The sequence below is a fragment of the Rhodanobacter sp. PCA2 genome (genome assembly GCF_013620825.1).
GTDB lineage: Bacteria > Pseudomonadota > Gammaproteobacteria > Xanthomonadales > Rhodanobacteraceae > Rhodanobacter_A.
The window spans coordinates 1-115,343 of the sequence record NZ_NJIC01000020.1; the positions used below are offsets into that span (position 1 = coordinate 1).

Consider the following 115,343-nt stretch of genomic DNA (forward strand, 5'->3'; position numbering starts at 1 on the left):
CTCTCGCCCGTCACCTACGCCATGGCATCATCAACCACCTCTACTTCCGGGTGACTCGGAAAAACGAGGACGCTTCACGCTGACCCTGTGCAAACTGGCGTTCGCCGTCAGCTTGGCATCTCGATACGACATGCGCGCCGTCGCTTCGCGCATCGCCTCGGCGCAGCACGCCGGCATTCCCCTGCTGTATGCCGGCACGCAATATGGCCTGTTCACCTTCGCCGGCAGGCTGACGCAATCGATCCCCCAGGCCACAGGCAACGCTGCCATCGCCAGCTGGGCGCGTGCTCATCCTACGGGGTGGGTTATCAGCGGTGACGCGAACTACCAGTACCGTGCTACGCCGCTGTACCGACAGGCTTATCTCGGCCGCAAGCTCGGCATCTGGCTCGCCACCGATATCACACGGAGCACACCAACCATGCTTGCCCCACACATCCGTGGCGAGTGATAGTCGAAGCGTCCGCGTTGTTTGACAGCGGTTAAAGGCAGCCAGAGCGGGCGACTGCGATGGAGTTCGAACAGGTCAATGGCAGGTCTTTCCTACCTGCGATAACACAGGCTAATCCCCGCCCTGTCTCAGTATCCGTTTGCAACCAAGAGTGTTCGGGCATGAGTGACAGCCTACACACTTCATGCCCAGTCACTAGCACCACAAACGACAAGGCCCGCCATTGGCGGGCCTTGTGCGTCTTGGATAGTCAGGATTCTGGGTCTGGATAGAAGAAGTCATAAGACCCGTTCTTCATTCGATGCACCAAACTGTCAGGAGGCACTACAACTCCGACTTCTGCGTTTCGGTAGATGCCAGACAATGCACCGACATGTATGTAAGGACTATCGATTCTCCAAACGAACCAATTATTCGACGTCTTATGCTTGGATTTGCCGTAATCACTGCTGTTCCTGAACAAGACATTCACCTCACCAACAACGTCGGCGCGAGCTACCTTTCGCCAAAATTTTTGCTTAATACCAGCACCAAGAAAAACATGAGCGTAGAAATCGATCTCGCCATGCACAATTTCACTCACATCAGGAGCCACATCCTCTCGGCACCTTCGCCTAAAGACCCTCACCACTTGGCTATTCAATTGAGAGACGTCGCGGGCAACATATTGGATAAAACCAACCACCGATGCATCCAGTGGAACCTCGAATACATCCCCAATAGCCAATCTATTGCTCACGGCGTGATTCCGTTTTTTTCCCAGTATTTCGGACTAATTGAATTGATTTTGTTCAATAGCTGGCCACCGTTTTTCTCCAACCCGTACTGATTAATCAAAGTTTGTTCCATGACGCGGGCCTGCTGCTTGGTCAACCCTTGACCTCCCTCTATCGCTTGATAGACCAAGCCTTCTTTCCCACCACCAGCAGCAACGTGCTCGGCACCTCGTGTAGCAACATTACGAGAAGTTATGCTGAAGCGTCCTCGTTTTTCCGAGTCACCCGGAAGTAGAGGTGGTTGATGCCGCGACAGCTGTCAGGGTTGAGTATTAAGGTGTCGTCTATTTAACCTTTTTATTTGACGCCCTCAGTTTTTTTAACGACGCCCTGAATATGGCGACACAAAAAGTAACGCCCAATAATGCAATTGCTAATCCACCATAAATATATCTAATTTGTCCAATTACATGTCCAGACCTATCGTATATGTCTCCAAAAGAGACCCCGTATATGTAAATGATATGCGCAAGGACGCCGATGCTCGCAATCATTATAACTACCGAGCCAATCAGTGTCGTAATCAAAAGTAGTCTATCTATTTTTGCCTTCTTCATCACTTCCTATCGATCGTCATGTTTAGCCCCAAAAGTGTAAGTTACATTGAATTGTTCTCCTCCACCAACCCATACCAATGTTCCAGGCCCAGCTCTCCCTGCACTCATTAGGAAGGTCCCGTACCGCGTCGACGCCATGCAGGCCGTGGCGTTCGAACCGGCCACGCTGCTGATTAACCGGTCGCTGGGTACAGGTCGCGGCATCGCGTCGAAGTGGCTCGCCGTGCGAGCGCTGCCAACGGACACCGTTCGGCGCCAGCGCCCCCGCCCAAGCCGCGCCCGGCACCCCGCGTCTTTCGTCTATCGCGATCCGCCCTGCCCTTGCCCTGCCGCCGGCTGGATGACAGGGGCAGCCCGGCCCCGAGGCCTGCGCCACTTGTGGTTTCAACAAGGCCCAGGCGATGGGCGCGGTGGCTGCTGCGATGCATCGCCCGCCGTGGCCAGCTGCCTGCACAGCTTCCCTGAGCAATCCAATTTGTATGACAAGAATATTGACAAATTATCGTACTAATGATATCTCAAGCAAACGACATGAAACGAAACATATCTTTTTTGCATATCGAAAAGATACGTAAGTATTTGCCGGCCGAACCTGCGTTCCAAGGTGGCGCCGCAGCAAGGGGACGGGCGGACCGTTGAGCAGGGTTTGAATCAAACACGTGCGAGGGGAGGGAACGATGGGCACCAATTCCAACGAAAACCGTTTTGCATCCGTACGCAGGCACGGGTTGTTGCGGGCCAGCATCGGGCTAGCCATCGCGCTCATGGCCACCGGGTACGGCGGCGATGTGTGCGCACAATCGATCACGGGCGGCCTGTACGGTCGCGAGCCTGCCGGAGCCAACCTGGTCATCGTGGTCACCAGCCAGGCCACGGGATTCAAGCGAGAGCTGAAAACCGACGCGCAGGGGCGCTACAGGACGGCCGGACTCAATCCCGGCAATTACCAGGTAACCGTGCAGAAGGATGGCAAGCCCGTCGGCGAGCGGACCGTCAGGGTCAAGCCAGACGTTCAAACGCCGGTGCCCGCCCTGACGGCCACGGTCGCAGGTGCGACAGTCGCCACTGCAACGCACGAGCTCGGTGCCGTGGTCGTCTCCGGCAACGCCGCGGCGACCCAGACGGTCCAGATCGACGTGTCGACTCCCGAGCTGACGAGCCATTACAGCAAGGAATTGACTGACGATCTTCCGCTGCCCGGCGCAGCGAGTCCCGAGAGCATCGCCTTGTTGCGCTCCAACGTGCGCTACGACGACAACAACACCGGCCTGGTGCAACTGGCTGGCGCCTCTCCGGCCGAGAACCGCTATTACCTGAACGAGTTCGACACCACCAACGACCGTACGAGTCTGGGTTCGAACCGCCTGCCACGCGAAGCAATCCAGGACACCCAGGTAATCGCCGGCAATTTCGGTGCGTCCTGGACGAATGCGACCGGCGGCATCATGGCGCAGACGATCCGCCAGGGCACCAACGACTTCGCCGCTGGGTATTCGTTGTACCTGACCCCGGGTACCTCGCGCTTGCTGAACCCGCGTGCCCACAACGTCTACAGAGCCAGCGACGGCACTTTGGTCGGTTACAACTCGGAGAACCATCACGACTGGAGCGCCACCCAATATTTCTGGGGCTCGGGCGCGCTCATCCGCGATCGCCTGTTCGCGTTCGTGCTGCTCGGCAACAACCCTCCGACGAAGAGCTTCAGTTACAACTACTACAACCAGAGGGCCTCGGTTTCCAGCGTCCGCCAGAAGAATGCGCTGGTAAACCTCACCTGGAACATCATGGACGGCATGACGTTCAACCTGGCCGGCTCGCGCATCTGGGGCCTGACCTCGACCAACACCTGGCAAACGACGGCCCCGGGTTCGACCGCATTCAACAAGTGGCTGGGTTACACGCGCAACCCGAACCGGCAGCGCTTCCTGATCGGCAACTACAACTGGCACATCAACGACGATCTCGACTTGCGTGTCATGGGTGGTCACCTCGGGCAACCAACCTATCGCGGCTCGGTCGACGACACCGTGCCGTACGTAACCTCATGCGCCGACAAGACAGGTATCTGCAACAACATCGGAAACAACATCAAGGAAAAGGGTTTCAAGCCGGACGACTACTGGCGCACCGGTTACAAGGCAGACCTTACGTGGCATGTGGGCGACCACAAGCTGGTGTTCGGCGCGGAGCATTACAAACACTTCCTCAGCGAGAGCTGGGGCTATCCACTGGCCGGCGATTACACGTATCACGATCTGGGCAACGGCCCCATCCTGCTGCCGAACGGATCGACCGTTTCCGCGCCTTACGTGGAGCAGCAGTTCAACCGGGAAGGCGGCCGCATGATCTCGGTGAACAAGGGTGCCTATATCGAGGATTATTGGCAGGCCACCGATCGCCTGGTGCTGTATGGCGGCGTGCGCTTCGACCGCTATATCCAGAAAGACGCGATCGAACGCCCCATGTTCAACTTCCCCGTCGTCTCGCCGCGCCTGGGGGTGTCCTGGGATGTCAATGGGGATTCCAGTCTCAAGGTTGGCGCCAACCTTGGGCGGTATTCGCTGTCGATGCCGTCCAACTTCAGTTTCGGTCTTGGCGAGTCGAACGAGACGTGGCAACAGTATTACTACTACACGGGCATCGATCCGGTAACCAAGGCGCCCACGGGGCTGACCCCGATCGGTGGGCGCATCCAGCAGCCGGGCAAGGACGGCATTCCGCCTTCGGTCGACCAGGTCGCGGCAACCAATCTCAAGGCGCCGATGGAGGATATGGCGCAAATCTACGTGCAAAAGCAATTGGGCCGGAGCTGGATCGGCCAGGTCGATATCGGCGTCAACAACCTGAAGCGCGTGATCAATGAAACCTGCGACTACACCCTGATCGAGAGCTGGGCGCATTCGCACGGATACCCGAACTACAGCGATCCGCAATACTGCTTCGAGATCAATCCCGGCAACCCGATCACCGTAGTGCGCGACTTCGCCGGCAACGGCACCAAGACAGCGATGACCATCCCCAGTTCGGCGCTGGGCCTGGCTGCGCCAAGGCACAAGTACTACCACCTGACGCTCGACCTGAATCATGTCCGCACGGCCGAGGAGCCCTGGTACCTGGGTCTGAGCTATACGTGGACGCACTCCTACGGCAACACCAGTGGCTACCTCGACCTGTCGCGTCAAGGCGGATACGGACAAGGCTATATCGGCCAGCAGGACCTCTGGGATTTCCCGCAACAGATGCTCGGGGCCAGCGGCAACCTGCCGAACGATATCCGGCACAGCTTCACCGCATCCGGCGTCTACTACTTCGCCAATGGCCTGCGCCCCAGCTTCACGCTGGCCGTGCACTCGGGTGAGCCGCTGAGCTGCTTCGGTTTCATTCCGCAAACCATCCCCGGGGACGCCTACCTTCAGGACTACGGCTACTATTACGGCGACAGCTATTTCTGCAACGGGAAGATGGTGACGCAAGGTTCGGCCGGACGCCTCCCCTGGTATGTGCAGCTCAATGTTGGCCTCGGTTACGACATGAAATTCGGCAACCACAGCAAACTGAGCCTGGACATCGATATCCAGAACGTGACCAATCATCGCGGCGTCATCAACCGGTATCAGTACCACGACGCCAACATCGCTGCCGACGGCAGCATCATCGTGGATCCGAATTACGGGCAGGCGTCTTACCAGGCACCGCGCACGACGTACCTCGTTCTTCGGTACACGTACTGATCTCGGGGATTGAAGGGCGGCAAAAGCCTGGTCGGAGATAGCTGGGGCCTGTGTTGCACAGGCCCCAGCTGCAGCCGGTCCAGTGACCCAGGGATGGTCCGATTTTGCTCGTCATCCCGGCGAAGGCCGGAGGCGCTTCACAGGAATGACGAGCAAGCAATCGATTGATCAGGCCGTCACCAAGACAAAACGGTGTAGCCGCCTGGCGGGATGATTTCCCTGCCCTGGCCGAACCTGCATGCCTTTCTCATCGCGGCGATGGCCGCCACCGCCATCGGCGGCCAATGGCGTGCGCCAGGAGGAAGGTGCGCAGTCCTGGGTCGCCGCCAGGTTCACTCCCCTGCCCCCGACTTCGGAATTCAGGGAACGCCGCAAGTGGGCGCATCCATCCGGATGCGTGAATATCACGGCTGCCCTGGGTGCGAGGTGATGTGCAGCAGGCACTGCAGCAATGCCATTGGCTCGGGTGGGCAACCGGGCACCGTCGCGCTGACTGGAATGACGTCGCCCACGCGTCCGCGCGTGGCGTAGCTGGTCCCGAAAATGCCGCCGCAGGCGCCGCAATCCCCGACCGCGATCACCCATCTGGGTTCGGGCATGACGTCATACGCCCGCTTGAGCGCTTCTTCCATGTTGACGGAAACGGGGCCCGTCACCAGCAGTATGTCGGCATGGCGCGGGCTCGCCACAAAGGCAATGCCCGCGCCTTCGAGGTTGTAATACGGGTTGGTGAGCGCCTGGATTTCCAGTTCGCAACCGTTGCAGGAACCGGCGTCCACGTGGCGGATGCGCAACGCGCGCCCGAACACGCGATGGAGATGCTCGTGGATCCCCCGGACGCGGGCTTCGGGCTGGTCGGACTCGGGCGGCGCATCGCTCAATATCCCGGTACGACGAATGCGCTTGATGATGTTCAGCATCGTGGGGTCACCCGTCGTGGCCGCTGTAGGCAAGGTTGAACGACTTATTGATGAGCGGGAAATCCGGCACGATGTTGCCGATGATCGCGTGGTCGACCGTGGGCCAGTTCTGCCAGGAGGGATCGTGGACGTGGCAGCGCCGGATGGCGGACGGCGCCCCCGCTTCGAGCGCCACCATGACCGGCCCGCGCCAGCCTTCGACGACACCGAGGCCGATGCGGTCCGAATCGACCGCGGCAACCGGCGCCGACGTCGAACCCTGCGGCAGTTGTTCGAGCAGCAGCCGGCTCAGCCGCAACGACTCCATGACTTCATCGAAGCGCACCTGGACCCGCGCCGCGACGTCGCCCTCCATCCGCAGCGCCGCTGTCGGGCGCAGCTCTCCGTAGGGCGCCCACGGCATCGTCACGCGCAGGTCCTGCTCGATGCCCGAGGCGCGCCCCACCAGGCCGAACGCCCCCTGCGTTTTCGCGATCGATGGGGTGAGTTGGCCGGCGCCCTTGAAGCGATCCTGCAGCCCGGCATGCTCGTCGTAGATCGCACGCAGCGCCACCACGTCGCGTTCGATGCCGACGCCCTCGTCCAGCAACAGGCGAACCGTGCGCGGTCCCACATCCGACCGCACGCCGCCCGGGACGATGTAGTCCATCAGATAGCGCTGGCCGAAGACCTCGCGGTTGAGGCGCAGCATCCGTTCCTTCAGCGCCGAGAACTGCGTCAGGCCGAAGGCGAATCCGGCATCGTTGCCCAGCGCCCCCAGATCGCCCACGTGATTGGCGATGCGTTCGCGCTCCAGTGCCAGTGCGCGCAGGCTGGCCGTGCGCGGCGATACGGTCGCCCCGGCGAGCGCCTCCAGCGCGGCGCAATACGCCCACGAGAAAGCCACCGTGCTGTCGCCGCACACCCGTGCCGCAAGCCGGTGGCCTTCCAGCAACGGCAAGGCTTCGAAGCGCTTGGCCACGCCCTTGTGGGCGTAGCCGAGACGCTCTTCCAGGCGCAGCACCTTTTCGCCGACGACGGAAAACCGGAAATGGCCTGGTTCGATGGTGCCCGCGTGGATCGGGCCCACCGGAATCTCGTGCACGCCCTCCCCTTCGACGCGCACGAACGGATACGGCCTGGACACGCCGGGACAGGCGGTGGCGGCATCGAAATCCTTGCGCAGGGGAAAGCGATCTTCCGGCCAGCCGCCATGACGCAGCCACGGGCGTGCATCGCCCTCGTCCGCCCGGATGCCCAGCAAGTCGTGGATCGCCCGCTGCAGGCGGGCGGCGACGGGAAAGCCGCGTTCCAGCGAGGGATAAACCGGCCGGTCGCCCGCCACGGCAAGCTCCAGAACCACCAGTTCCCCCGGCACGAGAAAGGCGGCAAACACATGGAACATGCCGTCGCGGTCCCGGTCGTCGGCGCCCCACAGCGTGAACAGGCCCGCGCCGGCTTCCTGCAGCTGCCGGGCGACTGCCGTCCACTGCTGCGCATCCACCGCCACGCGCCGCGCGGGAACGTTCGCGGGCAATCGCCGGCCCTCTTGCGCAATGAGTTCCAGTGACATGCGCCTACCTCACGAACAAGTGCGCGGCCAGGCGGTACCACTCGGACAGCGCCGCCGGAATGCTGATGCCCAGTGCCAGCACCAGCCCCAGATGGACGAACACCGGCAGCAGCGACGGCGGATGCGGCAGCGCCGGCGCCTGCGTTTCGCCGAACACCATCGGCTGCACGCGTCCGAAGATGGCGGCGAAGGCCACGGCCAGCGAGACGAGCAGGATGGGCGTGGCCCACGGGTGGTCGCGCATCGCCGTCGTCAGCACCAGGTATTCGCTGGTGAAGACGCCGAACGGCGGCATGCCGAGTATGGCCAGCGTGCCCAGCATCAACCCCCAGCCCACGCTGGGATGGGTGGCGAGCAACCCGCGGATGCCGTCCATGCGCTGCGTGCCGGCGGTCTGGGCCGCATGCCCGGCCGCGAAAAAGATCGCCGATTTCGTCAGCGAATGCACGGTCATGTGCAGCAGCCCGGCAAAGCTGGCGACCGGGCCGCCCATGCCGAACGCGAACGTCATGATGCCCATGTGCTCGATGGACGAATACGCGAACAGGCGCTTGATATCGCGCTGGCGCCAGAGAAAGAACGTCGCCCACACCACGGAGAGCAGGCCGAAGCCCATCAGCATGCGCCCGGGCAGGTCCGAATGCAGCGCGCCGTCGGCGATGATCTTGCAGCGCAGGACGGCGTAGAGCGCCACGTTGAGAAGCAGCCCGGAAAGCACGGCCGAAACCGGCGTCGGGCCCTCCGCATGCGCGTCCGGCAACCAGTTGTGCAGCGGCGCCAGTCCCACCTTGGTGCCGTAACCCACCAGCAGGAAGACGAAGGCCAGGCCGATCACCGTGGGTTCCAGCTGGCCCTTGGCCGCGTCCAGGTGGGTCCACAGCAGCGCGGACATGCCGTTGCCGCCAAGCTGCCCCTCGGCGGCCACGTACAGCAGGATCGTGCCGAACAGCGCCAGCGCGATGCCGACGCCGCAAAGGATGAAGTACTTCCAGGCCGCCTCGATGCTGGCCCGGGTGCGATACAGCGACACCAGCAGCACGGTCGAAAGCGTGGCCGCCTCCATCGCCACCCAGAGAAAGCCCAGGTTGTTGGTGGTCAGCGCCACCAGCATGGCGGCCATGAACAATTGGTACATGCTGTGGTAAAGCCGCAGCCGCCGCTCCGTCAGGCGCCCATGCGCGGCCTCGATGCGCATGTAGGGGCGCGAGAATACCGCGGTGGTGAAGCCGACCAGCGCGGTCAGCGCAACCAGGAACACGTTGAACGGGTCGATGAAGAACTGCTCGTCGAACGCGCTGATCGGTCCGCCGCGGATGACGCGGACCACCAGCGCCGCCACCGCCAGCAGCGTCGCCAGGCTGATGGCGACGTTGAGCTCGGGAGCACGGCGTTGCGCACCGGTCAGCGCGAGCAGCGCGGCGCCGACCAGGGGAAAGCCCACGACCAGTGCGATCTCCACGTCAGTCCTCCTTGAGCGACTCGAGGTGATGCAGGTCCAGGCTGTCGAACTGTTCCCGGATATGGAAAAAGAACACGCCGAAGATGAAGACGCCGACCAGCACGTCCAGGGCGATGCCCAGCTCCACCACCATCGGCATGCCGTAGGTGGTGGTGGTCGCGGCAAAGAACAGGCCGTTTTCCAGCGCCAGGAATCCGATCACCTGGGTAAACGCCTTGCGTCGCGCAAGTATCATCAGCAGCGCCAGCAGGATCACGGCAAGCGCTATGCCCAGGGTTTGCCGGATCACCGTCGTGGCGAGCGCCGTCACCGGCTGGGCCAGGCCGAAGGCGAAGATCACCAGCCCCAGGCCGACCAGCATCAAGGTCGGCACGTTCACCAGCGGCTCGTTGTCCCGCTCTATTCCCAGCCGGCGCATCAGGCGCAACAGGATCCACGGCAGCACGCCGACCTTCAGCACCAAGGTGAGTACGGCGGAAAAGAACAGGTGCGGCAGGTGGGCGGTCGCCGCAACCAGCAGCGTGGACGTCACCAGCACCGCGCCCTGCCAGATCAGCAGCGTGACCAGGTGGCGGCTGCGCCGCTCGGCCAGCATCGCGAAGGAGATCAACAGCAGCGCGCCGGCGAGCGTCTGCAGCACCTGGGCGGAGAAAGTCGGTGCGGGCATCGGTCAACCCTTCAGCAGCAGGTGCACCAGCAGGCCGAGAACGGCCAGCAGGAACGCCATGGTGAGGAACTCCGGCGCACGGAACAGGCGCAGCTTGGCCGAAGCGGTCTCGAACAACGCCAGCGCGGCGCCGGCCACCGCCAGCTTCGCGACCAGCGCCAGCATGGCGAGCGCGATGCCGCCCGGGCTGACGCCGTGCGTGGCGATGCCCCACGGCGCAAACAGCGTGAAGCCGATGCAGGCGTAATTGAACAGCTTCAACCACGACGCCCACTCGATCAGCGCGAGGTGGCGCGCGGAATACTCCAGCGTCATCGCCTCGTGGATCATCGTCAGTTCGAGATGGGTGGTTGGATTGTCGATCGGCAGCCGCGCGTTCTCGGCCAGCAACACCATCACGAATGCGACGGCGGCGAACGCCAGGCTGGGATGCAGCGTCACCTGCGACTGCGTCAGCGTGTTCTGCACGATGGCCGGCAGCGCGGTCGTGCCCGCCATCAGGAACGCGTTGAAAAGCACCATCAGCAGCGCAGGCTCGGTGAGGAAGCCGATCATCATTTCGCGACGCGCACCCATCGTGCCGAAGGCCGTACCGACGTCCATCGCCGCCAACGCCATGAACATGCGCGCGGTCGCGAACAGGCCCACCAGCGCAATCGCGTCGGCGACGCGCGCCGCCGGCAGCTCCGTCGTCAGCGAGGGAATGATCGCGGCGGCCAGCACCATGGCGGCGAACACCACATACGGCGCGCCGCGGAACAGCCAGGAGGCGTCGTTGGCCAGCGTGGCTTCCTTGTGGAACAGCTTTCGCAACACGCGGTAGGGCTGCCACAGGGACGGTGCGGAACGGTTCTGGAGCAGCGCCCTGCACTGCCCCACCCAGCCGGCGAACAACGGCGCGAGCCCGATGGCGCACAGGCACACGCCAAGCTGCCAGAGATAGACGGCCCACGTCACAGCACGCACACCAGCAGGAAGATCAGGGTCAGGAAGCTGTAGAGCAGGTAGACGGACAGCCGCCCGCCCTGCAGTACGGCCATGCGCTCCGTGACCCGTTGCAGCAGGCGCCCGATCGGCTGATAGCACGCCACCCAGAAGCGGTCCTCGATCTCGATGCGATATGCCGGCGCCACGTCGGACGGCCGGGGCACCTCGCGCTCGATCTTGAAGATCGGGCCGAACAGATGGCGGATCGGTTGGCCGAACCCCTCCGCGGAATCCTGCATGCGCGGCGTCTGCCACGGGTAGCCGCAGTCCCACGGCGCCGTGCGCCGGCTGCGCCCGCGGTAGAAACGACGCACCAGCAGGAAGGTCACGCCCGTCACCAGCAGCAAGCCCGCCCAGTACCACAAGCCGCTGTAGGACGCCTGGTTGGCCGCCGTGGGCGTCATCCACCATGGCGAAGGTCCGCGCTGCGCCGTGGCGCCCACCAGCGCCTGCGTGACGCGGCCGGCGACATCGAGCGCGACCTGCGGGAACGCCCCGACCAACACGCAGCCAAGCGCCAGCCAGCCCAGCCCGATCCGCTCCAGCCGGCTGGCGTCGCGGGCCGTGGCCAGGCTGCTCTCGCGATGCTGGCCAAGAAAGACCACGCCGTAGAACTTCACCATCACATAGCCTGCCAGCGCCGCCGCCAGTGCGATGACCGCGGCGCCCAGCGGCACGATCATGTCGAGGAAGGCATGCGGGATATGGGGCGACTGCAGGAAGGTCTGCAGCAGCAGCCATTCGGAGACGAAGCCGTTGAGGGGCGGCAAGCCGGCAATCGCAAGCGAACCGATCAGCGCGAACGCCGCGACCCACGGCATGCGCCGGATCAACCCGCCCAGCTTGCCGAGGCTGCGCTCCCCGGTGGCGTGCATGACCGATCCGGTGGCGAGGAACAACAGGCTCTTGAAGAGTGCGTGGTTGAAGGCGTGGATCAGCACCGCGGCCAAGGCCAGCGCCGCCAGCACGCGCAGGTCGAAGGTGCGGAAGATCAGCACCAGGCCGATGCCGGCCAGGATCAGGCCGATGTTCTCGATCGACGAATAGGCCAGCAGCCGCTTCATGTCGGTCTGTACGGCGGCAAAAATCACGCCGTACAGCGCCGTGAACAAGCCCATCACCAGCGCCAGCACGCCCCACCACCACGGGCCGACGGACAGCAGATCCAGGCTCACGCGCAAAAGGCCGTAGATCGCGGTCTTCAGCATCAGGCCGCTCATCATGGCCGATACCGGCGATGGCGCCGCCGGATGGGCTTCCGGCAGCCATACATGCAGCGGCACCATGCCCGCCTTGGTGCCGAAGCCGACCAGCGCCAGCAGGAACGCGATGCCCGCCCAGAGCGGCGCGAGCGTCGACGCACGCATGGCGTCGAACGTCATCTGCCAGCTGCCGCCGTGCAGCACGCCGAAGCACAGCAGGATGCCGAGCGCCCCGACGTGCGCCATCAACAGGTAAAGAAAGCCGGCGCGCCGGATCTCGGGCAAGCGATGCTGGGTGGTGACCAGGAAGTAGGAACTGAGCGCCATGGTTTCCCAGGCCACCATGAACAGGTAGGCGTCGTCGGCCAGCACCACCATCGCCATGCTGGCGAGGAACACGTGGTACTGCAGGCACAGCAGGCCCGGAGCGGTGCCTTCGCCGGCGCGGAAGTAACCTGCCGAGAAGATCGAGATGCCGGCGCCCGCGACACCCAGCAACACCAGGAAAAATCCCGAGAGCGCATCCAGCCGTACGTGGAAGGGCAAGTCCGGCAGCCCCAGCGGCAGCACGACCTGCTGCGTCGCGAACGCGGGCATCAACGACACCACTCCCGCCGCCGCCACGCCCAGGCCGATCAGCGCGCCCAGCGGAAACAGCACACGGGCGACCCAGCCGACGCCGGTCGGGCGCACCAGGCCCAGTCCGCCCACGAGCAGCCAGCCAGCCACCAGGCCCAGCAAGGCCGTCACCGTCGGCGACGCGGCGGCCCACTCATTCACGCGTCCGCTCCCCGGTGGCGGTCACGACCCGTAGCCCCTGAACACATCGCCATGTGCGTCTCATGGTAATTTGATTATCATGCAGATCGATTCGTGTGTAAGTTGGAGAGTACTCCCATGACCATAGAAAATCGCACTGCCCGTCTTACGGTGCTGATCGACCCGCGCAAGAAAGCCGTCTTCGAGCGCCTGTGCACGGCCGAGGACGCGACGCCGTCCCAGGTCGTGCGCCGGCTTATCCGCGAATACATCGAACGCACCTCCGGCCGCCCCTGGCATGCCGAGGACGAGACACTGCCGCAGGCACGGCACGGCCGCGCCAGCAACAAGTAGCTGACCGCGCCATCGACCGGCGGGCGACGCCGAGGCCCTCCCCGCCCGATCCGACGCGGGTTGCACCCGCGGCAACCGGGGCCCCGGATACGCAGCGTCGTCGACGACGGCATCGGTGGCCGAGCGCGGAGTGGTTCGGCTGGATCAGCGATACGGCCGTCGTGCCGCATTCCTGGCAGGCCGCGGTTTCCCGACAGCCTTTCTGCTCCGAAGCAGCGTGTCGTCTCCGCTGGATTCAGGGCTGTGTGGCAGGCACCTCGACCCACAGTGCACCGCGCAGGTCGCCAACACCGAAGCCGGTGGCGCCGTCGGTGGGATAACGGCTTGCGATCATGGCGCGGACTTGTGGCGCAACCTGCGTGCCGTGGCAGGCCAGGCAACCGGGCTCGGTGGGAATACCGCGGATCATGCGAAGAGCCACCCCCTCGGGCAGTCGTTCGCGCACCACAAGCGCCTGATCCGCCGCCGGCGCACCTTCGGAAACAGCTTTCTGGAACTGCTGAAGGGCCTCGAGTTGCCAGTCCTTCGCCGCCTGTGCCGGATTGCGGTTGCGCCCGGGCAGCGCGACCCGGCCCAGGCGGACGCCGTACCGGGACGCCACCTCCTCGGCAATAGCCGGCGCGGCCTCGCTGCAAACCTGCACACCGCTTGCGGGGCCGCCCTTTGCCATGGCGGCTTGCAATGTCGTCCGCAATCGACTGCTGAACTCCTGCGCCGCGGCTTTCGCACGCTCCAGCGGCACCGTCGCCGCTGTGGACGCAGGGGCCGGTGCAGCGGTGTCGACCTGGCCGGCCGCGGAGATTCGCGTGCAGAACAACAGGCCCGCGGCAAGAACCGCAACAGGTACAGGCAGGCTCCGTGGCGACAGTGACTTCATGGCAACACCTCCTTTCTTCCGTTGTGCGTGGGCGGCATGTGGGGGCAAAACAACCGGCGCCGGTTGTCGCACCAGTCGCGACGGACCGGGGATCGCCGGCTTCACCGTCAGCAGCTCGTGCAACTCGCATGCTGCGCTCGTGCCGCCGGTGTCGCCGGTGTCGCCGGTGTCGCCGGGCCACAGGATGTTGGTCATGGCGGTTTGCCTCCACCGTTGGAGCATCGGCGGCCTTGCCGTGGACGGGCCGCGTCGTTGCCCGATCCGCTTGCCGGTTCATGCCCAACCGGCTTGCATCTATATTAGACATTAATTATATTAGCGCAAGCTAATTAAATGAATGTGTCGCCATGGTCCGCACCACGAACGGTTTGGCAACCGCCGCGCACCGCTGTGTTCACGGGATTTCCCCTGCCCTGCCGCAAGGCTGGAACGGCCATGGCCATTGGCAGATCGACCTGCGAAGCACCGCCGATGCCGCGGTTGTCAGCGACCCGAATGCGCCGCTCGATCATGAGCGCCGTGGCCGCGACATTGCAGGCGATGCAGTCCTCGCACAACGACCATTGCGCACCGCCACGAAACAACTGAGGTAGGGAGAAGTCGTGATCAGCCTCATCAAGGCCTTGTTTGGCCGCACCGGAGAACAGGTGGGTTCCCAGGAAGCAGTCCGGCGCATCAACGCTGGCGCCGTGCTGGTGGACGTGCGCGAGCCGAACGAATTCGCCGCCGGCCACGCATCACAGGCGTTGCACCTGCCGCTGGGAAGGATCCGCAGCGAGGGCAGCCGCGCGATCGACGCGCTGGGCATACCGGAAACGACCACCGAGGTGTTGCTGGTCTGCCAGAGCGGCATGCGTTCGCGTATCGCCCAGAGGATCCTGTCCGGTGACTCCCGTCGTCGCTACACAAACGTCGACGGCGGCATGGCTGCATGGTCCGCCGCCGGTTTTCCCGTTACCCGGCGCAAGCGTTGATTGCGTTCGGGCGATCAAGCATCAAGGCAACCCAGAGGAGTCCATGCCATGACCAAAACTCGCTACCGCGACCTCACCGAAAACACCAATGCGTACCTGGCGCCGCTGCGCCGTGATCTGCCGGACGTCATGCAGGGATTCAGCGCGCTGGCGCGCAGCGCCCTGGCGGCAGGTGCGGTGGACGCAAAAACCAAGGAGCTGATCGCACTGGCGATCGGCGTAGCCACCCATTGCGACGATTGCATCGGCTTCCACGCCAAGGCACTGGTGCGATTGGGCGCGACCGACGACGAAGTGCGCGAAATGCTCGGCGTCGCCGTCTACATGGGCGGTGGTCCGTCGCTGATGTACGCCGCGCATGCCTTGGAAGCGTTCCAGGAGTTCTCCGCAGCGGCCTAGGGATGGTCTGATTTTGCTCGTCATCCCGGCGAAGGCCGGAGGCGCTTCACAGGAATGACGAGCAAGCAATTGATTGATCAGACCTTCCCAAGCGATTGGCGTGACGGAGCGGCTTGTCGATGCCGGCGGCATGCAACAAAGGAGTCGCCTGTCCATCCCCTGGGCAGGCGCAGGATTGAACAGATATCCAGGCGTCATCCCTGCCTCCAGATCACCAGGCCAGCCGGCGCCACCGGAACCGGAAGGGGGACCCGCAGGATCGGCAGTTCGAAGCTTCGACCGCTCAGGCCGTGGGCAGTCGCGCGATCACCTTGATCTCGAACTGGAAGCCAGACAGCCAGGTCACGCCAACGCCCGTCAGCGTCGGATATGGCGCCTCGCCCCAGTAGTCCGGCAGCACTTTCCAGACGGTCTCCAACGTGTTCTGCGGATCAACCAGGAATACGGTGACATCGACCACATCGTCGAACCTGCATCCGGCGGCTTCCAGTACAGCATTGAGGTTGTCAAAAGCGAGTCGAACCTGCGCTTCCGGGTCCGGCTCGGGCGAACCATCCTCTCGGCTGCCGACCTGGCCGGACACGAAAAGGAAGCCGTCCGCACGCACGGCCGGGGAATAGCGGTTTCGTTCATACAGAGCTTGACGCCCTGCGGGAAATACAACATCACGGGACGACGCCATGGCGAGTTCTCACGTTCCTGCCCGGCAACCTTTGCCGGACTTCGTTGGGGGTATGAGAAGACTCTACCGATGGGGGCTTCCGCGATAAACGGTCGATTCCCTCCAACATAATTCGTAAAATCGGAACAATAAGAATCAAGTTCGCGGAACAAAATGGATCGATTCGATGCGATGCGGGTCTTTGCGTGCGTCGTGGAAACGGGCAGCTTCACCAAGGCGTCGGAAACCCTGCATATCAGCCGGGCGACGGCGACCCAATTGGTGCAGCAGCTCGAGACACGCCTGCAGGCCAAGTTGCTTCATAGAACCACGCGCAAGGTCAAGGTGACGGTTGCAGGGCAAGCGTTCTACGACCGGGTGATCCGACTGCTGGCCGATCTGCAGGAAGCGGAACATGGCGCGTTGGAAGGATCGGACATGCTCGAAGGGCGCTTGCGGATCGATGTGCCCAGCCCACTGGCCCGTTTGATCCTGGTGCCTGCGCTGGCCGACTTCCACGAACGCTACCCCGGCATCCAGATCGACATGCGGGTCAGTGATCGCACGTCCGATCTGCTGGACGAGAACATCGACTGTGTGATTCGGGGCGGGCCGATCACCGACCAGACGCTGATCGCCAAACGGGTGGGCAATCTCCATCTGCAGACTTACGCCGCGCCTGGGTATCTGCAGCGCAACGGGAGCCCCGGTCATCCGAGCGAACTGGATGGGCCCGCGCATCAAATCGTGGGCTATATGTGGGCACACAAGAACCAGCGCGTTCCGTATCCGATGCGACGTGGCGAGGAGATCGTCAGCATCCGCGGCAACTATGCCCTTGCCGTCGATGACGGCAACGCTTATCTGGCAGCAGGCGTGGCCGGGTTGGGAATCGTATGGCTACCAGACTACATGGCCGAACCTTGCACGGCCGAAGGCAGATTGATCCCGTTGTTCACTGACTGGCAACTCGATCCCATGCCATTGCATGTCGCTTTCCACCCGAGCCGGCGCGCCGATGTCAGGCTGCGCGCCTTCATCGCCTGGGTGGAGGAGTTTATCGGCGCGACCTCCTGATCCGCCCGGCTTCGACGGCATTGCCTTGCCAGCCTTCCGGGGCGAGAGCGCCAGATACAAAAAAACCGGAAAACCGGGGCTTGTTGCAGATCAGGAGATCGTGTGAGATGTCCGTGCGTCGTCGCCGCAAGGCCAAGCGTCCAGTGGGCGAACACCAGAAGCTGCTGGCAGCGTGCATGCCCAGCCGCCACAGCTTGCCGCCAGCTGGCGAGACTTCCAAGTACAGGCCGCCCCCGTCGAAGAGACGTTGTGGGACGCCGGATTGCAATGGATGCCCCCGGACACGGCTGGACAGGCAGGTAATAAAAAACCCGCCTAAGTGGCGGGTTTCCCTAGTCTTTCTGGTCCATTCTGGACGCTTCCGGACTATGCATTGGTGCCCAAGAGGGGACTCGAACCCCTACGCCTTGCGGCGCTACCACCTCAAGGTAGTGCGTCTACCAGTTCCGCCACCTGGGCAGGTGTGATGCTCAGTGTTGCTTTTGCGGCGCGGGCGCGGCAGGTACCTCGCCTTGCTGCTTGCTCGTCGCCGGCGCGGCCGGGACCGCCGGGTTTGCTGCGGCCGCTGGCGCGGCGGCGGGGACTTCCGGGTTCGCCGGCGTGGCTGCCGCCGGGGCCTGCTTGGCGGGCGCCGGCTGCTGGCCCATGCCGGCCATCACGCCGAGGTCGGCGCCGCTGTTCTGCTGCGTGCCGTGGCTGTGCAGGTACACGCCCATGCCCAGGCTGAGGGCGAAGAACAGCCCGGCCAGCACGGCGGTGGCGCGGGTCAGGAAGTTGGCCGAACCGCGCGCGCCGAACACCGTCGCCGAAGCGCCGCCGCCGAAGCCGGAACCGGCGCTGGCGCCTTCCCCGTTCTGCAGCAGGATCAGCACGGTCATGGCCGCGGCGATCAGGATGTAAAACACGCTGAAAATGACGAACATCAATCGGGCCCGTGGCGCTTAGCGCGCCGCTGCGCAGATTCCAAGGAAGTCGGAAGCGGTCAACGAGGCTCCACCGATCAGGCCTCCGTCCACATCCGACTGCGCGAACAATTCGGCGGCATTGGCCGCCTTGACGCTGCCGCCGTAAAGCAGCCGAGTCAGACGGGCAATCATAGCATCTTCCTTTTGGAGTTGGCTACGGATGAAGGCGTGGACCTCCTGCGCCTGGGCCGGCGTGGCGGTGTGGCCGGTGCCGATGGCCCATATCGGTTCGTACGCGATCACGGCCGTGTCGAATGCGGCGATGCCGGCCACGGCAAGCACGGCCTGCAACTGGCGGGCGATCACCGTCTCGGTGTCGCCGGCCTCGCGCTGGGCCAGGGTCTCGCCCACGCAGAGTACGGGGGTGAGGCCGTCGGCGCGGGCCACCACGAACTTGCGCGCCACCAGCGCATCGCTTTCGCCGTGGTATTGGCGGCGCTCGGAATGCCCGGTCAGCACCCATTGCGCACCGCAATCGGCCAGCATCGCGGCCGACACCTCGCCGGTGTAGGCGCCCTGCCCCTCGTGTTCGCTGAGATCCTGCGCGCCGATGCCGATGCCGGCATCCGCGCAGGCCGCGGCCACGGTGTCCAGGTAGGGGAACGGCGGGCAGATCACCACGTCGACGCCAGCCGTGTCGGCGGCGGCGATCTCGCCGCACAGGGCGGCGGCCATCGAACGGCTGCCGTGCATTTTCCAGTTGGCGGCAACAAGCTTCTTGCGCATGTCTGATGTCATTCCATCGCGGACAAACCCGAGATTTTACAGGACCATAGCAGGACTGGTATTGCTGCAGCGCAGCGTCCAGGATGTAGGGACGCTTCCGGGAGATCCACATGACGCCTGCACGCCCCCTCAGCCTGGTCACCGGCGCCTCCGCCGGCATAGGCGCGACCTTCGCCAAGGCGCTCGCGGCACGCGGCCACGACCTGGTGCTGACCGCGCGGCGGCAGGACCGGCTGGAGGCGCTGGCGGCGGACTTGCGCCAGCGGCACGGCAGCGTGGTGACCACGCTGGCGGCCGACCTCGCCGACCCGGCATCGCCGATGGCGCTGTGCGAGGAACTGGCCCAGCGCGGACTTGCGGTGGACTGGCTGGTCAACAACGCCGGTTACGGGGTGCCCGGCAGCTTCGTGGCGAACGACTGGCGAACGCACGCCGACTTCCTCCGGGTGTTGCTGGCCGCGCCGGTGGAACTGGCCTGGCGCCTGCTGCCCGGCATGCGCGAACGCGGCTACGGTCGCATCGTCAACGTCGCGTCGCTGGCCGGCCACGTGCCGGGCACCGCGGGCCACACGCTGTACGCACCCGCCAAGGCGTTCCTGATCAAGTTCTCGCAAGGGCTGGCGCAGGAAAGCCGCGGCCGCGGCGTGCACGTGTGCGCGCTGTGCCCGGGCTTCACCTGGTCCGAATTCCACGACGTCACCGGCACGCGCACGATGATGAACAAGCTGCCCGGCTTCATGTGGCAGAACGCCGACGCGGTGGTGGCCGAAGGCATCTCCGCCGTGGAGCGCGGTACCGCGGTGCAGGTCACCGGCCGCGTGAACCGCGCGATCAAGAGCGCATTCAAGCTGATGCCGGACTGGCTTGCGGCGCACCTGTCGGCACGCCAGGCGCGGCGCTATCGCCAGCCCACCGATTAGGCATGGTCTGATTTTGCACGTCATCCCAGCGAAGGCTGGAGGCGCCTCACAACAGCGAAGCTGGTCATCCAGTGCCTGCAAACCACTGAAAGCAAGGGCACTGGATTCCTGCTTTTGCAGGAATGACGAGCAAGCAGTCGATTGATCAGACCATCCTTGGCGGCGCCGCGCGTGGGACATCGCGCACCACGACGCGGCCGCACCCACCGCTCAGATCAGCTTGATCTCGCGCAGGCGCTGCTGCAGGTATTCGTGCGCGGTGATGGACGCGTCGTAACGCTTCGGGTTGTCCGGCGTCACGCACTGCGGCAGCGGGTCGAGCACCACGTCGGGATTCGGATGCAGGAAGTACGGCACCGAGTAGCGCGGCTTGCGCGCATTCGCGTTCTGCGGATTCACCACGCGATGGGTGGTGGACGGGTACACGTGGTTGGTCAGGCGCTGCAGCATGTCGCCGATGTTCACCACGATGGCGTCACCCTCGGTGGTGATCGGCAGCCACTGGCCCTCGCGCGTCAGCACTTCCAGCCCTTCGGCGCTGGCGCCCACCAGCAGGGTGATGAAGTTGATGTCCTCATGCGCGCCGGCGCGCACGTTCGGAACGTTCGCTTCGGTGATCGGCGGGTAGTGGATCGGCCGCAGGATGGAATTGCCCTGGTCGGTCTTGTCCTCGAAATACCGCTCGGGCAGGCCGATGTGCAGGGCCAGCGCGCGCAGCACGCGGCTGCCCAGTTGGTCCAGCGCCTCGTACAGGCCGTAGCCGTACGGGCGGAACTCCGGCACTTCGGTGGGCCACAGGTTCGGCGCCATCACGCCGGCGAACCTGGAGTTGGCGGGCAACTCGCGGCCCACGTGCCAGAACTCCTTGAGGTCCGGGTGCTTGCTGTCCTTCGCGGTCTCCACCTTGAACGGGGTGTAGCCGCGCGCGCCGCCGCTGCCGGGCACGTGGTACTGCATCTTCGTTTCGGCAGGCAGCGCGAAGAAGCGCTGGAAGGCGTCGTAGGCGCCTTCGACCAGTTCTCGCGGAATACCGTGACCGCTGATGCAGCAAAAACCGAACTCGCGATAGGCCGCGCCCAGCTCGGCGACGAAGCCGTCGCGGTCGGTGTCGTAACGGCGGATGTCGAGGGTGGGAACGCTTTTCATGGTTCAAGTCCTTCGGGATGCGGTCGATGATTGCCAAGCCGCCACGGGGCGGATCACGTCGGGCCATTCCGTGGCGACCGTATCCTGGTTGACCTGAGTCAGGCGCGGTGCGCCTGCTGGTTCACGAGCGTTCTGCGGAGGATTTTACGATGTCGGCCAGGCTTTGCGCCAACCGCTGGACTTCGTCCGCGTCGGCGCCCTCCACGGTGACGCGCACCAGCGGTTCGGTGCCGGAGGCGCGCAGCACCACGCGGCCGCGACCGCGCAAGGTCTGCTCCGTGGCGGCCAGCGCGTTCCGCACCGCATCGCCGCCCAGCGCCTCGCGGGCGCACTCGGCACGCACGTTGATCATCACCTGGGGCAGCTTGGCGAGGCCTTGCCGCGCGGTGGCGAAGTCCTCGCCGGCCAGCGCCTCCAGCACGGCCAGCGCGGAAACGATGCCGTCGCCGGTGGTGGCGCGGTCCAGGCACAGGATGTGGCCCGATGTCTCGCCGCCCAGCACGCCGTTGCGCTCCTTGAGCTGCTGCAGCACGTAGCGGTCGCCCACGTTGGCGCGGACCAGCTCGATGCCCATCGTGTCCAGCGCCAGCTGCAGGCCGTAGTTGCTCATCAAGGTGCCGACCACCGGCCCGTGCAGCACGCCGCGCGCCTGCCAGGCGCGGGCGATCACGTAGAGCAGGTCGTCGCCGTCGGCGAGCACGCCGTGGCGGTCCACGAACTGCACGCGGTCGCCGTCGCCGTCGAACGCAACGCCCAGGTCCGCGCCCTGCTCCAGCACGGCGCGCTGCAGCGCCTGCGGATGGGTGGAGCCCACGTCGCGGTTGATGTTGAAGCCGTCCGGACGGTCGCCGATCGCGCTGACCTCGGCGCCCAGCTCGCTGAACACCTTCGGCGCGACCTGGTAGGTGGCGCCGTTCGCGCAGTCCAGCACGATCTTCAGGCCGTTGAGGCTGAAGTCCTCGGCGACCGTGCTCTTGCAGAATTCCGTGTAGCGCGTCACCGCGTCGTCGATGCGGCGCGCCTTGCCGAGTTGTTCGGAAGGGACCGTGACGAACGGCGCGTCGATCTCGGCCTCGATCGCCGCCTCCATCGCGTCGCTGAGCTTTTCGCCCTGCGCGGAGAAGAACTTGATGCCGTTGTCGTAGTGGGGGTTGTGCGAGGCGCTGATGACGATGCCGGCCTCGGCGCGCAGCGAGCGGGTGAGGAAGGCCACCGCCGGCGTGGGCATCGGCCCCAGCATGCGCACGTCCACGCCGGCGGAAACCAGGCCGGCTTCCAGCGCCGCCTCGAACATGTAGCCGGAAACCCGGGTGTCCTTGCCGATCAGCACGCCGCGCCGCGCGCCGCCCTGCTGTTTCAGCACCGCGCCCAGCGCGCGGCCCAGGCGCAGCATGAATTCGGCGTTGATCGGCCACACGCCCACGGCGCCGCGAATCCCGTCCGTGCCGAAATACTTGCGCTCGCCCATGCGTGTCGTCTCCCTGTGTGATCCCTGGTGTGCGGCAGCCCGGCGTGTGCCGGCCGCCTTGCCGTTGTCGCGGCAACGGTCAATCGTCGTCGGGCCAGCGTGAAGCGGATGGCTTGGTCTCGCGCCGCGGCGCCTCGTCGCCGGCATGCACGGCCTGCCACACCGCCAGCGCGTCGACCGTGGCGGCCACGTCGTGCACGCGCACGATGCGCGCGCCGCGCTGAACCGCGATCAACGCGGCGGCGGCGGAACCCGCGGCGCGCTCGGCGGGCAGCTTGCGGCCGGTCAGCGCGCCTATCATCGACTTGCGCGACAGGCCGGTGTACACGCCGCTGCCGAGGTCGGCGAAGCGTTCCAGCGCGCGCAGCAAGGCCAGATTGTGTTCGAGGTTCTTGCCGAAGCCGAAGCCGGGATCGACCATCACCTTGCGCTTGTCGATGCCCGCCAGTTCGCAGGCGAACAGGCGGTCGGTGAGGAAGCGGTGCACCTCGCCCACCACGTCGTCGTAATGCGGATCGTCCTGCATGCTGCGCGGCTCGCCCTGCATGTGCATCAGGCACACCGGCACGCCCAGTTCGGCGACCGCGTCCAGCGCACCGTCGCGGCGCAGCGCATACACGTCGTTGACCATGCCGGCGCCTGCGGCGACCGCGGCGCGCATCACCTCCGGCTTGGAGGTGTCGACGGCGATCGGCAGCGCCACGCGCTTCGCCAGTTCCGCGATCACCGGCAGCACGCGGCGCAGTTCCTCTTCCGCCGATACCTCCGCAGCGCCGGGGCGGGTGGACTCGCCGCCGACGTCCAGCAGGTCGGCGCCCTGCTCCGCCAGCGCGAGCCCGTGCGCCACGGCGGCCTCGGTGGTGGCGTGCTCGCCGCCGTCGGAAAACGAGTCGGGGGTGACGTTGACGATGCCGGCCACGCGCGGGCGATCCAGCACCAGCCGGCGACCGCCACAATCGAGCACGGGCGCGAACATGGCGTCGAGCGCGTTCATGCGGAGCCCTGCCCGCCCAGCGCGCCCATGTGGCGGCGGTAGTAGACCAGCTCGTCGATGGAGTCGCGGATATCCGACAGCGCGGTGTGCGCGGACTCCTTGCCGAAGCCCTTGCCGATCGCCGGCGCCCAGCGCCGTACCAGTTCCTTCAGCGTGGACACGTCGAGGTTGCGGTAGTGGAAATGACGTTCCAGCCGCGGCATCTGGCGATGCAGGAAGCGGCGGTCCTGGCAGATCGAGTTGCCGCACATCGGCGACTTGCCCGCCGGCACCCATTCGCGCAGGAAATCCAGCGTGGCCTGCTCGGCGATGGCGTGGTCCGTCGTGGAATCGAGCACCTGCTGCCACAGGCCGGATTTGCCGTGCTGGTTGCGGTTCCAGGCATCCATCGCCTCCAGCCGGTCCAGCTCGTGGCGTATCGCGAACACCGGGCCCTCGGCCAGCACGTTGAGATCCTTGTCGGTGACTATGGTGGCGATCTCCAGGATGGAGTCGGCGTCCGTGTCGAGGCCGGTCATCTCCAGGTCGATCCAGATCAGGTTGTCGTCGTTGGCTTGGCTCATGCGTCCTCCTGGCCGCGCAGTCTATCAAGGGACGCCCGGTCCGCGCCGGGGCCGCCGGGGCATCCGTGCGATCATCGGCGCATGCAGACGTTCTTCTGGCACGACTACGAGACCTTCGGGGCCGATACCCGGCGCGACCGTCCCGCGCAGTTCGGCGGCATCCGCACCACGACGGACCTGCAGATCGTGGGCGAGCCGGTGATGTTCTTCTGCCAGCCGCCGCGCGACAACCTGCCCCATCCGGAGGCCTGCCTGATCACCGGCATCACGCCGCAACAGGCGCAGCGCGAAGGCGTGTGCGAGGCCGAGTTCGCCGCGCGCGTGCACGAACAGCTCGCCGCGCCGGGCACCTGCGGCGTGGGCTACAACTCGCTGCGCTTCGACGACGAGGTGACGCGGCAACTGCTTTACCGCAACTTCCACGACCCCTATGGCCGCGAGTGGGAGAACGGCAACTCGCGCTGGGACCTGATCGACCTCGCGCGCATGTGCGAGGCGCTGCGGCCCGAAGGCATCGCTTGGCCCACGCGCGAGGACGGCACGCCCAGCTTCAAGCTGGAACTGCTGGCCACCGCGAACCACTTGCAGCAGGAACGCGCGCACGACGCGCTGTCCGACGTGCACGCGCTGATCGGCCTGGCCCGGCTGATCCGCGCGCGCCAGCCCAGGCTGTGGGACTGGTTCTACGCGCTGCGCCGCAAGCAGCGCGTGTTCGAATTGCTGGACGTGGCCGGCATGACGCCGCTGGTGCACGTCTCCTCGCGCTACCCGGCCAGCCGGCACTGCCTCGCCCTGATCGCGCCGCTGGCGCAGCACCCTGGCCGCCCGGGCGAAGTGATCGTCTGCGACCTCGCCGACGATCCGTCCGAATGGCTGCAACTGGACGAGGACGAGATCGCCGACCGCGTGTTCACCCCGCGCGCCGACCTGCCCGAGGGCGTGGCGCGCATTCCACTGCGCACCGTGCGTGCGAATCGCGCCCCCGCGCTGGCGCCGCTGTCCGCGCTGAAGGGCGCGGACCTGGCGCGGCTGCAGCTGGACCCCGAGCGCTGCCTCGCCCACCGCGACGCGCTGGCCGCCGCCGACGGGCTGGCCGCCAAGGTGGCCCGCGTGTTCGCCCGCGCCGCCGAGCTGCCGCCCGCGGAAGATCCCGAGCTGGCGCTGTACGGCGGCTTCCTGCCCGACGCCGACAAGCGCCTGCTGCGCGAGGTGCGTGCCACGCCGCCGGAGCAACTGGCCACGCGCGCGTTCCCGTTCCGCGATCCGCGCTACGCCGAGCTGCTGTTCCGCTACCGCGCCCGCAACTGGCCCGACACCCTGGACGGCGCGGAGCGCGAGCGCTGGGAAGCCTTCCGGCGCCAGCGCCTCACCCGCGAGACGCCGCTCACCACGCTCACCTTCGACGACTACTTCGCCACGCTCGCCGCGCTGCGCGCCGATCCCGCCCGGCAGGACAAGCTGCCGGTGCTGGACCAGTTGCAGGCCTGGGGCGAACAGCTGGCCGCCGAACTGACCTGACCGAACCGACCCGAGCCGCACACCCATGCCCCACGCCTACTTCACACCCGCCACGTTCAAGTTCCTGCGCGCGCTGGACCGCAACAACAGCCGCGACTGGTTCCAGGCGCACAAGGACGACTACGAGCGCCACGTACGCGAGCCGTTCCTGCAATTCATCACCGACCTGCAGGCGCCGCTGGCGAAGATCAGCCCGCATTACCGCGCCGACCCGCGCAAGAACGGCGGCTCGCTGTTCCGCATCTACCGCGACACGCGCTACTCCAACAACAAGCTGCCGTACAAGCCGTGGCAGGGCGCGCGCTTCTTCCACGAACGCCGCCACGAGATCCCCGCGCCGTCGTTCTACCTGCACATACAGCCCGGCGACTGCTTCGCCGGCGGCGGCATGTGGCACCCGGAGCCGGATGCGCTGAAGAAGATCCGCGCGTTCCTGGCCGACAACCCCGCCGCCTGGAAGAAGGCCACGCGCAGCCCGGCGTTCCGCGAACACATGACGTTCTGGGGCGAATCGCTGAAGCGTCCGCCGCACGGCTACGACCCCGGCCACGAACTGATCGAGGACCTGAAGCGCAAGGACTTCGCCTGCGGCGAAGGCTTCGATCAGGCGCTGGCCTGCTCCACCGAACTGCTGCCGTGGACCGTGGCCTGCTTCAAGCGCGTGGCGCCGATGGTGGACTACCTCTGCGCCACGCAGGAACTGGAGTTCTGATCCGCCCTGCGGCGCAGCAGCAGCCACCCGCCCACGCCCGCGCTCACCAGCGCCGTGATCGCCACGTAATACGCCGGCGCCATGCGCCCGGCGTGCACGGCCAGCCAACCTATCATCGCGGCGGTGCCCGCGCCGAACATGGCGTAGGCCACGTTGTACGAGAACGACAGGCCGGAGAAACGCACCGGCGGCGGAAACGCCTGCACCATCACCACGGGCACCACGCCGACCACGCCCACCAGCAGGCCGGCCAGCGCGTACAGCGGCAGGAAGTGCGCGCCGCCCGCGGCCAGGTCGGCGAACAGCGCGGCGGTGCCGGCGGTCAGCAGCAGCGAGCCGGCCGTCAGCGTCGGCAGCGCGCCGAAGCGGTCCGCCAGCCAGCCGTGGACCACGCAGCCCGCGGTCAGCGCGCAGGCGGCCAGGGCATTGCCGGAGAACGCCAGCGACGGCGGAATGCCGAAGCCCCTGGGCGCCAGCGTGGGCAGCATCAGGATCAGCACCACGATGGCGGCGGTGAGCATCCAGGTCACCAGCATGGACACCGCGACGGCACCCCGGTGGTTCGCCAGCACCACGCGCAGCGGCAGTTCGCGGCTGAGCTGCTGGCGTTCGCGCATCTCGGCGAACACCGGCGTCTCGCTGAGCCAGCGGCGCAGCCACACCGCCACGAAGCCGAACACGCCGCCCAGCAGGAACGGCAGCCGCCAGCCCCAGTCCAGCATCTGCGCGGGGGCCAGCCGCGCGTTGAGCCAGGCCGCCAGCAGCGAGCCGATCAGGATGCCGGTGGTGAGGCCCGCGGTGAGGCTGCCGCAGGCGAAGCCCGTGCGTCCGGCCGGCACGTGCTCGGCCACGAACACCCAGGCGCCCGGCACTTCGCCGCCCACCGCGATGCCTTGCACGATGCGCAGCAGCAGCAACAGCAGCGGCGCCAGCATGCCGATCTGCGCGTAGGTGGGCAGCAGGCCGATCGCCAGCGTGGGCAATGCCATCAGGAACACGCTGAGCGCGAACATGCGCTTGCGCCCGGAGCGGTCGCCGAAGTGCGCCATCACGATGCCGCCCAGCGGCCGCGCCAGGTAACCGGCGGCGAAGATGCCGTAGACCTTGAGCTGGGCCAGCCACGGCGCGGTGTCGTGCGGAAAGAACAGGTCGCTCAGCGGCGCGGCGAGGAACACGAACACCACGAAGTCGTAGAACTCCAGCGCGCCGCCCAGCGCGGACAGCAGCAAGGTGCGCGCGTCGCGGCGATCCAGCCGGCGCGCCGCCGCGCCGGTCATGTCCGGCGGCGGCAAGGTGGATGCTTCGCTCATGGAGGAACCGGCCCAGCAGGCGGAAACGGTTCGGCAACATAGCGCAGCGGCCGTGCGATGTCTCCGCACCGGCCGCCCCGGGCTGTCGATGCACGGCCAAGCCGAAAACGCAGCCGACGACCCGGATCGCCCTGCCGCGGCCTCCATGCGGCAGGGCGCGGCTGCACCCGCCATCGAGCGGGCGCCACGCACTACCATGCAACGGTCACCGCAAACCCATGCGGATCATGCGAAAACACCGACCGGGCGCACGCGGGACACTTCGCGCAGGCGCCCGCTTCCCCTATGCTCACGCGGTCCGGCGGGATGCCGGGCCCAAGGGCGGGTCGACCAGCCTGCACCCGATCCGTCCAGCGGCGTTTTCAGGGGGAGAGGAAACGTCGTTCACGGCTGGCCTGCGGCCAGTCATCCGGCCTGCGTCGCCGCGCTGCGACGCCGTGTCCATCCACGCAATCGGGAAGGAGTTTTCGATGAACCTGGGCAAACGCATGGTCGCCGAGTTTTTCGGCACGTTCTGGCTGGTATTGGGAGGCTGCGGCAGCGCGGTCTTGGCGGCGCACGTGGCGGGCGCGGACGGCTACCCGTTCGGCATCGGCTATGCCGGCGTGGCGCTGGCGTTCGGCCTCACCCTGCTCACGATGTGCTACGCGATCGGCCACATCTCGGGCTGCCACATCAACCCAGCGGTGACCTGCGGCCTCGCCGCCGGCGGCCGCTTCCCGGTGAAGGAAGTGGTTCCCTACATCATCGCCCAGGTGATCGGCGGCCTGGTGGCCGGCCTGGTGCTGTACACCATCGCCTCGGGCAAGACCGGCTTCGACGCCGTGGGCGGCGGCTTCGCCTCGAACGGCTTCGGCGCGCACTCGCCGGGCGGCTACTCGATGGCCGCGGCGGCGCTGTGCGAAATCGTGATGACCGGCTTCTTCATCTTCATCATCATGGGCGCCACCCATCGCAGCGCGCCGGTGGGCTTCGCCGGCATCGCGATCGGCCTCGCGCTGACCCTGATCCACCTGATCAGCATCCCGGTCACCAACACCTCGGTGAACCCGGCGCGTTCGACCGGCGTGGCGTTCTTCCAGGGCGGCTGGGCGGTGGAACAGCTGTGGTTCTTCTGGGTGATGCCCATCATCGGCGGCATCCTCGGCGGGCTGATCTACCGCTACCTGTGGAGCGACCGTCCGGCCCAGCCCGACATCACGGGCGACCGGGTCTGAGCATCCCCGCCACGCGGCCCCCGGGCCGCGTGGCGTGCCGCCGGGCGGCCTACGCCTCGTAAAGCTCGATCGGCAGCCCGTCCGGGTCGGCGAAGAAGACGAAGCGGCGGCCGGTGTGCTCGTCCATCCGCACCGGCTCGCAGGCGACGCCGCGCGCCGCAAGCACCGCCACCGCCGCGTCCACGTCGGCGACGACGAACGCGAGATGGCGCAGGCCTTGCGCCTCCGGCCAGGACGGGCGCGGCGGCGCGCCCGGAAACGAGAACAGCTCCAGTTGCACGCCGGGGCCGACTTCCAGGTCGCATTTCCAGGAATCGCGCGCCTCGCGGTAGACCTCGCGCACGATGCGCAGCCCCAGCGTCCCGCTGTAGAACGCCTTCGAGCGCGGATAGTCCGAGCAGATCAGGGCGACGTGGTGGATGCCGCGCAGCAGGGGTTCCATCGCTCAGGCCTCCGCGAACGGGAACGCCAGCACGTCGGCGATCGCGTCGGTGCCGGCCAGGCACATCAGCAGGCGCTCCACGCCCAGCGCCACGCCGGCGCAGTCGGGCAGCGCATCCAGCACGGCCAGCAGGCGCTCGTCCAGCGGCAGTTCGCATTGGCCGCGTTCGCGGCGGCGCGCGTTGTCGCGCTGGAAACGCGCGCGCTGCTCCGCCGCGTCGTTGAGCTCGTGGTAGCCGTTGGCCAGTTCGTACGGACCCAGGTACAGCTCGAAGCGTTCCGCCCGCGGCGGATCGCCGGGGCGCACCCGGGCCAGCGCGCACTGGCTGGCCGGATAGTCGTGGATCACCGTGATGCGGCCGTGCGGAAACGCCGGCTGCAGCTTGTGGGTGAGCAGCAGGTCCAGCCAGTCGTCGCGGGTCAGCCCTTCGGGCGCGATGCCGAAGTCTGCCAGCGGTGCGCGCAGTTCCTCGATGGACGCGTGCGCGGAATCGATGCCCAGCTCGTCGATGAACAACTGGCGGTAGCCTTCGATCAGCACCTCGGCACGACGTCCCTGCATCGCCAGCGCATCCTCCACCAGCTCGATCACCTCGTGCATCAGGCGGCGGTGGTCCCAGCCCACCCGGTACCACTCCAGCATGCTGAACTCGGGATTGTGCCGGCCGCCGGCCTCGCCGTTGCGGAACACGCGCCCCAGCTCGTAGCAGTCGCCCACGCCCGCGGCGAGCAGGCGCTTCAGCGGATACTCCGGCGAGGTGCGCAGCCAGCGCTCGCGCGCGCCGGCGTCGACGTGGCCGCTGAACTGCGTGCTGAAACCCTCGATGTTCGGCTCGGTGTTGCCGGCCGCGGAAAGGATCGGCGTCTCCACCTCCAGCACCTGGCGCGCGGCGAAGAACGCGCGCACCAGCGCGTACAGGCGGGCACGCAGGTGCAGCGCGGCGTGCAGGTTGCGGTGGTTCAAGGCGCGACCCCGTGTTCGGCCAGCAGCGCCAGCAGTTGCGCCTCGTCCCATACCGGCACGCCCAACTCGTTCGCCTTGTCGAGCTTGGAGCCGGCTTCCGCGCCAGCCACCACGAAACTGGTCTTCTTCGACACGCTGCCGGCAACCTTGGCGCCGAGGGCTTCGAGCTTTTCCTTCGCCTGGTCGCGGCTCATCGTGGGCAGGGTGCCGGTGAGCACCGCGGTCTGGCCTTCCAGCGGCAGGCTGCCTGCCTGCGCGGACTGCGGGATGACATCGAGCAGGCGCTGCATCGCGGCCTCGGCCTCGCGCAACTCATCCAGTTGCGATGTGTCCGCCAGGTAGGTTTCGAGATTGATCGCCGCCGCCTGCGGCAGGCCGGCGGTGATCCAGTGCGCCTGCCCCGCATCGAGCAGGCGCTGCAGCGTCGGATACTGCGCGGCCAGCAGCGTCGTGCCCTTGGCGCCGAGCTTGTTGACGTTCGCCATGTCCAGCAGCACGGCGAGGCCCAGCCGCTCGCGCAGCTTCGACGAGGGTTCGCCCTCGTCGCCGAACTGCACGCCCGCGGCCAGCAGCGCGTCGACCACCTGCTGGTTGCCCGGCTGCGCGAAGAAGCCGGCGATGGACGCGGCCACTTCGCCGCCGACGTCGGGCAGCACGCGCAACACCGGCGCCGGCATGCTGCGCACGAACTCCAGCCGCCCCAGCCATGCCGCCAGCGTCTTCGCCGTGCTCTCGCCGATGTGCATGATGCCCAGCCCGAACAGGAAGCGCGCCAGCGTGGTGTTCCTGCTGGCCGCGATGCCGTCGATGAGGTTCTCCGCCCACTTCGTCGCGATCTTGCCGGCCTTCACGGTCTCCGGCGTGGTGCCGTCGCGCTCGTCGGCACGGCGCTTCATGTCCAGGAAGTCGTCCAGCGTGAGCCGGTACAGATCGGCCGGCGTCTGCACGTAGCCGAAATCCACCAATGCATCGACATAGCGTTCGCCGAGGCCGTCGATGTCCATCGCGCGGCGCGAGGCGAAGTGGATCAACGCCTCCTTGCGCTGCGCCGCGCAGATGAGGCCGCCGGAACAGCGGTACGCCGCCTCGCCCTCCTCCCGCAGCAGCGCCGAGCCGCACACCGGGCAGTGCGCGGGCATCGTCCACGGCTGCGTGTGCGGCGGACGCTGCTCGGGCATCACGCGCACCACTTCGGGAATCACGTCGCCTGCGCGGCGCACGATCACCGTGTCGCCCACGCGCACGTCCAGCCGCGCCACCTGGTCGGCGTTGTGCAGGGTGGCGTTGGTGACGGTGACGCCGGCCACCTGCACCGGCGCCAGCCGCGCCACCGGCGTGGCTGCGCCGGTGCGGCCGATCTGGATCTCGATCGCCTCGACCGTGGTGGTCTGCTCCTGCGCCGGGAACTTGTGCGCGATGGCCCAGCGCGGCGCGCGCGCCACGAAGCCCATCTCGCGCTGCCCCTCGTAGTCGTCCAGCTTGTAGACCACGCCGTCGATGTCGTACGGCAGGCGGTCGCGCTTCGCGCCGATGCGCGCGAAATACGCGACCAGGCCCGCAAAGCCGCGGGCGGTGCCGACCTCGGGCGACACCGGGAAACCCCATTCGCGCAACTGCCGCAACGTGGCCGAATGCGTGGGCGGCAGCTCGCCGCCTTCCACCACGCCCACCGCGTAGGCGAAGAAGCTCAGCCGGCGCTTCGCGGTGATCGCCGGGTCGAGCTGGCGCAGCGAACCCGCCGCGCCGTTGCGCGGATTGGCCAGCGGCTTCTCGCCGTGCGTACGGGCGTATTCGTTGAACGCCTCGAAGTCCTTGCGCAGCATGATCACCTCGCCGCGCACCTCCAGCACTTCAGGCCAACCCGTGCCGCGAAGCCTCAGGGGAATGGCGCGCACCGTGCGCAGGTTGGCGGTGACGTCCTCGCCGGTCTCGCCGTCGCCGCGGGTGGCGCCCTGCACGAACTGGCCGTGCTCGTAGCGCAGGCTGATCGCCAGGCCGTCCAGCTTGGGCTCGACCGAGAACACCGGCACGGCGCGGTCCAGCGTCTGCTCGATGCGCCGCTCGAACTCGGCCACCTCGTGGAAGCGGGTGCGTTCGTCCTCGCCCGGCTGCTCGAAGGCATTGGACAGCGACAGCATCGGCATCGCGTGGCGAACCTCGGCGAAGCCGCCGCTGGCGCGCGCGCCGACCTTGCGCGTGGGCGAGTCGGGCGTGGCCAGTCCGGGATGCGCCGCTTCCAGAGCCTCCAGCTCGCGCAGCAGGCGGTCGTACTCGGCGTCGGTGATCTCCGGATCGTCGAGCACGTGGTAGCGGTAGTTGGCCTGCTCGATGCGCTCGCGCAAATCGGCGGCACGGATCCGGCTGTCGGCGGGGACGGAAGATGCGCTCATGGGGGAAGTTTAACGATGCGCGCGCCGCGGCGGACGGCCGGAGTAAGCGAATCGAAAGGCGGCGGGACTAGGCTGCACCACCGCCGGCCCCGTCTCCGGGCCGCAAGGGAGGCACCCCATGCGCACGACAGTTCCCGCTTCGTTGCTGCTCGCCTTCACCCTCGCCACGCCCGCCTTCGCCAGCGGCGGCCCGTTCGGCATCGATCACCGCCTCCATTACGACAACAGCGGCATCTGGAAGCGCAGCAACCAGACCACGCTGATGTACGGCACCATCGTCACGGTGGCCGGCGGCGCGCTGGCGTTCGGCGACCAGGACAAGCTGGGCGACACGTTCTGGCGTTCGGTGGACGCCATGGTGGTCTCCGGCGTGGGCGCTGAGGCGCTGAAACACACGTTCCAGCGCGAACGCCCCTCGCAGACCTCCGATCCGAACCGCTTCTTCGAGGGCAGCCATGCGCAGAGCTTCCCCAGCGGCGAGGTCACCGCCATCACCGCCGCGGTGACGCCGTTCATCGTGAACTACGGCCACGACCACCCGGCGGTGTACGCGCTGGCCCTGCTGCCCGCCTACGACGCGGTGGCGCGCATGAAGACGCGCGGCCACTGGCAGAGCGACGTGCTGGCCGGCGCCGCGCTGGGCGCGGGCGTGGGCATCTGGGCCGCGCACCGCCATTCGCCGCTGATCCTGGGCTGGCTGCCGGGCGGTTTCCAGGTGGGCTTCGTGCACCACTTCGGCACCCACCCGTAGGCGGCGAACGACGCCGCCCGTTGCCCGACCTGAAGGCTCAGCGGTGCAGGTCGCCGGCCGCCTCCGGCTGGTAGTCGATCGACACCACGGTGAGGCGGCGCTTGCGGCCGTCCGGCGTGGGCCAGTCGATGTGCTTGCCCTTGGCCAGGCCCAGCAGCGCGCTGCCCACCGGCGCCAGGATGGACACGGTGCCGGGCTTGCCGGCCGCGGCGGGATAGACCAGGGTCAGTTGCAGCGGCGGGCTGCCTTCCTCGTCGGTGAAGCTCACGGTCGAGTTCATCGTCACCACGTTGCCCGGCATCTCCTCGGGCTCCAGCACCTTGGCTCGGTCCAATTCCTCGCGCAGCGCCGCATGACCCGCGGCCTCGGCGGCCGACATGCGATCGAACAAGGCCTCGATGCGTTCGAGGTCGAGGCTGGAAACGGTGATGGCGGGTTTGCGGCTCATGGTCCTTGGTCCTGTCGCAGGCAGTGCGGGTCGCGCAAAAACACACGCCGGGGCGATGGCGCCCCGGCGCGCGGTCGTCTTGGGTGTGTCGCCGTCCCGAACTGGGGGCGGCGATCGATGAAACAAGGCTGACTCTGCGCAGGATCTTGACAGAAAGCAAGCTGTCACAACAGCTATCATTCGCCCAATGCCACCGCAAGCCGCCGAGACATCTTCCCCCGCCGACGCGGCCGCAGCGCCCGAGGGGGCGGCGGCCCCGCCGGAAATCTCCACGCGCCAGCGCTATCGCGGCCTGCTGTGGCTGGTGGCCGCGGCGTTCTTCATGCAGTCGCTGGATTCCACCGTGGTCAACACCGCGGTGCCGGCCATGGCGGACGCGCTGCGGGAAACCCCGCTGGGCATGCGCAGCGCATTGACCAGTTACGTGCTGACGCTCGCGGTGCTGATCCCGGCCAGCCCCTGGCTGTGCGACCGCTTCGGCACGCGCCGCGTGTTCGGCGGCGCGATCGTGCTGTTCGGCCTGGGCTCGCTGCTGTGCGGCCTGTCGCAGACGCTGACCCAGCTGGTGGCCGCGCGCGTGCTGCAAGGCATGGGCGGCGCGGCGCTGATGCCGGTGGGGCGCTACGTGCTGGTGCGCAGTATCGACCGGCGCGAGTTCGTGCGTGCGATGAGCACGGTGGCCACCTTCGGCCTGCTCGGTTCGGTGCTGGGTCCGCTGCTGGGCGGCGCGCTGGTGGAATACACCTCGTGGCGGCTGATCTTCCTGATCAACGTGCCGGTGGCGATCGCCGGCGTGTGGATGAACCGGCACGACATGCCGGAATACCGGCTGGAGCACGCGAACCGTTTCGACCTCGCAGGCTTCCTGCTGTTCGCGCTCGCCTCCGCCCTGCTGCTCACCGCCTCGGAACTGGCCGGCGCCGAGCCCGTGCCCTGGCTGCAGATGGCCGCCTGCGGCGTGGTCGCCCTGGCGCTGGGCGCGGTCTACGTCTGGCACAGCCGGCGCACTCCGCACCCGGTGGCGGACCTTTCGCTGCTGCGCGTGCGCAACGTATGGGTGTCGCTGGCCGGCGGGCTGTTCACCCGCCTGGGCATCTCCGGCATGTTCCTGCTGCTGATGCTGTTCCTGCAGGTGGGCTGCGGCTGGTCGCCGCTGGCGGCGGGCCTGATGATGGTGCCGCAGGCGCTGGGCTCGATCGCCGCGAAGTGGATGGTGAACCGCGCGCTGGTGCATTACGGCTACCGCCGCCTGCTGCTGGGGAACACGCTGATCGTGGCGGTGCTGCTGGCCGCCTTCGCGATGTTCGGACCGGGCACGCCGCCCTGGGTGATCGCGCTGTTCACGTTCTGCTACGGCGGCTTCACCGGGCTGCAGTACACCACGATGAACACGCTGATCTACCACGACCTCGACATCAGCCACGCCTCGATGGCGTCGTCGATGGCGTCCACCGTGCAGTACCTTGCGATGAGCTTCGGCATCGCGCTGTCCACGCTGCTGATGCAGGCGCTGCTGCGCGGGCACGCGCCCGAGGATTTCGTGGTCGCGTTCCGCTGGACCGTGCTGCTGCTGGGCCTGATCACCGCCGCCGCCAGCCGCGTGTTCGGCCGGCTTCGTCCCGACCGCCCGGCCGAGGCGCTGCCCTCCGCCGGTTGAGTACAGCGCCAGGGGCGCATCCGGGCCTCCGGTGCGGGCAACCGGTAGCATGCGGGCTCCACACCACTCCGGAGGCAACGCGTGCACCACGCCAGCGACATCCTGCTCGCCCTGTTCATCGTGTTCGTCGCCGCGCAGGTCGGCGGCGAGATCGCGCGCTGGCTGAAGCTGCCGGGCGTGGTGGGCGAGATCGCCGCCGGCTGTGTGGTCGGCCCCTCGCTGCTAGGCTGGATCACGCCTGGGCAGATCGCCACCGGCACGCCGCTGGACGTGCTGGCCGAGATCGGCGTGGTGCTGCTGCTGTTCTCGGTGGGCCTGGAAACGCGGCTGGAGGACCTGAAGAAAGTCGGCAAGGCGGCCTTCCTGGTCGGCGTGATCGGCGTGCTGGTGCCGTTCGGCATGGGCGCGCTGTGGGCGCACGGCAGCGGCTTCGGCTGGGACAAGTCGATGTTCGTGGCTGCCGCCTTCGTGGCCACCTCGGCCGGCATCACCGCGCGCGTGCTGCAGGAACTCGGCGCGCTGCAGCGGGTGGAAAGCAAGGTGATCCTGGGCGCGGCGGTGATCGACGACATCCTCGCCATGCTGCTGCTCGGCGTGGTGGTGTCGCTGCAGGGCGGCGCAGGCTTCAGGCCCGGCAAGTTGCTGTGGGTGCTGGGCGCGGCGGTGGGCTTCATCGCGGTGATCGGCTGGGGCGGCACGCGGCTGATGCGGCGCGGCTCCGGCTGGCTCGACAAGCCGCGCCACGCGCAATCGCCGCTGCTGATCGCGCTGGCGCTGTGCCTGGGCCTTGCCTGGCTCTCCACCCTGTTCGGCCTCGCCGCGATCATCGGCGCCTTCCTCGCCGGCATGATCGCTTCGGAAACCCGCCAGCAGCACACGCTGGAACAGCAGACCCAGCCCCTGCTGACCCTGCTCACCCCGTTCTTCTTCGTGGTCACCGGCAGCAAGATCGACCTGCGCGAACTGGCCACTGCCGACGCGTTGTGGACGCTGCTGGCGGTCACCGCGATCGCCATCGTTTCCAAGCTGCTGGGCGGCGGCCTCGGGGCGCTGTCGCTGGGCCGACGCAGCGCCGTCATCGTGGGCTGCGGCATGGTGCCGCGGGGCGAGGTGGGCGTGGTGATCGCCAGCCTCGGCCTCGCCGCCGGCGTGTTCGGCGACCGCATCTACGCGATCATCGTGGCGATGTCCCTGCTTACCGCGATACTGACGCCGCCGGTGCTGGCGTGGCTGCTGCGCCGCGCGCCGCGGGGCGACGACACGACCGCAACGGACGCGCCGGCGCGTTGACGCCGCGCCGGGCGGAACGGCGGAATGCGTGCCGTGCGTCCACTCCACCTGCGGGTGGCTGCGGCATAAACTTGCGGGCAACCACATCGGTTTCGCCCCCCCCCAGGAGGTTTTCCATGAACGCCAGGTCCCTGCTCGCCCTCCCCTTTGCCGCCATGGTCGGTCTCGCCGGCACCGCCGCCGCGCAGAGCAGCAGCGGCGTGCTCGTACGCAACGACGGCATCTACCTGCGCTGCGACCAGTGCGGCACGGTGCAGCGCGTGGAGCACAACATCACCCAGGGCGGCGGCCACGGCACCGCTGGCGCGGTGATCGGCGCCATCGCCGGCGGCGTGCTGGGCAACCAGGTCGGCAAGGGCAAGGGCCGCAAGCTCGCCACGGTGGGCGGCGCGGTGGGCGGCGGCTTCGCCGGCAATGCGATCGGCAACAACGCCGGCAGCACCGACAGCTGGACCGTGCGCATCAAGATGGGCAACGGCAGCGTACAGAACGTCCAGGTGCGGGACGCCAGCGCGGTGCGCGACGGCGATCTGGTGCAGGTCGACGGCGACGGCAACATCACCCGCATCCGCTGAGCGCCCTTCACCATCCGCAGACGTCGCTCCTCCGGGGCGGCGTCCCGCCGGCCAACCGCCCCGCAGCGCGACCGCGCCCAGCCCCGGCCGACGCCTCGCCCGCACACGACGCTGACGTTCGGCCCCCTCCTGCAACGCGGTGCGGAGTCCATGCACTGCCCGCGCCCGCGATGAGGCCGTCCACCCCGCGCGGCACCGCAAGATCGCCGGACCGAGCCGCCGTTCCGCGACACGCATGAGCGCTGCACGATGTTGCAGCGGACGTCCCCTGCCCGCGAGCGCCGTGCACCCCCGGCGCAAGGCCGCATGCGATCCGTCGCGCGGCGTCGTCGCCACGCACACGCCACTTCGAAGCCGGAAGCAGGTGCACGCATGCACCCGCGGCGGCCGGCCTCGCGGGTTCTGCGGCGATCGCGGCGCAATTCATTTCATTTTCGTCACAATGAAAATCAAGACAATGTGAAATTTCACATAATCATCACTCATTCACATCGTCTTCAAACCGTTGCAATCACACTGCGCACAACGATTCAATGGATCATTTGGCTCCGGTTCACTGACAAACAGTCTCGGCGTGCAATCATCGAACTTCATTCCGGGCCTGCAATGCCGAATCGCCCGGAATCCATCAGGTGTACAAAGCGCACCGCCGGAATCGTAATCAAGGGCAGGCAGCACGCCGTGAATTGCCCGCCATTTGCCTCACTCCGGGGCATTCGATGCATATTCCAAACAGGGCCACGAAACTCGCATTCATGTGAGTTTTCCTGAAATGCACAGGAGAATGGACCGCCATTACTGACATCCTTGGATCGACGTTGGCACGGGATCGGGAGTATGACGGCGCTGTGTTCGAGCGGATATTGATTGTCTGCATGGGTAACGTCTGCCGCAGCCCCGCGGCCGAGTACCTGTTCAGGGCACGCACGGATTCGCCCGGCGTCAACTTCACCAGCGCAGGCCTTTGCGCGCCCGAGGGGCGGCCCATGGACCCTACCGCCCTGGAACTGCTGGCCGACAGCGGCATCGACGGAACCATGCACCGGGCCCGTCAGCTGGCGCCTTCCATGCTGCATGAGGCGGACCTGATCCTGGGCATGGAAAAGAGCCATGTCGACGCAATGGTCCGCCTGGTTCCGGAAACCCGCGGCAAGGTCTATCTGCTGGACAAATGGCTGGATGGAAACGACATACCCGATCCGTATCGCCAGCAGCGTCCCGCCTTTGAATACGTTCACGAAATGATAGCGAGGGATATTGAAAGCTGGCGACCTTATCTCTGACCACGATTCAAGTCATGTAATGGCAATCCTATGACCAGCCCATTGAATCCCATGCAACGCGATAACGAAATCGACCTGAGCGAAATGCTCGGCACGCTCCGCGACAACAAATGGCTCATAGGCCGCATCGTAGGTTTCTTCGTCATTCTCGGCATTATCTACGCCCTGGTGGCCACGCCCATCTACCAGGCCACCTCGACCGCACAGGTGGACCAGAAGGTCCCCGAACTTCCCGGCCTGACGGCGCTCACCCAGACGCTGGGCACGGAGAGTCCCGAAACGACCACGCAGGCCGCGCTGATCACCTCGCGCATGGTGGTCGGCGGCGTGGTCGACAAGCTCAAGCTCACCACCAGCAGCAGCGCCGAGCGCATCCCCTTGTTCGGCAACTTCATCGCCCGCCTCTATGCCTCGCGCCATCCGGGCCAGGTGGCCGCACCCTGGTTCGGCATGAACGGCTACGACTGGGGCGGTTCGAAGCTGGACATCTTCCAGCTGAGCGTGCCGGAGTCGCTGCAGGACCAGCCGCTCACCCTGGTGGCGGGCGAGAACGGGGAATACGTGCTGCAGGACAAGGACGGCAACCTGCTGCTCACCGGCAAGGCCGGGCAAGGCGCCGGCAACCAGGGCGTGACGATGCAGGTGAAGACGCTGCAGGCCAACCCGGGCACCCATTTCCGCGTCGTCAGCCACAGCAGGCTGACCGTGACCAACCGGCTGCGCAAGGCCATCAAGGTCACCGAGCAGGGCAAGGATTCGGGCATCCTCGACATGACCTACGACAACGCCGACCCGGTCCTGGCGGGCAATATCCTGCGCGAGGTCGGCGAGTTGTACGTGCGCCAGGACGTGGATCGCAATTCCGCGCAGGCGGCGAACAGCCTGGAGTTCGTCCGCGAGCAACTGCCCAAGGTGCGCAGCCAGCTGGAACAGGCCACCGCCGCGCTCAACGCCTACCAGCTCAAGGCGCGCTCGGTCGACATCAGCATGCAGACCCAGAGCCTGCTGGACCAGGAAGTCTCCATCCAGGGCAGCATCCAGCAGTTGCGCCTGCAGCAGGCCGACATGCAGCGCCAGTACACCCCCGCGCATCCGGCCTACAAGGCCTTGATGCAGCAGATCGGCCAGCTGGAAGCGAAGAAGGCCTCGATCGACAAGCAGGTCGGCACCCTGCCGAACACCCAGCAGGAACTGCTGAAGCTGACCCGCGACGTGCAGGTGAGCAACGACACCTACACCGGCCTGCTCAACCAGGCCCAGCAGCTGGACATCGCCCGCGCCGGCACGGTGGGCAACGTGCGCATCGTCGACAGCTCGGCCGTCGACGTCACGCAGCCGATATGGCCGCGAAAGTCCATCGTGGTGCTCAGCAGCACCTTCCTGGGCGGCTTCGTGGCGCTGCTGTTCGTGTTCATCCGGCAAGCGCTCAACCGCGGCATCGAAGATCCCGCCGTCATCGAGAACCTCGGCCTGCCGGTGTACGCCTCGATCCCGGTCAGCCTGCGCGAACAGGCCCTGCACGACAAGCGCGGCCGCACCTACGACAAGCAGCGACTGCTGGTCATGGATGCGCCGGCGGACATGGCCACGGAGGCCTTGCGCAGCCTGCGCACCAGCCTGCACTTCGCGCGCCTGGAGGCGAAGAACAACGTGCTGATGATCACCGGCTCCAGCCCGGACGTCGGCAAGACCTTCGTCTCCGCGAACCTCGCCACCCTGGTCGCCCAGGGCAACCAGCGCGTGCTGCTGATCGACGGCGACATGCGCATGGGCACGCTGCACCGGGTCATGGGCGGCCATGCCGAGGGCGGCCTTTCCGAGTTGATATCGGGCCAGGCCGACCTGGAAACGACGGTGCGCCAGATCGGCACGTCGCAGAACCTGTACTTCATCGGCCGCGGCAAGATTCCGCCGAATCCGTCCGAGCTGCTGATGAACTCCCGCTTCTCTGCCATGCTCGAACACGTCAAGAAGATGTTCGACCTGGTCATCATCGACACCCCGCCGATCCTGGCCGTGACCGACGCCGCCATCATCGGCCACCACGCCGGCACGGCGCTGATGGTGGTGCGCTTCGGACTCAACCAGGCGCGCGAAGTCGCGCTGGCAAGGCAGCGCTTCGAACAGAACAACATCCACCTCCGCGGCGCCATCTTCAACGCCGTCGAGAAGCGCAGCAGCGGCTACTACTCCTACGCCTACTACGGTGTCGACAAGGCCGCCGGGTGAGCGCGGCGGCGCACCTTGCCGCATGCGCCGCGCCACGGGGCGCATCCGGCAGGACGGGAACGAACGGCGGCGACCACCCGGTAGCCACGCGCACACGGCGATTGCACGCAGGCCGGCAGAGACCGCACGGAACCAGGATCAGCTTCCATGACCACCCCGACGAAGAACTTCGCCCTGATCGGCGCCGCCGGCTACATCGCGCCTCGCCACATGCAGGCGATCAAGGCCACCGGCAACCGCCTGCTGGCCGCGTTTGACCCCAACGACTCGGTCGGCATCATCGACAGCCACTTTCCCGAGGCCGATTTCTTCACCGAATTCGAGCGCTTCGACCGGCATGTCGACCTGCGCCGGCGCGCGGCCAACGGCAACCAGGTCGACTACGTCTCGATCTGTTCGCCGAACTACCTGCACGACTCGCACATGCGCTTCGCCCTGCGCTCGGGCGCCCACGCGATCTGCGAGAAGCCGCTGGTGCTCAACCCCTGGAACATCGACGGCCTGCTGGAAATCGAGCGCGAGACCGGCAGGCAGGTCAACACCATCCTGCAGCTGCGCCTGCATCCGGCGATCGTCGCCCTGCGCGAGCGGGTGCGGCAACGGCAAGGCGGCCCCAAGCACGAAGTCGACCTTGCCTACGTCACCTCGCGCGGCCACTGGTACCTGCAGAGCTGGAAAGGCGACCAGAAGAAATCCGGCGGCATCGCCACCAACATCGGCGTGCACTTCTTCGACATGCTGCACTACATCTTCGGCGCGCTGCAGGCCAACCGGGTGCACCTGCGCGACGACACCAAGGCGGCCGGCTACCTGGAATACGAGAACGCCCGCGTGCGCTGGTTCCTGTCGGTGGACATCGAGGACGTGCCCGCGGCGCTGCGCGACGGCGGCCAGCGCACCTACCGCTCGATCACCGTGGACGGCGAGGAGATCGAGTTCTCCGGCGGCTTCGCCGACCTGCACAACCGCAGCTACGAGGAAATCCTCGCCGGCCGGGGTTTCGGCCTGGAGGAAAACCGCGTGGCCATAGAGACCGTGGCCACGATACGCACCGGCGACGTCGTGCCCGCGGGCGGCGACGGCCATCCCTTCCTGCAACGGCAAGCCTGAGGTAGCCACGGCATGGACCATTACCAGCAGCATCCCTCCGCCATCGTCGACGACGGCGCCCGCATCGGACCCGGCACCCGCATATGGCACTTCGCGCACGTGTGCGCCGGGGCGTGCATCGGCAGGCGCGTCTCGCTGGGACAGAACGTGTTCGTCGGCAACAAGGTGGTCATCGGCGACGACTGCAAGATCCAGAACAACGTGTCGGTGTACGACAACGTGACGCTGGAGGAAGGCGTCTTCTGCGGCCCCAGCATGGTGTTCACCAACGTCTACAACCCCCGCTCGCTGATCCCGCGCAAGGACGAATACCGCGACACCGTGGTGAAACGCGGCGCCACCCTGGGCGCGAACTGCACCATCGTCTGCGGCGTCACGATCGGCGAGTTCGCCTTCGTGGGCGCCGGCGCGGTGGTCAACCACGACGTCCCGGCGTATGCGCTGGTGGTGGGCGTGCCGGCGCGGCAGGTAGGCTGGATGAGCGAGTACGGCGAGCAGTTGGACCTGCCGCTGGCCGGGGACGGCGTCGCCACCTGCGCGCATACCGGCGCCCGCTACGTGCTCGGCGGCGGGCGGCTGGAAAAGCGCGAGGCAAAGCGGGCGTGATCGACTTCAACGACCTCAAGGCCCAGCAGGCCCGCATCAAGCCGCAGATCGACGCGGCGATCCAGCGCGTGCTCGCGCAGGGGCAGTACATTTCCGGGCCGGAAGTCGGGGAGCTGGAAGAGCGGCTCGCCCACCGCGTCGGCGCCCGGCACTGCATCAGCTGCGCGAACGGCACGGACGCGCTGCAGATCGTGCAGATGGCGCTGGGCATAGGCCCCGGCGACGAGGTCGTCACGCCCGGCTTCACCTACATCGCCACGGCGGAGACGGTGGCGCTGCTGGGCGCCCGTCCGGTGTACGTGGACATCGACCCGCGCACCTACAACCTCGACCCGGCCCGCCTCGAGGCGGCGATCACCTTGCGCACCCGCGCGATCATCCCGGTTTCGCTGTACGGGCAATGCGCGGATTTCGACGCGATCAACGCAATCGCGGCACGGCACGGCATCCCGGTGATCGAGGATGCGGCGCAGAGTTTCGGCGCCAGCTACAAGGGGCGGCCTTCGTGCAACCTCGGCACGGTCGCCTGCACCAGCTTCTTTCCCAGCAAGCCGCTGGGCTGTTACGGCGACGGCGGCGCGATCTTCACCAACGACGACCAGCTCGCCCTGGCCATGCGGCAGATCGCGCGCCACGGCCAGGACCGCCGCTACCACCACGTGCGCGTGGGCATCAACAGCCGGCTGGACACGCTGCAGGCGGCCATCCTGCTGGCCAAGCTGGCGATCTTCGACGACGAGATCGAGCTGCGCCAGCGGGTCGCCGCGCATTACGACGCGCGGCTGGCCGAGATCGGCATCGCCACCACGCCGTACATCGAGCCGCACAACACCAGCGTCTACGCCCAGTACACCATACGCGTCGAAGACCGCGACGCTTTGCAGGCGCGCCTGAAGGACGCGGGCATTCCCACCGTGGTGCACTACCCGGTGCCGATCAACCGGCAGACCGCGGTGGCGCAGAGCAACGCCAGCCTGCCGGTGGGCGACGAGGTGGCGATGCAGGTGCTGAGCCTGCCCATGCATCCCTACCTCACCGAGGCGCAGATCGGCCGGATCGCGGAAAGCCTCGCCGCGGCGCCGGTGCGGTAGGCGGAGCGGCCGTGCTGGATTTCCTCGCCAGGCTGATCAGCGGTTCCGTGGACTGGGCGCAGCGCCGAAGCCACGCCCGCCGCCTGCGCGAGTACAGCGGCATCTCCCCGCGGGCCACGATAGGGCTGGGGTCGAAGCTGATCGGCCCGAAGCAGAATTTCCTGATCGGCGAGATGAGCTACCTCAACCAGGCACACCTGTCGTGCGGGCCGCGCTCCAGGGTGGTCATCGGGCGCAGCTGCGCGATCGGCTACAACGTGTCGATCAAGGCGATCACGCATTCGCAGGCGCAGCCGACGAACAACGCGGCGGGCCCGATCATCCACACGGAGCGGGACATCGTCATCGGCGACGACTGCTGGATCGGCGACAACGTCTTCATCCGCGAAGGCGTCACGCTGGGCAACAACGTGATCGTCGGCGCCAACTCCGTCATCACCCGGTCCGTACCGGACAACCGGGTGATCGCCGGGGTCCCCGCACGAGTCATCAGGGAGCGATGAATGCGCGCGTCGACCACCCCGTCCGGGCGTGTGCGCGTGCCTGGCGAAGCCTGCAGCGGCCCGCGCCGCACGGATCCCGCCGCCAGGCTCCAGGGTGCATGCCGGCGCGGCGCGATCCGTCCACAGTACCGTTGGCCGCCGGCCGTGGCCGCATGAAGAAGATCATCTTCGGGAAATGCTATGCGTTCTCCGGCGAGGCGGTGCACGAACGCCACCTCGCCGAATGCCTCGCGCTGTACCAGGACGCCGGCGACGCGGCGCCGCAGGTGGCGATACGCATCATGCATGCGCTGCCGCCGCGCGTGCCTGCGGCGATCAACCCGAAGTCGCACCGGACGTTCGCACGCGGCATGCTGACGTCGTTTCCGCCCGCCGACGTCTACTGGGGCTGGTCGGACGACGGCTGCCTGGAGATCGACGTCGCGCTGAAGGTCCGCCAGGGCGTGAAGCACGGGATCAAGAAGCTGCTGTCCACCGAATTCGCGAGCGAGCTCGAGCTGCTGGAAAAGGTGCTGCACGAATTCGTGCTGGTCCCTTCCACGTATTTCTTCGACGACGTGGCGCCCATCCACGCGGCCTGCGTCACGGTGGACGGCGTGGCCTGCCTGCTGGCGGGGACTGCCGGCGTGGGCAAGTCGGCCGCGATGATCGCGCTGCGGCAGAACCACCGCGTCGGCTTCGTCAGCGACGACATCGTCATCGCGTCATCGGCGGGTCCGCAGGTCTACGCCAACATGGCCTGGCCGAAGATCTACGGCTACAACTGCAACGGCGACACGCTGAAAGGCGAGCTGCTCGCGGGACGCGGATGGGTCGACCGCACCCAGTTCCGCATCAAGAGCCGCATGGATTCGGCCAGCGCGCGCCGGATGATCCGGCCGGATCGCGTCTATCACCACGTGGAATCCGCGCCGGTGGCGCTTTCGCGCCTGTACTACGTGATCCGGGAGGACGTCCCCGGCATACGCGTGGCCGCCCTGGACGCCGCGAATGCCGTCGACATGACGATCGACGTGGTCCGCGCCGAGTACAGCATCTTCCACGACCATCTCCACTGGGAACGCTACAACGCGCTGGCCACCGGCACGGCGCCCATGCTGACCATGGACCGGGTGATCGCGAACTGGCGCTCGGCGCTGGCGAAATGCTTCGCCGGCGTCGCCTGCTTCAAGGTGAGCATTCCGTTCGACATGGACCAGCTCGCCTATCGCGCCGGCATGGTCGGTCTGATCGTCACGGACGCGGGAGGGCTGCCGTGAAGATCGCCATTCTCACGAATGCCTATCCCTACCATCCGGGCGAGCAGTTCATGGAGGACGAGATCGCATTCTGGGCCGGCAACCCGGTGGCCGAGGTGACGCTGCTGCCCGCGGTGGCCGCGGGCGAGCCGCGCCCGCTTCCCGCGGGCATTGCCGTCGACCTCGGCATGGCCGGCGGCAGCCGGCTGGCGCGGCTGCGCTGCGTGTTGCGTGCGGCGGGCTCGCAGCTGTTTCGCCGCGAGCTGGCCTACCTGTGGGGCTCGCGCAAGCTGCGCGTCGCCACCGCGCTGCGCGCGATCCTGCACACGTCCAAGGTGCTGGAGCAGCAGCAGCGCCTGGAGCGGTACGCGAGGACGCACGGGCGGATCGACGTGGCCTACTGCTACTGGAACGAAACGCAGTCCTACGCCGCGCTGCGGGCAAGGGCGGCGGGAGCGGTGCGCAAGGTGGTCTCCCGGCTGCACGGCTTCGACCTGTACGAGGCGCGGCGGGAACACGCCTACATGCCGCTCAAGCGGCAGTTCATCGGCTGCTTCGACACGCTGTTCGCACTGTCGCGCGAAGCCCGCACCTACCTGGAGGCGACCTATGGCGCGCCCGCCGGGAACACCCGCATCAGTCCGCTGGGCGTACCGCTGACGGGCGCCCTGTCGGCGGCCAGCCCGCCGGGTTTCCTGCATCTTGTCTCGGTGTCGTCCTGCCTTCCGGTCAAGCGCCTGGACCGCATCGTCGAGGCGCTGCACCTGCTGGCTCGCCGCCACGCGCAGGCCAGGATCACGTGGACGCACATCGGCGGCGGTCCGCAGCTGGCGGAGATCGCGCAGCTCGCGCAAACGCGGCTGGGCGGCCTGTCCAACGTCGCGTTCGAGTTCCTCGGCGACCTGCCGAACCAGGTCGTCAAGCATTACTACCTCGGCACCCCGGTCGACGTGTTCGTCAACACCAGCGAGTCGGAAGGCATGCCGGTGTCCGTGATGGAGGCGATGAGCGCCGGCGTGCCGGCGGTGGCGCCCGACGTGGGCGGCGTTTCCGATCTCGTGTCGGACGAGTGCGGCGCCTTGCTGGCCGCCTCGCCCGGCAGCGGGGAGATCGCCGACGCGATCGCCCGGGTGGCGCTGGGAGGGGAAAAGGACGCGCTGCGCCTGCAGGCCCGCCGGGTGATCGAGGCGCGCTTCTGCGCCGGCCGGAACTACCCGGCGTTCATCGCCGGCGTGCTGGCGATCGGGGCGGCGCCCGCATGAACCGCCCTCGCCCGCCCGCCCCACGCACCGCCGGCGAACCTGCCGGCGGCCCATGGCGCCGCGGGGCGGGTCGATGAACATCAAGACCATACTGTCGTTCGCGATCGGCCCCATCGCGACGGCCGGGCTGGGCCTGGTCACGGTGCCCATCATCGCCTGGGTGTTTCCGCCCGCCGACGTGGGCCGCCTCAACATCGTCCGGATCGCGGTGGACTTCGGCGTGTTGCTGTTCAACCTCGGGCTCGATCGCGCCTACGTGCGGGAATACTACGAATGCGCGGATCGCCCGGCCCTGCTGAAGTCGTGCTTCCTGCCGGGATTCGCGCTGATGCTGTTCGCGTTCCTGCTCACGCTGCCGTTCCAGGGCCACATGGCGGCATGGCTGTTCGACCTGGGGCATCCGGGCTACTACTGGATACTGATCGCCTGCCTGGTGGTCAGCTTCGTCTCGCGATTCCTCTCGCTGATCCTGCGCATGCAGGATCGCGGCCTGGCGTTTTCCATGAGCCAGATCCTGCCGAAGGTGATCCTGCTGCTCGCCGTCGCCGTACTGGCATGGCCGGCCATTCCGAAATCCTTCGGCCAGCTCGAAGCCGCCTACCTCGTGTCCCTGCTCTCGGTGCTGTTCGTCTACAGCCTGAGCACGCGGCACGAATGGGTGCCGGCGCTGCGCGCGCCGCTGTCCCGCCCGCAGGTCCACGCGCTGCTGCTCTACGGATTGCCGCTGATCTTCGCCGGCGTGGCGTACTGGGGCCTCAGCGCCACCAGCACGCTGGTGCTGCGCACGATGTCCACGCTGTCCGAGCTTGCGGTGTACTCGGTGTCGATGAGCTTCGCCAGCATAGGCGCGGTCTTTCAGGCGATCTTCACCGTGCTGTGGGCGCCGCTGGTCTACAAGTGGGTGGCGCACGGCGTGGACATGCGCCGGGTCGACCACATCGCGCACCAGGCGCTGGCCATCGTCTGCGCGATCTGGGTGCTGACCGGGGTGTTCTCGTGGGTGACCGACTTCGTGCTGCCGCCGCGCTACACGCAGGTGAAGTACCTGATGCTGTGCTGCATCGGGCAGCCGCTGCTGTACACGCTTTCCGAGGTGACCTGCGTGGGCATAGGCATCACGCGCAGGTCCGGGCTGTCGCTGTGGTCCACGCTCGCGGCGCTGGTCGCCAACGTCGCCGTCAGCGTGTATCTCACGCCACGGTACGGCGCGGCGGGCGCGGTGGTCGCGAACACGCTGGCGTTCCTGGTCTTCTTCATCGCGCGCACCGAGGCGTCGGCACGCGTGTGGCGCCCGTTCCCGCGCGCGCGGCTGTACGCCTTCGTTTCCGCGGGGGTGGGGCTTTCCATCGCCACGCTGGCGTTCGCGCCGCGCGCGCCGATGCTGTTCCACATCGTCTGGCTGGCCTTGCTGCCGGCGATCGCATGGGCGTTCCGCACGGAATGGACCGCGATCTACAGGTCGCTGCACTCGTCCATCAAGTTGACGCGATGGTCGCCGGAGCCGGAGCCGTGAACGTCTCCCGCAAGCCCGCGGCGGCGTGCCTGACTGCGGCCCGAACGCCGCGCGCCGGCGCCACGGAAATTCACGCAATGCTGCCCGGCGATGCGTTATTGCTCGAAGACATCGGCACGCGATGGCGAGGCGACGCGGAGATCGAGGATCCATCGGTGAAGAAGATCAACCTGTTCGTTTTCGCGGCACACCACCTGAGCGGCAACATCGCCGCACAGCGGTTCAGGGCGCTGCTGAAATACCTGGATCCAGCGAAATACCGGGTGTTCGTGTTCACCCGGGAACCCGCCGCAGGCGTCCATGCGGCGAACGCGGCGACCGGCCCGGAAACCAGCATCCACGCGTTCCCGGGCCGTTGCGTGGGCAGCGAGTCGAGCGCCGCGGCATCGGCGCTCGCCTTGACCGCGGCCTTCGCGCATAGACTGCCCGCGATGCTGGCCAACGGCGATGCGCGGACGCGTCCGTGGTTCGCCCTGGCATGGGCAGAGGCCGACCGCCTCTGCGGCGAGCGGCTGGCGGCGGGCGAATCCTGCGTGGCGATCGGCACGTATTCGCCGGTCGATGCGCTGATCGCCGCCGCCGCGCTGGCCAGCCGGCGCCGCATCGCCTGCCTGCAGGATTTCCGCGATGGCCTGGTGTTCGAATCGCTGGGCCGGGGCGGCCGCCTGCGCGATTTCGCGCGGCGGGCGATCGAGCGGCGCGTGGTGGCGCCCGCGGCGCTGATCACATCGGTGAGCCGTCCCCTGGTGGACGACTTCCGCCGCCGTTATCCGGACAAGACCACGGTGAACCTTCCGAACGGCTTCGATCCCGACGACTTCGCCCGGCTGCCCGCCGACACCGGCAGCGCCAGCCGGGCCGCGGCGATCCTCGCGCAGCAGGTGCCGGCCGGCGCGCAGCTGATCGGCCATTTCGGCCGCATCGGCGCCAGCGACTCATCGGCGTCGAACAGCCTGGACTGCTTCATCGACCTGTTGAACGACGCGCCCGAACTGGCGGCGGGCAGACACGTGATGTTCGTCGGCGAGCTGACGGAGGCCGAGCGCGCATCGCTTCGGCGCGCCCGGTTCTCCGTTGGCGTGCTCGGACCGGTCGAGCGCGCGCTCGCGCTGCAGCTGATGCGACGCTGCGACAAGCTGCTGCTGCTGACCGGCACGCGCACCAGTTGCGCCACCGGCAAGCTGTTCGAATACCTCGCCGCCGGCGCGCCGGTGGTGTGCGTTTCCGGCGTGCCCAACGAAGCGACGGCCATCCTCGACGAAACCGGCGCCGGGCAGAGCCTGCTGACCAGCGTCGCCGCGGGCGGCGAGGCATTGCGCGCGGCGCTGGCGCCTGCCCCCGCGAACGTGCGCCGCGACGTGAGCACCTACAGCCGCATCGTGCAGGCCGGCCTGCTCGACCGGTGGCTTGCGCACATGGTGGCGGCATGAACTCCGGCAACGGCCCCATCCCGGCCGGTGCGTCGCTGTCCGGCGTGGCGCCCGCCCTGCCCCGCTACGCCGGCGGCAGGTACCGGATCACGGCGGGCCACCTGTTCCTTGGCGCGGCGATCCTGCTGCTGCTGCTCACGGTGGTCGTGCCCAACTCCCTGCCTGTCCCCACTGGCGCGGCGATGGGCCTGGCGTTCCTGCTCGCGCTGCCCGGGCTGCAGATCGGCCCGGGCTTCCGGAACCTGCTCGCGTGCTACGGCGTCACGGTGGTCGTCACCGTCGCCTACATGATCGTCGGCGGCATGCACGGCGCGACGATGGTCGCGCTCGCGCAGACCGCGGTGATCTACATCTTCTCGCCGCTGCTGTGGATGGTCATCGCCCACGCCCTGCTGAAACGGCTGGGCACCGAGCGGCTGATCGACTGGTTCGCCATGCTCAGCGTGCTGTGCGCGGTCAGCGTGGCGGCGTTCTTCTACCTGTATCTCCGGCATGGCGCCGCCGCCGTGGCGTTCTTCTTCAAGGGCGCCAACGTCAACCTCAACGACGGTTTTTCCGGCGCCACCATGCACGTCTACGGCTCGCTGATCTTCCTGAGCGGCGCGTTCTTCAGTTCGCCGGAACTCATACGCAGCCGCCTCCTGCGGTTCGCGCTGCTGGGGATGCTGCTGGCGAGCGCGCTCACCTCCGGCCGTTCCGCGCTCATCCTGTCGGTGCCGCTGGGCTGGTGCCTCGGCCTGGCGCTGATGTCGCGCACCATCGGCAACACGCGCAAATCCGCGTTCACCCAGCTCATCCGCTACGGCGTGCCGATGCTGGCCGCTGCCGCCGCGGCGCTTGCGCTGCTGCAGGCCTACACCCAGATCAACCTGGGCACGGTGCTCACCACCGTCACGGACAAGCTCGCTTCGGGCGGCGGCAGCGCACGCGTGCAGATGGGCCGTTCGCTGTTCTCCGGCATCCTCGGCAACGGCGGCCTGGGCTCCGGCCATGGCGTGGGCGTGCCGTTCGTCAGCGACCCCATCCATCCCTGGCGCTATGAACTGGTGTGGGTCGCCACGCTGTACCGGGTCGGGATACTCGGCGCGCTGGTCTACGCGCTGCCGTTCCTGCTGTATTTCGTCGCGATCCTGCGGCTGGCGCATGCGCGCCGGCTGCCGGCGCGGCACAAGTTCATGTTCTGCGGCCTGGTGTGCGCCTTCCTCGCCACCAACACCAACCCCTACATCGAGGCGTTCGCGTTCCAGTGGATGTACGTCGTCCCGCTGGTGGCGCTGGCCATCGAGTACCGGGCGTGCTTCAGGCAGGAGCCGGCATGAGGCGCCTCAAGGTGCTGCTGTTCTCGAGGTATTCGCGGCTGGGGCCAAGCACCCGGTTGCGCAGCCTGCAATACCTGCCGCTGCTCGAAGGCCACGACATCGACGTGGAAGTGCACGAGCTGTTTCCCGACGCCTATCTGGAGAACCTGTACGGCGAGCGCCCGGCGAGCGCCCGGCGCAGCGCGTGGCAGTACTACGCCCGGCGCATGGCGCAGGTCCTGCGCCGCGATGCGCACGACCTGCTGTGGATCGAAGGCGAACTGTTCCCCTACCTGCCGTACTGGCTTGAATCCGGATTCGTGCCCTCGGCGAAGCCCTATGTCGTGGACTACGACGACGCGCTGTTCCACAAGTACGACATGTCGCCCAACCCGCTGGTGCGCCGCCTGCTCGGGCGCAAGATCGACCAGGTGATGCGCCGGGCGGCCTGCGTGATCGCCGGCAACCGCTACCTCGCCGCGCGCGCCGCCCGGGCCGGCGCCGCGCGGATCGAGATCATCCCCACCGTGGTGGACGAGAAACGCTACGCGCTGGCGCGGCACGCGGACGCCGGGCAGCCGGTGATCGGCTGGGTGGGCTCGCCGGCCACCGAGGAATACCTGCTGGACGACCGCGAGGTGCTGGAACAGGCCTGCGGCATGCACGGCGCGCGCCTGCTGCTGGTCGGCCCGCGGCCGGAAGTGGCGGGCCGGTTCGGCAGCGTGGTGCCGGAGGTGGTGCCGTGGTCCGAGGTCAGCGAGGCCGCCACGATCGCCCGGATGGACATCGGCATCATGCCGCTGCGCGACGGCCCGTGGGAACGCGGCAAGTGCGGCTACAAGATCATCCAGTACATGGCCTGCGGCCTGCCGGTGGTGGCTTCGGCGGTGGGCGCGAACGTCGACATCGTGCGCCACGGCGAGGACGGCTTCCTGGCCGCGGGCGCGGCCGACTGGCACGACGCGCTGGAACAACTGATCCGCAGCCGCCCGCTGCGCGCGCGCATGGGCCTCGCGGGCCGCGCGCGCGTGGAGCGCGAGTACAGCGTGGGCGCGCAGGCGTCGCGGCTCGCGCAGGTGCTGCTGCACGGCGCGGGGTGGCACTGATGTGCGGCCTCGCGGGATTCTGGCAGTTGCGGGGCGGTTCGCGGGACGTGCTGCTGCGGCAGGTACAGGCGATGTCGGACCGGCTGATCCATCGCGGCCCCGACGACCAGGGCGAGTGGTGCGACGAAGCGGCCGGCATTGCGCTGGCGCAGCGCCGGCTGGCGATCCTCGATCTCTCGGCGGCCGGCCACCAGCCGATGCTGTCGGCCTGCCGGCGCCACGTGCTCGTGTTCAACGGCGAGATCTACAACCACCTCGACCTGCGCCGGCAGCTCCAGGCGCAGGGCGCGGCGCCGGCGTGGCGCGGCCATTCGGACACCGAGACCCTGCTCGCCTGTTTCGTCGCCTGGGGCATGGAGCGCACGCTGCGGGCCTGCACCGGCATGTTCGCGCTGGCCCTGTGGGACCGGCAGCAGCGCACGCTCACGCTGGCGCGCGACCGCATGGGCGAGAAGCCGCTCTACTACGCGTGGCAGGGCGACACCCTGCTGTTCGGTTCGGAACTCAAGGCGCTGAAGGCGCATGCGTCGTTCGGGGCGGAGGTGGACCGCGGCGCGCTGGCGCTGCTGCTGCGCCACGACTGCGTCCCGGCGCCGTATTCGATCTACCGGGGTGTCTCCAAGCTGCGCCCCGGGCATCTGCTGCATGTCGACGCCCTTTCGCCGCAGAGCGCGGAGCCCGAGGCGTACTGGCGCTACAACGACGTCGTCAGCGCGGGCCTCGCCGATCCGTTCCACGGCTCCGACGCCGAAGCCGCCGACGCGCTGGAGCAGCGGCTGGGCGCCAGCATAGCCGCGCAGATGCTGGCCGACGTGCCGCTGGGCGCATTCCTCAGCGGCGGCATCGACAGCAGCACCGTCGTGGCCCTGATGCAGGCGCGCAGCTCCCGCCCGGTCAAGACCTTCACCATGGGATTCGGCGAGGCCGGCTACGACGAGGCCGCGCACGCCCGCGCCGTCGCCGCGCATCTCGGCACCGAGCACACCGATCTCCGCGTGAGCCCCGACGACGCGCTCGCGGTGATCCCGAACCTTCCGTCCATCTTCTGCGAACCGTTCGGCGACAGCTCGCAGATCCCGACCTTCCTGGTCAGCGAGCTGACCCGCCGCGAAGTGACGGTGGCGCTGAGCGGCGACGGCGGCGACGAGCTTTTCGGCGGCTACAACCGCTATCTCGGCGCGCGCAGGACCTGGGAGCGCATGCGCCGACTGCCGGCGCTGGCGCGCCGCGCCGGCACGGGCTTCCTGCGCACGATGCCGCCGGACGCGTGGAACCGGTGGTTCGAGCGCATCCGGCCGCTGCTGCCCAGGCGCTGGCACCTCGCCACTCCCGGCGACAAGGCGCAGAAGCTGGCGGAGGTGTTGTCGCTGTCCAGCGGCGACGCGTTCTTCCTGCACCTCGCCAGCCAGTGGCAGCACCCGGAAAGCGTGGTGATGGGCGCGCACGAACCGGCGACCCTGCTCACCGACCCGGGCGCGTGGCCGGACACCGGGCACCTGGCGCAGTGGATGATGGCGATGGACGCGCAGAGCTACCTGCCCGACGACATCCTGGTGAAGGTCGACCGGGCGGCCATGGCGAACAGCCTGGAAACGCGCGTGCCCATGCTGGACCACCGCGTGGTCGAACTCGCCTGGCGCCTGCCGCCGCAGCAGAAGATCCGCGACGGCGAAGGCAAGTGGCTGCTGCGCCAGGTGCTGTACCGGCACGTGCCCAGGGCCCTGGTCGAACGCCCGAAGATGGGCTTCGCGATCCCGCTGGACAGCTGGCTGCGCGGTCCCCTGCGCGACTGGGCGGAGGCGTTGCTGGACGAGCGCCGCCTGCGCCACGAAGGCTATTTCCACCCCGCGCCCATCCGCCAGAAATGGCAGGAGCACCTCGGCGGCAGGCACAACTGGCAGTACCCGCTGTGGACGGTGCTGATGTTCCAGGCCTGGCTGCAGGAAACCCGGAGGACGTCCCTGTGAGGTCGGCGCCTGCCATCCACCCGCATGCCCGCGCCGCCGCCACTTCCCTGCGCGAGACACGCCCATGAAAGCGATACTGTTCGCCAACACGGACTGGTACCTCTACAACTTCCGTCGCTCGCTGGCGCTCGCGCTGCAGCGGCAGGGCTGCGAGGTGCTGCTGGTTTCGCCGCCCGGCGCCTACGGCGAAAAGCTGCGCAGCCTGGGGCTGCGCTGGGAGCCGGTGCCGATGGCGCGGCGCAGCCTCAACCCGCTGCGGGAACTGGCGCTGCTGTGGCATCTGGTGCGCCTGCTGCGACGCGAGCAGGCGGAGCTGGTGCACGGCTTCACGATCAAGTGCGCGGTATACGGCTCGCTGGCGGCGCGCCTGGCGGGCGTGCCCGCCCGGGTGAACGCGGTGGCCGGCATGGGCTACGTGTTCACCAGCCCGCAGTGGAAGGCGCGCGTGCTGCGGCCGGTGGTGCGCAGCCTGCTGCGCCTGGCGCTGGGCGGGCGCGGCGCGCGGCTGATCCTGCAGAACGCGGACGACGTGGCGCTGTTCGAGCGCGCCGGCCTGGTCGACCTCTCGCATATCCGCCTGATCCGCGGCTCGGGGGTGAACTGCGCGCAGTTCGCCTCGCAGGCGCACGGCAAGGCCCCCGGCGACGGGCGCACGCGCGTGCTGCTGGCGAGCCGGTTGCTGTGGGACAAGGGGCTGGAGGAGTTCGTCGCCGCCCTGCGCCAGTTGCGCCTGGAAGGCTGCAGCGTCCACGCCCTGCTCGCCGGCACGCCGGACCCCGGCAACCCCGCCGCCGTGCCGGAAGCGACGATACGCGGCTGGGTGGACGAGAAGCTGGTCGCCTGGCTGGGCCATGTCGACGACATGGCCGCGCTGCTCGGTTCGGTGGACATGGTCGTGCTGCCCAGCCACCGGGAAGGCCTGCCGAGATCGCTGGTCGAGGCCGCGGCCTGCGGCCTACCCCTGATCACCACCGACGTGCCCGGCTGCCGCGAGGTGGTGTCCGACGGCGTCGACGGCCTGCTGGTGCCCAGGGGCGACAGCCAGGCGCTGGCGCAGGCGATCCGGCGGCTCAAGGAAAACCCGCAGCTCGCGCGGCGGCTGGGCGACGCGGCACGCCTGAAGGCGCGCTCGCAATTCGATGAAGGCATCGTCATCCAGCGCACCCTCGAGGTCTATGCGGAACTGTGCGATCCGCCGACGGTGCCCGCCGGGCTGCCCCAGTAGACCTCCCTCACCCGTGCCTCGCGGCTCCCGACGCGAGGCGACCCATGCGCCGTTCGGAGAACCGCATCTACTACATGGAATCGATCGACGGGTTTCACGCGGGCCGCGACCCTGGCCCACGGAGCCCACCACCATCGGAGACCGTGCCATGCGACCCTCCCCGCAAGTGACGAACGTGCTGGATTTCATTCCCGCCGCCGAGCATGCCGCCATCCGTGCGGGCCAGAGCTTCCACGACTGCACGCCGGGCATCCAGGCGGCCATCGACACGGGCAGCCGCAAGGTGTTCGTGCCCGCCGGCGTCTATCCGGTCAAGCAGGTCAACCTCCGCTCCGGGCTCGAGCTGCACGGCGAGGGGACCGCGAGCGTGCTGCGGGCCCACGATGCATCGCTGGCCTGCGAATTCATGCTCGCCACCCATCTGCGCGACGGCGGCACCCCCAATGTCGCCGACAACATGCGCGACATCTGGCTGCACGACCTCACGCTGGAAGGACGGGTGGAAGAATTCCGCTACCAGCAGTACTGGTACCTGCTGGCCGTGAATGCCACCTCGGACCTCAAGGTGGAGCGCGTGACCTTCCACGGCTTCCGCGGCGACGGCATGTACGTGGGCTCCGGAACGCTGCGGGGCACCGAACGGCACAACCAGCGCATCGTCGTTCGCGACTGCGTGTTCGACGGGGCGATCAAGGACAACCGCAACGGCCTGTCGATCATCGATTGCGACCAGCTCACGGTCGAGAACTGCGTGTTCCGCAACATCGGCAACGCGAAGCTCTCCCATTCGGTGGGCGCCATCGACTTCGAGCCGGACCACCCGTGGAGCGTGTACCGCCACGTGACGATCGACCGCTGCACGTTCACCGACATCGACACGGTGAACACGGCGGGCATCACGTTCTTCAACGGGCGCCAGCGCGGCGACAACATCCACGACTGGACCGTGTCCCGTTGCCAGTTCAACAACTGCTACTGGGGCATAGACTCGGCGACCCGGCCCAAGACGGCGAAGGACACGCGCGACAACCTCGCCGTGCTGAACTGCCGTTTCCTCAACTCGATCCGCGTCGACATCGCGGTGAACGGCTTGAGCGGCACGCAGATCAGCGGATGCACGTTCCAGCGCTCGCCGCCGGGCTCGGGCCCTGGCGGCGATGCGATCAGGCTGGGGTCGTTCGCCTACGGCACCAGCGAGAACGCCATCGACACCGTGATCACCGGCAACGCGTTCATCGGCATACGCCCGCAGATGGGCGCGATCGGCGTGCTGGGCGCCGAAGGCGTGGTGTGCGCAGGCAACACCTTCGTCGACATCCACGGTTGCTGCATCAACTTCGCCGAAGGCAACACCCCCGACGATTCCAGGATCACGGAAGCGGTGATCATCTCGGGAAACCGGATCAACCGCAGCACGCATGCGGCTCCGGGCGCCGCCGGGATGTCGTTCCTGGGCACCAGCCACGAGATGCGCATCACCAGGGGGCGCATGGTGATGGATCGCTCCATCGCCTACGACAACGACGTACAGGGCGGCATCGCCGGCACCGCCGCCGGCGCGACCGTCCAGCTTGTCGGGATACGCGACTGACAGGCCCGCCGCAGCCCCGGAGCGACCGGGCGCCGGGGCTGCGGCGATATCCGTGGTGGTTGCGGTGCGGGCGGTCCGGAGGCGTCGTTGCGGCCCGCGGGCGGCTCAGGTTTCGCTGCGGCCCGCGCTGCCCTTGCTGCGCGCCGCCAGCTCCGACGCAATGCGCGACCGCCTGACCGCGGCCCGGTCGAGTCTCCGCCCAGCCACCCGCCGGCGCGCCTCCTGGCGCAGCCACATGTGCATGACCAGCGCCATGTAGACGCCCATGAGCAGGCAGAACGTCGCGAGGTTCGCCCCGGCGGAATGGACCACGCCGCTGACGACCGCCCCGACGCCGGCCAGGCCGACGGCGAGCGCGACCAGCGCGAGCAGGGTCTTGCGCGGGCCCAGTCCGGCATCCAGCAGGATGTGGTGGATATGCCCGCGATCCGGGTGGAACGGCGAGCGGCCCTGGCGCATGCGCCGGAACATCACCGCCAGCGTGTCGAACACCGGCAGCGCCACGCACCACAGTACGTCGACGGGCGAAAGATGCGTCTGCGGTATCTGGCTCAGGCGGATCAGCGCCCAGGCCAGCAGGTAGCCGATCGCGGTGCTGCCGGCATCGCCCAGAAAGATCTTTCCCCCCATGAAGCCGAGATTCGCCGCCAGGTACGGCAGCGTGGCCGCGGCCAGCAGGCCCAGCAGCAGCACGATGCCGCGCAGGGGCGTGGGCCACGCGAACAGGATCATGGCGCCAATGCCGACCAGGGTGAGGCTGCCGGCCAGGCCGTCGATGCCGTCCATCATGTTGAACGCGTTCACGAGGCCGATCACGGCGAGCACGGTCATCGGCACGCCCAGCCAGCCGAGGATCACCTCGTGGCCGAAGATGAATCCCAGCGTGTGGATGTAGACGCCGGTGCTGGCGATCACGGTCAGTATCGCGATCGTCTGGATCAGCAGGCGGTCCCGCACGCTGAGGCCGAAACGGTCGTCCAGCGCGCCCAGCAGGACCAGCACGGCGGCGGTTTCGACCAGGGTTCCCTGAAAGCCGCGGAGTGCGCCGTGGGTGGCCGCCCCCGCGATCACGCCGAGGAAGATCGCCAGACCGCCCACCAGGGGTATCTCGCCGTGGTGCTGCTTGCGTTGGTCGGGCCGGTCCACCAGGCCCAGCGCCGGGGCGAGCCGGCGCAAGACCACGATGGCCGCGGCGGACGTGCACAGGGCGACCAGGCCGTCCAGAACCAACTGCAATTCCTGCATGGGAGCTTCGCCTCCAGCCATCCTCGTGCGGCCCCCGTGACCCGATCGAGTTCTACTTGTGGGTAACTCAGCCAACCGACGGCAAAACGGCGCCGGCACGTGGCGCCGCGAAATCAGCAAACCGGCGATTGCTCCCGCCAAAGATCATCCGGACCGATGAACCATCCCGGCACGATCGAGTGGCAGAACGTATTGCCAATATCAGGCTCTCGAACCTATCACTACCGGATGTCGATTCACGTACAACGCAGTCGTGTTATTCAGGTGCGGCCAGACTATGTGATCGATTCTTGAATTACATATTCAATTTTCATTCGACGCCCATCGTGTCGAGTCGATAACCGCGGCGTCCGTAAAACCTGAATCATCGATCAACAGCTTTCCAAACCATGCGGAACATCTGGATTGAACGTCGACACCCGATGAAATCACCCGGACGGAATCGTGAGCCATATTCGGTGAAGCGTGCGTGTGGCAATGGAATCGACAATTCTTGCGTACAAAATCGCGTGTTTCCGCGTTGTCATGCGACCGCAGCGATTTACGCTCGCCCGCAGTGCATGCATCCCGGCTCGATCGCCGCGCGAATGCCACGGCGGTCGATCGCGCCCATGCCGGCGCCGGCATGGCTGCAGCAAGGTGCGGCCGGATCAGTGGGTGGCGCTGTAATTCGCCGCGGCGGCGCTGGTCACCAGGGTGGCCGACGGCAGCAACTGGCTCAGGAAACGATTCCAGCGGGTGATGCCGGCAGCGCCCACGAACACCACGTCGCCGGACTTCAACTTGAAGTCGTCGCCCAGCGCGAATGCCGACGGCGAACGGGCGTCGAGCTGGAAGACCTTCGCCGGCGCGTTCGCCAGGTCGTTCGCGCCGCGGATGACGTAGACGGCCCGGCCGTTGGACGTGACCGGATTGAGGCCGCCGACACGACCCAGCGCCTGGGTCAGCGTGATGAAGGGAAGCGTCCTGAAGGTGACTGCCTGGGGACGCATCACCTCGCCCATCACGTACACCTCGGCGCTGTCGTTGTACGGCAGCATCAGGCGGTCGCCGGGCTTGAGGTAGATGTCTTTTGCGAGGCCCCGCTGGTCGTACAAGGCCGCCATGTCCAGATGGTAGACGTGCCCGTCGCGGCTCAGGATCAGGTTCGATACGTTGGCCTGGTCGGAATTGACCGTTGCAGTGCCGATCGCTTGCGAGAGGGTCAGGGGAACGGACGTGATCGACTGTGGATCCGTCTTCATGAAGGCGCCCTGGAGCATCACATGCTGGCTGTTGTAGGCCACCACGCTGACGTCCACCTGCGGGCGCTCGACGAATTTCGCGATTTTCGATGCGATGGTCTGGCGCACCTCTTCTATCGTCTTTCCGGCGACCTCGATCGAACCCACGTACGGATAGAACAGCGTGCCGTCCGAGCGCACCAGGCGGCCATTCGCCGCTGTCTGTTGCTGCGTGCCGGCCGGGGACGTCAACTCGGGGTGGTCCCAGACCGTGATGTAGAGCGAATCGCCCGGCCCGATGCGGTAAGGCCCCGGCTGATACGACAGCAACTCCTGCGGCACCGTCGCATTCAATGTCGGCGAATGGTTCTCCGCCAGCAATTGCGGAGTAATCGTCACCAGCTGGATCTGGCTGTTGTCGGCAGGCGTCCCGCGCACCAGGCCTTTCTCGGACATTTCCTGTCCCGGCGACCATACGCAGCCATTGACCAGCAATGCGGACCCGAGAACGACGAACACACAAGTCTTTTTCATGGTCGACAGGACCTCGTGGATTGGATCTGCAGGGCACGGCGTACCCATCAGCCAGCAATGCGCATGACTGTCGGGACTCGTGTTCTTTCAGGCCGCAAGGCGAATATCCCGTGAAGCGATGCGCTATCCGGGAGTGGCCAGCTCAACCTGATCGTTTGATAGCCGCGGCGAGAATAGGCCGCTGATGGGTAATAACTTGATGCCACAAATTATGTGAAAGGAACATCACAAAACGGAACCGCATTTAGAAACCGTACACATGGTTATTACGTCCGTTGCATGTCGCGTCGCGTCAGTCGCGCCACCCCGCCAGCCGTCGCAGGCACGCCACGGCACCGTCGTGGCGGCGATCGCCGGCCGGCGAAACACGTGATGCGACGCGAGATCCCCGGGCCGCTTCCACGCCGCGCCGGCGGTATGCAGCGTGAAGAACGGGTCATCGTCGCGGCGCCGCCGCGCGCTGACGCAATTCGTCCCTGGCTGACCCATCGCGCCACCGTGGATGCGGCGATGTCCGCGCCAGGTGAACCACCCCGAAACGCCAGGCATGCCTCTGCAGAGCGGGCGACGCCGGCTCCCCTCGGGCCGCAAACCGGCAAATCCGCGAAGTCAATCGCAAATCCGCGTCTCAGCTTGCGTTAAACAACACCTCACAGCTCCAGAACCTGCCCTTGGCACGATACTGGCTTCCCTCGGAAACCCGGCATGTTGTTCAGCCGACCGTTATGGATGTGAAAAACATGGGAAATGATGGGAAGAAACCGTTCTGGGGGAAGGATTCCCGTGGATTCTGGCTTGTCGTTTGCCTGGGGATCAGCGCCCTGGCCGGCTGGCTGATGTTCCGCGCGGGCGTCATCACCTGATCCCGCTGCGCCGGTGGCGTTGAATCGTCGCCCACCGGACGTTCCCGATCTCCCCTGCTGCCCTGGCTGCCCGAAGCGCCGACCTGAACCTGCGGCGACGCTACGCCGGCGTGCACGGATCATGCACGGCGTTTCTTGGCATAGTCCGTTTCGCATCCGGGCACCGGCGCGAATCTGCATCGGCGCACCACGGAGCCGCATGTGCGCACAGGCGCAGGCGTCTGGACACATCCCGAGAGACCGCATACGGAATCTGGAAGAAAGCAGGATCGCCACCCTCGACCCGAACCGTGCAGGGCCGCCGCTGACCGGGGACAGGCGCTCTTGGGGCGCGGTACCGGGCGCGACCATCGGCTCCGCGCTGCCGCGAGGCCGATCCGTCCGCCAGCCCGGTGCGGACTGGAGCTGGAATGAGCACCGGCACATTCGCCATATCCATCGACTTCGAACTGTATTGGGGCGTGCGCGATACGCGCCGCCTCGAGGCCTACCGCAGCCGCCTGGACGGCGTCCGGACCGCCATCCCGCGCATGCTGGACCTGTTCGAGCGCAACCGCGTCCACGCCACCTGGGCCACGGTGGGCCTGCTGTTCTGCCGCGACCGCGACGCCGCGCTGTCGGCCGCACCGCCGGAACGGCCGGGCTACGAAAACCTCGCGCTGTGCCCGTACCGATACCTGGAACAATCGACGGCGCTGGACGGGCGCTACCACTTCGCCCCCGAGCTGGTCGAAATGATCGCCGCCACGCCCGGGCAGGAAGTGGCGACCCACACGTTCTCGCATTACTACTGCCGCGAGGCCGGCCAGACGCTGGCCACGTTCCGCGCCGATCTCGCCGCGGCCATCCGCATCGCGGCGACGCGCGGGCTTCGGCTGCGCAGCCTGGTGTTCCCGCGCAACCAGTGGAACCCCGACTATCTGGAGGTGCTGGCCGAGCACGGCATCGCCGCCTACCGCGGCAACGAGGACGGCTGGCTGTATGCCGCTACCCACCACGGCGGCCAGAACGCCGTGCGCCGCATCGGCCGCCTGCTGGACAGCTACGTCAACCTCAGCGGGCACCACACTTATGCGCTGGAAAGCTGCGACGACGGCGCGACGCTGAACTTCCCGGCCAGCCGCTTCCTGCGCCCCTACAGCGCGCGGCTGGCATGGCTGGAAGGCTTGCGCCTGCGCCGGATCAAGCAGGCCATGCGCCACGCCGCCCGGCACGGCGAGGTGTTCCACCTGTGGTGGCATCCCCACAACTTCGGCGCCGACACCGACCAGAACATGCGCTTCCTGGCCCAGGTGATCGCCGAGTTCAACCGGTTGCGCGACCGGGACGGCATGCGCTCGCTGGGCATGGCCGAGCTTGCGGATGCATGGGCGGGCCGGTGAGCGCAAGAAGGCCGCGCATCGTCATGCTGTGCGACGACGGGGCGTCATCGCGCTACCTGTACAACGCGCTGGCCGGCGAGTCCGCGGTCCTTGCCGTGGTGATTGAACGCAGGCCCTCAGCCAAGGCAATGATCCGGCATCGCGCCCGCCTGCTGGGCTGGCCCGCGGTCTCCGGCCAACTGGCCTTCATCGCGTTCAACAGGCTGCTGGCGCGCTTCCAGCAACGCCGCAGCGACGAGCTGATCCGCCGCTACGGACTGCAGGACGCGGCGCCACCCGCAGGCATCACCCACCGGGTGGAGAGCGTGAACACGGCGGCGGTGCGCCGCCTGCTGCGCAAGCTGGACCCCGACGCCGTGGTCGTGAACGGTACGCGCATCGTTTCCGCCAAGGTGCTCGATTGCATACGGCGCCCCTTCCTCAACACCCACGCCGGCATCACGCCGCGCTACCGGGGCGTGCATGGCGGCTACTGGGCGCTGGTGCAGGACGACGCCGCGAACTGCGGCGTCACCGTGCACCTGGTCGACCCCGGCGTGGATACCGGCGGCGTGCTGTACCAGCAACGGATCGCCGTCGAGCGCAGCGACGGTTTCAACACCTACCCACTGCACCAGCTCGCCGCGGGGATTCCGCTGATGAAGCAGGCCTTGCGCGACGTGCTGGACGGCACGCTCGCCAGCCGCGACGGCGTCGCTCCTTCCGCGCTGTGGTACCACCCTACGCTGACCCAGTACCTGCGCTACCGGCTGACCCGCTCGGTCAGGTAGACCGGGCCCGCCCAGCCGGCGTGTGGCGGCTCAGCGCCGGGCGCGGAAGAAGTCGCGCAGCATGCTGGCCGATTCCTCGGCCAGCAGGCCGCCCTGCACTTCCAGCCGGTGGTTGTGGCGCGGATCGATCAAGGTGTCGAACACGCTGCCGGCCGCGCCGGTCTTGGGGTCGGTGGCGGCGTAGACCACGCGCCCGATGCGGGCGTGGATCAGCGCCATCGCACACATCGAGCAAGGCTCCAGCGTCACGTACAAGGTGGCGCCGACCACGCGATGATTCGTGAGTTTTTCTCCCGCCGCCCGCAGCGCCATCACCTCGGCGTGCGCGGTGGGATCGTGCAGCGTGATGTTGCGGTTCCAACCCAGCCCGACGATCTCCCCGTTCAGCACCAGCACCGCGCCCACCGGCACCTCGTTCTCGGCGTCGCGGGCATGCGCGGCCAGCTGCAGGGCGCGGCGCATCCAGGCCGTGTCTTCGGGAGTGAACAGCTCGCTTGTCTCGTCGGTCATTTCAGGGAATCGAATGCATTTCATGAGAAAGCCGGCTGGATGCCGGCTTTCGAGGTAACGCGCAAGCGGTTGATCCCGCTCACTCCCACTCGATCGTCGCCGGCGGCTTGCCGCTGATGTCATAAACTACGCGAGAAACACCCCGCAACTCATTGATGATTCTATTGGAAACCCTGCCGAGGAAATCATACGGCAAGTGTGCCCAATGCGCCGTCATGAAATCGATGGTTTCCACCGCGCGCAGCGCGATCACCCACTCGTAGGCGCGTGCGTCGCCCACCACGCCCACGGACTTTACCGGCAGGAACACGGCGAAGGCCTGGCTGGTCTGGTCGTACAGGTCGGCCTTGCGCAGTTCCTCGATGAAGATGGCGTCGGCGCGGGCCAGCAATTCGGCGTACTCCGGCTTCACCTCGCCCAGGATGCGCACGCCCAGGCCCGGGCCGGGGAACGGATGGCGGTAGACCATCTCGCGCGGCAGGCCGAGTTCCACGCCGATGCGGCGCACCTCGTCCTTGAACAGCTCGCGCAGCGGCTCGACCAGCTTGAGCTTCATGTGCTCCGGCAGGCCGCCCACGTTGTGGTGACTTTTGATCACATGAGCCTTGCCGGTCTTGCTGCCGGCGGACTCGATCACGTCGGGGTAGATGGTGCCCTGGGCCAGCCACTTCACCTTGCCGCCCGCGGCGATCAGCTTCTCCGATTCCTCGTCGAAGATCTCCACGAACAGGCGGCCGATGATCTTCCGCTTGGCCTCGGGATCGGCCACGCCTTCCAGCGCCTTGAAGTAGCGCCCGGCGGCGTTGACGCGGATCACCTTGACACCCATGTGCTCGGCCATGGTGGCCATCACCTGGTCGCCTTCCTGCCAGCGCAGCAGGCCGGTGTCCACGAACACGCAGGTGAGGCGCTCGCCGATGGCCTTGTGCAGCAGCGCGGCGACCACGGAGGAATCCACGCCGCCGGACAGGCCGAGCAGCACGTGGTCCTCGCCCACCTGGGCGCGCACGCGGGCGATCTGGTCCTCGATGATGTTGGCCGCGGTCCACAGCGTGGCGCAGCCGCAGATATCGGTGACGAAGCGCTGGAGCAGCACGCTGCCCTGCCGGGTGTGCGTCACCTCGGGATGGAACTGCACGCCGTACCAGCGCCGCTCGTCGTTCTCCATCACCGCGACGGGAATGCGGTCGGTGGCGCCGGTGACCACGAAGCCCGGCGGCGCCTTGGCGACGTGGTCGCCGTGGCTCATCCACACGTCGAGCCGGTGGCTGCCGGCGTGGTCGCTGAGGCCGTCGAACAGGCGGCTCTTGCCCACGATGTCGACCGTGGCGTGACCGAACTCGCGCGCATCGGCTGCCTCGGTGGCGCCGCCCAGTTGCGCCGCCAGCGTCTGCATGCCGTAGCAGATGCCGAGGATCGGCAGCCCGGAATCGAAGACCTGCTGCGGCGCCCTGGGCGCGCCTGCCAGCGTGGTCGACTCGGGGCCGCCGGACAGGATGATGCCCTTTGCGCCGTACGCGGCGATCTCGGCCGGGTCGTGGTCCCAGGCCCAGATCTCGCAATACACGCCCAGCTCGCGCACGCGGCGTGCGATCAGCTGCGTGTACTGCGCGCCGAAGTCGAGTATGAGGATCTTGTCGTCGTGGAGCCGGAACGGGGGATTCGGGATACGGGATTCGGTCATGCCGGCGGCAACGTGGCTGTGAAGTTGGCTAAGCGGAAGGCGTGGCAATACAGGATGCGGAGGGGATTCGGCGTTCCGCTTTGCCGAATCCCGCATCCCCGCTCCCGAATCCCGGCCCTCAGGAATTCAGCCGGTAATTCGGCGCTTCCTTGGTGATCTGGATGTCGTGCGGATGCGCTTCCGTGACACCGGCCGAAGTCACCTTCACGAACTGCGCCTTGTTGCGCACGTCGTCGATGGTGGCCGCGCCGAGGTAGCCCATCGAAGCGCGCAGGCCGCCGATCAGCTGGTGGATGATGTTGCGCAGCGGCCCGCGGTACGGCACGCGGCCTTCGATGCCCTCGGGCACCAGCTTGTCCGCGTCGGCCTCATTGTCCTGGAAGTAGCGGTCCTTGGAGCCGAGCTGCATCGCGCCGATCGAGCCCATGCCGCGGTAGCTCTTGTACGAGCGGCCCTGGAACAGCTCGACCTCGCCCGGCGATTCCTCGGTGCCGGCGAACATCGAACCCAGCATCACGGTGGACGCGCCGGCCGCCAGCGCCTTGGGGATGTCGCCGGAGTAGCGGATACCGCCGTCGGCAATCAGCGGGATGGAATCCTTCAGCGCGGTGGCGACCAGGTCGATGGCCGTGATCTGCGGCACGCCCACGCCCGCCACCACGCGCGTGGTGCAGATGGAACCGGGACCCACGCCCACCTTCACCGCGTCGGCGCCGGCGTCGCGCAGCATCAGCGCGGCCTCGCCGGTGACGATGTTGCCGGCCACCACCTGCACCTGCGGGAACTGCTTCTTCACCCAGGCCACGCGGTCGATCACGCCCTGCGAATGGCCGTGCGCGGTGTCCACCACCAGCACGTCCACGCCTGCGGCGACCAGCGCCTCCACCCGGCGCTCGGTGTCGCCACCCACGCCCACGGCGGCGCCGACCAGCAAGGCCTCGTTGCGGTCCTTCACCGAGCTGGGGTTGTCGCGCGCCTTCTGGATGTCCTTCACCGTGATCAGGCCGCGCAACTGGAAGTCGTCGTTGACCACCAGCACCTTCTCGATGCGGTGCTTGTGCAGCAGTTGCAGCACTTCGTCCTGGCTCGCGCCTTCCTTCACCGTCACCAGGCGTTCCTGGCGGGTCATGATGTTGCGCACCGGATCGTCGGGCTTGCGCTCGAAGCGCATGTCGCGGCTGGTGACGATGCCTACCAGCTTCTCGCCCTCCACCACCGGCACGCCGGAGATGTTGTGCGCGCGGGTGAGCTTGAGCACTTCGCTGATCGAGGTGTCCGGGCTCACGCTGAACGGGTTGCGGATCACGCCCGCCTCGAACTTCTTCACCAGGCGCACTTCGGCGGCCTGCTGCTCCAGCGTCATGTTCTTGTGGATGATGCCGATGCCGCCCTGCTGCGCCATGGTGATGGCGAGGCGCGCTTCGGTCACGGTGTCCATCGCCGCGGAAACGATGGGGATGTTCAGGCGCAGGCTGCGGGTGAACCGGGTGGAGGTGTCCACGTCGCGCGGCAGCACGGTGGAATGACCCGGAACGAGGTAGACGTCGTCGTAGGTGAGAGCCTCGGCGAGAATGCGCATGGTTTGCCCCGCTGCAAAGAGAGGATTATACGCGGCGCTGCAGCATGCCGCCAGCGGAGACGGTGAACAGGCGCTCAGCGCGCCTCGGCGGCTTCCAGCGTGTTTTCCATCAGGGTGGCCACGGTCATCGGGCCCACGCCGCCGGGCACCGGGGTGATCCAGCTCGCGCGCTCCGCCGCCGGCGCGAACTCCACGTCGCCGACCAGCCGGCCGTCGTCGAGGCGGTTGATGCCCACGTCCACCACCACGGCGCCGGGCTTGATCCACTCGCCCTGCACCAGGCCCGGGCGGCCCACGGCGACGATCACGATGTCGGCCTGGCGCACGTGGCCTTCCAGGTCGCGGGTGAACTTGTGGCAGCAGGTGGTGGTGCAGCCGGCGATCAGCAGCTCCAGCGCCAGCGGCCGGCCGACGTGGTTGGACACGCCCACCACCACCGCATGCTGGCCGCGCACCGGGCGATCGGTGTGGCCGAGCAGGGTCATCACGCCCTTGGGCGTGCACGGGCGCAGGCCGAAACGGCGCAGCGCGAGGCGGCCCACGTTCACCGCCTGGAAGCCGTCCACGTCCTTGTCCGGATCGATGCGGTCGACCAGCGCGTCCTCGTCGATATGCTGCGGCAGCGGCGACTGCACCAGGATGCCGTGCACCGTGGGATCGGCGTTGAGCCGGTCGATCAGCGCGAACAGCTCGTCCTGCGTGGTGCTGGCCGGCAGGTCGAAATCGAAGGAGCGGAAGCCCACCTGGTGGCAGGCCTTGCGCTTGTTGCGCACGTAGACGGACGAGGCGGCATCGTCGCCCACCAGCACCACCGCGAGGCCGGGCTCCGGATGGCCTTGCGCCTTGCGTTCGGCGACGCGCCGGCCGATCCGTTCCAGCAGTTCCTGCGCGATACGTTTGCCGTCGAGGATGCGTGCGCTCATGTTGATGCCAAGGCGAAAGACGCGCCATTATCCAAGCTCCATCCATGGCGCACAAACATTCCGACGTGAACGCTGCCATCGCCCCCGTTTCGCCTTCGCTCGCCGACGGTCGCCTGCTGTTGCGGCCGTGGCGCGACGAGGACGCCCCCGAACTGTTCGCCGTCGTGCGCGAGTCGGTCGCCAGCGTGGGACGCTGGCTGCCGTGGTGCAACGCGGACTACGGACTGGCCCAGGCCGAGGCGTGGACAGAGCAATGCCGCGAGCACTGGCGCAGCGGCGAGCAGTTCGCGTTCGCCGTGCGCGACGCGGCCAGCGGCGAACTGCTGGGCGGCTGCGGACTCAACCAGCTCAACCATCCCCATCGCAGCGCCAATCTCGGTTACTGGGTGCGCGACGCGCGCCATGGCCAGGGCATCGCCGTCGCGGCCGCCCGCCTGACCGCGCGTTTCGCTTTCGTCGAACTGGGCCTGATCCGCATCGAGATCGTCACCATGCTGGACAACCACGCCAGCCGCCGCGTCGCCGCGAAGCTGGGGGCCTCGTTCGAATGCGTGGCGCGACAGCGACTGTGGGCCCTGGACCGCGCCCACGACGCCGCGGTATACGCACTGATCCCCGCCGACCTCGATCAGCCAGCCGCGGCACAGATCGCGGCGATGTCCTCGTAGCCGGTGAAGCGCGCGCCTGCGCCGCAGCCCGGGCAGGCCGGATCGCGCGGCAGGCGCGTTTCGCGGAAGCGCATGCCCAGCGCGTCGAAGGACAGCAGGCGGCCAACCAGCGGTTCGCCCATGCCCAGGATCAGCTTCAACGCCTCGGTGGCCTGCAGCAGGCCCACGATGCCGGGCAGCACGCCCAGCACGCCGGCCTCGCTGCAATTCGGCGCCTCGGCCGCCGATGGCGGCTCGGGGAACAGGCAGCGGTAGCACGGCGCGTCGTCGCGGCGCGGATCGAACACGCTGACCAGCCCGGTGAAGCGTTCCACCGCGCCGTACACCATCGGCAGGCGCAGGCGACGCGTCGCCGCGGCGAGCAGGTAGCGTGCGGGGAAGTTGTCGGCGCCGTCGATCACCAGGTCGTGGCCTTCGAGCAACCGCTCGACGTTGTCCGCGCGCAGGCGCTCCGTGCGCGTCTCCACGCGCACGCGCGGGTTCAGCGCGTTCAGCGCCAGGCGCGCGGACTCGGTCTTGGCCATGCCCACGCGGGCATCGGCATGGATCACCTGGCGGTGCAGGTTGGAGCGTTCCACCAGGTCGTCGTCGATCAGGGTGAGCTGGCCCACCCCGGCCGCGGCGAGGTACAGCGCCGCCGGCGCGCCCAGGCCGCCGGCGCCCAGCAGCACGACTTTCGCCGCGGCGAGCTTCGCCTGCCCCGCCTCGCCCACCTGCGGCAGGCGCAACTGGCGTGCATAGCGCTCGGCCGCGTCCGCATCCAGCGCAGCCGCGCTCACCGGCAGGCCTTCGCTCTTCCAGCGCTCGAAACCGCCGGCCACGGAGGCCACCTCGCGGTAACCCATGCGGTTCAGCGCCTCCGCCGCGAACAGCGAGCGCACGCCGCTGCCGCACAGCATGAGCAGCGGGCGCGCGCGGTCCGGTTCGACCTGTTCGATGCGCAATTCCAGGAAGCCGCGCGACAGGCCCAGCGCACCGCCCGGCATGCCGGCGGCGCGCTCGCCGTCCTCGCGCACGTCGATCAGCAGCGCGCCCTGCGCCTGGCGGGCGAGCGCTTCGGAGGGCGGGATTTCCGGGATGCCGGCGCGCAGCGAATCCAGCCAGCTTTCGCGGTTCAATGAGTGGTCCATCGCGCTAGTCTAGACCCGCGGGCAAGGCCGCGCGCGGCGCTCAGCGCTTGCGCTTCTTCATCTCGCGGATCATGCGCTGGCGCTTGCGCTGCTGCGCCTCGGTGAGCACGTTCTTCTTGTCGGCGTAGGGGTTCTCGCCTTCGCGGAACACGATGCGGATCGGCGTGCCCTCGAGCTTGTAGCGCTTGCGGAAGAAGTTCTCGAGATAGCGCTGGTAGGCCGGCGCGATGTGCTTGGTGCGGCTGCCGTGCAGCACGATGGTGGGCGGGTTGTTGCCCCCGGGATGCGCGAAGCGCAGCTTGGGCGCATGCCCGCGCACCAGCGGCGGCTGGTAGTTCTGGTAGGCCTTTTCCAGCGTGCGGGTGAGGTCGGAGGAACCGAGTTCCTTGGTCGCCGAGGCATGCGCGCGCACCACGGCGCGCATCAGCTCGCGCAGGCCCGAGCCGTGCAGCGCCGAGATGTAGACCTGCCTGGCCCAGTCCACGAACTGCAGCCGGCGATCGAGCGCCTCCTGGCAGCGCTCGCGCTGGTAGGCGTCCAGGCCGTCCCACTTGTTCACCGCGATCACCAGCGCCCTGCCCTCGTCCAGCGCATGGCCGATCAGGGTGAGATCCTGGTCGGCGAGGTTCTCGCGCGCATCGACCAGCAGCACCACCACCTGCGCGGCGGCCATCGACTGCAGAGTCTTGATGACGCTGAACTTCTCCACCGCTTCCTCGACGCGCGCCCGGCGCCTGACGCCGGCGGTGTCGATCAGGGTGTACTTGCGGCCGTCGCGTTCCAGCGGCACGCGGATCGGGTCGCGCGTGGTGCCAGCCACGTCGGAGACGATCAGCCGGTCCTCGCCCAGCAGCCGGTTGATCAGGGTGGACTTGCCCGCATTCGGCCGGCCCACGATGGCGACGCGGATGCTGTCGTTCTCGTCCGGCGCGAGTTCCTCGTGGCTGTCTTCCGGCAGCAGCGGCAGCAGCGCGGCGAGCAGCTGGTCGGTGCCGCGGTTGTGCGCGGCGGCCAGCGGCAGCGTGGCGGCGATGCCGAACGCGGCGAACTCGGCCAGCGCGGCCTGTTCGTCGAGTCCGTCGGTCTTGTTGACCGCGGCGATGATCGGCTTGCCGCTGCGGCGCAGCTCGTCGAGGATGCCGCGGTCCTGCGGCAGCAGGCCGTCGCGCGCATCCAGCACGAACACCAGCACCTGTGCTTCCTCGATCGCCACGCGCACCTGTTGCGCGGTGAGCGCGTCCAGGCCTTCGTCCACGCCGGACAGGCCGCCGGTGTCGACCACAAGGAACGGCCGCTCGCCCAGATGGCAGACGCCGTAGTGGCGGTCGCGCGTGACGCCCGGCAGGTCGGCCACCAGGGCGTCGCGGCTGCGCGTCAGCGCGTTGAACAGGGTCGATTTACCGACGTTGGGGCGACCGACCAGGGCGACGACGGGCAGCATGACGGGGCATGGTTTCCGGCGATCAGTGCGCGGCGAGACGGTAGGCGCCGATGTGGCCCTTCACGTCCTCGACGTACACGGTGTCGCCCACCACCAGCGGCTGGGCCTGGATGGCCTTCTTCGACAGGCGCACGCGCGCGGCCAGCGCGCCGTCGCCGGACTGCAGCCAGTGCACGTAGCCTTCCGCATCGGCCACCACCACGTAGTTGCCCTGCACCGCCGGGCCGGTGAGCCAGCGGTACTTCAGCTTGTCGTTCTTCCACATGTCCGAACCGCCGTTGCGGTCGAACGCCCACACCTCGCCCTGGTCGTTGACGCCGTAGATCGCGCTGCCGGCCAGCGCCAGCGAGCTGTAGGTGGAGAACGGACGGCTCCACATCGGGCGGCCGCTGGGGCCGTCGATCGCGGTGAGGTTGCCGTGGTAGGCGGCGGCGTACAGCGTGCTGCCGTCCAGCAGGATGGAACCGTCGGCATCGTCCAGGCGTTCGATGTCGGTGCGCCCGTCGCCGGTGGCCAGCCGCTGCTCCCAGAGCTTGTCGCCGTTGTCCTGGCGCAGCGCGACCAGCTTGCCGTCGTCGCTGCCGAGGAACACCACGCCGTTCGCGGCCAGCGGCGTGCTGTTGCCGCGCAGGCTGAGCAGCGGCACGCTGCCCTGGTCGTAGACCCAGCGACGCTGGCCGGAGGCCGCATCGAGGCCGTACACGCGGCCGTCCTGGGTGCGCACGATCACCAGGTCGCCAACGATCGCCGGCGAGGCGATCACTTCGGAGTTCAGCTCGGACGACCACAGCTGGGTGCCGTCCTTGGGATTCAGGCCGTAGACGTAACCGTCCAGCGTGCCCACCGCGAGCAGGTTGCCGGCCACGGCGGGGCCGCCGGCATAGGAACCCTGGGGAACCGCCTTGCCCTTCTTGCCGCCGAAGCCCAGCCAGCCCTGCTTGACCTTGGTGGTCTTTTCCCACAGCTGCTTGCCGCTGGCGGCGTCGAACGCCGCGACCTTGCCGTCGGTGCTCACGGCGTACAGCACGCCGTCCACCACGGTCGGACGCAACAGCGCGCCGCTGATGCCGGCGCCGTCACCGATGCGCGCGGACCACGCCTTGCTGACCTGCACCGTGGGCGTGAAATTCTTTTCCAGCGGAGTCGGCGGCTCGAGATTCTTCTTCTTGAACGAGTTGCAGCCAGCCAGCAGCACCAGCGAGCCCAAGGCAACCAGCCATACGTTCTTGTTCACCACGGCTTTCATGCACCCTGCTTTCCGGCCACGGCCAGATCGTCGATTTTCATCTGCAGGACGGCGTGCTGCGGCGCGTCCTCTCCCAATGCCGCCATCGCCGCCTGATAGGCCTTGCGTGCGTCGTCGGCTCGTCCCAGCTTGACCAGCGCATCACCGCGGAGTTCCTGGTTCAAGCCGGTGTACTGCCCGGCCGGCATCGCCTCCAGCGTGGCCAGCGCGGCCGCACCGTCGCCCTTGGCCAGCTGCACGCGGGCCAGGCGCAGTTGCACCAGCCCCTTCAGCACGGGATCGGCGGCGTGCGTGTCGGCCCACTGCAGCGAGACGATCGCCTTGTCCAACTGCTTGTCCTGCACTTCCTGCCGGGCACGGTCGCTGAGCGCGAACAACGCGTACGGCGACTTGGCGTAGTCCTTCATCAGCTCGTCGACGAACGCGGTCGCCGCGGTCGGCTTGCCGCTGGCGAGCGCGACCTGGGCCTGCTGGTACAGCATGGCGGCCGCCGCCTCGTTGTTCGCCTGGTGCTTGCGCCACTGCTGCAGGCCGAAGATGCCGACCAGGCCGATCGCGATGCCTACGGCAATGGAGAGCCCGTTTTCACGCAGCCATTTCTGGACCCGTTCGCCTTGTTCGTAGTCGTCGTATGCGTCAAATGCCATGCTTCACCGTTGATGGAAATCGCGCGCGGCGCGCGCTGCGTGCAAGGCTGGGGGACAGCCTGTTGCACCCTCGGCCCGGTCACGGGCGAAGAATGGGCAAGCATAACCGAAATGGATGGCCCGCAGACGCGGCGGGCCGGCGCGCAGACGCGTCAGAGACTGGCGGCGGTCGCCTTGCCGTCCGCGACCTGCATGCGGAAACGCGCCACGTTCGCGCGCCGGAAACCGTCCAGCGTGACCGGCTGGCCGTCGATGCTGACCTGGGCGCCGCCCACGTTGCCGATGCGCACATCCAGCGGCTCGTCGCTGCGCCAGGTCTTGCTGCTGCCGGCCGGCAACAGCCCGTACTCCAGGCGCGTGCCATCCTGCGTGGTCACTTCCACCCAGCTGGCCGAGCTGAGCGTGAGGCCCAGGCTGTGCCCGCCCGTACCCACCTCCGCGGTGGTCGTCGGCGCAGCAACTTTCGGCGGCTGCAAGGCGTCGTCGCCGAGGTTCGGGAACGGCGCCATCGAGGCCAGCAGGGGCTGGTCCTGGGCCGGCTGCGCCGCGGGCGACTTCGTCGCCGGCACGGTGGCCGGCGTCGCGCCCGCCTTGCCGGGAACGGCCAGCTGCGCGTCCTGCTGCGCCACGGGCGAAGCATCCAGCGGAGTGAGGTGGCTGAGGTCGCGATCCAGCGTGCTGCGCACGCCGAACCAGATCGTCGGCACCGCGATGACCAGGGTCAGCACCACGTAGGTGGCGGCGGTGGCGTAACGGTCGAACAGGAAACGCGAATGCGAGATGCCGCCGGTGGCCACCAGCGGCGGCTCCACGTGACGGATGCGCGCCACCTCGGCCTCGATCGCCGCGGCGTCCACGCCCAGGTGCTGCCCGTACTTGCCGATGTAGCTGGCCAGGTAGATCCTGGAATCGATGCCCTCGTGCTCGCCCTGCTCCAGCTTGCGCAGCACGCCGGCCGGGAGTTTCAGGTCGCGTGCGCAGTCGACCAGGTTCAGGCCGCGCGCTTCGCGCGCCGCGCGCAGGCGGCTGCCGAACGCGGCATCGGGATTCACATGGACGGTGTTGTCGACGGGGGATTCTTCCATGACGTGGGGCCGGTCGGCGAACAGATCGGACGCGGCCTCGTCGTGGCCGGGCTGGGATGGCTGGATCGTGGTCATTGACTGCTGGCAGTGGTTTTCAGGGCGCGGGCCTGCTCCGAGTCCGGGAACTGGCTCTGCAAACGCCTGAGATAGGTCTGGGCTGCGTCCGTGTTGCCCAAGCGCGACTCGACATCATAACCAAGCTTGAGAGCGGCCGCATTGGGTTTGCCCAGCGCGTCGAAGCGCTGGATGAATGCCCGAGCACGAAACGCATCCCCCTGCCGGTAGAGTACTTCGGCAAGATGGAAAAGTGCATCCCCGTTGCCGGGATTTCGCGCGATTGCGTCACGAAAACTCGCTTCCGCGCCGGCCGTATCGCTCATCTGCAACTGGCAGATGCCGGCATTCGTGAACGCCACGTCGGGGGTGGCGTAGAACGGATCGGCCACCGCCTTGCGGAAGTAGGCCAGGGATTCCTGCGCCCTGCCGGTGCGGCACAGGAACTGTCCGAGGTTGTTGTTCGGGGCGCCCTTGGCCGGCTCCAGCGCCACCGCCTTGCGGTAGTGCTGCTCCGCTTCGGTCTGGTTGTTGATGCGCTCGTAGACCACCGCGATCATGGTATGGGCGGGTGCGTAGTCCGGGTCGAACTTCAGCGCAAGCTGCAACTTGGTCAGCGCGTCCTCGAGGTCGCCCTCGGCGAAATAGTGCTGGGCCAGCTCGGTATGGACGCGCGCGGCATCCTTGCGCTGGTCGGCCTTGCTGCTCGCGGTGATGTTCGCGCCGGGCGGCTGCCCCGCGCTGCTGCCGTTGTTGCTGTTGCCATCCCCGCCGCCCACCGTCACGCAGCCGCCCAGGGCCAGCGACAGGACGACCACCAGCAGCGGCTCAGAGCGCATGCGTTACCCCCGTGTCCACGCGTTTGCGGATTTCGGCACTGCGCCGGGTGCGATCGCTCACCTGGCCGGCCAGCTGGCCGCAGGCGGCATCGATGTCGTCGCCGCGGGTGCGGCGCAACATGGTGAGCACGCCGGCATTCAGCAACTGGGTCTGGAACGCGTGGATGGTCTCGGCGTCCGAACGTTCGAAGCGCGTGCCGGGGAAGGGATTGAACGGGATCAGGTTGACCTTGCAGGTCGGCAGGCGACGCATGAAGCGGATCAGCTGCTTCGCATGCTCGGGCTGGTCGTTCACGCCCTTCATCAAGGTGTATTCGAACGTGATCGAGGTGCGCTGCTTGCGCGCGATCCAGCGCTGGCAGGCCGCCGTGAGCTCGGCCAGCGGGTAGCGCTTGTTCAGCGGCACCAGTTCGGTGCGCAGGTCGTCGTTCGCCGCGTGCAGCGACACCGCCAGCGACACGTCGATCACTTCCGACAGCTTGTCGATCATCGGCACCATGCCGGCGGTGGACAGCGTGACGCGCTTGGACGCGAGGCCGAAACCCAGGTCGTCGCGCATCAGGCTCATCGCCCGCACCACGTTGTCGAAGTTCGCCAGCGGTTCGCCCATGCCCATCATCACCACGTTGGTGATGCGGCGGTTCTGGTGGGTGACGTTGCCCAGGTGCTTGGCCGCCACCCACATCTGGCCGATGATCTCGGCGGTGGCGAGGTTGCGGTTGAAGCCCTGCGCGCCGGTGGAGCAGAACTGGCAGTTCAGCGCGCAGCCGATCTGCGAGGACACGCACAGCGTGCCTCGCGTGGGCTCGGGGATGTACACCGTTTCCACCGCGTTGCGGCCGTCCAGGCCCAGCAGCCACTTGTGCGTGCCGTCGGCGGCGGCCTTGTCCACCAGGGTCTTGGGCGGCCCGACGTGGCAGCTCGCCTCGAGCTTGGCGCGCAGCGCCTTGCCCACGTCGGTCATGTTCGCGAAGTCGGACTCGAGGTGGTGGTAGATCCACTTCATCACCTGCTCGGCGCGATACGGCTTCTCGCCGAGCTGCGCGAAGAAATCGCGCAGGCCCTGGCGATCGAAATCGAGCAGGTTGACCTTGTCCGCGTTGGCGGTGGGGTCGGATGGAATGGCTACCGCTGCATTCACGACACTTACCGGCTGTGGATTTCCGTGGCGGCGAAGAAGTAGGCGATCTCCACCTGCGCGGTCTCGGCGGCGTCGGAACCGTGCACCGCGTTCGCGTCGATGGAATCGGCGAAGTCGGCGCGGATCGTGCCCGGCGCGGCTTCCTTCGGGTTGGTGGCGCCCATCAGTTCGCGGTTCTTGAGGATCGCGCCCTCGCCTTCCAGCGTCTGGATCATCACCGGGCCGGAGATCATGAAGTCCACCAGCGCCTTGAAGAACGGACGCTCCCTGTGCACGGCATAGAAGCCTTCGGCCTCCGCGCGCGACAGCTGCTTCTGCTTGGCGGCGATCACCTTGAGGCCGGCCTTTTCGAAACGGGCATAGATTTCGCCGATCACGTTCTTGGCGACGGCGTCGGGCTTGATGATGGAAAGGGTGCGCTCCAGCGCCATGGGGGTGCTCCGGGAAACAGGGTGGATGTGGTGGTCGGCTTCGTGCCGCAATCTGGCCAAAACCGACTCGAAATGAGGGCTTAGCCGAGGAAGTTTGACAGATTCTATCCCATCTGCAAGCCAAAGGCAGGCCGAACGGGGTCGCGGTTTGACGATGCCGGAGCCGCCCGCGTATGCTCAAACGATCGTTTGAACGCCGTTCCCCCACCTGCGGGATGACCCGATCCGTGAATCGCACCGGCTCCACCAAGGAACGCATACTCGGCGCCGCCGAGACCTTGTTCGCCCAGCGCGGCTTCGACGGCGCCTCGCTGCGCCAGCTGACCAGCGCCGCGGGGGTCAACCTCGCCGCGGTGAACTACCACTTCGGTTCCAAGGAAAAGCTGGTCGAGCAGGTGTTCCGCCGCCGCCTGGATGCGCTGAACGCCCACCGCCTGGCCGCCCTGGACAGGATCGCGGACCAGCCGGACACCCGCCTGGAAGACGTGCTGGACGCCTTCATCCGCCCCGCGCTGGAGCTTTCGCACGAGGGCGGCGGTTCGCTGTTCATGCGCGTGCTGGCGCGCGCCTTCGCCGAGCACGACGACGGCCTGCGCAAGTTCCTGTCCGAGAACTACGGCCACGTGATGCGCCAGTTCACCGCCGAGTTCGCCCGCCTGCTGCCGCGGCTCAGCAAGGAGGAGCTGTACTGGCGCGTCGACCTGATGACCGGCGCGCTGACCCACGCGATGTCGGGCATCGGCATGATCCAGCGCAAGAGCGACGTCAGCGAGCGCGCCCACCGCGAGCAGACCGTGCAGCACCTGATCCGTTTCGCCGCCGCCGGCCTCAACGCCACCTGAATCACCGCGCGGTCATGGCCGCGCGCCAATCTTGAACGGCTGCCGTTCGTACTCCCAAGCAGTCCCTGACCGGAGAAACCTGATGACCGCTCCATCCACCTCCACCCCGACGCTGCGCATCCGCAAGGCCGCAGTGCTCGGCGCCGGCGTCATGGGCGCTCAGATCGCCGCGCACCTGACCAATGCCGGCGTCGAGACCGTGCTGTTCGACCTGCCCGCGAAGGAAGGCCCGAAGAGCGGCATCGCGCTCAAGGCCATCGCCAACCTGGCCAAGCTGTCGCCCGCGCCACTGGCCGACAAGGACCTCGCCGCCGCCATCATCCCCGCCAACTACGACGAGGACATGGACCAGCTCAAGGACGTGGACCTGGTGATCGAGGCGATCGCCGAGCGCATGGACTGGAAGCTGGATCTCTACCGGAAGATCGCCCCGCACGTCTCGCCCACCGCCGTGCTGGCGTCGAACACCTCGGGCCTGTCGATCAACGGCCTCGCCGAAGCGCTGCCGGAAGAGATGCGCCACCGCTTCTGCGGCGTGCACTTCTTCAACCCGCCGCGCTACATGCACCTGGTCGAGGTCATCCCGACCCGCCTCACCGAACCCAAGGTGGTCGACGGCCTGGAAGCCTTCCTCGTCACCGCGGTCGGCAAGGGCGTGGTGATCGCCCGCGACACGCCGAACTTCATCGGCAACCGCATCGGCGTGTTCTCGATGCTGGCCACCATGCACCACACCGAGCAGTTCGGCCTGGGCTTCGACGTGGTCGACGCGCTCACCGGCCCTGCCGTGGGCCGCCCCAAGAGCGCCACCTACCGCACCGCCGACGTGGTGGGCCTGGACACCATGGCCCACGTCATCAAGACCATGGCCGACACCCTGCCCGACGATCCGTGGCATGCCTACTTCAAGGCGCCGGTGTGGCTGAGCGGCCTGATCGAGAAGGGCGCGCTGGGCCAGAAGAACGGCGCGGGCTTCTACAGGAAGGCCGGCAAGGACATCGTCGTGCTGGATCTGGCGAAGCAGGACTACCGTCTCTCCGAGCAGAAGGCCTCGGACGAAGTCGCCGCCATCCTCGCCATAAAGAACCCCGCCGAGAAGTTCGCCAGGCTGCGCGCCTCCGGGGACAAGCAGGCGCAGTTCCTGTGGGCGTGCTTCCGCGACCTGTTCCACTACACCGCCTACCACCTTGCCGACATCGCCGACACCGCGCGCGACGTGGACTTCGCGATCCGCTGGGGCTACGGCTGGAAGCTCGGCCCGTTCGAGACCTGGCAGGCCGCCGGCTGGCAACAGGTGGCGAAGTGGGTGCAGGAGGACATCGACGCCGGCAAGGCGATGAGCAAGGCGCCGCTGCCCGCGTGGGTGCTGGACGGCCGCGACGGCGTGCACGGCAAGGAGGGCTCGTGGTCGGCTGCCGACGGCAAGTACAAGCCGCGCTCCACGCATCCGGTCTATGCGCGCCAGCTGTTCCCCGATCCGATCCTCGGCGAGAAATTCGACCAGGGCAGCACCGTGTGGGAGAACGACGGCGTGCGCCTGTGGACGCTGGGCAACGACGGCGTGGGCATCATCTCGTTCAAGACCAAGATGCACACGGTCAACGACCAGGTGCTCGACGGCATCCAGCACGCCATCGGCGTCGCGGAAGAAAAGCTCAGGGCCGTGGTGATCTGGCAGACCGGCGAGCCCTTCTCCGCCGGCGCGGACCTGAAGGGTGCGCTGGGCCTGCTGCAGGGCGGCAGGTTCGACGACTTCGAGCACATGGTCGCCAACTTCCAGCGCACCAGCATGCGCATCAAGCACTCGCTGGTGCCCGTGGTCTCCGCGGTGCGCGGCCTCGCGCTGGGCGGCGGCTGCGAATTCCAGATGCACTCGGCGCGCACCGTGGCTGCGCTGGAAAGCTACATCGGCCTGGTCGAGGCCGGCGTGGGCCTGCTGCCCGCCGGCGGCGGCCTGCATGAACTGGCGGTGCGCGCGGCCAGGGCCAATCCGGCCGACCCGTTCGAATCGCTGAAGAAGGTGTTCGAGACGGTGGCCATGGCCAAGGTCTCGCCCAGCGCGATCGAGGCGAAGAACATGGGCTTGCTGCGCGACAGCGACGTGGTGGTGTTCAACGCCTACGAGCTGCTCTACGTGGCGAAGAAGGTGGCGCTGTCGCTGGCCGAGTCCGGCTATCGCCCGCCGCTGTACCAGCGCGCCATCCCGGTCGCCGGCGACGTGGGCACCGCCACCTTCAAGGCCTCGCTCGCCAACCTGCAGGCCGGCTACTTCGCCTCCGAGCACGACATCGCCATCGCCACCCGCATCGCCGACACCTTGTGCGGCGGCAACGTCGAGCGTGGCTCGCTGGTGGACGAGGAATGGCTGCTGGAGCTGGAGCGCAGGCACTTCGTGGAACTGGCGAAGACCGAGAAGACCCAGGCGCGCATCGCGCACACCATGACCACCGGCAAGCCGCTTCGGAACTGATGCGCCGTCATCCCGGCGAAAGCCGGGGTCCAGCGACTTCGATACACCGCTGCAAAGACACTGGATTCCGGCCTGCGCCGGAATGACGACCAAAATCTTGGGCATCGCCGCACCACGCGCGATGCCATGGAGACAACACCATGACCAAGCAAGTGCAAGACGCCTACATCGTCGCCGCCACCCGCACCCCGGTCGGCAAGGCGCCGCGCGGCGTGTTCCGCAACACCCGTCCCGACGACATGCTCGCCCACGTCATCAAGGCCGTGATGGCGCAGGCGCCGGGCATCGATCCGCACCGCATCGGCGACGCCATCATCGGCTGCGCCATGCCGGAAGCCGAGCAAGGCATGAACGTGGCGCGCATCGGCGTGCTGCTGGCCGGCCTGCCCGACACCGTGCCCGGCGTCACCGTCAACCGCTTCTGCTCGTCCGGCCTGCAGGCCGTGGCGATGGCCGCCGACCGCATCCGCCTCGGCGAGGACGACCTGATGCTCGCCGGCGGTACCGAGAGCATGAGCATGGTGCCGATGATGGGCCACAAGATCGCGATGAACCCCGCGATCTTCAGCAACGAGCACATCGGCATCGCCTACGGCATGGGCATCACCGCCGAGAACGTCGCCAAGCAGTGGAAGGTCAGCCGCGAGGCGCAGGATGCGTTCTCGGTCGAAAGCCACCGCCGTGCGCTGGCCGCCCAGGCCGCGGGCGAGTTCAAGGACGAGATCACCCCGTTCCAGCTCGACGACCGCTACCCCGACCTCGCCACGCGCGGCATCAGGACCGACAGCCGCCTCGTCGCGAACGACGAAGGCCCGCGCGCCGGCACCACGCTCGAGGTGCTGGCCAGGCTCAAGACCGTGTTCCGCAACGGCCAGTTCGGCGGCTCGGTCACCGCCGGCAACTCCAGCCAGATGTCCGACGGCGCCGGCGCCGTGCTGCTGGCCAGCGAGAAGGCCATCAAGGAATACGACCTGCAGCCGCTGGCCCGCTTCGTCGGCTTCTCCGTCGCCGGCGTGAAGCCCGAGATCATGGGCATCGGCCCCAGGGAGGCGATCCCGAAGGCGCTGAAGCAGACCGGCATCAGCCAGGACCAGCTCGACTGGATCGAACTCAACGAAGCCTTCGCCGCGCAGGCGCTGGCCGTGATGGGCGACCTCAAGCTCGACCCCGCCAAGGTCAACCCGCTGGGCGGCGCCATCGCGCTCGGCCATCCGCTGGGCGCCACCGGCGCGGTGCGCATCGCCACCCTCGTGCACGGCCTGCGCCGCCGCAAGCAGAAGTACGGCATGGTCACCATGTGCATCGGCACCGGCATGGGCGCGGCGGGCGTGTTCGAGGCGGTCTGAATCAGGTCAACAACCATGCAAGAACACAACGGCGCCGCAAACTGCGGCGCCGTTGCTTTTGGTGAAGCCTGTTTTTTGGAATGACTCGGTGGCGGCCCGTCCCGGCGCCAGTCTTCACGGCTTGTGCCCGAAGACCTTCTTCCAGAACGACGGCTTGGCCTGCTCCGCGGGGGCCTTCGGAGGCACATGGCCCGGCTGCAGCGCCTGGCAGTCGGTGAAAAACGGTTGCGTGAGTTTTTCGACCTGGGCCGGGGCCACCCAGAAGCCCAGCCGCACCGGGCTGCCGGTGATCTCGGTCCATACGCCAAGCGATACGGTGCGCAGCACATTCGTGAGTTCGGCGAACGGCATCTGGCGCGTGAAGACCAGGGCGTCGCCGTCCGCGCGTGGCCGTTCGCCCTGGCGCGGTTGCCAGGGCTGCTCGCCCACTTCGAAGTAGGCGTACATGGCGCGCGCGGCCAGGTCACGGGCACGGCTGTCGCCCACGGCGTAACGCGCGGCGAGGGTGATCTGGCCGGGAGCGCACTGCAGGGTGACCTGGTTCTGGTTGCCGCGCACCGTCTGGGTGAGTACCAGCTTCGGCGCGCCGGGTTGCGGCTGGTAGGCGGCGCCCAGCGGCAGGCGCCCATTGTTCGCCACCTGCCACGGCAGCAGCTGATCGCTTTTCCACCAGACGATACCGTCCGACGCCGGGGTCAGTACCTGCGCGATGTTCGCCGCGGGCACGTCCATCGATTCCAGGTAGCTGCGCAATGTCTCCGGCGAAGGCGCGCCGGGAGCGGCGATCCGGTTGTCGGGCAGCAGGGACTCGTGCAAACCGATCCGGTCCGCTCCGCTGGGTGCCCATCGATACACGCCGCCCAGCCACGCATAGGCGCAGGCATCGAGGCAGGTGGCCGGTCGCGCCGGAGCACTGCTCCGCTCGCGCCAGGCGCCGAGATGCGTGTTGAGGCGGGCAGCGCGGAACAGCTTGCCCATTTCCATGCCTGCGGCGGTATCGCCCACCGGCGAATCCAGGTAGACATCCGCACCCGGCGGCAGCTTGCCCGACTGCTGCAGCTTCCTCACCTGCTCCACGGCCTCGGCGTTGAAACTGCCCGCGAGGTAGACCTGCGGCGCCTTGGCCACGCGCAACGTCATGCGGTCGCTGCGCATGTGGACGGACAGCGGGCCGGATACCGTGTCGCGCCGGCTACTCCCCGCCGCATGGCCCGGCATTGCCACGAGGCTGGCGCCCAGCAGCAGGCCGAGTGTCAGCGGCCGGTGCCCCGCACGGCGGGAAATAAGCCTGTCATGCAAGGGGAAGCGCCTCGTGGGGAACAAGGAGGCGAAGTGTCGCCGAAGCCGACTGGGCCTTGCATGAACGGCACGGCCGGGCGCGTTGCGCCCGCGCTCAGCGCAGCTGGCTGTCCTTGCTGCCGCGGCGGTTGTAGAGATTCGCGGCGCGCTCGGCGTCCTGCGCCTGCTGGCAGTTCACGCACAGGCGCACGCCTGGCACCGCCCGGCGGCGCGCCTCGGGAATCGGCGCATCGCATTCCTCGCAGCGCGCGAGGCTGGGACCGCGCTTCAACTGGTCGCGGGCACGCTGCACCGCGTCGGCCACGGTGGCATCGATCTGGTCCTGCACGGCGCCGTCGCCGGCCCATCCGGTAGCCATGGAAACCTCCGCACGCCAGGGCTGACACCCGAATATGCGGCCGCCCAGGCCGGAATTCCAGTGCGGGCAGCGCTTGACCCACATCAGCGTGCCCGGCGCACCGGCGACTAGGATGAGGCGCAGGCAGCGGTCACGGAGGCAGGCGTCATGGACATGTATCGACCGGGATGGTGGCGGCAACCGATGGGCGAACCGGTCGCCCCCGTTGCGACACCGCGCGTCGGCGCGGCTCCGGTGGAACGCCGCGCATGAGCGCCGCGCTCCCCGCCGGGTTGCGCGAACGCCTGCGCGTGGCGCGACCGTTCCTGCTCACGGCGCTGGCCGCATCGCTGGGCGCAGGCCTGGTGGCCGCGGCGATCGCGCACGCGCCGACCCGGCCGCTGGTGTGGATGGTGGCCTACCTGATCCTGGTGGCCGGCGTGGCGCAAGGCGTGCTGGGGCTGGGCCAGGCGCTGCTGCCGCCGCGGCCGCCCGCGGCGCGCCGGTGCATCATGGAGTGGCTGCTGTTCAACGGTGGCAACGCCGGCGTGATCGCCGGCACCTTGCTGGCCTCGCCCGCGCTGGTCGCGCTCGGCACGGCGCTGTTCGTGGCCGCGCTGGCGGCCTTCCTGCTCGGCGTGCGCGGCGCCGGCGGCGGCTGGCTGCTGCAACTGTTCCGCGCCATGCTGATGGTGACCGGCCTCGGCGCCTGCGTGGGGCTGGCGTTGACGCTCGCCGGGCTCGCACGCTGAGGCCTGCAGCGGAAACAATCCGTTCACCGCTTGCCGATTCCCCTGCAACCTGCGGGCCCCCATGCTGTGCCCATCTAACCCTGAGGGCATTCCCATGATTGAACGCAGGCCTTTCGACCGCCTCGGCGGCGCCGACCACGGCTGGCTGAACGCCAAACACCATTTCTCGTTCGCCGGCTACCACGAGCCGGCGCGCATGGGCTGGGGCGCGCTGCGCGTGTGGAACGACGACACCATCGCACCGCATACCGGATTCCCGCCGCATCCGCACGCGGACATGGAGATCATCACCTACGTGCGCGAGGGCGCGATCAGCCACCAGGACAGCCTGGGCAACAAGGGGCGCACGGTGGCGGGCGACGTGCAGGTAATGAGCGCGGGCAGCGGCATCACCCACTCCGAATACAACATGGAGGACGAGACCACGCGCATCTTCCAGATCTGGATCATCCCCGACGCGCACGGCCAGCCGCCGTCCTGGGGCACGCAACCCTTCCCCAAGGGCGAGCGGGCCGGGCGCTTCGTGACGTTGGCCAGCGACACCCCCGGAGACGCCGACGCCCTGCCCCTGCGCACCGATGCGCGCGTGCTGGGCGCCACGCTGAAGGCCGGCGAGACGGCGGACTACGCGATGGCGCCGGGCCGCTACGGCTATCTGGTGCCGGCCCACGGCGCGGTCGAGCTCAACGGCGTCAAGCTGGAAGCGCGCGACGGCGCGGCGATCCGCGACGAACGCAGCCTGCGCATCACCGCGCTGGAGGATGCCGAGCTGGTGCTGGTGGACGTGGCCGCCTGAGCCTGCGTGGTTTCGCAACGGGAATCGCACCAGGGTGTCGATTCCCGGCGGCCCGGTTCGTCGTCTCCAGGAACCCCGAAGCCCGGAGACGAACGATGCTGCCACTCCCCGCCATTGCCGACCGTGAAACCTGGCTGGCCGCCCGCAAGGAATTGCTGGCCGCCGAGAAGGCCGCCACCCGCACGCTGGACCAGTTGAACGCGCAACGCCGCGCCCTGCCCATCGTGCCGGTGGAGAAGCCCTACCTGTTCGACACCCCGGACGGCGAGGCGAACCTGCTGGGCCTGTTCGAGGGCCGGCGCCAGCTCATCGTCTACCACTTCATGTTCCACCGCGACCGCGGCGAGGGCTGCCACGGCTGTTCCTTCCTGGTGGACAACATCGGCCACCTCGCGCACCTGCACGCGCGCGACACCACGCTTGCGCTGGTCTCGCGCGCGCCGCTGGCGGAGCTGCTGCGCTTCCAGGCGCGCATGGGCTGGACGCTGCCGTGGTACTCCTCCTGGGGCAGCGACTTCAACTACGACTTCCACGTGAGCCAGGACGAGTCGGTGGCGCCGGTGGAATACAACTACCGCGACAAGGCCGAGATGCTGAGGCGCGGCGAGAACGGCAACCTCGCGGGCGAACTGCCCGGCGTCAGCGTGTTCCTGCGCGACGGCGAAAGCATCTACCACAGCTATTCCGGCTACGCCCGCGGGCTGGACATGCTGCTGACCACCTACCACTACCTCGACCTCACCCCGTTCGGCCGCGGCGAAGGCTGGGGCGGCATGCCCGACGTCCACGGCAAGGGCATGGACTGGCAGCGCCTGCACGACCGCTACGAGGGCGACGGCCGCCGCGTGTCCGCCGCTTCCTGCTGCGGAGACACGCCTTGAACGTCGTCGCCGCCGCAATTGCGTCGCCGCAGAACTCGCCGCCGTCCTTCGCGACGGGAGAGTCGTGACCCTGGTCCAGCTTGCGCGGCACCCCGGCGGCAGGACAAGCTGTCCGCTTCGCCCGTCGCGCGCCCCAGCCGCGGCGGACCGGGCAACGCCGAGACCAGGAGCACGAACCATGCAAGCGGAATTCTGGCTGGAGCGCTGGCGCGAGGGCCGGATCGGCTTCCATCGCGACCAGCCGCTGCCGCTGCTGCTGAAATACTGGCCCACGCTGGACCTTCCGCCGGGCTGCCGCGTGCTGGTGCCGCTGTGCGGCAAGACGCTGGACATGCCCTGGCTGGCCGCCCAGGGGCACCGCGTGCTGGGCGTGGAACTGTCGCCGCTGGCGGTGGAGCAGTTCTTCGCCGAGCACGGCCTGACGCCAACGCAACATGAGTCGCCGATGGGCGTGCACCACGTGGCCGGCGACATCGAGATCATCCAGGGCGACGTGTTCGCGCTGGACGACGCCACCCTCGCCGGCTGCAACGCGGTCTACGACCGCGCCGCAGCGATCGCGCTGCCGCCGCCGCTGCGCGAACGCTATGCGCGCGAAGTCTATGCGCGCCTGCCCGCCGGCTGCCGCGGCCTGCTGGTCACGCTGGAATATCCGCCAGAGGAAATGGAAGGCCCGCCGTTCCCGGTCGATGCGCGCAACGCCGATGCGCTGTTCGGCCACGACTGGGACCTCGAGCTGCTGGACCGGCGCGACATCCTCGAAGGCGAACCGCGGTTCCTGGAAGCCGGCGTCAGCGCGCTGCACACCAGCGTCTATCGCCTGCAGCGGAAGGACGCCGGCGCGCAGCGCTGATCGCGCGGGCGCGGGAACCCGGTGCGCTGCCGCCGCAACAGCCGGCGCTCAGCGGAACAGGTAGCGGACGCTGCGCTGCTCGCCGCCCTTGCAACTGCGGCGCAGTTCCTCGTACGGCGTCAATTGCCGGCGCAGCCACTCGCGCACCTGCGGACCGAACATGTTCTCGGCCTTGCGCCTGGCCTGCCCGGGCAGGCCGTCCACCGCCTGGCGTTTCCACGGTTCGTCGCGGAGGTCGGCAATCTGCTGGTCGCAGCTGGCATCGAGTTCGGCCGTGGCGTCGATCTGCAGGAAGCCGCACAGGCGGTGCCATTCCTGCTGCGCGTCGTTGACCAGGTCGTCGAGGAAGACGAAGTGGTGCTGCGGCTGCCGCGCATATTCGCGATGGATCTGCGCGGCCCGGTTCCAACGTCGCGACCAGTGCACGGTGCCGCCGCCGAACGCGTTGTTGTTCTGGAAGCGCAGGTTCGCGTCCGCGATCGAGGCCAGCACATCCTCGCCCGGGCGGATCACGTGCACGAAACACGCATCCGGCACGTGGCGCTGGATCTCGGGAATGTAAAGCAGGTGATACGGCGTCTTCTCGACCCAGGCCGTGCGTCCCTCCGCCTCCGCGCGGGCGTCGAGCAGCTCGACGAAGCAGCGGACGCAGTGGTCGGTGCGCAGGGGCCACGGCGATCGCGTCGTTTCGCAGGACAGGCGCCGCTGCAGGGTCGCCAGCGCCTTGCGCGCCCGCTTGTGCGCGAACCCGAGCCGCTGGCGCAGGCGCCGCCGCTGCGGCCTGGCATCGCGATCGCCCCAGCGCCAGCGGAGATCGCCGCACAGATGTTCGAAGAACGCCGTCTCGGGCAAGGTCAGTATCGCCGGATGCCGGGCCAGCATGGCCTGTACCAGGGTGGTACCGGAACGCGGGCAGCCGACGATGAAGATCCGTTGCATGGATATGCCCTGTACTGAGGTGCCCGCGATGCGCAAACCGATCCAGTGCCAACGCACGAACTTGCGCGAGGTTGACACCGCTTTGGACCCGCGCTGCCGCGCGGCCCATCGACCAAGGTTCAACGGAGCGCGGCGGCGGCGTTTGTTACGCTGCGGTTTTCTTCGCGACGGGAGCGGGCATGGGCACGCAAGGCATTCACACCATCGACACCGGCTTCGTGCGACCGTGCTTCGACGCGGCCTACCTGGTCGTCGAGCGCGGCCGCGGCGCCTTCGTCGATTGCGGCACCAACCACGCGGTGCCGCGCATGCTCGCTGCGCTGGGCGAGGCCGGCCTCGCCCCGGCCGACGTGGACTGGCTGATTCTCACCCACGTGCACCTCGACCACGCCGGCGGCGCCGGCGAACTGATGGCGCGATTGCCGAACGCGAAGCTGGTGGTGCACCCGCGCGGTGCGCGGCACATGATCGATCCCTCGATGCTGTGGGCCGGCGCCAGCGCGGTCTACGGCGAGGACGTGATGGAGGCAACCTACGGCCGCCTGCGCCCGGTGCCCGCGGAACGCGTGGTCGAGGCGCCGGACGGCCACGTCGTCGATCTCGCCGGGCGCCCCCTGCACTGCCTCGACACACCCGGCCATGCGAAGCACCATCTCACGGTGCACGACACGCGCAGCAACACCTGTTTCACCGGCGACGTGTTCGGCTTGTCCTACCGCGACCTCGACACCGCGAACGGCCCGTTCATCCTGCCCACCACCTCGCCGGTGCAGTTCGATCCCGCGGCGCTGCATGCATCGATCCGCCGCCTGGTCGCGCTCGAGCCCGCAGCGATGTACCTCACGCATTACGGGCGCGTCGAGAACGTGGCGAAGCTCGCCGACGACCTGCATGTGCAGATCGACGCGATGGTGGCCATCGCGCGCACTGCACACGGCAAGCCCGATCGCCATGCCGCGCTGACCGCGGCACTCACCGACCTCTATGCCGAACGCGCCGCCGCACACGGCTGGACACAGGGGCGCGAAGCGCTCGCCGCCCTGCTGGGCATGGATATCGAGTTGAACGCGCAGGGGTTGGAGGTGTGGCTGGATCAGCAGTGAGGGTCAGGCACCGGGAGTGCTGCTTTCACTGCTTCGCCCACATGCCGTACAAGGCCGCGACCGAAGCGGTGCCCGGGGTCACTTCAGCAGCTTGCGATACGCATGCTGCGTCTTGATCCGGAGATATCCCAGGCTCTCGTAGAACGGATGGGAGCCCTCGCGCGTCACGTTGGAACGCACGCCGATCGCATCGAAGCCCTGCGTGCGCGCCCACCGCTCGGCATCCGCCACCAGGGCGCGCCCGATGCCTGCACCACGCGCCACGGCATCCACCACCAGCCCCACGATCTCGATGCGCTCGCCGGATTCCAGCGTGAGACGGCGCTCGACCGCGATCCAGCCAAGCAAGCCAGCGTGCCCGGCCTGGGCGACCGTGACGCGATGCCGGGCCAGCGGCAGGATGGCGCGCAATCGATCCGCCATCGCCGCCGCTTCCGCCGGATAGCCGAGCACGCCGAGCAGCCGGGCGATCTCCGCGGCGTCCCCGATGCGCGCCGGGCGCAGCGCAAGCATCTCAGGCGAGTCGCGTGCCGTTCGGAACAATGCGCTCGATGGCGGTGAGCACCACGCCCTCGGGCGTGGGAAAGCCAGTGAGCAGGAACTGCGAGCGGAACGGGCCGATCTGCTTTTCCGGGAAGTTGATCACGCCGACGATCTGCCGGCCGACCAGGTCCTCGGCCTTGTACAAGGCGACGATCTGCGCGCTGGTCTTCTTCTCGCCGTAGGGGCCGAAATCGGCCCACACCTTCCACGCCGGCTTGCGCGCTTCGGGAAAGGCTTCCACGCGGGTCACCGTGCCGGCCACGATCAGCACCTTCTCGAAATCGGCCCAGCCGATCTCGTTTGCCTGTTCCGCCTCGCTCATCCTTCCAGCCTCGTCTTGAGCCCGTCCCGCGCCTGCTGCCACCAGTAGTTGCATTGCGCGGCGAGCAGGCCGAACGGTTTGTGCGTGTGCGTCAGCCCGTAGTCCGCGAACTGGCGCCAGGCATCGTCGCCATCGGCGATGGCCGCGGCCAGCAATTCGCCCGCCGCGCAGGTGGGCGCGAGGCCGTGGCCGCCGAACGCCTGCGCCCACCACAGGCCGGCGTCTTCGCCCTCGCCGCGGCCGAGCTGGGGCATCTGGTGGCGCGCGTAACTCATCAGCCCCGACCACGCGTAATCGATCTTCGCATCCTCGAGCTGCGGGAACACCCGCAGCATGTCGTGCCGGAGCATGCGCTGCACGGCCTGCGGCGAACGGTTGCGGATGGAGATGCGGCCGCCCCAGAGCAGGCGCGTGTCGGGCAAGGGGCGGTAATAGTCGAAGGCGAAGCGCGTGTCGTAGACCGCCGCGCGCGTGGCGAGGCATTCGGCGAGGCGTTCGCCCAGCGGCTCGGTGGCCATCACGTAGGTGGCGATGGGCAGCACCGCGCGGTCGATCTGCTTGCGCAGGCCGGCGAGATAGCCGCCGCAGGCCAGCACCACCTGTTCGGCCAGCAGCTCGCCCTGCGGCGTGGTGATCCGCCAGTGCGATCCTTCGCGCTGCAGGCGCGATACGCCGCTCTTTTCGTGGATGCGCACGCCCTGCCCGCTGGCCGCGGCGGCGAGACCGATCGCGTAGTTGAGCGGATGCAGGTGCAGCGCGTTCCGCTCGTACAAGCCGTCGTGGTACTGCTCGCTGCGCACGCGCTCGCGCAGTTCCTCCTGCGGCAGCCAGCCCCAGTACACGCCGTAGCGCTCGGCCAGCAACTGCTGGCGCTGCCGCAGCACGGCGGGATCGCGGAACCAGTTCGCCCAGATCACGCCCTCGTCCACCGCGTCGCAGGCGATCGCGTACGCCGCCACGCGCTCGCGCATGCGTTGCACGGCGGCGGTGGTGAGGCCGAACAAGGCGCGGGCGCGCGCCTCGCCCAACCGGTCCAGCAGCGCCTGTTCGCCCAGCGAATAGCCGGCGAACACGAACCCGCCGTTGCGCCCGGAGGCGCCGAAGGCTATCTGCTCGCGTTCCAGCAGCACCACGTCGCGCGTGCCGCGCTCGGCCAGCCCCAGCGCCGTGTTGAGCCCGGCGTAACCGCCGCCGATGATGGCGACGCGCGTTTCCTGGCGCCCCTGCAGCGGCGCATATGCTTCGTACGATGTGGCGGTGGCTTGGTAGTACGACATCTCGACCGGCTGCTTCGATTGCTTCATGCGCGAACGCCCCTGTGCGACGGCAAGACGCTGGAGCATAGCGGATTCACCGCGCCCTCCTCACTGCACCAGGTCCACGGCAAGCAGGCGCTCGTCGCTGCGGCCGTGGTCGTCCACCACCCTTACCCGATACCTGCCGGCGCTGCGCGGTTGCCAGAACAGACTGGCGCCCGGCGTGCCCTGCCCCACGTAGGCGTCATCGACGAACCAGTACAGCGCATGCGTGTCGGCATCCGCCGTGGCGCTGAAGGCGATCGGCGTGGGCTGGTCCTGATGCAGGCGCATCGCATAGGTGCTCGCACGCAGGGGCGAGGTGATCTGCGGCGCATTGCCGTCGAGGCGGCCGGCATCGCGGCAGGCCGGGTTCTGCGGTGGCTTGCGGCGCGGGATGCCGGCCTGCGCGAAGACCTGGGCCAGGTCGGAAGGCCAGAACTCGAACACTTCCACGTGCGTGCGCTTGTCTGCGTATGGCGGGCATGCCGGCAGGCCGCTGGCGTCGTCCATCACCAGCGGGCGATAGATGTTGTCCACGCGGATCGGCGACCTGCCGGGGATGAACCAGGTCCGGCCGCGCTGCGGGCACCACTGGCTGGGCAGCTCGCCGCTGGCGAGACAGATCTCCACGCGCTTGAGGTTCGCCGGCATGTGGCGCACGGGTTCCTGCAGGCGGGGGTATTCCGCCCGCAGCGCGTCCACGACCTGGAAGAACAAGGGCGCGGCCGCCTCCACGCCCACGAACGCGGGGTTCGGCGTGCCGTCGAAGTTGCCCACCCACACCACCAGCACGTAGGGGCCGAAGCTGCCGGCGGTCCAGGCGTCGCGGAACGCCCACGAGGTGCCGGTCTTCCAGTACACCGGCAGGCGCGTGTTCTCCGCGCCGAACGCGGCGTCGGGGCGCGGGTTCTTCCGCAGCATGTCCATCACCATGAAGCTGGCCGCCTCGCTCAGCAGGCGCGTGCCGGCCGCGGGCGGATCGTCCGCGCGCAGGCGCAGCGGCTGCAGCACGCCGCGGTTCGCGAGCATCGCGTAGAGGTCGGCCAGCTCCTGCATCGTCACTTCGCCGCCGCCCAGCACCAGGGCCAGGCCATAGTGCTGCTCGCTGGCCATGCGGCTGACGCCGGCCTCGCGCAGGAAGTCGTACAGGCTGGGCTGGTGCAGTTGCGAGGCCACCCATACGGCGGGGATGTTGCGGCTGCGGACCAGGGCCTGGGTGGCGGTGACCGGTCCCAGGAAATGCCCGTCAAAATTCTCCGGCGTGTAGGGACCGAACGAACTGGGCACGTCGCGCAGCACGGTCTGCGGATGCAACACGCCCTGGTCGAAGCCCAGCGCGTAGATGAAGGGCTTGAGCGTGGAACCGGGCGAGCGCTTGGCCTGCGTGCCGTTGACCTGGCCCTGGATGCCGGCATCGAAGTAACCGGCCGAGCCGACCATCGCCTTGATGCCCATGTCGCGGGTGTCGACCAGCAGCGCCGCCGCGTTGCGGATGCCGCGCGACGCGTTGCGCTGCACGTAGTTCGCCACCTGCCGTTCGAGGCTGTGCTGCAGGCCGAGATCGATGGTGGTGGTCACCCGCGGCGGCAGGCGTTCGCCACCGAGGCGTTGCGCGGCGAGCAGTTGGTCCACCGCGTGCGGCGCCTCGAACGGCAGCCGCGACAGGGGACGCAGCGTCAGCGGCAGCGCGAACAGCGGCTTGAGCGAGGCGTCATGCGGATGACGCTGCAGCCAGCGCGCGTAGAGCCGGTTGCGCGCGTCGGCCAGCGCGGGATTGATCAGCACGCCGCCGTTGGCTTTGCCTTTCTGCAGCGGGCGCGACGGCGCCTGCGGTATCACCGCCAGCGTCAGCGCTTCCGGCAAGGTGAGTTCGCCGGCCGGCTTGCCGAAGTACGCGAGACTCGCCGCACCCACGCCCTGCACGTTGCCGCCATACGGCGCATCGTTGAGATAGGCCTCGAGGATCTCGCGCTTGGAATGGAACAGTTCCAGTTGCAGCGCACGCGCGATCTGGCGCAGCTTGCCCAGCGGCGTGCGCGTGTCCATCTGCCACAGCAGGCGCGCCAGCTGCATGGTGATGGTGGAGCCGCCCTGCGGATGGCGATGGCGCACGTAGGTGATCCACGCGCCGCGCAACAGGCCCCAGGGATTGAAGCCGGGATGCCAGCGGAACCAGCGATCCTCGTGCAGCAGTACGCCTTCGACGAGCTGGGGCGAGATCTGCCCGAGCGGCACCCACAGGCGGTACTGCTGGTCGCTGGCCAGGGTGAGGCGCAGCAGGTGCCCGCTGTCGTCGTACACCGCGACCGAGGTGGGCAGGCGATCGCGCAAGGGCGGGTGCGGCCACAACCGGCAACCGGCCAGCACGGCAGCAAGCAGCGCGAAGGCGACCAGCCAGTTCTGCCAGCGCTGCAGCCAGCGGACAAAGGCCCTGGCCATCGTTTTCAATGCAGGCGGCACGGCGGGCACCGGCCCCTCACCCCAACCCTCTCCCCAATGGGGAGAGGGGGCACATGCGGGCTGGCGTCACGGCTTCTGCACCACGGTCAGCACCTTGCCGCCGGGAGCGCGGCCCTGGATGGCGCGGTCGTACATCGACTCGGCGTAGGCCGGCGGCACCTGGAACTTGCCGGCATTGGTCGCCTTGATGCGATAGACGAACTCGCGCACGTCGGGCGTGGCCGTGCCGTAGATCACCACGCGGTCCTCGCGGATGTCCGCGTACTCGGGTTGCCACGTGGAGCTGGACAGGCCGATCGGCGAGCGCCAGGCCGCGGGTTTGGGCGCGTCGTCGCCGCCCTCCTCGCCCGCATCGCCGCCATTGTCCGCCGGGGTCGTCGCCGGCGGCGGCTGGATCACCGGGTCGAAGCCGCCGGGCAGCAGATCCACGATGGCGACATTGCCCACGCCCTGGTCGCCGGTGGCGCGGATCTTCACGTGCACGTCGACTTCCTCACCCACGGCGATCTGGTCGAGCGGCTTGCCCTTGGCGTCGGTGTAGTCGCGCACGATCTCGATGCCGCGCTTGATCGCCTCGCCGGAGGAACTGCGGTCGTAACCGCCCTGGGTGGCGATGCGCCAGGCCGGCAGGCTGCCCTGGTTGACGAAGCGCAGCGCGCGCGCCGCGCTGTTCCAGCTGCCGCCCTGCAACAAGCCGCCTTGCGGCTGCGCGATGGACTTCAGGCTGCCGTCGGCCAGCACCTCGTCGATGCCGAGCTTGTCGAGGTTGGCGGCGGTCTCCTTCGCGTAGCTGTCCAGCGCCAGCACGGTCATCGCCGACGACAAGGTGTTGTAGTTGCCGTGCGCCAGCGGCCACGCGATGTTCTCGAATACGCGCGGCGGCAACGCCTTCGCCTCCAGCGGGAAGTGCTTCGCCACCAGGTACAGCACGCTGGCATCGCGGATCAGCGGGTCGTAGTAGTAGCCGAAGCCGAAGTCCTCGGCGGCCTTCGTCCGGCTCAGCGCCTTGAGCGGCCCCGCCAGCAAGCGGTTCGCCTCGCCGTCCTGCTTGAGCAGCTTGTAGGAAGCGGCCAGCCACGCGGCGGCGAGATCGTCCTTCCACGTCTTCGGATACAGCTCCTGCAGGCGCTTCTGCACTGCAGCGAGGTCGTTGGTGGTGACGTTGCCCTGGCGGGTCAGCAGGTACACCGCATAGGCGCGTTGGCGAAGCTCGTCCAGCGTATTCATGCTGTCGTCGGCGGCCAGCTGCTTCAGATACTTGTTGCCGGCGTCGAGCATGTCCTGCGGCACGGCCACGCCGCGTTCGCGCGCCTCGATCAGGAAGTTCATCGCATAGTCGGAGACGAAGGGATCGGCATCCGGCGTGGCCGACCACAGCCCGAAGCCGCCCGCGCCGTTCTGCCGCGAGTGCAGCACGTCGAGGAACTTCGCCAGCGCCTGGTCGTTGCCGATGGTCTTGTCGCCGAAGGCCGGCTGCAGCGCGTGCGAGAACACCGGCACCACCGGCCACTTCGCCACCACGATCAGCGGCGTCGCGGAGCTGATGATCTGCTCGCTGCAGTAGTGCTGGTAGTTCACCAGGTAGCTGGTGATGCCCTGCGCCAGCACCACGGGCAGCGAGGAGATCGCCGCGTCGCGCGAGGCATAGGCGTCGTACAGCGGCCGCAGGGGCTTCAGCTCGGCCTGGCTGTTCGACTCCACCCGGCCCACGTCGACCTGGGTGCGGTAGGCCGCGGCCGGACGCACCGACACGTCGATGCCCTGCTTCGCCGACTTGCCGCCGTAGCCCGCCGCGAAGGCGAGATGGCCGGAGCCGAGCCGGTCGGTGGCCTTGACGCGGAAACGCACCACGCCTTCGCGCATCGAGGCCAGGCTCACGTCCTGCGTGGCGGGGCCGAGCACCTGCAGCTGCGGTCCGGTCTGCAGCGTCACCGCCACCGGCACCGGCTTGTCGCCGATGCCCGTGAGGTTGTTCGCCACGCCCACGCTGACCTCGGCCTCGTCGCCGGGCGCCAGCGTGGTGGGCACGTTGGGCGAGAGCACGAAGTCGCCGCGCACCGTGGTGGCGCCTTCCCAGGTGCCGATGCGGTCCGCCGACACGGCCACCGCCATCACCCGCAGGCGGCCGTTGAAGTAGTCCGGCACGGTGTAGCTGAAGTCCTTCTCGCCGTCGACATCGACGATGCCCGACCAGTACGCCACCGGCTTGTCGCGCTTGCGCTTGAACGGATTCAGCTGGCGGCTGATCGCCGCATCCGCATCGCCGCCCGGCGCGGCGGTCATCGCCATCAGCTTCTCGAAGTCGGGCAGGATCAGGTCGAGGATCTGCGCGGTGCGCACCTCGAGCATCTTCTTGCGGAAGAAGAACTTCAGCGGGTCGCCCAGCTTGTAGCGCGCCACCTGCAGGATGCCTTCGTCCACCGCGAACAGCACCACCCTCGCCGGCTGCGCCGCGTGCAGCTTGAAGCTCACGGTGTCGCCCGGCTTCACCAGCGCGGGCGTGTCGACGGTGAGCGCATCGCGGCGCGCGTCGAGGTTCACCGAGAACGGCACCACGCCGTAGGACAGCGGGCTCATGAAGATCTCGTCGGACGACGGATCGCGCACGAACTGCACGTTGACGTAGCCGTTGCCCTCGAAGCCCCTGGGCAGCGTGATGCTCTGCACCGAGCTGGTGGTGTCGGCATGGAACCAGGCGTGCGCGTAGACCTTGTCGCGCTCGATGGTGATCAGGCCGCTGCCGGCGTACGGCGCACGGATCGCGACATGGATGGTGTCGCCCGGCTGGTAGTTGTGCTTGTCGAGGTTGAGCTGCAGCTCGGCATTGCGTTCCAGCGAACGCGACAGGTTGGCGTTGCCGGCCACCGAATAGCTGACCCGGTTGACCTCCTTGCGGTCGCTGCCGCGCAGGATCAGCAGCGCGTAGTCGCCCGGCTTGTCGGTGGGCAGGGTGTAATCCATGCCGCCGGCGGGGATCGCCAGCGCCTTCTCGTCGACCGGGATTTCCTTGAGCTTGGACTCGTACTTGTAGACGCCCGAGCCCTGCCTGGTGAGCACCGAAACGTAGCGGCGTTCGACCCGTTGCGCCTTGAGGCCGTCGAGCGCGATCGACCTGGCGTCCGGACCGATCGCCACCAGGCGTACCTTGCGCTCGGCATTGCGACTGACGTAGTCGAGGCCGTCGTCGGACTTGTAGCCCACCAGCCAGTCGTTGGCGGACACCAGGGTCTGCGTGGCGGCGGCCACGCTGCGACCGCCGTCGGCCTCGTGCACCTTGGCGAGGAAATAGAGCTGGTAGGTGGCGTCGGCGTATTTCTTGAGGTCGAGGTCGAACTCGGCGTGGCCCTTGTCGTCGGTCTTGCCGTCGGCGAGGTTCTCCTCGTAGCCCTCCTTGGCGCGCCGGATGTCGTAGAAGTGGTAATCCGGCCAGCTGTGGAAATCGGGCCACGCCGGACGCAGGGTCAGCGAGGCCTCCACGCTGCGGTCCGCCGCCGGCGTGCCGAACAGGTTCTGCGCATCGACCAGGCCCTTGAGCTGGTCGGGTTTCACCCAGCCCTCGGCCACCTGCTGCGAGAGCTTCGCGGCGACCTTCATGCGGTCGGGCAGGAATTCCTTCACCTGCACCGTGGTGCTGCCGATCTGGGCGTCGGCCTTGCCGCCGCGCACGATGTACAGGTTCACCGCCCAGGTACCGGTGGGCGCGGTCTCGGCCGGCGTATAGGCCAGTTCGCCGAAGCCGGTGGCGTCCATCGAAAGCCGCTGCTGCTTCACGGTGACGCCACGCGGATCGACGATCTCGGCTTCCAGCGGGATGCCTGCCACGTTGCGCGCCCAATCGGCGGCGCGCACGATCAGGCCGATGTGGAAGGTGTCGCCGGGACGATAGATGCCGCGGTCGGAGAACAGGTAGCCGCTGAGCTGGCCCTGGTTCGCCGCGTTCGCCTCGCCGCCCACGTCGAAACGCGAGTAGTCGAGCTGGCGGTCGTAGCTGCCGATGGGCAGGAAGGACAGGTCGCCGCCCTTGGTCACCACGTACAACGCGGGTTTCTTCTCGCGCTCCAGCCCCTTGAAGCTGGGGAAGTGCACCACGCCGTCGGCGCCGGTGGCCTGCGTGTACAGCGTCTGCCCGTTCACCGCGAGTACCGACACGCTGGCGCCGCCCACCGGCTGGCCGCTGTGGATGGACTGCACGAACACGTCCTGGCTGTCGTCCAGCGCGCGCTTCACCAGCATGCCGAGGTCGGTGACCACGATCAGGCGGTTGTCGCGCGGCGAAGCCCCACCGTCGCCCTCGTCGCCGTCGTCGGTATCGGCCTGCGCCTGAGCGGCGGCAGCCGGCGTGCCTGCGGACTGTCCCGGCGCCGGCGCCAGCCCCTGCTGCGCCAGTGCGCGCGCCTTTGCCTCGGCAGCCGCGCGCTTCGCAGCGGCGGCAGGGTCGTAGCCGGCGAGGTGCACCCAGAACACGCCGCGCTTGCCTTCCTTGAGGTACTGGCCGAGGTCCACGCCCTCGTAGTGCGCCTGGCCCGGATCGGCTTTCGGGAACGCGCGCTTGACCTCGTAGCGCTCGACGATATGGCTTTCGTCGAAGTCGTAGGGCAGTTCGGGATGGCTGTAATTGCCCTGGTTCAGGCTGACCAGGTGCTGCAACTGGTCGGGCAGCACGCGGCCGATCTCCACCCGCATGCCGGGCATGTTGCGCGAGACCACCGAGATGCGCTTGCTGCCGCTGAGCGAAAGCAGCGAACCATCGGCCACGAAGCGCAACAGCTTCGGATAGTCGGGCACGGTGAACACCTGCGCCGCCCCCTTGCCCAGCACGTAGCCGCCGAAGGACGTCAGCCCCTTGCCGATGCGCACGTAGACGCGCTGGCCCGGCACGGCGTGGTACTTGAAGCTCTGCAGCTCCTGGTAGTCGTTCTCGGTGGGCACCACGTCCAGCTTCAGCGGCTGCGACTGGCGCAGCACGTCCTCGCCCACTTCGGAAACGCTCCAGTCGTAGGGCTCGTCGCTGTCCACGGGCTTCACGCCCGGCTTGCGCGCGGGCAACACCCAGGCGTGGATCCGGTCGGCCACGTCGCTGCCGCGCACGGCGCCGCTGAAGTTCGCCACCAGCACCTGCTCGGGTTCGTACTTGTCGTTGTCGACCAGGGTGGGCTTGAGCTCGTCCACGCCGAGGCTGTAGAGGCCGGGAATGCGCACGCTGGCCTTCAGCGCATCCCTGGTGCCGTCGCCGCCGCGCGCGCTGCGCACGCCGCTGTCGATCGCGACTGCCACGGCGCCGTCGTCGTGCGGCAGCGCCAGCGGCTGCGAGTGGACCCACGCATGCAGACGGGTCTGGTCGTAGGTCACCGTGTATTTCAATGCCGGGCCGCGCTTGCCGCTCCGGTCGGCCAGCGCCAGCGCGACGCGGCGTTCGAACTGCGCGGCGTCGACGGGGTAGTTGAAGTCCACCGGCACGATCACCTGCTTGGCGGTGGCGTCCTGCGGGTCCTGGTAGAACTCGCCCTTGCCCAGCGTGGCGGTGAACGGTGCGGTATCGAAGGCGAAACCGTCGTCGGCCATCCGCACTTGCGGCGCGAACGCCTGGCGCACGTCGAAGCGCACCTTGTAGTGCTGGCCCACCGGCCAGTCGGCGGCCGGCGTGAAGCGCAGGGTGTGGTCGTCCACCCAGGTCCATTGCCCCTTGGTGGCCGGACGCATGTCGATGCCTTCGGTGACCGGCTTGCCGACGCGCTCGATCGGGGCGGCCGATCCGGAGAAGGCCAGTTCCAGCGGATGCACCACGATCGGCTGCTTGCCGTAATCGGTGACTGCGGGCGCCTGCACCTGCCAGGTGATCTGTTGCGGCTGCGGCGGACGCGGCCGCTGCTGCCACCAGCGCCAGCCGTACCAGCCGCCGCCCGCCAGCACGACTGCGCCGAGCAGAATGCCGGCCGCACGCAAGGGGCGCCGTTGCACGGCATGCATCCAGCCCGGCGCCGACCAGGCCAGGTCGCCAAACAGCGGACGCAACGCCCAACCAAGTGCATGCCCCACGATGCGCAGCAGGCGCAGCGGCAACAGGAGCAGAAACCGCAGCAGATCCATGATGCTTCCCCTGAACTCGTCCATTGAATGACATCGGCATCATCGCCGATGAAGGGTTTTCAAGTACGACCAAGCCTCGCAACGAGATGCGAGGCCTGTCGATTACCCGATGCGCATCCTGCACCACGAACATGGCAGGACACGGCCGCGATTCTGGCACGGCAAAGCCGCAGCGGTCAGCCGCGCGTGTCGGCTCGTCGCATCAAAGCGTGGCGGCGATCTCGCGCACCACCGGCGCCAGGCTCGGGTCCTGCAGCGCCATGTGCATGGTGGCGCGCACCAGGCCGGCCTTGTTGCCGCAATCGAAGCGGGTGCCCTCGAAGCGCCAGGCCAGTACCTTGCCCTGCTCCTTGAGCAGCGCCTCGATGGCGTCGGTGAGCTGGATCTCGCCGCCGGCGCCCGGCGTGGTGCGTTCCAGCAGCTCGAAGATGCGCCCCGGCAGCACGTAGCGGCCCACCACGGCGAGATTGGACGGCGCCTCGGCAGGCTTGGGTTTTTCCACCATGTGGCGGATGCGCGCGCTGCGCTCGTCCACCGGTACGGCATCGACGATGCCGTACTTGTCGGTCTGTTCGTGCGGCACTTCCTCCACCGCGATCACGCCGGCCTGCTCACGCTCGCCGGCCTCGGCCATCTGGCGCAACGCGCCCTTGCCCGTACCGTTCCAGATCAGGTCGTCGGGCAGCATCACGCCGAACGGTTCGTCGCCCACCACCGGCTTGGCGCACAGCACGGCATGACCCAGGCCCAACGCCTCGGGCTGGGTGACGAAGATGGCGCGCACATGCTTCGGCAAGGTGCCCTGCACCAGCGCGAGCAGCGCATCCTTGCCCTTCTCGTGCAGCTTCGCCTCCAGCTCGTAGGCCTTGTCGAAATAGTCGGCGATGGCGTGCTTGTAGCGGTTGGTGACGAAGATCAGAGTGTCGGCCCCGGCATCGACGGCCTCGTCCACCGCGTACTGGATCAGCGGCTTGTCCAGCACCGGCAGCATCTCCTTGGCCACCACCTTGGTGGCGGGCAGGAAGCGCGTGCCGAGGCCGGCCACGGGGAAAACCACCTTGCGCAAGGGCTTGCTCACTCACTTCTCTCCTGTTTCCTGGCGACGGATCGAAACCACGTTGTCCGGCTGCGCCGTCTCGCTCCAGCGGAACGACGGCAGCAGGCTGGAGACGCAGCGCCGCAGATCCTCGTCGTTGTCCGCCGCAACCGTCTCGGCCGCCTTGTTCATCATGGCCTGCAGCAGCTCCCACGACACCTGGCGGTGCTGCGCCAGGAAGATCTTGGCGTGCCGGGTGGCGCTGTACTGTTCCAGCGGGTGGAACAGCTCCTCGAACAGTTTCTCGCCGGCGCGCAGGCCGGTGTAGACGATGGGAATCTCGCTGCCCGGCTTCTTGCCGGCGAGCCGTATCATCTGCTCGGCGAGGTCGCGGATCTTCATCGGCTCGCCCATGTCCAGCGCGAAGATCTCGCCGCCCTCGCCCAGGCTGGCCGCCTGCAGGATCAACTGGCAGGCTTCCGGAATGGTCATGAAGTAGCGCGAGATTTCGGGATGCGTCACCGTGACCGGGCCGCCCTCGCGGATCTGCTGGCGGAACAACGGCACCACCGAACCGGCCGAGTCCAGCACGTTGCCGAAGCGCACCGTGATGTAGCGGGTGGCGGCATGGGCGTTGAGGTTCTGGCACCAGATCTCCGCGATGCGCTTGCAGGCGCCCATCACGCTGGTGGGGTTGACCGCCTTGTCGGTGGAAATCAGCACGAAGCATTCGACGCCGGCGTCCCGCGCGAGGTCGGCCATGGTGCGCGTGCCCAGCACGTTGTTGAGGAAGGCCGCGCGCAGCTGGCCTTGCAGCATCGGCACGTGCTTGTAGGCGGCGGCATGGAACACCACCTCGGGGCGCGCTTCGGCCAGCACCCTGCGCATCAGCACGCTGTCGCCGCAATTGGCCAGCACGCCCTCGAGCAGCAGCTCGGGATAGTTCGTGCGCAGTTCGCGGGTGATGAGGTAGAGGTTGTATTCGCTGTGGTCGATCACGACCAGGGACTGCGCGCCCAGCCGCGCCACCTGGCGGCACAGCTCCGAACCGATCGAGCCGCCGCCGCCGGTGACCAGCACGCGGCGGCCGCTGATCGTCTCGCGGATCGCGGTCCAGTCCAGCTCCACCGCGTCGCGACCGAGCAGGTCCTCGATCGCCACTTCCTTGATCTCGTTGAACTGCGCACGGCCCGCGACCACGTCGTCCAGCCGCGGAATGGTCCGGTACGGCAGGCCGCTGAGGTCGCACAGCGCAACCACCCGGCGCATCTCGCCGACCGACGCGGAGGGCAAGGCGATCAGCAGCATCTCGACGGCGGTCTCGCGGGCGATTTCCGGCAACTGGTCGAACTGCCCCAGCACCGGGTGGCCGTTGATGCTGGCGCCGCGCAGCGCGGGACGGTCGTCGAGGAAGCCCACCATCGTGTAGCCGCCGTCGCGCTGCAGGTCGCGCGACAGCACTTCGCCGGCCCGATCCGCGCCGAGGATCATCACCCGCCGCGCCGAGCGCGCGCCGGTCACGCCGCCGCGGCTGTCTTTCCAGTAACGGTAGGTGAGCCGCGGCAGACCCAGCATCAAGGCCAGCACCACCGGGTAGAGCAGCAGCATGGAACGCGGCACGCCCTGCAAGCGGTTGAGCATCGACAGCAGCAACCAGACCACGGCCGAGCCGAGCACCACGGCGCGCAGGATGTTCCACAGGTCCGGCAGACTGGCGAAGCGCCAGACGCCCCGGTACAAGCCGGTCCAGCGGAAGATCAGGCCCTGCGCCACCAGCACCACCGGGAATTCGAACCAGCGGAAGTGCACCACGTCTTCCGGCCGCACCGCGTAGCGCAGCAGCTTCGCGATCCACCACGCGAGCGCGGCCATGGCCAGGTCATGCAGCATGACCGCCATCCGTGGGTGGATGATGCCGATGAATTTACGCAGCGACATGACGGTCCCTTGGCGAATGTCGCCGCAGGCAGCGGCGCTTCAGCAGCAGCCAGATCGCCGCCGCAGCCATATAGACTGCCATGGTAACCATCCAGCCCGCGCCTGGATGACTCCAGGCCAACCAGGCCGACGGCGCAGCGAACAGCAGGTTCCATGTCATGTAGATCACGCCTCCCCCGGCATGCGTGCGCCCCCGCCTGACCAACCACTGGTACAGATGTTCGCGGTGCGCAGTGTACCAGCGCCTCCCGCGCAGGAACCGTGACAGCAAGGTCAGGCTGGCGTCCGCCACGAACGCCGAGGACAGGATCAGCGCCGGCCACAGCAGTTGCGCATCGACCCGCCACAGCAGCACCGAGAACGCGAAGATCAGGAATCCGGCACTGCCGCTGCCCACATCGCCCATGAAGATCCGCGCCGGCGGCCGGTTCAGGCACCAGAAACCGAGGCTGGCCGTCGCGAAGCAGCCGGCGGCCAGCGCCAGCGCGGGTTGTCCCGCCGCCCAGGCCAGGCCGGCCAGGCCGGCGGCCACGAACATCGCCTGCTGGGCCAGCAAGCCATCGATGCCATCCATGAAGTTGTGCAGGTTGACGCTCCAGGCACCCGCCAGCAGCAACGCCGGCAGCCACCACCACGACATGCCGGTCGCCGCCAGGGCAGCGGCAAACAGCAGCACCGCAAGCAATTGCGCGCCCAGCCGCGGCAGGATGGGCAGCGACCGGTGGTCGTCCCACCAGCCTGCCAAGGCAACCAGCGACAGACCCGCCACCACGGCGGCCACCACGACGGCAGGCCAGAGCTCCCCCGCGCCAAGCAGCGCACCTGGCAGACAAACCATGCCGGCGACGACGATGCCGATACCGCCACCGCGCGGCGTGGGCACGGTGTGGGATCGTCGCTGGCCAGGACGATCCAGCATGCCGCGGCGATGCGCATAGGCGATCGCCGCCCGCGCCGACAGCCACGCAATCAGGAAAGACAGCAGCAACCATCCCATGGTCGTGGCCACGGACGTCACTCGTTGGCGACGCCGTGGATGGGCCGGATCGTGCTCCAGCTCTTGCAGCTGGGGCACTGCCAGTGATGCGCCTTCGCGCCGAAGCCGCAGCGGCTGCAGCGGTACATCGCCTGGCCTTCCAGCAGCTTGCGGGTGAGGTCGCGCAGGATCAGGAAGTTCTCGCGCGCCTCGCCCTCGATCCGGTCCATCGTGGCTTCCAGCAGCTCCATCAGGCCGCGCACCGAGGGGCGCTGCCGCAGCTGCGCGGTCAGGAAGGCCACCGCCGCGCGCTGGCCGTCGCGCTGCTGGTACAGCCGGGTCAGCGCCAGCACCGGCGAAATGCCGTGGTAATGCTCCAGCAGTTCGCGCAGGAAACGCTCGGCGCGATCCATCTGCTGCGAACTGGCGTAGCTGTTCAGCAGCGGCGGCAGGATCTCCGGCACGAACGCGATGTCCGCGCCTATCGCGGCCTCGTATGCCTGCACCGCTTCGGCATGCTGGCCTTCCTCGGACCGCAGCCGTCCGGTCAGCATCCAGGCGCGCACGCAATCGGGCTGGCAGCGGAAGGCCTGGTCCAGATAATCGCGCGCCTCGATCCGGGCGCCATGCTGGCGCGAGCGCTCGGCCAGCTCGCAGTAGAACTGGGCGATCATCGGCGCCTCTTCCTCGCCGGTCATCACCTCCAGCCGGCGGGCGTGCTCGATCGCCTTGTTCCAGTCGCGTTCGTGCTGGTAGATCGCGATCAGGTGGCGCAGCGCCGAGGGCGCGTGCGCGTTCATCGCCACCAGGTCGCTGAACAGCGCCTCGGCGCGATCGAGCAGGCCCGCACGCATGTAGTCCTCGCCCAGTTCCAGCAAGGCCACGGTCTTGGTCGGCTCGGACAGGTTCGGCCGCGACACCAGGTGCTGGTGCAGGCGTATCGCCCGGTCCACCTCGCCCCGGCGGCGGAACAGGTTGCCCAGCGCGAGATGCGTCTCCACCGTGTCGCGGTTGTACTCGGCCAGGCGCAGGAACACCTCGATCGCCTTGTCCTGCTCCTCGTTGAGCAGGTAGTTCAGGCCGCGGAAGTAGTCCGACGAGAGCTCGTTGACCGCCGCGCCCGAGCGCCGCGCATTCCTCCGGCGGGAGGCCCACCAGCCCAGCGCGAAAGCGATGGCCGCCAGCGGCAGCAACGCATACCAGGGCATCATGCAGCGGCCGGCGTCTTGCCGGACTCCTTGCGCCGTTGCCGCTGCAGCCGCCGCTGCCGCAGGCTCATGCCCAGCCACGCGGTGAGGCCGCCCAGCAGCCAGCCCAGCACCAGCACGGCAAGCAAGGCCGCGCCCTTGGGCACGGACACCCGCGCAAACGCGAAGTCGTAGCCGACCAGATCGGCGTTGAGGGCACCCACCACCACGCCGGCGGCGACGAAAAACAGCAGGACGAGTATCGCGATCAGTCGCATGCGGCGACTTTACCCGATCATCCGTGGGCGGCACAGCACGCGGATGCCGTCGCGCTGTCCGGATTCAGCCGTGGCCGAGGGAACCGGCACGCACAGCCTGGCGATCGTCCTTGATCGCGGGAATCAAACGGGCTGCCGCCCATGGCTGCACGTTCCAGGATGGGGGCGCGACGATTCGGCCGCGGGAGCGGTGGCGGCCGCCGACCGGGGCCGTCCCCGCCAAGGCAAACAAAAAGGCAGGACCGGCTCGCGCCGCCTGCCTTCGAACATCTGCCTGCACGCGTGGCGTCAGCCGGCCGCGCTTTCTTCCTGCCCCAGGTTCACGCGTTCGCGCAGTTCCTTGCCGGGCTTGAAGTGCGGCACGTGCTTGCCGGGCAGCGCCACCGAGTCGCCGGTCTTGGGGTTGCGCCCCATACGCGGCGGCCGGTAATGCAGGGCGAAGCTGCCGAAGCCGCGCACCTCGATCCGCTCCTTGACCGCCAGCTCGACATCGGCGAACGCAAGATGGGTCTGGCGCCTGGCCAGCGCTTCGATCAATTCGGATTTGGTCATGGTCCCCGTGTCCGCGACGTGTGTCTCCGCGCTGCATGGCGCGGGGCAGTCCTGCCGCCCCGCGCCGGTTCCGCAACGCTTACTCGGCCTTGTTGAGCTGCTCCTTGAGCAGCGCACCGAGCTTGGTGGTGCCACCGGCAGCCGAGGAATACTCGGCCAGCGCTTCCTGCACGTCCTCCTCGTCCTTGGCGCGGATCGACAGCGAAAGCTGGCGGCCCTTGCGGTCCATGCCGGTGAACTTGGCCTCGACCTTGTCGCCCACCTTCAGGTGCTGGGTCGCGTCGTCGATGCGCTCCTTGGCGATGTCGTTGGCGCGGATGTAACCCTCCACGCCCTCGCCCAGGTCGATCACCGCACCCTTGGCGTCCACTTCCTTCACCGTGCCGGTGACGATGCTGCCGCGCGTGTGGCTGGCCATGAACTGGCCGAACGGGTCCTGCTCCATCTGCTTGATGCCGAGCGAGATGCGCTCGCGCTCCGGATCGACCGCCAGCACCACGGCCTCGATCTCGTCGCCCTTCTTGAAGTTGCGCACGAGGTCTTCGCCGGACATCTGCCAGGAGATGTCGGACAGGTGCACCAGGCCGTCGATGCCGCCGTCCAGGCCGATGAACACGCCGAAGTCGGTGATCGACTTGATCTGGCCGGAGACCTTGTCGCCCTTCTTGTGCATGGCGGCGAAGGCTTCCCACGGGTTGGAACGGGTCTGCTTGATGCCGAGCGAGATGCGGCGACGCTCTTCATCCACGTCCAGCACCATCACTTCGGTCTCGTCGCCGACCTGCACCACCTTGGCCGGGTTGACGTTCTTGTTGGTCCAGTCCATCTCGGACACGTGGACCAGGCCCTCGACGCCCGGCTCGATCTCGACGAAGCAGCCGTAGTCGGTGACGTTGGAGACCTTGCCGAACAGGCGCGAGCCCACCGGGTAGCGACGCGAGATGTTCACCCACGGATCGTCGCCCAGCTGCTTCAGGCCCAGCGAAACGCGGTTGCGCTCCTTGTCGAACTTCAGCACGCGCACTTCCAGCTCGTCGCCGACGTTGACGACTTCGCTCGGGTGGCGCACGCGCTTCCACGCCATGTCGGTGATGTGCAGCAGGCCGTCGATGCCGCCCAGGTCCACGAACGCGCCGTAGTCGGTGAGGTTCTTCACCACGCCCTTGATCACGGCGCCCTCGACCAGGCGCTCCAGCAGCTGTTCGCGCTCGGCGGAGAACTCGGTCTCGACGACGGCGCGGCGGCTGACCACCACGTTGTTGCGCTTGCGGTCCAGCTTGATGATCTTGAACTCGAGTTCCTTGCCCTCGAGGTAGGTCGGCTCGCGCACCGGGCGCACGTCGACCAGCGAGCCGGGCAGGAAGGCGCGGACATCCTTGATGTCGACGGTGAAGCCGCCCTTGACCTTGCCGGAGATCATGCCCTTGATGGTCTCTTCCTTGTCGAACGCCTCCTCGAGGTCGTCCCACACCATCGAGCGCTTGGCCTTCTCGCGCGACAGCTTGGTTTCGCCGAACCCGTCTTCCAGGGCTTCGAGAGCCACCTTCACGTGGTCGCCGACGTTCACCTCGAGGGTGCCATCCTCGCCCTTGAACTGTTCGATCGGGACGATGCCTTCGCTCTTCAGGCCGGCGTTGATCACGACGACGTCGTTGCGGACTTCCACCACGATGCCGGTGACGATGGCGCCGGGCTTCAGCTTGGCGATGGCCTGCTGGCTCTGTTCAAACAGTTCGGCAAAACTTTCGGTCATGTTGATTCCAGATTGGGAAAGGACGGCTGCGATGCCCGCATGCGGGTCTATGTCGGCAGCAATCCACCGGTTGGGGTGTCTCGGGAACGCCCTTGCGGGACGCCCGTCGCCACCATGGTTGAGCCCCGGCCAGCATGGCCGGAGAACGAAAACCATCGCGCCGCCCGGTTCAGGGCTGCACGACGGCGAGAACCTTTGCGACTACCTGATCGATGCTCATGCCGGTGGTATCCACCTGCACGGCCCCCGCCGCGGGCCTGAGCGGGGCGACCGTCCGCGACGCATCGCGGTGGTCACGCGCCTCGATCTCGCGTTGCAGACTTGCTAGTGTAACGTTCAGCCCCTTTTCCTTCAACTGCTTATAGCGCCTTTTCGCCCGCTCGGCGGCGCTGGCGGTAAGGAACACCTTGAACGGCGCATCGGGGAAAATCACCGTGCCCATGTCGCGCCCATCGGCGACCAGGCCCGGCGCCTTGCGGAAACCCAGTTGCAGGTCCACCAGCGCCTGCCGCACCGGGGCGATCGAGGCGATCGCCGAGGCCGCCGCGCCGGCGGTTTCCGTGCGCAATTCGTCGGTGGCGTCGTGCCCGTTGACCAGGATGCGGGTGTCGCTGCCGTCGGCGCTGGGCTGGAACCGGATCTTCGTGGTCTCGGCACAGCGGGTCACCGCGTCGGCATCGGACAAGTCCAGCCCTGCCGCGCCCGCGGCATAGCCCACCGCCCGGTACAGGGCGCCGGAATCCAGCAGCCGCCAGCCCAGGTGTTCGGCCACCCGCCGGCTGATCGTGCCCTTGCCCGAGCCCGAGGGGCCGTCGATGGTCAGCACGGGAACGGGAGCGGTTCGGCTCATGGGGAATCCAGGCAAGGCGAAAGGCCCGCATGGTATCGCGCCGGCCTGCGCGGCATCGCGTACCATATCGAAATTCCATGCGCACGCTTCGCCGATTCGCCATGAACGATCTTCGCCAAGCATTCGATCAGGCCGCCGAGGGCGTGAAACGGCTGGATTACCGCCCCGACAACGACACCCTGCTCAAGCTCTACGCGCTCTACAAGCAGGGCTCGGAGGGCGACGCCCGCGGCGAGCAACCCGGCTTCTTCGACTTCGTGGGCACCGCCAAGCATGAAGCTTGGCTGCAGTTGCAGGGGGTGTCGCCGGACGAGGCCATGCGCCGCTACATCGCGCTGGTGGAGCAGTTGCAGGCCTGAGCCAAGGGCCCTGCTTGCGTCCGCGCCCCGCAACAGGCACATTCATACGATCGTTTGAACACGGTCGCGCCATGGACTACCCCCACCTGTTCGCCCCGCTGGACCTGGGCCACGTCACCCTGCCCAACCGCATCCTGATGGGCTCGATGCACACCGGGCTGGAAGACAAGGCCGCCGATTACGACAAGCTGGCCGCCTATTTCGCCGAGCGCGCCCGCGGCGGCGTGGGGCTGATGGTCACCGGCGGCATCGCGCCCAGCATCCAGGGTTGGCTGAAGCCGTTCGGCGGCCGCCTGAGCCTGCCCTGGCACAAGCCGCGCCATCGCAAGCTCACCGATGCGGTGCACGCCGAAGGCGGTCGCATCTGCATGCAGATCCTGCACGCCGGCCGCTACGGCTATCACCCGCTGTCGGTCGCGCCCTCGGCGATCAAGTCGCCGATCACGCCGTTCACGCCGCGGGCGCTGTCCGCCGGCGGCGTGGAGCGCACCATCCGCGACTTCGTGCATTGCGCCGAACTCGCCCGCGAGGCCGGCTACGACGGCGTCGAGGTGATGGGTTCGGAGGGCTACCTGATCAACCAGTTCATCGCCGCGCACACCAACCGGCGCAGCGACGCCTGGGGCGGCGATGCCGCACGGCGCATGCGCCTGCCGGTGGAAATCGTGCGCCGTACGCGCGCGGCCGTAGGCCGCGACTTCATCATCATCTACCGGCTGTCGATGCTGGACCTGGTCGAGGACGGCCAGGACCTGGCAGAGATCGTCGCACTGGCGAAAGCCGTCGAGGCCGCCGGCGCCAGCATCATCAACACCGGCATCGGCTGGCACGAGGCGCGCGTGCCCACCATCGTTACCAGCGTGCCGCGCGCCGGCTTCGCCTGGGTGACGCGGAAGCTCAGAGGCGAAGTGTCGATCCCGCTGGTCGCCACCAACCGCATCAACATGCCCGAGGTGGCCGAACGCGTGCTGGCCGAAGGCGACGCCGACATGGTGTCGATGGCACGCCCCTTCCTCGCCGATCCCGAGTGGGCGAACAAGGCGAAAACCGGCCGCAGCGAACGCATCAACACCTGCATCGCCTGCAACCAGGCCTGCCTGGACCACGTGTTCCAGAACAAACGTGCGAGCTGCCTGGTCAATCCGCGCGCCTGCCACGAGACCGAACTGAAAATCGAACCCGCGGCGCAGCGCAAGCGCATCGCCGTGGTCGGTGCGGGTCCGGCCGGCATGGCCTGCGCCGCCACGCTGGCCGAGCGCGGCCACGCGGTGACCCTGATCGACCGCGCCACCGAGATCGGCGGCCAGTTCAACTGCGCCAAGCGCATCCCGGGCAAGGAGGAATTCCACGAAACCCTGCGCTACTTCCACCACCGCCTCGCCGACGCCGGAGTCGAATTGAAGCTCGGTCACGAGGCTGGCGCCGCCGCATTGCAGGCGGCCGGCTACGACGAGGTGGTGGTGGCCACCGGGGTCACGCCGCGCCACGCGGCCTTTCCGGGCAGCGACGACCCGCGCGTGCTGGGCTATCTCGACGTGCTGGCGCGCGAGCGGCCGGTGGGCGCACGGGTGGCGATCGTCGGCGCCGGCGGCATCGGCTTCGACGTGGCCGAATTCCTGGTCGAGCAGCAGCCCTCCCCCACCACCGACGTGGCGCGCTGGACACGCGAATGGGGCGTGGACATGCAGCTCGCCCGGCGCAGCGGCCTCGCGCCGCCGCAGCCGGAAGCGCCGCTGCGACAGGTCTGGCTGCTACAGCGCAGCGCAGGCCGCCCCGGCGCCCGGCTCAACAAGACCACCGGCTGGGTGCACCGCGCCACGCTCAAGGCCAAGCGCGTGACCATGCTGGGCAACGTGGCGTACGAGCGCTTTGACGACCAGGGCCTGCACATCAGCGTCGATGGACAACCGCAGCTTCTCCCGGTCGACAACGTGGTGATCTGCGCCGGCCAGGAACCGGAGCGCCGCCTCGCCGACGATCTCGCGAGCCTGGGCATCACCGCGCACCTGATCGGCGGCGCGGACGTGGCCGCCGAACTCGATGCGAAACGGGCCATCGATCAGGGAACGCGGCTGGCCTGCCGGCTCTGAGGTCGCACGCCCGCTGCGTCGCCACGCGCACCGCCGCGGCCGGGACTGCCGGCCGCGACGACGGGTACAAAGAAAACGCCCCGCGACGCGACGCATCGATACGGCCCGGGGGGGGAGTGGCCAGTATCGTTTTCAGCGTCGCCGCGAGGCGAGGCCGCCACCATCGGGGGAGGGGGGTGATGGTGGGGCGAGGGCTATTTTATGAGCGACGCGTTCAAGTATCTAATATATATTTAGATCGTTCCTTATATGGAAAACGACTATGTTCGACTTCCGCCAGTTGCGCTACTTCATCGCGGTCGCCGAGGAGTTGAGCTTCACCCGCGCCGCCATCCGTCTGCATATCTCGCAGCCGCCGCTGTCGCAGCAGATCCAGGCGCTGGAGCGCGACCTCGGCGTGCCCCTGCTGGAACGCAGCAAGCGCAAGGTGACGCTGACCGAACCGGGCCAGGTGTTCCTCGAACAGGCTCGCCATATCCTGGCCCAGGCCGAAACGGCGCGCACCCGCACCGTTGCAGCCGCAGCGGGCCACAGCGGCCAGCTGCGACTGGCCTATACGGTATCGGTGTCGTTCCACCCCGCCCTTCCGCGCGCCCTGCTGCGCCACCGGCAAGCGGCGCCGGGGGTGAACATGCAACTGCGCGAGATGTATACCGAAGCCCAGTTCGCGGCCTTGCTGGCCAACGAGATCGACGTCGGTTTCGTGCGCGACGAACCCCGCCACGTCCAGGATGCGCGCCAGCTGCGGCTGAGCGTGCTGGACCGCGAACCGCTGCTGCTGGCCCTGCCCTCCAGCCATGTACTGGCCGGCCGGGAGAGCCTGCGCATGGCCGAGGTGGCCGACGAGGCCTTCGTCAGCCAGCCGCGCGAACTCGCGGCGACCCTGCACGACCGGCTGCGGTCGCTGGCCGGCGAAGCCGGCTTCCAGCCCCGGATCGTGCAGCAGGCCCAGCAGATCAACGGCCTGCTGGCGCTGGTGGCTGCCGGCCTGGGACTGGCGCTGGTGCCGGCGACGATGCGCACCGTGCACCTTGCCGGGGTCAGCTACGTGCCGCTGGCCGACCCGGACGCCCACCTGCTGCTGGCGCTGGCCTGCCGCGTGGGCGATCCGTCGCCGGTGCTGGCCCAGTTCCTCGCCACGGCGGAGCAATCGGCCAGCGGCCCGGATGCCTGAACCGGTGACTTGTGGCTGGCGATTCAGCGGGTTATACTTGCCCGCTGACATTTTTCGTTTGGTATCAGGAGCTCGCCGTGAAGGTGCTTAACTCGTTGAAGTCCGCCAAGGCGCGGCACCGCGACTGCAAGATCGTGCGTCGTCGCGGCAAGGTGTTCGTGATCTGCAAGAGCAACCCGCGTTTCAAGGCTCGCCAGCGCTGAACCCGGCGCGGCGGTGCCCATGAGAGGCCGCGCCCTGCGCGGCCTTTTTCGTGCCCGCAGCCATGCCGCAACGCCTCAGCCGCCTGCCGATCCTCCGCTGCGCGGCGGCCGGCACGACCACCAGAACAGCGCCGCGGACACGGACAGCGAGACCCAGTAGTCGCTGGGCGCCGGTCCCCACCAGTGGATGTGCCACGGGATGTAGCGCGGCGCGAAATGCGCGATGCCGTAGGCCGGGTTCAGCACGAACCACAAAAAGTCCTCGGCGATCCAGAACAGCATGATGCAGGCGAACACGCGCGCCTCGGCGCGCCAGCTCCAGCGGCCGGTGAAGATCAGCGGAAAATGGAAACACAGCGCCATGAACGGGAACAGCCACGCGTGGTAGCCCGTCATCGGCCGGCTGCTCCAGAAAATATCCAGCCACACGTTGTGATCGATGCGCCAGGTCGGCAGGTTCGCCGCCCAGCCGGCGGCGCCCTCGATCTGTATCTCCACGTTGGCGAAGAAGAAGGCCAGCAGGACCGTCCAGGCTACGGTCAATACCAGTACCAGTGGGCGCATGGGGGGAAGGTCGTCCCCTGCGCGCAAGGGGCGTTGATCCAGCTGACGCACGCTCAATGGTCCATCGGCGCGGCTGCCGGCGATCCGCCTTCAAGCTGCCCTCGCACGATCTCCAGCACACGTCGTGCCGCCTGTGGCTGGCCGAGGCGGCGTGCGTGTTCGCGCATCCGCGCCAGGCGCTGCGGTTCGGCCAGCAACTGGCGCACCCGGTATTCGAGCGAGACCAGGTCGATCGCTTTCAGCGCCGCGCCCTGTTCCAGCACGTAGTCCGCGTTGCGTTCCTCCTGGCCGGGCACGGGCGCGTACACCACCATCGGCACGCCCATCGCCAGGCACTCGGACGTGGTCAGGCCGCCGGGCTTGGTGATCACCAGGTCGGAGCAGGCCATCAGCTGGGGCACCTCGTTGGTGAAGCCGAACGGAAACAGCCGCCCCGGATGTTCCGCCGCATGGATCTTCAGCTTGGCCAGCGCGGCCTCGTTGCGGCCGGCCAGCACGATGAGCTGGAAATCGTGTTCGAGCCGCATCAGCGCGGCCGCCACTTCGTCGAGCTTGCCGACGCCGGCGCCGCCGCCCATCAGCATGATGGTCAGCCGTGCCGGGTCCAGGCCGAAACGCGCGGCGCAGGCCTGGCGATCCTGGGGCTGGGTGAATGCCGGCATCACAGGAATGCCGGTGGTGTGGACGCGCTCCGCCTCGATGCGGTTGGCCTTCATGCGGAAGGCGATTTCGTCGCTGGCGGCGAAGAAGCCGGTCATGCGTGGGATCACCCACATGCCATGCAGGTCGAAATCGGTGACCTGGACCCATACCGGCACCGTGAAACGCTCGCGCCGGATCTCGTGCATCAGCATTTCGGCGGGCAGGAAGTGGGTGCAGACGATGGCGTCGGGCGCGAACGCGTTGATCGCCTTGCGCAGGTCGCCCGTGCCGAGCCGCTCCATGGCACGCCGCAGCTTCTGCATCGGGCCGTCCGGATCGGCGTCCGAGCTGCGCTGGTACAGCATGCCCCACAGCGTGGGGTAGCTGCTGATCAGCGTGATGTAGAAATCGGTGTACAGCTTGCGGAATGCGGATGGCACGTAGTCCATCGCATCCAGATGCTTCGTCTCGACCTGCGGCAGCGTAGCCTCTGCGGTCAGCCGCAGCGCCTCGGCGGCACGCATGTGGCCCGCACCGGCGGATACGCTGAGAAACAGGATTTTCTGCTGCGGCATGGTGCGGACCGTTGTCGGATGTGCATCGGCGGGAGCGGCCACGCCCCCGCATGGCTCGTCGGGTTGACCACGCCTGTGGCCAACCGTTCCGCGCACAATACCTCCAACCCGCACTCAGGAATAACGCACGCCGGTGATTTCGTAGTGCTTGACCCCGTTCGGGGCGGTGAACTCGAAGCTGTCGCCCTCGTTCTTGCCGATCAGCGCGCGGGCGATCGGCGAGGAGACGGCGATCAGGCCCTGCTTGATGTCGGCTTCGAGGTCGCCCACGATCTGGTAGGTCACCTCGGCGCCGCTGTCCTCGTCCGCCAGGTCCACGATGGCGCCGAACACCACCTTGCTGCCGGGGTTCAGCCGCGACACGTCGATCACCTCGGCGGTGGAGAGCAGCGCTTCCAGCTGGGCGATGCGGCCCTCGATGAAGCTCTGCAGCTCGCGCGCGGCGTGGTATTCCGCGTTTTCCTTGAGGTCGCCGTGCGCGCGGGCCTCGGCGATCGCCGCGATGATGCGCGGGCGTTCTCCGGACTTCAGGCGTTCCAGCTCGGCGCGCAGGCGTTCCGAGCCGGCCTTGGTGATGGGGGCGCGAGCGCTCATGCGTTCAGCTCCTTGTGCAGTTCCTGCAGGCTGTGCACGTCTTCGCTGCCGTGGAAATCCAGCGAATGGACCAGCGCACGCGCGCCCGCGACGGTGGTGGAATAGGTGACGCGCTGCTGCAGCGCCTCGCGCCGGATCGAGAACGAGTCGGCGATCGCCTGCTTGCCCTCGGTGGTGTTGACGATATAGACGATCTCGCCGTTCTTGATCAGGTCGACGATGTGCGGACGGCCCTCGAGCACCTTGTTGATGCGCTCGCAGGCCACGCCGTGGCCGCTGAGATAAGCCGCCGTGCCGGCGGTGGCGACCAGGGTGAAGCCCTTCGCCAGCGCTTCGCGCGCCACCGGCAGCAGGCGATCCTTGTCGGCATCGCGCACCGACACGAACACCTTGCCCCGCGGCGGCGTCTTGATGCCGGCGGCGTCATGGCCGCGCGCGAACGCGGCGCCGAAGCTGCGGCCCACGCCCATCACCTCGCCGGTGGAGCGCATCTCGGGGCCGAGGATCGGATCCACGTTCTGGAACTTCAGGAACGGGAAGATCGCTTCCTTCACCGAGTAGTAGCCCGGGATCGTTTCCTTCGTGGTGCCCTGCTCGATGAGCGAACGGCCCGCCATGGCGCGCGCGGCGATCTTGGCCAGCGGCACGCCGGTGGCCTTGGACACGAACGGCACCGTGCGCGAGGCGCGCGGATTCACTTCCAGGATGAACACGGTGTCGCCCTGGATCGCGAACTGGGTGTTCATCAGGCCGATGACCTTCAGCTCCTTCGCCATCGCGGCGGCCTGCCGGCGCATCTCGTCCTGCACCTCGGCGGACAGCGAATACGGCGGCAGCGAGCAGGAGGAGTCGCCGGAATGCACGCCGGCTTCCTCGATGTGCTCCATGATGCCGCCGATCAGCACGTTGCCCTGCGCGTCGGCGATGATGTCGACGTCCACCTCGACCGCGTGGTCGAGGAAGCGGTCGAGCAGCACCGGCGAATCGTTCGACACCTGCACCGCCTCGCGGATGTAGCGCGACAGGTCGGCGTCGTCGTACACCACTTCCATCGCGCGGCCGCCCAGCACGTAGCTGGGGCGCACCACCAGCGGATAGCCGATCTCGCGCGCCAGCGCCAGCGCCTCGTCGGCGTTGCGCGCGGTGCGGTTCGGCGGCTGGCGCAGGCCGAGCTTGTGGATCATCTGCTGGAAGCGCTCGCGGTCTTCCGCGAGGTCGATGCTGTCCGGCGAGGTGCCGATGATCGGCGCGCCGGCCGCTTCCAGCGCGCGCGCCAGCTTCAGCGGCGTCTGGCCGCCGTACTGCACGATCACGCCCTTCGGCTTTTCGAGGTCGATGATCTCCAGCACGTCTTCCAGCGTCAGCGGCTCGAAGTACAGGCGGTCGGAGGTGTCGTAGTCGGTCGACACGGTTTCCGGGTTGCAGTTGACCATGATGGTCTCGAACCCGTCCTCGCGCAGCGCCAGCGCGGCATGCACGCAGCAGTAGTCGAACTCGATGCCCTGGCCGATGCGGTTCGGGCCGCCGCCGAGCACGACGATCTTTTCGCGGTCGGTCGGGGCGGCCTCGCACTCTTCCTCGTAGGTCGAGTACATGTAGGCCGTGGTGGTGGCGAATTCGGCGGCGCAGGAGTCCACGCGCTTGTACACCGGGCGCACGCCCAAGGTGCGGCGCAGGTGGCGCACGGCGGCCTCGTCCGAACCGGTGAGTTCGGCGATGCGCGCATCGGCGAAACCCATGCGCTTCAGCTCGCGCATGCGCGGCTCGTCCAGCGCGGCGATGCCTTGCGCCTTGACCTCCTGCTCGGTCAGCACGATGTCCTCGAACGCGGCGAGGAACCAGGGATCGACGCGGCTGAGCCCGTACACCTCTTCCAGCGTGAGGCCCGCGCGGAACGCGTCGGCCAGGTGGAACACGCGGTCGGGGCGCGGCTCGCGCA

99 protein-coding genes, 1 tRNA gene and 1 pseudogene (1 of these 101 running past the window's edge) are annotated in these 115,343 nt (G+C 68.0%); 45 read left to right on the top strand and 56 right to left on the bottom strand.

Features of this window, described 5'->3' with window-relative positions; genetic code table 11:
- Window positions 1-451 (top strand): annotated as a pseudogene (locus tag PCA_RS07890) (hypothetical protein); the annotation flags it as partial.
- Between the two features lie 250 nt (window positions 452-701).
- Here the strand turns inward: PCA_RS07890 and PCA_RS07895 are convergent.
- Together PCA_RS07895 and PCA_RS07900 are read right to left on the bottom strand one after the other, a co-directional pair.
- Window positions 702-1,190 (bottom strand): hypothetical protein, encoded by a 489-nt coding sequence (locus PCA_RS07895; RefSeq protein ID WP_181302053.1) that lies wholly within the window; start codon window positions 1,188-1,190, stop codon window positions 702-704.
- A complete protein-coding gene (locus PCA_RS07900) occupies window positions 1,187-1,324 on the bottom strand; it encodes a hypothetical protein (RefSeq protein ID WP_181302054.1) in 138 nt (45 codons plus the stop codon). The genes PCA_RS07895 and PCA_RS07900 overlap by 4 nt, the downstream gene beginning before the upstream one ends.
- A 1,137-nt stretch (window positions 1,325-2,461) precedes the next feature.
- Here PCA_RS07900 and PCA_RS07905 point away from each other — a divergent pair.
- The gene (locus tag PCA_RS07905) at window positions 2,462-5,515 is read left to right on the top strand and encodes a TonB-dependent receptor (RefSeq protein ID WP_181302055.1); all 3,054 of its coding nucleotides are present in this window, start codon (window positions 2,462-2,464) and stop codon (window positions 5,513-5,515) included.
- A gap of 404 nt (window positions 5,516-5,919) precedes the next feature.
- On the opposite strand, the gene PCA_RS07910 is transcribed toward PCA_RS07905, so the two are convergent.
- Genes PCA_RS07910 through hyfB form a run of 6 tightly spaced genes read right to left on the bottom strand, consistent with a single transcriptional unit; the run spans window position 5,920 to window position 13,082 of the window.
- Window positions 5,920-6,435, bottom strand: a complete 516-nt coding sequence (locus PCA_RS07910; protein ID WP_181302056.1) for a formate hydrogenlyase — start codon at window positions 6,433-6,435, stop codon at window positions 5,920-5,922.
- A gap of 7 nt (window positions 6,436-6,442) precedes the next feature.
- The gene (locus tag PCA_RS07915; RefSeq protein ID WP_181302057.1) at window positions 6,443-7,987 is read right to left on the bottom strand and encodes an NADH-quinone oxidoreductase subunit C; all 1,545 of its coding nucleotides are present in this window, start codon (window positions 7,985-7,987) and stop codon (window positions 6,443-6,445) included.
- Window positions 7,988-7,991: 4 nt separating this feature from the next.
- Window positions 7,992-9,446 carry a hydrogenase 4 subunit F gene (locus tag PCA_RS07920; protein ID WP_181302058.1) on the bottom strand — a complete coding sequence of 485 codons (1,455 nt, stop codon included), beginning with the start codon at window positions 9,444-9,446 and terminating at the stop codon, window positions 7,992-7,994.
- Between the two features lies 1 nt (window position 9,447).
- A complete protein-coding gene (locus tag PCA_RS07925) occupies window positions 9,448-10,113 on the bottom strand; it encodes a formate hydrogenlyase (protein ID WP_181302059.1) in 666 nt (221 codons plus the stop codon).
- 3 nt (window positions 10,114-10,116) lie between these two features.
- Entirely contained in the window at window positions 10,117-11,070 is a 954-nt protein-coding gene (locus PCA_RS07930; RefSeq protein WP_181302060.1) for an NADH-quinone oxidoreductase subunit H, read from the bottom strand.
- Window positions 11,067-13,082, bottom strand: coding sequence for a hydrogenase 4 subunit B (gene hyfB / locus PCA_RS07935; RefSeq protein WP_181302061.1), 2,016 nt, complete (start codon window positions 13,080-13,082; stop codon window positions 11,067-11,069). Before hyfB ends, PCA_RS07930 begins: the two co-directional genes overlap by 4 nt.
- A gap of 117 nt (window positions 13,083-13,199) precedes the next feature.
- Between hyfB and PCA_RS07940 the strand changes: the two genes are divergently transcribed.
- Window positions 13,200-13,415 (top strand): CopG family transcriptional regulator, encoded by a 216-nt coding sequence (locus PCA_RS07940; RefSeq protein ID WP_219918619.1) that lies wholly within the window; start codon window positions 13,200-13,202, stop codon window positions 13,413-13,415.
- Window positions 13,416-13,650: 235 nt separating this feature from the next.
- Here PCA_RS07940 and PCA_RS07945 read toward each other — a convergent pair whose 3' ends face one another.
- A complete protein-coding gene (locus tag PCA_RS07945; RefSeq protein WP_181302062.1) occupies window positions 13,651-14,487 on the bottom strand; it encodes a DUF3365 domain-containing protein in 837 nt (278 codons plus the stop codon).
- Between the two features lie 152 nt (window positions 14,488-14,639).
- On the opposite strand from PCA_RS07945, the gene PCA_RS07950 reads away from it, so the two are divergent.
- Genes PCA_RS07950 through PCA_RS07960 form a run of 3 tightly spaced genes read left to right on the top strand, consistent with a single transcriptional unit; the run spans window position 14,640 to window position 15,665 of the window.
- Entirely contained in the window at window positions 14,640-14,885 is a 246-nt protein-coding gene (locus tag PCA_RS07950) for a hypothetical protein (RefSeq protein WP_181302063.1), read from the top strand.
- Window positions 14,886-14,894: 9 nt separating this feature from the next.
- The gene (locus tag PCA_RS07955) at window positions 14,895-15,266 is read left to right on the top strand and encodes a rhodanese-like domain-containing protein (protein WP_181302064.1); all 372 of its coding nucleotides are present in this window, start codon (window positions 14,895-14,897) and stop codon (window positions 15,264-15,266) included.
- Between the two features lie 48 nt (window positions 15,267-15,314).
- Window positions 15,315-15,665, top strand: coding sequence for a carboxymuconolactone decarboxylase family protein (locus PCA_RS07960; protein WP_181302065.1), 351 nt, complete (start codon window positions 15,315-15,317; stop codon window positions 15,663-15,665).
- A gap of 283 nt (window positions 15,666-15,948) precedes the next feature.
- Here the strand turns inward: PCA_RS07960 and PCA_RS07965 are convergent, their stop codons facing one another.
- A complete protein-coding gene (locus tag PCA_RS07965) occupies window positions 15,949-16,347 on the bottom strand; it encodes a RidA family protein (RefSeq protein WP_181302066.1) in 399 nt (132 codons plus the stop codon).
- Window positions 16,348-16,500: 153 nt separating this feature from the next.
- Here PCA_RS07965 and PCA_RS07970 point away from each other — a divergent pair, with 153 nt between their 5' ends.
- The gene (locus PCA_RS07970) at window positions 16,501-17,403 is read left to right on the top strand and encodes a LysR family transcriptional regulator (protein WP_181302067.1); all 903 of its coding nucleotides are present in this window, start codon (window positions 16,501-16,503) and stop codon (window positions 17,401-17,403) included.
- A 374-nt stretch (window positions 17,404-17,777) separates the two neighbouring features.
- Here PCA_RS07970 and PCA_RS07975 read toward each other — a convergent pair.
- The 3 genes from PCA_RS07975 to tpiA form a co-directional block, all read right to left on the bottom strand.
- Window positions 17,778-17,862 (bottom strand) — tRNA-Leu (locus PCA_RS07975).
- Between the two features lie 11 nt (window positions 17,863-17,873).
- A complete protein-coding gene (secG, locus tag PCA_RS07980; protein ID WP_181302068.1) occupies window positions 17,874-18,326 on the bottom strand; it encodes a preprotein translocase subunit SecG in 453 nt (150 codons plus the stop codon).
- An 18-nt stretch (window positions 18,327-18,344) separates the two neighbouring features.
- A complete protein-coding gene (gene tpiA / locus PCA_RS07985) occupies window positions 18,345-19,094 on the bottom strand; it encodes a triose-phosphate isomerase (RefSeq protein ID WP_181302069.1) in 750 nt (249 codons plus the stop codon).
- Window positions 19,095-19,204: 110 nt separating this feature from the next.
- Here tpiA and PCA_RS07990 point away from each other — a divergent pair, with 110 nt between their 5' ends.
- A complete protein-coding gene (locus tag PCA_RS07990; protein ID WP_181302070.1) occupies window positions 19,205-20,014 on the top strand; it encodes an SDR family oxidoreductase in 810 nt (269 codons plus the stop codon).
- Window positions 20,015-20,224: 210 nt separating this feature from the next.
- Here PCA_RS07990 and PCA_RS07995 read toward each other — a convergent pair whose 3' ends face one another.
- The 4 genes from PCA_RS07995 to orn form a co-directional block, all read right to left on the bottom strand.
- Window positions 20,225-21,160 carry an isopenicillin N synthase family oxygenase gene (locus PCA_RS07995; protein ID WP_181302071.1) on the bottom strand — a complete coding sequence of 312 codons (936 nt, stop codon included), beginning with the start codon at window positions 21,158-21,160 and terminating at the stop codon, window positions 20,225-20,227.
- 121 nt (window positions 21,161-21,281) lie between these two features.
- Window positions 21,282-22,628: a phosphoglucosamine mutase gene (glmM, locus tag PCA_RS08000; RefSeq protein WP_181302072.1), complete on the bottom strand. Its 1,347-nt coding sequence runs from the start codon at window positions 22,626-22,628 to the stop codon at window positions 21,282-21,284.
- A gap of 79 nt (window positions 22,629-22,707) precedes the next feature.
- Window positions 22,708-23,604: a dihydropteroate synthase gene (gene folP / locus PCA_RS08005; protein WP_181302225.1), complete on the bottom strand. Its 897-nt coding sequence runs from the start codon at window positions 23,602-23,604 to the stop codon at window positions 22,708-22,710.
- Between the two features lie 14 nt (window positions 23,605-23,618).
- The gene (orn, locus tag PCA_RS08010) at window positions 23,619-24,185 is read right to left on the bottom strand and encodes an oligoribonuclease (protein WP_181302073.1); all 567 of its coding nucleotides are present in this window, start codon (window positions 24,183-24,185) and stop codon (window positions 23,619-23,621) included.
- A gap of 81 nt (window positions 24,186-24,266) precedes the next feature.
- On the opposite strand from orn, the gene sbcB reads away from it, so the two are divergent.
- On the top strand, window positions 24,267-25,703 hold the full coding sequence (sbcB, locus tag PCA_RS08015; RefSeq protein WP_181302074.1) for an exodeoxyribonuclease I: 1,437 nt from the start codon (window positions 24,267-24,269) through the stop codon (window positions 25,701-25,703).
- A 25-nt stretch (window positions 25,704-25,728) separates the two neighbouring features.
- Complete coding sequence (locus PCA_RS08020; RefSeq protein WP_181302075.1) at window positions 25,729-26,415, top strand: DUF2461 domain-containing protein; 687 nt, start codon at window positions 25,729-25,731, stop codon at window positions 26,413-26,415.
- Here the strand turns inward: PCA_RS08020 and PCA_RS08025 are convergent.
- Window positions 26,382-27,725: an MFS transporter gene (locus PCA_RS08025; RefSeq protein ID WP_181302076.1), complete on the bottom strand. Its 1,344-nt coding sequence runs from the start codon at window positions 27,723-27,725 to the stop codon at window positions 26,382-26,384. The two genes, PCA_RS08020 and PCA_RS08025, sit on opposite strands and share 34 nt — an antisense overlap.
- Before the next feature lie 470 nt (window positions 27,726-28,195).
- On the opposite strand from PCA_RS08025, the gene aqpZ reads away from it, so the two are divergent.
- Window positions 28,196-28,942: an aquaporin Z gene (gene aqpZ, locus PCA_RS08030; protein WP_181302077.1), complete on the top strand. Its 747-nt coding sequence runs from the start codon at window positions 28,196-28,198 to the stop codon at window positions 28,940-28,942.
- A gap of 49 nt (window positions 28,943-28,991) precedes the next feature.
- Here aqpZ and PCA_RS08035 read toward each other — a convergent pair whose 3' ends face one another.
- Genes PCA_RS08035 through ligA form a run of 3 tightly spaced genes read right to left on the bottom strand, consistent with a single transcriptional unit; the run spans window position 28,992 to window position 32,737 of the window.
- A complete protein-coding gene (locus PCA_RS08035) occupies window positions 28,992-29,384 on the bottom strand; it encodes a VOC family protein (RefSeq protein ID WP_181302078.1) in 393 nt (130 codons plus the stop codon).
- A 3-nt stretch (window positions 29,385-29,387) separates the two neighbouring features.
- Complete coding sequence (gene epmA, locus PCA_RS08040) at window positions 29,388-30,347, bottom strand: EF-P lysine aminoacylase EpmA (RefSeq protein ID WP_255436736.1); 960 nt, start codon at window positions 30,345-30,347, stop codon at window positions 29,388-29,390.
- Window positions 30,344-32,737, bottom strand: a complete 2,394-nt coding sequence (ligA, locus tag PCA_RS08045) for an NAD-dependent DNA ligase LigA (RefSeq protein ID WP_181302080.1) — start codon at window positions 32,735-32,737, stop codon at window positions 30,344-30,346. The genes epmA and ligA overlap by 4 nt, the downstream gene beginning before the upstream one ends.
- A gap of 118 nt (window positions 32,738-32,855) precedes the next feature.
- Here ligA and PCA_RS08050 point away from each other — a divergent pair, with 118 nt between their 5' ends.
- Complete coding sequence (locus PCA_RS08050; RefSeq protein ID WP_181302081.1) at window positions 32,856-33,488, top strand: phosphatase PAP2 family protein; 633 nt, start codon at window positions 32,856-32,858, stop codon at window positions 33,486-33,488.
- A 37-nt stretch (window positions 33,489-33,525) separates the two neighbouring features.
- Here PCA_RS08050 and rnk read toward each other — a convergent pair whose 3' ends face one another.
- Window positions 33,526-33,936 carry a nucleoside diphosphate kinase regulator gene (rnk, locus tag PCA_RS08055; protein WP_181302082.1) on the bottom strand — a complete coding sequence of 137 codons (411 nt, stop codon included), beginning with the start codon at window positions 33,934-33,936 and terminating at the stop codon, window positions 33,526-33,528.
- Window positions 33,937-34,123: 187 nt separating this feature from the next.
- On the opposite strand from rnk, the gene PCA_RS08060 reads away from it, so the two are divergent.
- From PCA_RS08060 to PCA_RS08145, 17 genes are all read left to right on the top strand, one after another.
- On the top strand, window positions 34,124-35,593 hold the full coding sequence (locus PCA_RS08060) for an MFS transporter (RefSeq protein WP_181302083.1): 1,470 nt from the start codon (window positions 34,124-34,126) through the stop codon (window positions 35,591-35,593).
- 81 nt (window positions 35,594-35,674) lie between these two features.
- Window positions 35,675-36,883: a cation:proton antiporter gene (locus PCA_RS08065; protein ID WP_181302084.1), complete on the top strand. Its 1,209-nt coding sequence runs from the start codon at window positions 35,675-35,677 to the stop codon at window positions 36,881-36,883.
- 116 nt (window positions 36,884-36,999) lie between these two features.
- Entirely contained in the window at window positions 37,000-37,458 is a 459-nt protein-coding gene (locus tag PCA_RS08070) for a glycine zipper 2TM domain-containing protein (RefSeq protein WP_181302085.1), read from the top strand.
- An 848-nt stretch (window positions 37,459-38,306) separates the two neighbouring features.
- Entirely contained in the window at window positions 38,307-38,741 is a 435-nt protein-coding gene (locus PCA_RS08075; RefSeq protein WP_181302086.1) for a low molecular weight protein-tyrosine-phosphatase, read from the top strand.
- Window positions 38,742-38,771: 30 nt separating this feature from the next.
- Window positions 38,772-40,970: a polysaccharide biosynthesis tyrosine autokinase gene (locus PCA_RS08080; protein WP_181302087.1), complete on the top strand. Its 2,199-nt coding sequence runs from the start codon at window positions 38,772-38,774 to the stop codon at window positions 40,968-40,970.
- Between the two features lie 147 nt (window positions 40,971-41,117).
- Entirely contained in the window at window positions 41,118-42,080 is a 963-nt protein-coding gene (locus PCA_RS08085) for a Gfo/Idh/MocA family oxidoreductase (protein ID WP_181302088.1), read from the top strand.
- 12 nt (window positions 42,081-42,092) lie between these two features.
- Window positions 42,093-42,686, top strand: coding sequence for an acyltransferase (locus PCA_RS08090; RefSeq protein ID WP_181302089.1), 594 nt, complete (start codon window positions 42,093-42,095; stop codon window positions 42,684-42,686).
- Window positions 42,683-43,777, top strand: coding sequence for a DegT/DnrJ/EryC1/StrS family aminotransferase (locus PCA_RS08095; RefSeq protein WP_181302090.1), 1,095 nt, complete (start codon window positions 42,683-42,685; stop codon window positions 43,775-43,777). The genes PCA_RS08090 and PCA_RS08095 overlap by 4 nt, the downstream gene beginning before the upstream one ends.
- Window positions 43,778-43,788: 11 nt before the next feature.
- The gene (locus PCA_RS08100) at window positions 43,789-44,280 is read left to right on the top strand and encodes an acyltransferase (RefSeq protein ID WP_181302091.1); all 492 of its coding nucleotides are present in this window, start codon (window positions 43,789-43,791) and stop codon (window positions 44,278-44,280) included.
- A gap of 152 nt (window positions 44,281-44,432) precedes the next feature.
- Entirely contained in the window at window positions 44,433-45,539 is a 1,107-nt protein-coding gene (locus tag PCA_RS08105; RefSeq protein ID WP_181302092.1) for a hypothetical protein, read from the top strand.
- Complete coding sequence (locus tag PCA_RS08110; RefSeq protein ID WP_343204427.1) at window positions 45,536-46,780, top strand: glycosyltransferase; 1,245 nt, start codon at window positions 45,536-45,538, stop codon at window positions 46,778-46,780. Before PCA_RS08105 ends, PCA_RS08110 begins: the two co-directional genes overlap by 4 nt.
- Window positions 46,781-46,853: 73 nt before the next feature.
- Complete coding sequence (locus PCA_RS08115) at window positions 46,854-48,293, top strand: lipopolysaccharide biosynthesis protein (protein ID WP_181302094.1); 1,440 nt, start codon at window positions 46,854-46,856, stop codon at window positions 48,291-48,293.
- A gap of 1,426 nt (window positions 48,294-49,719) precedes the next feature.
- Window positions 49,720-51,042: a hypothetical protein gene (locus tag PCA_RS08125; RefSeq protein WP_181302095.1), complete on the top strand. Its 1,323-nt coding sequence runs from the start codon at window positions 49,720-49,722 to the stop codon at window positions 51,040-51,042.
- The gene (locus PCA_RS08130; RefSeq protein WP_181302096.1) at window positions 51,039-52,127 is read left to right on the top strand and encodes a glycosyltransferase family 4 protein; all 1,089 of its coding nucleotides are present in this window, start codon (window positions 51,039-51,041) and stop codon (window positions 52,125-52,127) included. The genes PCA_RS08125 and PCA_RS08130 overlap by 4 nt, the downstream gene beginning before the upstream one ends.
- Complete coding sequence (gene asnB / locus PCA_RS08135) at window positions 52,127-54,094, top strand: asparagine synthase (glutamine-hydrolyzing) (protein WP_181302227.1); 1,968 nt, start codon at window positions 52,127-52,129, stop codon at window positions 54,092-54,094. The genes PCA_RS08130 and asnB overlap by 1 nt, the downstream gene beginning before the upstream one ends.
- Before the next feature lie 64 nt (window positions 54,095-54,158).
- Window positions 54,159-55,319, top strand: a complete 1,161-nt coding sequence (locus PCA_RS08140; RefSeq protein WP_181302097.1) for a glycosyltransferase family 4 protein — start codon at window positions 54,159-54,161, stop codon at window positions 55,317-55,319.
- Window positions 55,320-55,467: 148 nt separating this feature from the next.
- Complete coding sequence (locus PCA_RS08145; RefSeq protein WP_181302098.1) at window positions 55,468-56,910, top strand: right-handed parallel beta-helix repeat-containing protein; 1,443 nt, start codon at window positions 55,468-55,470, stop codon at window positions 56,908-56,910.
- Between the two features lie 105 nt (window positions 56,911-57,015).
- Here the strand turns inward: PCA_RS08145 and PCA_RS08150 are convergent, their stop codons facing one another.
- Together PCA_RS08150 and PCA_RS08155 are read right to left on the bottom strand one after the other, a co-directional pair.
- The gene (locus PCA_RS08150) at window positions 57,016-58,155 is read right to left on the bottom strand and encodes an undecaprenyl/decaprenyl-phosphate alpha-N-acetylglucosaminyl 1-phosphate transferase (RefSeq protein ID WP_255436738.1); all 1,140 of its coding nucleotides are present in this window, start codon (window positions 58,153-58,155) and stop codon (window positions 57,016-57,018) included.
- A 650-nt stretch (window positions 58,156-58,805) separates the two neighbouring features.
- Window positions 58,806-59,834, bottom strand: a complete 1,029-nt coding sequence (locus PCA_RS08155; protein ID WP_181302228.1) for a polysaccharide biosynthesis/export family protein — start codon at window positions 59,832-59,834, stop codon at window positions 58,806-58,808.
- Window positions 59,835-60,583: 749 nt separating this feature from the next.
- On the opposite strand from PCA_RS08155, the gene PCA_RS08160 reads away from it, so the two are divergent.
- The 3 genes from PCA_RS08160 to PCA_RS08170 all read left to right on the top strand — a co-directional run bounded on the left by PCA_RS08160 (window position 60,584) and on the right by PCA_RS08170 (window position 62,927).
- Window positions 60,584-60,775: a hypothetical protein gene (locus PCA_RS08160; RefSeq protein ID WP_181302100.1), complete on the top strand. Its 192-nt coding sequence runs from the start codon at window positions 60,584-60,586 to the stop codon at window positions 60,773-60,775.
- Between the two features lie 410 nt (window positions 60,776-61,185).
- A complete protein-coding gene (locus PCA_RS08165; protein ID WP_181302101.1) occupies window positions 61,186-62,157 on the top strand; it encodes a polysaccharide deacetylase family protein in 972 nt (323 codons plus the stop codon).
- Between the two features lie 23 nt (window positions 62,158-62,180).
- Window positions 62,181-62,927: a formyl transferase gene (locus tag PCA_RS08170; protein WP_255436739.1), complete on the top strand. Its 747-nt coding sequence runs from the start codon at window positions 62,181-62,183 to the stop codon at window positions 62,925-62,927.
- A gap of 30 nt (window positions 62,928-62,957) precedes the next feature.
- On the opposite strand, the gene tadA is transcribed toward PCA_RS08170, so the two are convergent.
- The 4 genes from tadA to folD form a co-directional block, all read right to left on the bottom strand.
- Complete coding sequence (gene tadA, locus PCA_RS08175) at window positions 62,958-63,437, bottom strand: tRNA adenosine(34) deaminase TadA (RefSeq protein ID WP_181302102.1); 480 nt, start codon at window positions 63,435-63,437, stop codon at window positions 62,958-62,960.
- Window positions 63,438-63,516: 79 nt separating this feature from the next.
- Window positions 63,517-65,121, bottom strand: a complete 1,605-nt coding sequence (gene guaA, locus PCA_RS08180; protein ID WP_181302103.1) for a glutamine-hydrolyzing GMP synthase — start codon at window positions 65,119-65,121, stop codon at window positions 63,517-63,519.
- A 118-nt stretch (window positions 65,122-65,239) separates the two neighbouring features.
- Window positions 65,240-66,700, bottom strand: a complete 1,461-nt coding sequence (gene guaB, locus PCA_RS08185) for an IMP dehydrogenase (RefSeq protein WP_181302104.1) — start codon at window positions 66,698-66,700, stop codon at window positions 65,240-65,242.
- A 74-nt stretch (window positions 66,701-66,774) separates the two neighbouring features.
- On the bottom strand, window positions 66,775-67,623 hold the full coding sequence (gene folD / locus PCA_RS08190) for a bifunctional methylenetetrahydrofolate dehydrogenase/methenyltetrahydrofolate cyclohydrolase FolD (RefSeq protein ID WP_181302106.1): 849 nt from the start codon (window positions 67,621-67,623) through the stop codon (window positions 66,775-66,777).
- A 65-nt stretch (window positions 67,624-67,688) separates the two neighbouring features.
- On the opposite strand from folD, the gene PCA_RS08195 reads away from it, so the two are divergent.
- Complete coding sequence (locus PCA_RS08195) at window positions 67,689-68,291, top strand: GNAT family protein (RefSeq protein ID WP_343204428.1); 603 nt, start codon at window positions 67,689-67,691, stop codon at window positions 68,289-68,291.
- On the opposite strand, the gene moeB is transcribed toward PCA_RS08195, so the two are convergent.
- From moeB to ndk, 8 genes are all read right to left on the bottom strand, one after another.
- Entirely contained in the window at window positions 68,252-69,421 is a 1,170-nt protein-coding gene (moeB, locus tag PCA_RS08200) for a molybdopterin-synthase adenylyltransferase MoeB (RefSeq protein ID WP_181302108.1), read from the bottom strand. The genes PCA_RS08195 and moeB overlap by 40 nt on opposite strands.
- A gap of 40 nt (window positions 69,422-69,461) precedes the next feature.
- On the bottom strand, window positions 69,462-70,862 hold the full coding sequence (gene der, locus PCA_RS08205; RefSeq protein WP_181302110.1) for a ribosome biogenesis GTPase Der: 1,401 nt from the start codon (window positions 70,860-70,862) through the stop codon (window positions 69,462-69,464).
- A gap of 22 nt (window positions 70,863-70,884) precedes the next feature.
- On the bottom strand, window positions 70,885-72,108 hold the full coding sequence (gene bamB / locus PCA_RS08210) for an outer membrane protein assembly factor BamB (RefSeq protein WP_181302111.1): 1,224 nt from the start codon (window positions 72,106-72,108) through the stop codon (window positions 70,885-70,887).
- Window positions 72,105-72,755, bottom strand: a complete 651-nt coding sequence (locus tag PCA_RS08215; protein ID WP_181302113.1) for a tetratricopeptide repeat protein — start codon at window positions 72,753-72,755, stop codon at window positions 72,105-72,107. The genes bamB and PCA_RS08215 overlap by 4 nt, the downstream gene beginning before the upstream one ends.
- A gap of 152 nt (window positions 72,756-72,907) precedes the next feature.
- Complete coding sequence (locus PCA_RS08220) at window positions 72,908-73,915, bottom strand: helix-turn-helix domain-containing protein (RefSeq protein ID WP_255436740.1); 1,008 nt, start codon at window positions 73,913-73,915, stop codon at window positions 72,908-72,910.
- Window positions 73,912-74,733 (bottom strand): type IV pilus biogenesis/stability protein PilW, encoded by an 822-nt coding sequence (pilW, locus tag PCA_RS08225; RefSeq protein WP_181302114.1) that lies wholly within the window; start codon window positions 74,731-74,733, stop codon window positions 73,912-73,914. Before pilW ends, PCA_RS08220 begins: the two co-directional genes overlap by 4 nt.
- Entirely contained in the window at window positions 74,723-75,874 is a 1,152-nt protein-coding gene (gene rlmN, locus PCA_RS08230) for a 23S rRNA (adenine(2503)-C(2))-methyltransferase RlmN (protein WP_181302116.1), read from the bottom strand. Before rlmN ends, pilW begins: the two co-directional genes overlap by 11 nt.
- A 5-nt stretch (window positions 75,875-75,879) precedes the next feature.
- Window positions 75,880-76,305 carry a nucleoside-diphosphate kinase gene (gene ndk, locus PCA_RS08235; RefSeq protein WP_181302117.1) on the bottom strand — a complete coding sequence of 142 codons (426 nt, stop codon included), beginning with the start codon at window positions 76,303-76,305 and terminating at the stop codon, window positions 75,880-75,882.
- A 215-nt stretch (window positions 76,306-76,520) separates the two neighbouring features.
- On the opposite strand from ndk, the gene PCA_RS08240 reads away from it, so the two are divergent.
- The 3 genes from PCA_RS08240 to PCA_RS08250 all read left to right on the top strand — a co-directional run bounded on the left by PCA_RS08240 (window position 76,521) and on the right by PCA_RS08250 (window position 80,963).
- The gene (locus PCA_RS08240; RefSeq protein ID WP_181302119.1) at window positions 76,521-77,147 is read left to right on the top strand and encodes a TetR/AcrR family transcriptional regulator; all 627 of its coding nucleotides are present in this window, start codon (window positions 76,521-76,523) and stop codon (window positions 77,145-77,147) included.
- A gap of 82 nt (window positions 77,148-77,229) precedes the next feature.
- Window positions 77,230-79,617, top strand: a complete 2,388-nt coding sequence (locus PCA_RS08245) for a 3-hydroxyacyl-CoA dehydrogenase/enoyl-CoA hydratase family protein (RefSeq protein ID WP_181302120.1) — start codon at window positions 77,230-77,232, stop codon at window positions 79,615-79,617.
- Between the two features lie 140 nt (window positions 79,618-79,757).
- Window positions 79,758-80,963: an acetyl-CoA C-acyltransferase gene (locus PCA_RS08250; protein WP_181302122.1), complete on the top strand. Its 1,206-nt coding sequence runs from the start codon at window positions 79,758-79,760 to the stop codon at window positions 80,961-80,963.
- Between the two features lie 114 nt (window positions 80,964-81,077).
- Here the strand turns inward: PCA_RS08250 and PCA_RS08255 are convergent, their stop codons facing one another.
- Together PCA_RS08255 and PCA_RS08260 are read right to left on the bottom strand one after the other, a co-directional pair.
- Window positions 81,078-82,262 (bottom strand): hypothetical protein, encoded by a 1,185-nt coding sequence (locus PCA_RS08255; protein ID WP_181302123.1) that lies wholly within the window; start codon window positions 82,260-82,262, stop codon window positions 81,078-81,080.
- Between the two features lie 94 nt (window positions 82,263-82,356).
- Window positions 82,357-82,620, bottom strand: a complete 264-nt coding sequence (locus PCA_RS08260) for a DksA/TraR family C4-type zinc finger protein (RefSeq protein WP_181302124.1) — start codon at window positions 82,618-82,620, stop codon at window positions 82,357-82,359.
- Between the two features lie 248 nt (window positions 82,621-82,868).
- Here PCA_RS08260 and PCA_RS08265 point away from each other — a divergent pair, with 248 nt between their 5' ends.
- The 4 genes from PCA_RS08265 to PCA_RS08280 all read left to right on the top strand — a co-directional run bounded on the left by PCA_RS08265 (window position 82,869) and on the right by PCA_RS08280 (window position 85,881).
- Window positions 82,869-83,351, top strand: coding sequence for a hypothetical protein (locus tag PCA_RS08265; protein ID WP_181302125.1), 483 nt, complete (start codon window positions 82,869-82,871; stop codon window positions 83,349-83,351).
- A gap of 94 nt (window positions 83,352-83,445) precedes the next feature.
- On the top strand, window positions 83,446-84,147 hold the full coding sequence (locus tag PCA_RS08270) for a pirin family protein (protein WP_181302126.1): 702 nt from the start codon (window positions 83,446-83,448) through the stop codon (window positions 84,145-84,147).
- Between the two features lie 95 nt (window positions 84,148-84,242).
- A complete protein-coding gene (locus tag PCA_RS08275; RefSeq protein WP_181302127.1) occupies window positions 84,243-85,028 on the top strand; it encodes a DUF899 domain-containing protein in 786 nt (261 codons plus the stop codon).
- Between the two features lie 178 nt (window positions 85,029-85,206).
- Window positions 85,207-85,881 carry a thiopurine S-methyltransferase gene (locus PCA_RS08280; protein ID WP_181302129.1) on the top strand — a complete coding sequence of 225 codons (675 nt, stop codon included), beginning with the start codon at window positions 85,207-85,209 and terminating at the stop codon, window positions 85,879-85,881.
- 48 nt (window positions 85,882-85,929) lie between these two features.
- Here PCA_RS08280 and PCA_RS08285 read toward each other — a convergent pair whose 3' ends face one another.
- Window positions 85,930-86,820: a sulfotransferase gene (locus PCA_RS08285; protein WP_181302131.1), complete on the bottom strand. Its 891-nt coding sequence runs from the start codon at window positions 86,818-86,820 to the stop codon at window positions 85,930-85,932.
- Between the two features lie 179 nt (window positions 86,821-86,999).
- Here PCA_RS08285 and PCA_RS08290 point away from each other — a divergent pair, with 179 nt between their 5' ends.
- Window positions 87,000-87,923, top strand: a complete 924-nt coding sequence (locus tag PCA_RS08290) for an MBL fold metallo-hydrolase (protein WP_181302133.1) — start codon at window positions 87,000-87,002, stop codon at window positions 87,921-87,923.
- A 78-nt stretch (window positions 87,924-88,001) separates the two neighbouring features.
- Here PCA_RS08290 and PCA_RS08295 read toward each other — a convergent pair whose 3' ends face one another.
- The 13 genes from PCA_RS08295 to cmk all read right to left on the bottom strand — a co-directional run bounded on the left by PCA_RS08295 (window position 88,002) and on the right by cmk (window position 107,203).
- Window positions 88,002-88,436, bottom strand: coding sequence for a GNAT family N-acetyltransferase (locus PCA_RS08295; protein WP_181302134.1), 435 nt, complete (start codon window positions 88,434-88,436; stop codon window positions 88,002-88,004).
- 1 nt (window position 88,437) lies between these two features.
- Window positions 88,438-88,788, bottom strand: coding sequence for a tRNA-binding protein (locus PCA_RS08300; RefSeq protein WP_181302136.1), 351 nt, complete (start codon window positions 88,786-88,788; stop codon window positions 88,438-88,440).
- A complete protein-coding gene (locus PCA_RS08305; RefSeq protein ID WP_181302137.1) occupies window positions 88,785-90,092 on the bottom strand; it encodes an FAD-binding oxidoreductase in 1,308 nt (435 codons plus the stop codon). The genes PCA_RS08300 and PCA_RS08305 overlap by 4 nt, the downstream gene beginning before the upstream one ends.
- A 60-nt stretch (window positions 90,093-90,152) precedes the next feature.
- Entirely contained in the window at window positions 90,153-92,525 is a 2,373-nt protein-coding gene (pbpC, locus tag PCA_RS08310; RefSeq protein WP_181302139.1) for a penicillin-binding protein 1C, read from the bottom strand.
- Window positions 92,526-92,612: 87 nt separating this feature from the next.
- A complete protein-coding gene (locus PCA_RS08315; RefSeq protein WP_181302141.1) occupies window positions 92,613-98,633 on the bottom strand; it encodes an alpha-2-macroglobulin in 6,021 nt (2,006 codons plus the stop codon).
- Window positions 98,634-98,835: 202 nt separating this feature from the next.
- Entirely contained in the window at window positions 98,836-99,711 is an 876-nt protein-coding gene (gene galU, locus PCA_RS08320) for a UTP--glucose-1-phosphate uridylyltransferase GalU (protein ID WP_181302143.1), read from the bottom strand.
- Window positions 99,712-101,607 carry a nucleoside-diphosphate sugar epimerase/dehydratase gene (locus tag PCA_RS08325; protein WP_181302145.1) on the bottom strand — a complete coding sequence of 632 codons (1,896 nt, stop codon included), beginning with the start codon at window positions 101,605-101,607 and terminating at the stop codon, window positions 99,712-99,714.
- Window positions 101,594-102,616, bottom strand: a complete 1,023-nt coding sequence (locus PCA_RS08330; protein ID WP_181302146.1) for a glycosyl transferase family 4 — start codon at window positions 102,614-102,616, stop codon at window positions 101,594-101,596. The genes PCA_RS08325 and PCA_RS08330 overlap by 14 nt, the downstream gene beginning before the upstream one ends.
- Window positions 102,617-102,621: 5 nt before the next feature.
- Complete coding sequence (gene lapB, locus PCA_RS08335) at window positions 102,622-103,794, bottom strand: lipopolysaccharide assembly protein LapB (RefSeq protein ID WP_181302148.1); 1,173 nt, start codon at window positions 103,792-103,794, stop codon at window positions 102,622-102,624.
- Entirely contained in the window at window positions 103,791-104,048 is a 258-nt protein-coding gene (locus PCA_RS08340) for a lipopolysaccharide assembly protein LapA domain-containing protein (protein ID WP_181302150.1), read from the bottom strand. Before PCA_RS08340 ends, lapB begins: the two co-directional genes overlap by 4 nt.
- Before the next feature lie 288 nt (window positions 104,049-104,336).
- Entirely contained in the window at window positions 104,337-104,600 is a 264-nt protein-coding gene (locus tag PCA_RS08345; protein WP_181302151.1) for an HU family DNA-binding protein, read from the bottom strand.
- Window positions 104,601-104,679: 79 nt separating this feature from the next.
- Complete coding sequence (gene rpsA, locus PCA_RS08350) at window positions 104,680-106,353, bottom strand: 30S ribosomal protein S1 (protein WP_181302152.1); 1,674 nt, start codon at window positions 106,351-106,353, stop codon at window positions 104,680-104,682.
- Window positions 106,354-106,522: 169 nt separating this feature from the next.
- A complete protein-coding gene (gene cmk, locus PCA_RS08355; RefSeq protein WP_181302231.1) occupies window positions 106,523-107,203 on the bottom strand; it encodes a (d)CMP kinase in 681 nt (226 codons plus the stop codon).
- 101 nt (window positions 107,204-107,304) lie between these two features.
- Between cmk and PCA_RS08360 the strand changes: the two genes are divergently transcribed.
- From PCA_RS08360 to ykgO, 4 genes are all read left to right on the top strand, one after another.
- Window positions 107,305-107,562, top strand: a complete 258-nt coding sequence (locus PCA_RS08360) for an acyl-CoA-binding protein (protein ID WP_181302153.1) — start codon at window positions 107,305-107,307, stop codon at window positions 107,560-107,562.
- 71 nt (window positions 107,563-107,633) lie between these two features.
- Window positions 107,634-109,652 (top strand): NADPH-dependent 2,4-dienoyl-CoA reductase, encoded by a 2,019-nt coding sequence (locus PCA_RS08365; RefSeq protein WP_181302154.1) that lies wholly within the window; start codon window positions 107,634-107,636, stop codon window positions 109,650-109,652.
- Window positions 109,653-109,914: 262 nt separating this feature from the next.
- Entirely contained in the window at window positions 109,915-110,826 is a 912-nt protein-coding gene (locus tag PCA_RS08370; RefSeq protein ID WP_181302155.1) for a LysR family transcriptional regulator, read from the top strand.
- 77 nt (window positions 110,827-110,903) lie between these two features.
- Window positions 110,904-111,029: a type B 50S ribosomal protein L36 gene (gene ykgO, locus PCA_RS08375; RefSeq protein ID WP_007080705.1), complete on the top strand. Its 126-nt coding sequence runs from the start codon at window positions 110,904-110,906 to the stop codon at window positions 111,027-111,029.
- A 75-nt stretch (window positions 111,030-111,104) separates the two neighbouring features.
- Here the strand turns inward: ykgO and PCA_RS08380 are convergent, their stop codons facing one another.
- From PCA_RS08380 to carB, 4 genes are all read right to left on the bottom strand, one after another.
- Complete coding sequence (locus PCA_RS08380; RefSeq protein WP_181302156.1) at window positions 111,105-111,593, bottom strand: hypothetical protein; 489 nt, start codon at window positions 111,591-111,593, stop codon at window positions 111,105-111,107.
- Between the two features lie 53 nt (window positions 111,594-111,646).
- The gene (locus tag PCA_RS08385; protein WP_181302157.1) at window positions 111,647-112,810 is read right to left on the bottom strand and encodes a glycosyltransferase; all 1,164 of its coding nucleotides are present in this window, start codon (window positions 112,808-112,810) and stop codon (window positions 111,647-111,649) included.
- Between the two features lie 114 nt (window positions 112,811-112,924).
- Window positions 112,925-113,404, bottom strand: a complete 480-nt coding sequence (gene greA / locus PCA_RS08390; protein ID WP_181302158.1) for a transcription elongation factor GreA — start codon at window positions 113,402-113,404, stop codon at window positions 112,925-112,927.
- A protein-coding gene (gene carB, locus PCA_RS08395; RefSeq protein WP_181302159.1) for a carbamoyl-phosphate synthase large subunit crosses the window boundary here: on the bottom strand, window positions 113,401-115,343 show its 3' portion. 1,285 nt of this gene lie beyond the right edge of the window; the window shows 1,943 of its 3,228 coding nt (coding positions 1,286-3,228); the start codon falls outside the window, past its right edge — the gene reads right to left on this strand; it ends in the stop codon at window positions 113,401-113,403. Before carB ends, greA begins: the two co-directional genes overlap by 4 nt.

Bases quoted from the DNA above. Each gene is read 5' to 3' on its own strand.
- PCA_RS07905 (WP_181302055.1), top strand. From the start codon at position 2,462: ATGGGCACCAATTCCAACGAAAACCGTTTTGCATCCGTACGCAGGCAC.
- PCA_RS07910 (WP_181302056.1), bottom strand. From the start codon at position 6,435: ATGCTGAACATCATCAAGCGCATTCGTCGTACCGGGATATTGAGCGAT.
- PCA_RS07915 (WP_181302057.1), bottom strand. From the start codon at position 7,987: ATGTCACTGGAACTCATTGCGCAAGAGGGCCGGCGATTGCCCGCGAAC.
- PCA_RS07925 (WP_181302059.1), bottom strand. From the start codon at position 10,113: ATGCCCGCACCGACTTTCTCCGCCCAGGTGCTGCAGACGCTCGCCGGC.
- PCA_RS07940 (WP_219918619.1), top strand. From the start codon at position 13,200: ATGACCATAGAAAATCGCACTGCCCGTCTTACGGTGCTGATCGACCCG.
- PCA_RS07945 (WP_181302062.1), bottom strand. From the start codon at position 14,487: ATGACCAACATCCTGTGGCCCGGCGACACCGGCGACACCGGCGACACC.
- PCA_RS07950 (WP_181302063.1), top strand. From the start codon at position 14,640: ATGGTCCGCACCACGAACGGTTTGGCAACCGCCGCGCACCGCTGTGTT.
- PCA_RS07960 (WP_181302065.1), top strand. From the start codon at position 15,315: ATGACCAAAACTCGCTACCGCGACCTCACCGAAAACACCAATGCGTAC.
- PCA_RS07965 (WP_181302066.1), bottom strand. From the start codon at position 16,347: ATGGCGTCGTCCCGTGATGTTGTATTTCCCGCAGGGCGTCAAGCTCTG.
- PCA_RS07970 (WP_181302067.1), top strand. From the start codon at position 16,501: ATGGATCGATTCGATGCGATGCGGGTCTTTGCGTGCGTCGTGGAAACG.
- secG (WP_181302068.1), bottom strand. From the start codon at position 18,326: ATGTTCGTCATTTTCAGCGTGTTTTACATCCTGATCGCCGCGGCCATG.
- tpiA (WP_181302069.1), bottom strand. From the start codon at position 19,094: ATGCGCAAGAAGCTTGTTGCCGCCAACTGGAAAATGCACGGCAGCCGT.
- PCA_RS07990 (WP_181302070.1), top strand. From the start codon at position 19,205: ATGACGCCTGCACGCCCCCTCAGCCTGGTCACCGGCGCCTCCGCCGGC.
- PCA_RS07995 (WP_181302071.1), bottom strand. From the start codon at position 21,160: ATGAAAAGCGTTCCCACCCTCGACATCCGCCGTTACGACACCGACCGC.
- glmM (WP_181302072.1), bottom strand. From the start codon at position 22,628: ATGGGCGAGCGCAAGTATTTCGGCACGGACGGGATTCGCGGCGCCGTG.
- folP (WP_181302225.1), bottom strand. From the start codon at position 23,604: ATGTTCGCGCCCGTGCTCGATTGTGGCGGTCGCCGGCTGGTGCTGGAT.
- orn (WP_181302073.1), bottom strand. From the start codon at position 24,185: ATGAGCCAAGCCAACGACGACAACCTGATCTGGATCGACCTGGAGATG.
- sbcB (WP_181302074.1), top strand. From the start codon at position 24,267: ATGCAGACGTTCTTCTGGCACGACTACGAGACCTTCGGGGCCGATACC.
- PCA_RS08020 (WP_181302075.1), top strand. From the start codon at position 25,729: ATGCCCCACGCCTACTTCACACCCGCCACGTTCAAGTTCCTGCGCGCG.
- PCA_RS08025 (WP_181302076.1), bottom strand. From the start codon at position 27,725: ATGAGCGAAGCATCCACCTTGCCGCCGCCGGACATGACCGGCGCGGCG.
- aqpZ (WP_181302077.1), top strand. From the start codon at position 28,196: ATGAACCTGGGCAAACGCATGGTCGCCGAGTTTTTCGGCACGTTCTGG.
- PCA_RS08035 (WP_181302078.1), bottom strand. From the start codon at position 29,384: ATGGAACCCCTGCTGCGCGGCATCCACCACGTCGCCCTGATCTGCTCG.
- ligA (WP_181302080.1), bottom strand. From the start codon at position 32,737: ATGAGCGCATCTTCCGTCCCCGCCGACAGCCGGATCCGTGCCGCCGAT.
- PCA_RS08050 (WP_181302081.1), top strand. From the start codon at position 32,856: ATGCGCACGACAGTTCCCGCTTCGTTGCTGCTCGCCTTCACCCTCGCC.
- rnk (WP_181302082.1), bottom strand. From the start codon at position 33,936: ATGAGCCGCAAACCCGCCATCACCGTTTCCAGCCTCGACCTCGAACGC.
- PCA_RS08060 (WP_181302083.1), top strand. From the start codon at position 34,124: ATGCCACCGCAAGCCGCCGAGACATCTTCCCCCGCCGACGCGGCCGCA.
- PCA_RS08070 (WP_181302085.1), top strand. From the start codon at position 37,000: ATGAACGCCAGGTCCCTGCTCGCCCTCCCCTTTGCCGCCATGGTCGGT.
- PCA_RS08080 (WP_181302087.1), top strand. From the start codon at position 38,772: ATGACCAGCCCATTGAATCCCATGCAACGCGATAACGAAATCGACCTG.
- PCA_RS08085 (WP_181302088.1), top strand. From the start codon at position 41,118: ATGACCACCCCGACGAAGAACTTCGCCCTGATCGGCGCCGCCGGCTAC.
- PCA_RS08090 (WP_181302089.1), top strand. From the start codon at position 42,093: ATGGACCATTACCAGCAGCATCCCTCCGCCATCGTCGACGACGGCGCC.
- PCA_RS08105 (WP_181302092.1), top strand. From the start codon at position 44,433: ATGAAGAAGATCATCTTCGGGAAATGCTATGCGTTCTCCGGCGAGGCG.
- PCA_RS08115 (WP_181302094.1), top strand. From the start codon at position 46,854: ATGAACATCAAGACCATACTGTCGTTCGCGATCGGCCCCATCGCGACG.
- PCA_RS08125 (WP_181302095.1), top strand. From the start codon at position 49,720: ATGAACTCCGGCAACGGCCCCATCCCGGCCGGTGCGTCGCTGTCCGGC.
- PCA_RS08130 (WP_181302096.1), top strand. From the start codon at position 51,039: ATGAGGCGCCTCAAGGTGCTGCTGTTCTCGAGGTATTCGCGGCTGGGG.
- asnB (WP_181302227.1), top strand. From the start codon at position 52,127: ATGTGCGGCCTCGCGGGATTCTGGCAGTTGCGGGGCGGTTCGCGGGAC.
- PCA_RS08140 (WP_181302097.1), top strand. From the start codon at position 54,159: ATGAAAGCGATACTGTTCGCCAACACGGACTGGTACCTCTACAACTTC.
- PCA_RS08145 (WP_181302098.1), top strand. From the start codon at position 55,468: ATGCGACCCTCCCCGCAAGTGACGAACGTGCTGGATTTCATTCCCGCC.
- PCA_RS08150 (WP_255436738.1), bottom strand. From the start codon at position 58,155: ATGCAGGAATTGCAGTTGGTTCTGGACGGCCTGGTCGCCCTGTGCACG.
- PCA_RS08155 (WP_181302228.1), bottom strand. From the start codon at position 59,834: ATGTCCGAGAAAGGCCTGGTGCGCGGGACGCCTGCCGACAACAGCCAG.
- PCA_RS08165 (WP_181302101.1), top strand. From the start codon at position 61,186: ATGAGCACCGGCACATTCGCCATATCCATCGACTTCGAACTGTATTGG.
- PCA_RS08170 (WP_255436739.1), top strand. From the start codon at position 62,181: ATGCTGTGCGACGACGGGGCGTCATCGCGCTACCTGTACAACGCGCTG.
- tadA (WP_181302102.1), bottom strand. From the start codon at position 63,437: ATGACCGACGAGACAAGCGAGCTGTTCACTCCCGAAGACACGGCCTGG.
- guaA (WP_181302103.1), bottom strand. From the start codon at position 65,121: ATGACCGAATCCCGTATCCCGAATCCCCCGTTCCGGCTCCACGACGAC.
- guaB (WP_181302104.1), bottom strand. From the start codon at position 66,700: ATGCGCATTCTCGCCGAGGCTCTCACCTACGACGACGTCTACCTCGTT.
- folD (WP_181302106.1), bottom strand. From the start codon at position 67,623: ATGAGCGCACGCATCCTCGACGGCAAACGTATCGCGCAGGAACTGCTG.
- moeB (WP_181302108.1), bottom strand. From the start codon at position 69,421: ATGGACCACTCATTGAACCGCGAAAGCTGGCTGGATTCGCTGCGCGCC.
- der (WP_181302110.1), bottom strand. From the start codon at position 70,862: ATGCTGCCCGTCGTCGCCCTGGTCGGTCGCCCCAACGTCGGTAAATCG.
- bamB (WP_181302111.1), bottom strand. From the start codon at position 72,108: ATGAAAGCCGTGGTGAACAAGAACGTATGGCTGGTTGCCTTGGGCTCG.
- PCA_RS08215 (WP_181302113.1), bottom strand. From the start codon at position 72,755: ATGGCATTTGACGCATACGACGACTACGAACAAGGCGAACGGGTCCAG.
- PCA_RS08220 (WP_255436740.1), bottom strand. From the start codon at position 73,915: ATGACCACGATCCAGCCATCCCAGCCCGGCCACGACGAGGCCGCGTCC.
- pilW (WP_181302114.1), bottom strand. From the start codon at position 74,733: ATGCGCTCTGAGCCGCTGCTGGTGGTCGTCCTGTCGCTGGCCCTGGGC.
- ndk (WP_181302117.1), bottom strand. From the start codon at position 76,305: ATGGCGCTGGAGCGCACCCTTTCCATCATCAAGCCCGACGCCGTCGCC.
- PCA_RS08240 (WP_181302119.1), top strand. From the start codon at position 76,521: ATGACCCGATCCGTGAATCGCACCGGCTCCACCAAGGAACGCATACTC.
- PCA_RS08245 (WP_181302120.1), top strand. From the start codon at position 77,230: ATGACCGCTCCATCCACCTCCACCCCGACGCTGCGCATCCGCAAGGCC.
- PCA_RS08250 (WP_181302122.1), top strand. From the start codon at position 79,758: ATGACCAAGCAAGTGCAAGACGCCTACATCGTCGCCGCCACCCGCACC.
- PCA_RS08260 (WP_181302124.1), bottom strand. From the start codon at position 82,620: ATGGCTACCGGATGGGCCGGCGACGGCGCCGTGCAGGACCAGATCGAT.
- PCA_RS08265 (WP_181302125.1), top strand. From the start codon at position 82,869: ATGAGCGCCGCGCTCCCCGCCGGGTTGCGCGAACGCCTGCGCGTGGCG.
- PCA_RS08270 (WP_181302126.1), top strand. From the start codon at position 83,446: ATGATTGAACGCAGGCCTTTCGACCGCCTCGGCGGCGCCGACCACGGC.
- PCA_RS08275 (WP_181302127.1), top strand. From the start codon at position 84,243: ATGCTGCCACTCCCCGCCATTGCCGACCGTGAAACCTGGCTGGCCGCC.
- PCA_RS08280 (WP_181302129.1), top strand. From the start codon at position 85,207: ATGCAAGCGGAATTCTGGCTGGAGCGCTGGCGCGAGGGCCGGATCGGC.
- PCA_RS08285 (WP_181302131.1), bottom strand. From the start codon at position 86,820: ATGCAACGGATCTTCATCGTCGGCTGCCCGCGTTCCGGTACCACCCTG.
- PCA_RS08290 (WP_181302133.1), top strand. From the start codon at position 87,000: ATGGGCACGCAAGGCATTCACACCATCGACACCGGCTTCGTGCGACCG.
- PCA_RS08295 (WP_181302134.1), bottom strand. From the start codon at position 88,436: ATGCTTGCGCTGCGCCCGGCGCGCATCGGGGACGCCGCGGAGATCGCC.
- PCA_RS08300 (WP_181302136.1), bottom strand. From the start codon at position 88,788: ATGAGCGAGGCGGAACAGGCAAACGAGATCGGCTGGGCCGATTTCGAG.
- PCA_RS08305 (WP_181302137.1), bottom strand. From the start codon at position 90,092: ATGAAGCAATCGAAGCAGCCGGTCGAGATGTCGTACTACCAAGCCACC.
- pbpC (WP_181302139.1), bottom strand. From the start codon at position 92,525: ATGGCCAGGGCCTTTGTCCGCTGGCTGCAGCGCTGGCAGAACTGGCTG.
- PCA_RS08315 (WP_181302141.1), bottom strand. From the start codon at position 98,633: ATGGATCTGCTGCGGTTTCTGCTCCTGTTGCCGCTGCGCCTGCTGCGC.
- PCA_RS08325 (WP_181302145.1), bottom strand. From the start codon at position 101,607: ATGTCGCTGCGTAAATTCATCGGCATCATCCACCCACGGATGGCGGTC.
- lapB (WP_181302148.1), bottom strand. From the start codon at position 103,794: ATGATGCCCTGGTATGCGTTGCTGCCGCTGGCGGCCATCGCTTTCGCG.
- PCA_RS08340 (WP_181302150.1), bottom strand. From the start codon at position 104,048: ATGCGACTGATCGCGATACTCGTCCTGCTGTTTTTCGTCGCCGCCGGC.
- PCA_RS08345 (WP_181302151.1), bottom strand. From the start codon at position 104,600: ATGACCAAATCCGAATTGATCGAAGCGCTGGCCAGGCGCCAGACCCAT.
- rpsA (WP_181302152.1), bottom strand. From the start codon at position 106,353: ATGACCGAAAGTTTTGCCGAACTGTTTGAACAGAGCCAGCAGGCCATC.
- cmk (WP_181302231.1), bottom strand. From the start codon at position 107,203: ATGAGCCGAACCGCTCCCGTTCCCGTGCTGACCATCGACGGCCCCTCG.
- PCA_RS08360 (WP_181302153.1), top strand. From the start codon at position 107,305: ATGAACGATCTTCGCCAAGCATTCGATCAGGCCGCCGAGGGCGTGAAA.
- PCA_RS08365 (WP_181302154.1), top strand. From the start codon at position 107,634: ATGGACTACCCCCACCTGTTCGCCCCGCTGGACCTGGGCCACGTCACC.
- PCA_RS08370 (WP_181302155.1), top strand. From the start codon at position 109,915: ATGTTCGACTTCCGCCAGTTGCGCTACTTCATCGCGGTCGCCGAGGAG.
- PCA_RS08380 (WP_181302156.1), bottom strand. From the start codon at position 111,593: ATGCGCCCACTGGTACTGGTATTGACCGTAGCCTGGACGGTCCTGCTG.
- PCA_RS08385 (WP_181302157.1), bottom strand. From the start codon at position 112,810: ATGCCGCAGCAGAAAATCCTGTTTCTCAGCGTATCCGCCGGTGCGGGC.
- greA (WP_181302158.1), bottom strand. From the start codon at position 113,404: ATGAGCGCTCGCGCCCCCATCACCAAGGCCGGCTCGGAACGCCTGCGC.